At 62.3% G+C, this 115,343-nt stretch carries 95 protein-coding genes, 2 tRNA genes and 1 pseudogene (2 of these 98 running past the window's edge); 63 read left to right on the top strand and 35 right to left on the bottom strand.

Annotation, left to right across the window (positions count from 1 at the left end; genetic code table 11):
* The 9 genes from R5R73_RS13580 to epsC form a co-directional block, all read left to right on the top strand.
* A protein-coding gene (locus R5R73_RS13580; protein ID WP_071229903.1) for a hypothetical protein crosses the window boundary here: on the top strand, positions 1-42 show its final stretch. The gene continues 198 nt to the left of window position 1, outside the view; the window shows 42 of its 240 coding nt (coding positions 199-240); its start codon lies beyond the left edge, outside the window; it ends in the stop codon at positions 40-42.
* A gap of 553 nt (positions 43-595) precedes the next feature.
* Entirely contained in the window at positions 596-1,207 is a 612-nt protein-coding gene (locus R5R73_RS13575) for a tetratricopeptide repeat protein (protein ID WP_322527783.1), read from the top strand.
* Positions 1,208-1,546: 339 nt separating this feature from the next.
* On the top strand, positions 1,547-2,173 hold the full coding sequence (locus R5R73_RS13570; RefSeq protein WP_071229900.1) for an NUDIX domain-containing protein: 627 nt from the start codon (positions 1,547-1,549) through the stop codon (positions 2,171-2,173).
* A 105-nt stretch (positions 2,174-2,278) separates the two neighbouring features.
* A complete protein-coding gene (locus R5R73_RS13565; RefSeq protein WP_071230002.1) occupies positions 2,279-2,725 on the top strand; it encodes a DUF1249 domain-containing protein in 447 nt (148 codons plus the stop codon).
* Positions 2,725-3,447 carry a phosphodiesterase gene (locus R5R73_RS13560; protein WP_071229899.1) on the top strand — a complete coding sequence of 241 codons (723 nt, stop codon included), beginning with the start codon at positions 2,725-2,727 and terminating at the stop codon, positions 3,445-3,447. The genes R5R73_RS13565 and R5R73_RS13560 overlap by 1 nt, the downstream gene beginning before the upstream one ends.
* A 140-nt stretch (positions 3,448-3,587) precedes the next feature.
* A complete protein-coding gene (gene cysD / locus R5R73_RS13555; protein ID WP_087719380.1) occupies positions 3,588-4,511 on the top strand; it encodes a sulfate adenylyltransferase subunit CysD in 924 nt (307 codons plus the stop codon).
* Between the two features lie 279 nt (positions 4,512-4,790).
* A complete protein-coding gene (cysN, locus tag R5R73_RS13550) occupies positions 4,791-6,230 on the top strand; it encodes a sulfate adenylyltransferase subunit CysN (RefSeq protein ID WP_322527782.1) in 1,440 nt (479 codons plus the stop codon).
* 245 nt (positions 6,231-6,475) lie between these two features.
* Positions 6,476-6,952, top strand: a complete 477-nt coding sequence (locus R5R73_RS13545) for a 20S proteasome subunit A/B (protein ID WP_071231644.1) — start codon at positions 6,476-6,478, stop codon at positions 6,950-6,952.
* 152 nt (positions 6,953-7,104) lie between these two features.
* Positions 7,105-8,022: a serine O-acetyltransferase EpsC gene (gene epsC, locus R5R73_RS13540; RefSeq protein WP_416221242.1), complete on the top strand. Its 918-nt coding sequence runs from the start codon at positions 7,105-7,107 to the stop codon at positions 8,020-8,022.
* A gap of 193 nt (positions 8,023-8,215) precedes the next feature.
* On the opposite strand, the gene cmoB is transcribed toward epsC, so the two are convergent.
* On the bottom strand, positions 8,216-9,229 hold the full coding sequence (gene cmoB, locus R5R73_RS13535; protein ID WP_322527780.1) for a tRNA 5-methoxyuridine(34)/uridine 5-oxyacetic acid(34) synthase CmoB: 1,014 nt from the start codon (positions 9,227-9,229) through the stop codon (positions 8,216-8,218).
* Positions 9,222-10,019, bottom strand: coding sequence for a carboxy-S-adenosyl-L-methionine synthase CmoA (gene cmoA, locus R5R73_RS13530; protein WP_071231647.1), 798 nt, complete (start codon positions 10,017-10,019; stop codon positions 9,222-9,224). Before cmoA ends, cmoB begins: the two co-directional genes overlap by 8 nt.
* Positions 10,020-10,138: 119 nt before the next feature.
* Between cmoA and pgi the strand changes: the two genes are divergently transcribed.
* From pgi to R5R73_RS13500, 6 genes are all read left to right on the top strand, one after another.
* Positions 10,139-11,788, top strand: coding sequence for a glucose-6-phosphate isomerase (gene pgi, locus R5R73_RS13525; protein WP_071231648.1), 1,650 nt, complete (start codon positions 10,139-10,141; stop codon positions 11,786-11,788).
* A 60-nt stretch (positions 11,789-11,848) separates the two neighbouring features.
* Complete coding sequence (locus R5R73_RS13520; protein WP_110636962.1) at positions 11,849-12,496, top strand: YqiA/YcfP family alpha/beta fold hydrolase; 648 nt, start codon at positions 11,849-11,851, stop codon at positions 12,494-12,496.
* A gap of 254 nt (positions 12,497-12,750) precedes the next feature.
* Entirely contained in the window at positions 12,751-14,631 is a 1,881-nt protein-coding gene (parE, locus tag R5R73_RS13515) for a DNA topoisomerase IV subunit B (protein WP_071231650.1), read from the top strand.
* A gap of 249 nt (positions 14,632-14,880) precedes the next feature.
* Entirely contained in the window at positions 14,881-17,133 is a 2,253-nt protein-coding gene (parC, locus tag R5R73_RS13510; RefSeq protein WP_322527779.1) for a DNA topoisomerase IV subunit A, read from the top strand.
* 137 nt (positions 17,134-17,270) lie between these two features.
* Entirely contained in the window at positions 17,271-18,482 is a 1,212-nt protein-coding gene (gene serB / locus R5R73_RS13505) for a phosphoserine phosphatase SerB (protein WP_322527778.1), read from the top strand.
* A 235-nt stretch (positions 18,483-18,717) separates the two neighbouring features.
* Positions 18,718-20,460 (top strand): HD domain-containing phosphohydrolase, encoded by a 1,743-nt coding sequence (locus R5R73_RS13500; RefSeq protein ID WP_322527777.1) that lies wholly within the window; start codon positions 18,718-18,720, stop codon positions 20,458-20,460.
* A gap of 28 nt (positions 20,461-20,488) precedes the next feature.
* Here the strand turns inward: R5R73_RS13500 and R5R73_RS13495 are convergent, their stop codons facing one another.
* Entirely contained in the window at positions 20,489-21,448 is a 960-nt protein-coding gene (locus tag R5R73_RS13495; protein ID WP_322527776.1) for a helix-turn-helix transcriptional regulator, read from the bottom strand.
* Positions 21,449-21,609: 161 nt separating this feature from the next.
* Between R5R73_RS13495 and R5R73_RS13490 the strand changes: the two genes are divergently transcribed.
* The 5 genes from R5R73_RS13490 (at position 21,610) to R5R73_RS13470 (ending at position 26,953) form a co-directional block, all read left to right on the top strand.
* On the top strand, positions 21,610-23,757 hold the full coding sequence (locus R5R73_RS13490) for a TonB-dependent siderophore receptor (protein WP_322527775.1): 2,148 nt from the start codon (positions 21,610-21,612) through the stop codon (positions 23,755-23,757).
* An 82-nt stretch (positions 23,758-23,839) separates the two neighbouring features.
* On the top strand, positions 23,840-24,682 hold the full coding sequence (locus tag R5R73_RS13485; RefSeq protein ID WP_322527774.1) for an alpha/beta hydrolase: 843 nt from the start codon (positions 23,840-23,842) through the stop codon (positions 24,680-24,682).
* Positions 24,683-24,752: 70 nt separating this feature from the next.
* Positions 24,753-25,805: a M4 family metallopeptidase gene (locus R5R73_RS13480; RefSeq protein WP_071231658.1), complete on the top strand. Its 1,053-nt coding sequence runs from the start codon at positions 24,753-24,755 to the stop codon at positions 25,803-25,805.
* Complete coding sequence (locus R5R73_RS13475; RefSeq protein ID WP_071231659.1) at positions 25,802-26,146, top strand: protealysin inhibitor emfourin; 345 nt, start codon at positions 25,802-25,804, stop codon at positions 26,144-26,146. The genes R5R73_RS13480 and R5R73_RS13475 overlap by 4 nt, the downstream gene beginning before the upstream one ends.
* A gap of 303 nt (positions 26,147-26,449) precedes the next feature.
* Positions 26,450-26,953: a DUF3465 domain-containing protein gene (locus tag R5R73_RS13470; protein WP_276232791.1), complete on the top strand. Its 504-nt coding sequence runs from the start codon at positions 26,450-26,452 to the stop codon at positions 26,951-26,953.
* An 18-nt stretch (positions 26,954-26,971) separates the two neighbouring features.
* Here R5R73_RS13470 and R5R73_RS13465 read toward each other — a convergent pair whose 3' ends face one another.
* Positions 26,972-27,706: a glycosyltransferase gene (locus R5R73_RS13465; protein ID WP_071231661.1), complete on the bottom strand. Its 735-nt coding sequence runs from the start codon at positions 27,704-27,706 to the stop codon at positions 26,972-26,974.
* Positions 27,707-27,957: 251 nt separating this feature from the next.
* Between R5R73_RS13465 and R5R73_RS13460 the strand changes: the two genes are divergently transcribed.
* Together R5R73_RS13460 and R5R73_RS13455 are read left to right on the top strand one after the other, a co-directional pair.
* Complete coding sequence (locus R5R73_RS13460; protein WP_110636995.1) at positions 27,958-28,620, top strand: response regulator transcription factor; 663 nt, start codon at positions 27,958-27,960, stop codon at positions 28,618-28,620.
* Positions 28,617-30,014 carry an ATP-binding protein gene (locus tag R5R73_RS13455; RefSeq protein WP_322527773.1) on the top strand — a complete coding sequence of 466 codons (1,398 nt, stop codon included), beginning with the start codon at positions 28,617-28,619 and terminating at the stop codon, positions 30,012-30,014. Before R5R73_RS13460 ends, R5R73_RS13455 begins: the two co-directional genes overlap by 4 nt.
* Before the next feature lie 58 nt (positions 30,015-30,072).
* Here R5R73_RS13455 and epmB read toward each other — a convergent pair whose 3' ends face one another.
* On the bottom strand, positions 30,073-31,119 hold the full coding sequence (gene epmB, locus R5R73_RS13450; protein ID WP_322527772.1) for an EF-P beta-lysylation protein EpmB: 1,047 nt from the start codon (positions 31,117-31,119) through the stop codon (positions 30,073-30,075).
* Between the two features lie 238 nt (positions 31,120-31,357).
* Here epmB and efp point away from each other — a divergent pair, with 238 nt between their 5' ends.
* The 3 genes from efp (at position 31,358) to epmA (ending at position 33,970) form a co-directional block, all read left to right on the top strand.
* Positions 31,358-31,924 carry an elongation factor P gene (gene efp / locus R5R73_RS13445; RefSeq protein ID WP_071231664.1) on the top strand — a complete coding sequence of 189 codons (567 nt, stop codon included), beginning with the start codon at positions 31,358-31,360 and terminating at the stop codon, positions 31,922-31,924.
* A gap of 289 nt (positions 31,925-32,213) precedes the next feature.
* Positions 32,214-32,984 carry an SDR family oxidoreductase gene (locus R5R73_RS13440; RefSeq protein ID WP_322527771.1) on the top strand — a complete coding sequence of 257 codons (771 nt, stop codon included), beginning with the start codon at positions 32,214-32,216 and terminating at the stop codon, positions 32,982-32,984.
* The gene (epmA, locus tag R5R73_RS13435) at positions 32,981-33,970 is read left to right on the top strand and encodes an EF-P lysine aminoacylase EpmA (RefSeq protein ID WP_322527770.1); all 990 of its coding nucleotides are present in this window, start codon (positions 32,981-32,983) and stop codon (positions 33,968-33,970) included. Before R5R73_RS13440 ends, epmA begins: the two co-directional genes overlap by 4 nt.
* A 15-nt stretch (positions 33,971-33,985) precedes the next feature.
* On the opposite strand, the gene arfB is transcribed toward epmA, so the two are convergent.
* The 3 genes from arfB to R5R73_RS13420 form a co-directional block, all read right to left on the bottom strand.
* Positions 33,986-34,402: an alternative ribosome rescue aminoacyl-tRNA hydrolase ArfB gene (arfB, locus tag R5R73_RS13430; protein ID WP_322527769.1), complete on the bottom strand. Its 417-nt coding sequence runs from the start codon at positions 34,400-34,402 to the stop codon at positions 33,986-33,988.
* A gap of 52 nt (positions 34,403-34,454) precedes the next feature.
* Positions 34,455-35,348, bottom strand: a complete 894-nt coding sequence (gene asd / locus R5R73_RS13425) for an archaetidylserine decarboxylase (RefSeq protein ID WP_416221194.1) — start codon at positions 35,346-35,348, stop codon at positions 34,455-34,457.
* Between the two features lie 313 nt (positions 35,349-35,661).
* Entirely contained in the window at positions 35,662-36,492 is an 831-nt protein-coding gene (locus tag R5R73_RS13420) for a sulfurtransferase (RefSeq protein WP_071233262.1), read from the bottom strand.
* 304 nt (positions 36,493-36,796) lie between these two features.
* Here R5R73_RS13420 and R5R73_RS13415 point away from each other — a divergent pair, with 304 nt between their 5' ends.
* A complete protein-coding gene (locus R5R73_RS13415) occupies positions 36,797-38,113 on the top strand; it encodes an NCS2 family permease (RefSeq protein ID WP_322529602.1) in 1,317 nt (438 codons plus the stop codon).
* Positions 38,114-38,572: 459 nt separating this feature from the next.
* On the opposite strand, the gene rsgA is transcribed toward R5R73_RS13415, so the two are convergent.
* Positions 38,573-39,616, bottom strand: coding sequence for a small ribosomal subunit biogenesis GTPase RsgA (rsgA, locus tag R5R73_RS13410; RefSeq protein WP_071233260.1), 1,044 nt, complete (start codon positions 39,614-39,616; stop codon positions 38,573-38,575).
* Positions 39,617-39,768: 152 nt separating this feature from the next.
* On the opposite strand from rsgA, the gene orn reads away from it, so the two are divergent.
* Entirely contained in the window at positions 39,769-40,383 is a 615-nt protein-coding gene (gene orn, locus R5R73_RS13405) for an oligoribonuclease (protein ID WP_322527768.1), read from the top strand.
* Between the two features lie 307 nt (positions 40,384-40,690).
* On the opposite strand, the gene queG is transcribed toward orn, so the two are convergent.
* Entirely contained in the window at positions 40,691-41,782 is a 1,092-nt protein-coding gene (queG, locus tag R5R73_RS13400) for a tRNA epoxyqueuosine(34) reductase QueG (protein ID WP_322527767.1), read from the bottom strand.
* Between the two features lie 144 nt (positions 41,783-41,926).
* Here queG and R5R73_RS13395 point away from each other — a divergent pair, with 144 nt between their 5' ends.
* The 11 genes from R5R73_RS13395 (at position 41,927) to R5R73_RS13345 (ending at position 55,513) form a co-directional block, all read left to right on the top strand.
* Entirely contained in the window at positions 41,927-43,444 is a 1,518-nt protein-coding gene (locus tag R5R73_RS13395; RefSeq protein WP_322527766.1) for an NAD(P)H-hydrate dehydratase, read from the top strand.
* Entirely contained in the window at positions 43,428-43,937 is a 510-nt protein-coding gene (gene tsaE / locus R5R73_RS13390; protein ID WP_322527765.1) for a tRNA (adenosine(37)-N6)-threonylcarbamoyltransferase complex ATPase subunit type 1 TsaE, read from the top strand. The genes R5R73_RS13395 and tsaE overlap by 17 nt, the downstream gene beginning before the upstream one ends.
* Positions 43,931-45,508, top strand: a complete 1,578-nt coding sequence (locus tag R5R73_RS13385) for an N-acetylmuramoyl-L-alanine amidase (RefSeq protein ID WP_416221193.1) — start codon at positions 43,931-43,933, stop codon at positions 45,506-45,508. Before tsaE ends, R5R73_RS13385 begins: the two co-directional genes overlap by 7 nt.
* Positions 45,509-45,551: 43 nt before the next feature.
* A complete protein-coding gene (gene mutL, locus R5R73_RS13380) occupies positions 45,552-47,552 on the top strand; it encodes a DNA mismatch repair endonuclease MutL (protein WP_322527764.1) in 2,001 nt (666 codons plus the stop codon).
* A 33-nt stretch (positions 47,553-47,585) separates the two neighbouring features.
* A complete protein-coding gene (gene miaA / locus R5R73_RS13375) occupies positions 47,586-48,566 on the top strand; it encodes a tRNA (adenosine(37)-N6)-dimethylallyltransferase MiaA (protein WP_322527763.1) in 981 nt (326 codons plus the stop codon).
* 128 nt (positions 48,567-48,694) lie between these two features.
* Positions 48,695-48,946, top strand: a complete 252-nt coding sequence (gene hfq / locus R5R73_RS13370) for an RNA chaperone Hfq (RefSeq protein WP_303853375.1) — start codon at positions 48,695-48,697, stop codon at positions 48,944-48,946.
* A gap of 14 nt (positions 48,947-48,960) precedes the next feature.
* Positions 48,961-50,283 carry a ribosome rescue GTPase HflX gene (gene hflX, locus R5R73_RS13365; RefSeq protein ID WP_303853376.1) on the top strand — a complete coding sequence of 441 codons (1,323 nt, stop codon included), beginning with the start codon at positions 48,961-48,963 and terminating at the stop codon, positions 50,281-50,283.
* A gap of 194 nt (positions 50,284-50,477) precedes the next feature.
* Complete coding sequence (hflK, locus tag R5R73_RS13360; protein WP_322527762.1) at positions 50,478-51,713, top strand: FtsH protease activity modulator HflK; 1,236 nt, start codon at positions 50,478-50,480, stop codon at positions 51,711-51,713.
* On the top strand, positions 51,713-52,678 hold the full coding sequence (gene hflC / locus R5R73_RS13355) for a protease modulator HflC (protein ID WP_071233252.1): 966 nt from the start codon (positions 51,713-51,715) through the stop codon (positions 52,676-52,678). Before hflK ends, hflC begins: the two co-directional genes overlap by 1 nt.
* 259 nt (positions 52,679-52,937) lie before the next feature.
* A complete protein-coding gene (locus R5R73_RS13350) occupies positions 52,938-54,119 on the top strand; it encodes an ATP phosphoribosyltransferase regulatory subunit (RefSeq protein WP_071233251.1) in 1,182 nt (393 codons plus the stop codon).
* Between the two features lie 101 nt (positions 54,120-54,220).
* Entirely contained in the window at positions 54,221-55,513 is a 1,293-nt protein-coding gene (locus R5R73_RS13345; protein WP_071233250.1) for an adenylosuccinate synthase, read from the top strand.
* 129 nt (positions 55,514-55,642) lie between these two features.
* Here R5R73_RS13345 and R5R73_RS13340 read toward each other — a convergent pair whose 3' ends face one another.
* The 7 genes from R5R73_RS13340 to R5R73_RS13310 form a co-directional block, all read right to left on the bottom strand.
* Complete coding sequence (locus R5R73_RS13340) at positions 55,643-56,866, bottom strand: alginate lyase family protein (protein ID WP_322527761.1); 1,224 nt, start codon at positions 56,864-56,866, stop codon at positions 55,643-55,645.
* The gene (locus tag R5R73_RS13335) at positions 56,863-59,625 is read right to left on the bottom strand and encodes a tetratricopeptide repeat protein (protein WP_322527760.1); all 2,763 of its coding nucleotides are present in this window, start codon (positions 59,623-59,625) and stop codon (positions 56,863-56,865) included. Before R5R73_RS13335 ends, R5R73_RS13340 begins: the two co-directional genes overlap by 4 nt.
* A 127-nt stretch (positions 59,626-59,752) precedes the next feature.
* Positions 59,753-60,994 (bottom strand): alginate lyase family protein, encoded by a 1,242-nt coding sequence (locus R5R73_RS13330; RefSeq protein ID WP_071233247.1) that lies wholly within the window; start codon positions 60,992-60,994, stop codon positions 59,753-59,755.
* A 29-nt stretch (positions 60,995-61,023) separates the two neighbouring features.
* Positions 61,024-61,926 (bottom strand): polysaccharide lyase, encoded by a 903-nt coding sequence (locus tag R5R73_RS13325; protein WP_071233272.1) that lies wholly within the window; start codon positions 61,924-61,926, stop codon positions 61,024-61,026.
* An 80-nt stretch (positions 61,927-62,006) separates the two neighbouring features.
* Complete coding sequence (locus R5R73_RS13320; RefSeq protein ID WP_110634693.1) at positions 62,007-63,476, bottom strand: HlyD family efflux transporter periplasmic adaptor subunit; 1,470 nt, start codon at positions 63,474-63,476, stop codon at positions 62,007-62,009.
* A 26-nt stretch (positions 63,477-63,502) separates the two neighbouring features.
* Entirely contained in the window at positions 63,503-65,461 is a 1,959-nt protein-coding gene (locus R5R73_RS13315; RefSeq protein ID WP_322527759.1) for a glycosyltransferase, read from the bottom strand.
* Between the two features lie 374 nt (positions 65,462-65,835).
* Complete coding sequence (locus R5R73_RS13310; RefSeq protein ID WP_322527758.1) at positions 65,836-67,248, bottom strand: UDP-glucose/GDP-mannose dehydrogenase family protein; 1,413 nt, start codon at positions 67,246-67,248, stop codon at positions 65,836-65,838.
* A gap of 712 nt (positions 67,249-67,960) precedes the next feature.
* Here R5R73_RS13310 and R5R73_RS13305 point away from each other — a divergent pair.
* The 7 genes from R5R73_RS13305 to R5R73_RS13275 all read left to right on the top strand — a co-directional run bounded on the left by R5R73_RS13305 (position 67,961) and on the right by R5R73_RS13275 (position 74,832).
* Complete coding sequence (locus tag R5R73_RS13305; RefSeq protein WP_071233244.1) at positions 67,961-68,440, top strand: SUF system Fe-S cluster assembly regulator; 480 nt, start codon at positions 67,961-67,963, stop codon at positions 68,438-68,440.
* Between the two features lie 109 nt (positions 68,441-68,549).
* On the top strand, positions 68,550-69,992 hold the full coding sequence (gene sufB / locus R5R73_RS13300; protein WP_071233243.1) for a Fe-S cluster assembly protein SufB: 1,443 nt from the start codon (positions 68,550-68,552) through the stop codon (positions 69,990-69,992).
* 71 nt (positions 69,993-70,063) lie between these two features.
* Positions 70,064-70,816: a Fe-S cluster assembly ATPase SufC gene (gene sufC, locus R5R73_RS13295; protein WP_071233242.1), complete on the top strand. Its 753-nt coding sequence runs from the start codon at positions 70,064-70,066 to the stop codon at positions 70,814-70,816.
* Positions 70,813-72,150: a Fe-S cluster assembly protein SufD gene (sufD, locus tag R5R73_RS13290; protein ID WP_322527757.1), complete on the top strand. Its 1,338-nt coding sequence runs from the start codon at positions 70,813-70,815 to the stop codon at positions 72,148-72,150. The genes sufC and sufD overlap by 4 nt, the downstream gene beginning before the upstream one ends.
* A 1-nt stretch (position 72,151) precedes the next feature.
* Entirely contained in the window at positions 72,152-73,393 is a 1,242-nt protein-coding gene (locus R5R73_RS13285) for a cysteine desulfurase (protein ID WP_322527756.1), read from the top strand.
* A gap of 52 nt (positions 73,394-73,445) precedes the next feature.
* Positions 73,446-74,009, top strand: a complete 564-nt coding sequence (gene sufT, locus R5R73_RS13280; protein ID WP_071233239.1) for a putative Fe-S cluster assembly protein SufT — start codon at positions 73,446-73,448, stop codon at positions 74,007-74,009.
* Between the two features lie 172 nt (positions 74,010-74,181).
* Complete coding sequence (locus R5R73_RS13275) at positions 74,182-74,832, top strand: SanA/YdcF family protein (RefSeq protein WP_071233238.1); 651 nt, start codon at positions 74,182-74,184, stop codon at positions 74,830-74,832.
* Positions 74,833-74,898: 66 nt separating this feature from the next.
* On the opposite strand, the gene R5R73_RS13270 is transcribed toward R5R73_RS13275, so the two are convergent.
* The 4 genes from R5R73_RS13270 to R5R73_RS13255 form a co-directional block, all read right to left on the bottom strand.
* On the bottom strand, positions 74,899-75,339 hold the full coding sequence (locus tag R5R73_RS13270; RefSeq protein WP_071233237.1) for a hypothetical protein: 441 nt from the start codon (positions 75,337-75,339) through the stop codon (positions 74,899-74,901).
* Between the two features lie 111 nt (positions 75,340-75,450).
* Positions 75,451-76,359, bottom strand: a complete 909-nt coding sequence (rimK, locus tag R5R73_RS13265) for a 30S ribosomal protein S6--L-glutamate ligase (RefSeq protein WP_322527755.1) — start codon at positions 76,357-76,359, stop codon at positions 75,451-75,453.
* A 53-nt stretch (positions 76,360-76,412) separates the two neighbouring features.
* Positions 76,413-76,850, bottom strand: a complete 438-nt coding sequence (locus tag R5R73_RS13260) for an ATP-dependent zinc protease (RefSeq protein ID WP_071233235.1) — start codon at positions 76,848-76,850, stop codon at positions 76,413-76,415.
* 4 nt (positions 76,851-76,854) lie between these two features.
* Positions 76,855-77,886: a DUF3549 family protein gene (locus tag R5R73_RS13255; protein ID WP_322527754.1), complete on the bottom strand. Its 1,032-nt coding sequence runs from the start codon at positions 77,884-77,886 to the stop codon at positions 76,855-76,857.
* A 216-nt stretch (positions 77,887-78,102) separates the two neighbouring features.
* Here R5R73_RS13255 and R5R73_RS13250 point away from each other — a divergent pair, with 216 nt between their 5' ends.
* Complete coding sequence (locus tag R5R73_RS13250) at positions 78,103-78,429, top strand: YqcC family protein (protein ID WP_071233233.1); 327 nt, start codon at positions 78,103-78,105, stop codon at positions 78,427-78,429.
* A 91-nt stretch (positions 78,430-78,520) separates the two neighbouring features.
* Here R5R73_RS13250 and R5R73_RS13245 read toward each other — a convergent pair whose 3' ends face one another.
* Complete coding sequence (locus tag R5R73_RS13245; protein ID WP_071233232.1) at positions 78,521-79,075, bottom strand: OmpW/AlkL family protein; 555 nt, start codon at positions 79,073-79,075, stop codon at positions 78,521-78,523.
* A gap of 251 nt (positions 79,076-79,326) precedes the next feature.
* Here R5R73_RS13245 and R5R73_RS13240 point away from each other — a divergent pair, with 251 nt between their 5' ends.
* Together R5R73_RS13240 and R5R73_RS13235 are read left to right on the top strand one after the other, a co-directional pair.
* The gene (locus R5R73_RS13240) at positions 79,327-80,349 is read left to right on the top strand and encodes a glycosyltransferase family 2 protein (protein WP_322527753.1); all 1,023 of its coding nucleotides are present in this window, start codon (positions 79,327-79,329) and stop codon (positions 80,347-80,349) included.
* Entirely contained in the window at positions 80,346-80,738 is a 393-nt protein-coding gene (locus R5R73_RS13235) for a GtrA family protein (RefSeq protein WP_110634707.1), read from the top strand. Before R5R73_RS13240 ends, R5R73_RS13235 begins: the two co-directional genes overlap by 4 nt.
* 148 nt (positions 80,739-80,886) lie before the next feature.
* On the opposite strand, the gene R5R73_RS13230 is transcribed toward R5R73_RS13235, so the two are convergent.
* From R5R73_RS13230 to R5R73_RS13200, 7 genes and pseudogenes are all read right to left on the bottom strand, one after another.
* Complete coding sequence (locus R5R73_RS13230; protein ID WP_322529550.1) at positions 80,887-82,077, bottom strand: IS1182 family transposase; 1,191 nt, start codon at positions 82,075-82,077, stop codon at positions 80,887-80,889.
* Positions 82,023-82,307, bottom strand: a pseudogene (locus R5R73_RS13225) (transposase); the annotation flags it as partial. The pseudogene R5R73_RS13225 and the gene R5R73_RS13230, both read right to left, overlap by 55 nt.
* A gap of 185 nt (positions 82,308-82,492) precedes the next feature.
* Positions 82,493-83,983 carry a sodium/proline symporter PutP gene (gene putP / locus R5R73_RS13220; protein WP_071233229.1) on the bottom strand — a complete coding sequence of 497 codons (1,491 nt, stop codon included), beginning with the start codon at positions 83,981-83,983 and terminating at the stop codon, positions 82,493-82,495.
* A 43-nt stretch (positions 83,984-84,026) separates the two neighbouring features.
* The gene (gene putA / locus R5R73_RS13215) at positions 84,027-87,218 is read right to left on the bottom strand and encodes a bifunctional proline dehydrogenase/L-glutamate gamma-semialdehyde dehydrogenase PutA (protein WP_110634710.1); all 3,192 of its coding nucleotides are present in this window, start codon (positions 87,216-87,218) and stop codon (positions 84,027-84,029) included.
* Positions 87,219-87,407: 189 nt separating this feature from the next.
* Complete coding sequence (locus R5R73_RS13210; RefSeq protein WP_276232813.1) at positions 87,408-88,184, bottom strand: AraC family transcriptional regulator; 777 nt, start codon at positions 88,182-88,184, stop codon at positions 87,408-87,410.
* Positions 88,185-88,208: 24 nt separating this feature from the next.
* On the bottom strand, positions 88,209-88,580 hold the full coding sequence (locus tag R5R73_RS13205) for a hypothetical protein (RefSeq protein WP_071233226.1): 372 nt from the start codon (positions 88,578-88,580) through the stop codon (positions 88,209-88,211).
* Positions 88,581-88,661: 81 nt separating this feature from the next.
* The gene (locus R5R73_RS13200; RefSeq protein WP_322527752.1) at positions 88,662-89,954 is read right to left on the bottom strand and encodes a Bug family tripartite tricarboxylate transporter substrate binding protein; all 1,293 of its coding nucleotides are present in this window, start codon (positions 89,952-89,954) and stop codon (positions 88,662-88,664) included.
* Between the two features lie 350 nt (positions 89,955-90,304).
* On the opposite strand from R5R73_RS13200, the gene R5R73_RS13195 reads away from it, so the two are divergent.
* On the top strand, positions 90,305-91,498 hold the full coding sequence (locus R5R73_RS13195) for an MFS transporter (RefSeq protein ID WP_071233225.1): 1,194 nt from the start codon (positions 90,305-90,307) through the stop codon (positions 91,496-91,498).
* 176 nt (positions 91,499-91,674) lie between these two features.
* Here the strand turns inward: R5R73_RS13195 and R5R73_RS13190 are convergent, their stop codons facing one another.
* A complete protein-coding gene (locus tag R5R73_RS13190) occupies positions 91,675-92,283 on the bottom strand; it encodes a helix-turn-helix transcriptional regulator (protein ID WP_322527751.1) in 609 nt (202 codons plus the stop codon).
* 306 nt (positions 92,284-92,589) lie between these two features.
* On the opposite strand from R5R73_RS13190, the gene gltX reads away from it, so the two are divergent.
* The 3 genes from gltX (at position 92,590) to R5R73_RS13175 (ending at position 94,349) form a co-directional block, all read left to right on the top strand.
* Positions 92,590-94,068, top strand: a complete 1,479-nt coding sequence (gene gltX / locus R5R73_RS13185) for a glutamate--tRNA ligase (RefSeq protein ID WP_071233223.1) — start codon at positions 92,590-92,592, stop codon at positions 94,066-94,068.
* A 101-nt stretch (positions 94,069-94,169) separates the two neighbouring features.
* Positions 94,170-94,245: transfer RNA gene (locus tag R5R73_RS13180), tRNA-Ala, on the top strand.
* 28 nt (positions 94,246-94,273) lie between these two features.
* Positions 94,274-94,349 (top strand) — tRNA-Glu (locus tag R5R73_RS13175).
* Between the two features lie 386 nt (positions 94,350-94,735).
* On the opposite strand, the gene gltA is transcribed toward R5R73_RS13175, so the two are convergent.
* A complete protein-coding gene (gene gltA / locus R5R73_RS13170; protein ID WP_110634719.1) occupies positions 94,736-96,022 on the bottom strand; it encodes a citrate synthase in 1,287 nt (428 codons plus the stop codon).
* A 494-nt stretch (positions 96,023-96,516) separates the two neighbouring features.
* Between gltA and sdhC the strand changes: the two genes are divergently transcribed.
* From sdhC to sucD, 9 genes are all read left to right on the top strand, one after another.
* Positions 96,517-96,894: a succinate dehydrogenase, cytochrome b556 subunit gene (gene sdhC / locus R5R73_RS13165; protein WP_075569934.1), complete on the top strand. Its 378-nt coding sequence runs from the start codon at positions 96,517-96,519 to the stop codon at positions 96,892-96,894.
* Complete coding sequence (sdhD, locus tag R5R73_RS13160) at positions 96,888-97,235, top strand: succinate dehydrogenase, hydrophobic membrane anchor protein (protein ID WP_303855205.1); 348 nt, start codon at positions 96,888-96,890, stop codon at positions 97,233-97,235. The genes sdhC and sdhD overlap by 7 nt, the downstream gene beginning before the upstream one ends.
* A gap of 3 nt (positions 97,236-97,238) precedes the next feature.
* A complete protein-coding gene (gene sdhA, locus R5R73_RS13155) occupies positions 97,239-99,011 on the top strand; it encodes a succinate dehydrogenase flavoprotein subunit (RefSeq protein ID WP_071233219.1) in 1,773 nt (590 codons plus the stop codon).
* Positions 99,012-99,025: 14 nt separating this feature from the next.
* Entirely contained in the window at positions 99,026-99,736 is a 711-nt protein-coding gene (locus R5R73_RS13150) for a succinate dehydrogenase iron-sulfur subunit (RefSeq protein ID WP_071233218.1), read from the top strand.
* Positions 99,737-99,995: 259 nt separating this feature from the next.
* Entirely contained in the window at positions 99,996-102,827 is a 2,832-nt protein-coding gene (locus R5R73_RS13145) for a 2-oxoglutarate dehydrogenase E1 component (protein ID WP_276232815.1), read from the top strand.
* A gap of 51 nt (positions 102,828-102,878) precedes the next feature.
* A complete protein-coding gene (gene odhB / locus R5R73_RS13140; RefSeq protein ID WP_087719533.1) occupies positions 102,879-104,459 on the top strand; it encodes a 2-oxoglutarate dehydrogenase complex dihydrolipoyllysine-residue succinyltransferase in 1,581 nt (526 codons plus the stop codon).
* Between the two features lie 83 nt (positions 104,460-104,542).
* Complete coding sequence (lpdA, locus tag R5R73_RS13135) at positions 104,543-105,994, top strand: dihydrolipoyl dehydrogenase (protein WP_087719534.1); 1,452 nt, start codon at positions 104,543-104,545, stop codon at positions 105,992-105,994.
* A gap of 120 nt (positions 105,995-106,114) precedes the next feature.
* Positions 106,115-107,281 carry an ADP-forming succinate--CoA ligase subunit beta gene (sucC, locus tag R5R73_RS13130; protein ID WP_071233214.1) on the top strand — a complete coding sequence of 389 codons (1,167 nt, stop codon included), beginning with the start codon at positions 106,115-106,117 and terminating at the stop codon, positions 107,279-107,281.
* Positions 107,281-108,153 carry a succinate--CoA ligase subunit alpha gene (gene sucD, locus R5R73_RS13125; RefSeq protein ID WP_322527750.1) on the top strand — a complete coding sequence of 291 codons (873 nt, stop codon included), beginning with the start codon at positions 107,281-107,283 and terminating at the stop codon, positions 108,151-108,153. Before sucC ends, sucD begins: the two co-directional genes overlap by 1 nt.
* 155 nt (positions 108,154-108,308) lie before the next feature.
* Here the strand turns inward: sucD and R5R73_RS13120 are convergent, their stop codons facing one another.
* The 4 genes from R5R73_RS13120 to R5R73_RS13105 form a co-directional block, all read right to left on the bottom strand.
* Positions 108,309-109,316: a lysylphosphatidylglycerol synthase transmembrane domain-containing protein gene (locus R5R73_RS13120; RefSeq protein WP_087719536.1), complete on the bottom strand. Its 1,008-nt coding sequence runs from the start codon at positions 109,314-109,316 to the stop codon at positions 108,309-108,311.
* Positions 109,313-110,128, bottom strand: coding sequence for a polysaccharide deacetylase family protein (locus tag R5R73_RS13115; protein WP_322527749.1), 816 nt, complete (start codon positions 110,126-110,128; stop codon positions 109,313-109,315). Before R5R73_RS13115 ends, R5R73_RS13120 begins: the two co-directional genes overlap by 4 nt.
* The gene (locus R5R73_RS13110) at positions 110,121-111,254 is read right to left on the bottom strand and encodes a glycosyltransferase family 4 protein (protein WP_071233210.1); all 1,134 of its coding nucleotides are present in this window, start codon (positions 111,252-111,254) and stop codon (positions 110,121-110,123) included. The genes R5R73_RS13115 and R5R73_RS13110 overlap by 8 nt, the downstream gene beginning before the upstream one ends.
* A 174-nt stretch (positions 111,255-111,428) precedes the next feature.
* Positions 111,429-113,369 (bottom strand): exoribonuclease II, encoded by a 1,941-nt coding sequence (locus R5R73_RS13105; protein WP_322527748.1) that lies wholly within the window; start codon positions 113,367-113,369, stop codon positions 111,429-111,431.
* A 245-nt stretch (positions 113,370-113,614) separates the two neighbouring features.
* On the opposite strand from R5R73_RS13105, the gene R5R73_RS13100 reads away from it, so the two are divergent.
* On the top strand, positions 113,615-114,349 hold the full coding sequence (locus tag R5R73_RS13100) for a GntR family transcriptional regulator (protein WP_322527747.1): 735 nt from the start codon (positions 113,615-113,617) through the stop codon (positions 114,347-114,349).
* A gap of 62 nt (positions 114,350-114,411) precedes the next feature.
* Positions 114,412-115,343, top strand: the 5' portion of a protein-coding gene (gene nagA / locus R5R73_RS13095) for an N-acetylglucosamine-6-phosphate deacetylase (RefSeq protein WP_110634738.1). 229 nt of this gene lie beyond the right edge of the window; only the first 932 of its 1,161 coding nucleotides appear in the window; the start codon lies at positions 114,412-114,414; its stop codon lies beyond the right edge, outside the window.

The raw sequence follows: 115,343 nt of genomic DNA, 5'->3' as shown, positions 1-115,343 counted from the left end.
GATACTCAGGACTACGACGGTTCGGAACTTCCTCGCGACTAGCTATGAGGCATGATGGCTAACATCCCAGCATCGGCAATTCGGCGATGTTTTGTTGATGCCTCATAAGACCCGATCCATGACGAATGGCGCAGCGCCAATCGATAACGCGGTGTGGTAGGTTATCAAGAGTCAGGCTACGGAGATTACAGGGTGATACTCTCGTACCCCATGATTCTTGGTTCGATTACCCTACCTGCTTTGGCGGTCGGCTTCATTACCTATGGCGTCAGCAGCCAGGTGCATGGAGATTCGGATATCGCATTTCACAGCAGCATATTGGCAGCTCTCCTGGCGATCGTCTCGATATCCATAGCGCTGGTGATTTTTCACGGGTTTGGTTTCATCGGTTTGTAATGGAACCCTAACCAGGTGCCAGTCATACCTTTCGTTCTGCGACTAAAACCTTATAGAGATAAATTCAAACGCTCGTTAGATTGCGGCTACGGATCTTTATGGAGCGATGTCGATGCGACAGCCGTGGCGGCAGGGCCCTCAGTCCTTATTTCCTCGTTATCGATGGAGACATTTCCCGAAGCTTTCGAGATGGCTGGTCATGACACCGCTGCTCGGTTTGATCTGGGTAACGGTGGCGGTCGCGCAAATGCCGGATTCAACGCTGTTTTCGCTGATGCAGCGGTGGGGCAACGTCGAATATCAGATGCAGGGCGATGCGCAGTTGAAGGCGTTCGAGGACCTTGCCGACGAAGCCGATGCGTTGGCCCGCAGCCAGCCTGGGAATCCCCATGTCTTGACGGCTCAGGGCGTCGTCCTGGCCTCTTTCGCCAAGGCGAAGGGCGGGCTGGGGGCGCTGGATCTGGCCAAGCGGGCTCGCACGGTGCTGGAAAAGGCGATCTCCCTCGACCCACAGGGGGAAAGTGGCTCGGCTTACGTGACGCTGGGCGCGCTCTACCAGCATGCCCCGGGCTGGCCGATCGCTTTCGGAGACTCGGACAAGGCCCGGGAGCTCCTGCACAAGGCGGTCAGCATTCGTCCCGATGGCATCGATACCAACTTCTATTACGCCCAGTTTCTCGAGGAGCAGGGTGAGGCTGCCGAGGCATTGACGTACGCCAAACGCGCCGTCGATGGCCAACCTCGGGCCGGCCGTCCCTCCGACGAGGCGCTGCGGCAAGAGGCCGGGCGCTGGCTGGCCGAGCATCAGTAAGCGCTACCCAGTGCAGAGCGGCCTTGAGAAGCGGCCCAGGCCGATAGTCCAGCGCGCGTTTTCGTTGATCTATTCATCCGAGCGATCCTGCCTGATGGCGTCTCCTGTTCGATGGTGTCGTCGCCGATCCGCCTGATTGGCGCGGGCTCCCGTGAGTTCTGATTGAAGCAGGTGCTAGTCTGGCTTCCGCGTGAAACTTGCCGCATCGCACGGAAGTGTTGAAGCCTCCACCATGGCTGCCGGAAATGCCAACTGCCGGCGAAACAGGACGGCAGCGGTTGGAATCGGTTCTCGGTGCCGCAATAATGAGGCTCCTGTTCCCAGGCAAGGAGCCGCGACATGGATCGTGAGATCGACCGGGTCAATCGTTTCGATGCCAAGGATATCGAGCGACTCGAAGATCAATCGCTGTACTCGGGCTTCTTTGGCCTGGAGAAGCGTCGCTTGCGTCATCGTCGGTTCAATGGCGAGTGGGGCGAGGCCATCGATCGGGAAGTTCACGTTCGCCGGGATGCGGTCGGCGTACTACTCTACGATCCGATTCATGACCATGTCGTGCTGGTCGAGCAGATCCGCGCCGGCGCTTTGGACGATCCTATCTCGCCGTGGAAGCTGGAGCCGGTCGCCGGACTGGTGGAGCCCGGCGAGACACCGGCGGATGTCGCGCGCCGCGAAGCGCAGGAAGAAGCGGGTTGCGATATCGGTGAACTGATCGAGCTCCATCGCTATTATCCGAGTCCTGGCGCCTGCACCGAGCAGGTCACGCTGTTCTGTGGCCTGATCGACAGCACGGGGCTCGGCGGCATACACGGCGTCGAAAACGAACACGAAGACATTCTGGTTCACGTCATGTCGTTTCCCGAGGCATGGGATCGACTGATGGCGGGACAATTGGACAATGCCATGGCGTTGATTGGCTTTCACTGGCTGGCACGCGAGCGCGCCACGCTGAGAGCCAAGGCCTGAAGCGAGAGTCGGTAGCGCAGCAGTGGCGGCAAGTCGTCGACGATCATTTGCGGCTGCGCCGGACACTCGAGCTGACTGGAGGCCGTCATGCGCCAGGAGAACACCATGAGAAAGACCGCTTACGTCACCGATCTCAAGACGCTTCAGGCGGAGTGCAGCAGCAATTATCTGCGGCTGTGCCGTCTCGTCATGGATATGGAGCCGGGTGACATCAAGGAAGTGCCGCTGGCGGGCGAACACGCACGCTTCGGGACTCTGTGGTTCGAGGTGCTCGAGCAGGCGCCGTACACCACGGTTGCGCGGGTTTCCCAGACCGGCGTGCTGGACAGCTTCGTCGATTCGCCGCGGATGACGGTGCATCTCTACCACGATGCGGATATGGCGGAAGTGACCGACTTTCAGCGTCAACGCCATTTCCAGGGTCGCTATCGCTATCCCAACCCGCAGATGCATCAGCCCGATGAAAAATTGCAGCTCAACCGCTTTCTGGGGGAGTGGCTGCAGCATGGGCTGGCGCACGGTCACGCCGTCGACGTACCGGAAACGCCTTGATGCGCCTGATCCAGATCACCGATTGTCACCTGTTGGCCGACCCTCGAGGCACGTCGCGCAAGGGGTTTCCGCTGCGCCAGTTGCAGGCGGTCGTCGAGCGCGCCAGGGCGTTGCGGCCCGATATTCTGCTGGTCACCGGCGATATTGCCGAGGATGAGACACCTGCTGCCTATCGCCACGCCAGCCAGGCCTTCGCGGCCGTGGGGTGCCCGTGGTTCTGGATCCCCGGCAACCACGATCAGCCGGAGCTGATGGAAGAGTGCCAGCCTTTTCACGAAGAGCTCGATCTCGACGGTTGGCGGGTGTTGTTGCTGAACTCTCGGATCAGCGGTCAACCCGGCGGAGAATTGGGGCAGGACCAGCTGCAGCGGCTGGCGTGGCAGCTCGAGGCGGACGATCGCCCGACGCTGGTCGCGCTGCATCATCCGCCGCTGGATATCGGTTCGGTGTGGATGGACGCCATCGGTCTGAAGGACCGGGACGCGCTGTGGCAAACGCTCTCGCCCTATTCGCAGGTCAAGGCCTTGATCTGTGGTCATATCCATCAGGCGTTTGCCGCCTGGCAGGGCGTCGTGGCCGTCTATGGGTGTCCGTCGACCTCGGATCAGTTCCTGCCGAAGAGCCACGAGTTCGCGATCGACGAGGCGGCGCGGCCCGGTTTACGTGTCGTCGATCTGCGCGGCGAGTCGTTGTCGACCTGGATCGAACGCGTCGATCTCTAGCTGTTTATAACCAAAAACGCTTTTTGGATCATCTTTGATTCTTTGACGTTATTACCGAAGTCTCGCTAGGGTTGACTCCCAGAGAAGCCCATATTCTGTTTTGCCATCTGATTTCAGAGGGCGACCGTGAGACATCGACCATGACAGCTCCTATCGTCAGCGCTCAGCGCCAGACCCATCTCAAGCAGCTCGAAGCCGAGTCCATCCATATCATCCGCGAGGTCGCCGCCGAGTTCGGCAACCCGGTGATGCTCTATTCGATCGGCAAGGACTCCTCGGTGATGCTGCACCTCGCACGCAAGGCGTTCTATCCCGGGCCGCCGCCGTTCCCGCTGATGCACGTCAACACCACCTGGAAGTTCAAGGAAATGATCGAGTTCCGCGACCGGATGGCCGCGGACGTCGGGATGGAGTTGATCGAGCATATCAACGAGGAAGGCCGCGCCGCCGGCATCAACCCGTTCGACCACGGCAGCGCCAAGTACACCGACATCATGAAGACCCAGTCGCTCAAGCAGGCACTGGACAAGTACGGCTTCGATGCCGCCTTCGGTGGCGCCCGTCGCGACGAGGAAGCCTCCCGCGCCAAGGAGCGCGTCTACTCCTTCCGCGACAAGCACCACCGCTGGGACCCCAAGAACCAGCGCCCCGAGCTGTGGAACCTCTACAACGGCAAGGTCAACAAGGGCGAATCGATCCGCGTCTTCCCGCTCTCCAACTGGACCGAGCTGGATATCTGGCAGTACATCTATCTCGAATCGATCCCCATCGTCCCGCTGTACTACTCCGCACCGCGCCCCGTGGTCGAACGCGACGGCATGCTGGTGATGGTCGACGACGACCGCCTGCCGCTGGAACCCGGCGAAGTTCCCGAAGAGAAATGGGTCCGCTTCCGCACCCTGGGCTGCTACCCGCTCACCGGCGCGGTGGAATCGAAAGCCGCCACGCTGCCCGAGATCATCCAGGAGATGCTGCTCACCCGCACCAGTGAGCGCTCCGGCCGCGCCATCGACCGCGACCAGGTCGGCTCGATGGAGAAGAAGAAGCGGGAGGGGTACTTCTAAGCTACGAGCTACGAGCTACGAGCTACGAGCTACGAGCTACGAGCTACGAGCTACGAGCTACGAGCTACGAGCTTCGAGCTTCGAGCTTCGAGCTTCGAGCTTCGAGCTTCGAGCTTCGAGCTTCGAAAAGGGATTGCGAACTTTCGGCGTGATCAAATCCTGATTTTCGCGGCTCGCCCATAACCTGACCACTGAACATGCAGAGTGCACAGCCTGCTCGTAGCCCGAAACTCGTGGCTCGCAGCGCTCGTGTTCTCCACTCATGAGGGAGAAAGAACCGTGTCCCACCAATCCACGCTGATCGCCGACAATATCGGCCAGTACCTCAAAGAGCACGAGCAGAAAGACCTGCTGCGCTTCATCACCTGCGGCAGCGTCGATGACGGCAAGTCGACCCTGATCGGCCGGTTGCTGCACGACTCCAAGATGATCTACGAAGATCAGCTGGCGGCGATCACCCAGGCTTCCAAGACCAGCGGGACTACCGGCGACAAGGTCGATCTGGCGCTGCTGGTCGATGGCTTGCAGTCCGAGCGGGAGCAGGGCATCACCATCGATGTCGCCTACCGGTTCTTCTCCACCGACAAGCGCAAGTTCATCATCGCCGATACGCCGGGCCATGAGCAGTACACCCGCAACATGGCTACGGGTGCGTCGACCGCGAGTCTGGCGGTGATCCTGATCGACGCGCGCTATGGCGTGCAGGTGCAGACCCGGCGGCACAGCTTCATCGCCGATCTGCTGGGGATCAAGCACCTGGTGATCGCGGTCAACAAGATGGACCTGGTCGACTACTCCCAGGCGCGCTTTGACGAGATCGTTGCCGACTATCGCGAGTTCGCCGAGAAGCTCGACGCGACGGACATCCGCTTCGTGCCGATGTCGGCACTCGACGGTGACAACGTCGTCAACCGCAGCGAGCGCATGCCGTGGTACCGGATCGACGGCGCGCCGGGGCCCGCGATGCTCGAACTGCTCGAAAGCGTCGAGATCGCCCACGACAGCAACCTCTCCGACCTGCGCCTGCCGGTCCAGTACGTCAATCGGCCCAATCTCGATTTTCGCGGCTACTGCGGCACGCTCGAAGCGGGCATTCTGCGTCCCGGTCAGGCAGTCAAGGCGCTACCGTCGGGCAAGCGTTCCGTCATCGATCGTATCGTCACCTTTGATGGCGACCTGGAAGAAGCCTATCCCGGCCAGGCGATCACCGTGACCCTGCGCGACGAGATCGATATCTCCCGGGGGGACTGGCTGGTGGCGGCGGATGCGGAAGTCGCGCAGTCCGATGCGCTGGAAGCCGACATCGTCTGGATGCATGATGCCGCTCTCGAGCCGGGCCGGCTCTATGATTTCAAGATCGGCACGCAGGAAATCGCCGGCAAGGTCGCGGCGATCGACTACCAGATCGACGTCAATACGCTCGAGCATCACGAGGCCGCCAGCTTGCCGCTCAACGCCATCGGCCGCTGCCGGGTCGAGCTGACCGCCAGCGTGCCGCTGGACGACTATCGCAAGAGCCCCGGCACCGGCAGTTTCGTGGTAATCGATCGGCTGACCAACATCACGGTCGGCGCGGGCCTGATTCGCGGCGCGGCGGAAGGCGGGGCGACTGGAGGTGAAGTCGACTGGCAGGCGTTCGAAATCGAATTCAATGCACTGATCCGCAAGCACTTTCCGCACTGGGAAGCGAAGGATGTAAAACAGCTATTTCAAAATTAGTGTTCTTTGATGTATCTTGATGTAACGGAATGCGTTCACGCCACTCCCGGGAGTGGCGTTTTCATGTCCGCACTCTGCAAACCCATGGATTCATGGGATAACCGCGCAGTTTGCAAACGGATGATGCTCTCTATCAGTTGACCGCTTCTCGCTCCCAACCGGCCGGGAGGAGAACGTGACTGTCGTGCCTGGATGCTCGCCGCGGGTAGCCCGACGTTTGGCCGGAGCCACAGACCGAGGTAGATATGACCACGATCGTATGGGATGGAACGACATTGGCGACGGATTCGCTGATCAGTGTCAATGGATCGACATACAACCATGCGCAAAAGCTCTTTCGACTCGACAACGGCGAATGGGTGGCATTCGCCGGTGAGCAACAGGGCTGGTGGGAAGTAATGGAGTGGCTCAATGCCGGCTCCCCCAGACATGCCAAACCCCATGTCACGCGGATCGAAATGATCATCGTGGGGCCCGATGGCGTGTTCGAGATGTTCGACCGCCTGGTGCGCATGCCCGTCACGGGCCCCATCGCCTATGGTACCGGGTGGAAATGGGCGCTGGCGGCTATCGATCACGGCAAGGATGCGGTCGCTGCCGTGGAATATGCGGCCACGCGCGATCACGATACCGGCGGCGAGGTCCAGGCGGTAACGCCCCGAACGCAGGCTCCCGTCACGTTCGATGACGTGATGAAGGAAGCGGAGACGAGCGTGGCCTGACGCTGCGAAGGCATGCGTGCCGATTCGCTGCGCTATGGCTATTTCTTCCTTGGGGCTTATCATTGACGGATGGCACGTTGGACCCCGTTCGCGACCTCGATGTCGGGAACGGGGTTCGCATTCGAAAACGTGCGTCTCGTTTCCAAAGGATGATCGGCATGCAACACGTCAACTGGCAGCTCGACGGTATCGTTACCCAACTGCGCGCGACTCGTGAGCAGTGGCGCGCTCAGAATGGCCGGGAGAGAGAGAAGGGCTGTCGTGAGTTGCCGTCACGACATCGCATTCGGGAAACGCTGGAACTCCTGAGCGGGGCCATCTTTCCGATGCGCCTGGGGCCTTCGGATCTGCGCAAGGAGAGCGAGGACTTCTACGTCGGCCACACGCTGGATCGTGCGCTCAATGCGCTGCACGAGGAAGTGCTGCTCGAGTTGCGCTACATGGCACGGCTCAACGGCAACAAGACCTCCGAGCACCAGGCGGCGGCAACGCAGATCATTCAGGGCTTCGCGGATGACCTGCCCAGCCTGCGCCGGCGTCTCGATGGCGATGTGATGGCCGCCTATTATGGCGATCCGGCGGCGCGCAGCGTCGATGAAGTCCTGCTCTGCTATCCTGGCGTCCACGCCGTGATCTACCACCGCATCGCTCACTATTTCTATCAGGTGGGCGCCGGGCTGGTGGCTCGCATCATCGCCGAGCTGGCGCATTCCGATACCGGCATCGACATTCATCCCGGCGCCCAGATCGGCGAAGGCTTCTTCATCGATCACGGTACCGGTGTGGTCATCGGCGAAACCGCGATCATCGGCAACCGGGTACGGCTCTACCAGGCGGTCACGCTCGGCGCCAAACGCTTCCCGGCCGACGAGAAAGGGCATCTCGAAAAAGGGCTGCCGCGTCACCCGATCGTCGAGGACGACGTGGTCATCTACGCAGGCGCGACGATTCTGGGACGCATCACGGTGGGGCAGGGCTCGGTGATCGGCGGTAACGTCTGGCTGACCTGTAGCGTACCTGCCCAGAGCAACATCACCCAGGCCAATATCCAGAGCGGGCCGTGCCCGTGAAGCGCCGTCGTCTCTAGTTCAAACCAGGTCTAGTTCAAACCAGGCCTAGTCCAAATCGGGTCTAGTCCAAATCTCGTCCAGCGCAACGCCCGCTAGCGTCAATCTTTTCCCAATCCTGTTGCGCAGACATCGGCCGGCATCGCAATGCCGGCCGATGGTCGCTCTGGTAGGCCGAACTCCGGCAGCGCTGCGTTTATCGCTTCGGCTTGCGGGCGATCAGCGTCGCCCGACGCGGCGCAGGGTAGCCTTCGATGGTCAGGCTGCGATCCTCGGGGTCGAGGAAATCGGCCAGCGAATGAAATTGCATCCAGTCGGTCGAGCGCTGTTCGTCGAGCGTGGTGGCCGTTTCGTCGACACAGCGAATGGCTTCGAAGCCGCAGCGCTCGAGCCAGTGCGCGAGGGCGCTTGACGAGGGCAGGAAGTAGACGTTGGGCATGCTGGCATAGCGTTCGCCGGGCATGAACACGGTGCGCTCGTCACCCTCGATCACCAGCGTCTCCAGCACCAGCTCGCCGCCGGGCACCAGCGCATCCTTCAGCTGCAGCAGGTGATCCAGCGGTGAAGGGCGATGATAGAGCACGCCCATCGAAAACACGGTATCGAAGGCGGCGAGCTTCGCCGGAACGTCTTCGATGCCGACCGGCAGAAAGTGGGTGCGCTCGCCATCGGCATCGCCCACGAAGTGACGTACGGCATGGAACTGATAGTAGAAGCGCGGCGAGGGGTCGATCACCAGCACGAACGCGGCACCGGCGCCGGCCATGCGCCAGGCGTGATAGCCGTTGCCACCGCCGACGTCGAGAATCCGGCGGCCGGCGAGCGGGGAAAGATGCGGCGCGACCCGCTGCCATTTCCAGTCCGAGCGCCACTCGGTGTCGATATCGATGTCGCCGAGGCAATAAGGCCCCTTGCGCCACGGCATCAAAATCTTCAGCAGATTCTCGCAGCGCCGCCGCTCGGCGTCGCTCAGTTCGAGCTCCACCGTGATGCTGTCGGCCTGCAGGTCCACCTGGCGCGCTGTCGGCAGCGCCGGCAGTTTGGCCACTGCCTTTTCCCACGCGGGCAGGTCGCCGTGACGACGCCGATCGAGCCCGCGCGCCAGCTGTTCCGGAAGCAGCGCCAGCCAGCGGGTCAGGCCGTGTTCGAGGAAGGCGAGATAGAGCCGGCGTTCGGCGTCCTTGAGCGTATCGATAGCGACGTCAGACATCCTCGAACGCGGCCTTCTCTTGGGATGTCGCCTTGTCCTTGAACGCAGCCTTGTCCTTGAAAGCGACCAAGGAGGCGAAGTTGAGATACTGGAACCAGGTCGTGACGCGCGAGAAGCCGGCCTGGGTCAACCGTTCGTGATGCGCCGCCAGCGTATCCGGCACCAGCACGTTTTCCAGCGCGGTGCGCTTCTGGCTGATCTCCATGTCGCTGTAGCCGTTGGCCCGCTTGAAGTCGTGATAGCGCTCCACCAGCCAGGCGTTCTCCTGCTCGTCTTCCGCGACGATCTTCTCCGACAGCACCAGAATGCCGCCGGGCTCCAGTGCCGCGAACAGCCTGGCGATCACCGCATCGCGGTCCGCCGGCGGCAAAAACTGCAATGTGAAGTTGAGCACGACCATGCCGCTGGGCCGATAGTCCAGATGGCGGATATCGCCCTCGATGAACTGGATCCGATGATCCGGGCTTTCGGCGGCGGCGGTTTCGCGGGCCCGGGCGATCATCGTCGGAGAGAGGTCGACGCCGGTCAGCTCGAAGGCGTCGGCAGGCAGTCGCCCGGCCAGCGCCAGCCCGACCGCGCCCAGCGAGCAGCCCAGATCGTAGACATGGGCGCCATGGCGCAGGTGGCGTTCGGCGATGACGCCGAGCATGCCGAGAATCTGGCCATAGCCGGGAATCGAACGCCGGACCATGTCCGGGAAGCACGCCACGACCTGCTCGTCGAACGAGAAGCTCGCCACACGATCAAGGGGTGTCGAAAAGATGGCGTCACGGTAAGATGCGTCAATCATTGCCGGAAGATATTCTTAATTGGGAGAGCGTGAAGCGAGCGGAACACCTGCAGTACGCCCGCCGCGGCCATAGTGTACGTTTTGCGCCTCTTCGCTGCACGTGACAAGGAGAGCATTAGATGTCGATTCGTGAGACCCAGGCATGGAAAGCGCTCGAGCAGCAGCTCGAAGGGGGAATGCGGGAGGTTCATCTGAAGACCCTGTTCCAGCAGTCGCCGCGCTTCGAGACGTTCTATCTGGAAGCCGCCGGCATCCAGATGGATCTGTCCAAGCAGCGCTGGACGACGGAAGTCCGGGAGCAGTTGCTCTCGCTGGCGCGGGAAGCCGGCGTGCCCGAGGCGGTGCAACGCCTGCTCTCGGGTGAGCGGGTCAATCACACCGAGGACCGCCCGGCGCTGCATACTGCATTGCGTCTGCCGCGGGATGCCAGGCTCGAGGTCGAAGGCGTCGATGTGGTCGGCGAAGTGCATGCCACTCTCGACAAGATGGAAACGCTGGTCAACAAGCTGCTGAACGGCCAGTGGCGCGGCGCGACCGGCAAGCCGATCACCGATGTGGTCAATCTCGGCGTCGGCGGTTCGGACCTGGGGCCGTTGATGGTCACGTCCGCACTGACCGATTTTGAGCCCGATGATGTCTTCGAGGTATCGACCCACTTCGCGTCGACCATGGACGGCTCGCAGCTGGCCGACTTCCTGAGCTGGCTCAACCCCGAAACCACGCTGTTCATCCTGTCGTCGAAGTCCTTCGGCACCATCGATACGCTGTCGAACGCCTCCACTGCGCTGGACTGGATCGCCACGCGCCTGGGCGGTGACGAAGCGCTGATCAAGCGCTTCCACTTCGTCGGCGTTTCCACCAAGCCCGACAAGATGACCGAATGGGGCATCGATCCGGCCAACCAGCTGCTGTTCTGGGACTGGGTCGGCGGTCGCTACTCGCTGTGGAGCGCCATCGGGCTGCCCATTGCCATTCGTGTCGGCATGGACAACTTCCGTCAGCTGCTGGCGGGTGCCCACGCCATGGACGAGCACTTCCGTACCGCCGAGCTGAAGGACAATCTACCGGTCCAACTGGCGCTGATCGGCATCTGGAACGTCAACTTCCTCGATATCCGCTCCCACGCGGTGCTGCCGTACGATGGGCGCCTCAAGCACCTGCCGGGGTACTTCCAGCAGCTCGAGATGGAATCCAACGGCAAGTCCGTCACCAATAATGACGAAGTGGTCGACTATTCCACCTGCCCGGTGATCTGGGGCGAGATCGGCCCCAACGGCCAGCACGCGTTCTACCAGCTGCTGCACCAGGGCACGCAGCCGGTGGCGTGCGACTTCATCGCGCCGGTCAACCGTTACAACGACGTCGAGGACGAACGCTTCCGAGACGACCTGATGGCCCAGCACCGGCTGGCGCTGGCCAACTGCTTCGCTCAGTCCCGCGTGCTGATGCTCGGCGACGACGCGGTGAAGTCCGAGAGCACGCCGCCCAGCTACAAGCGTTACCGCGGCAACCAGCCTTCTTCCACGCTGATGTTCGACAGCCTCAACCCGGCCACGCTGGGTGCTCTGATCGCGCTCTACGAGCACAAGGTGTTCGTGCAGGGCGTGATCTGGGACATCGACTCGTTCGACCAGTGGGGCGTCGAGCTGGGCAAGAAGATCGCTACCGAGACCGAAGAGATCATCGCCACGCAGAACGGTCTGGAGACGCTCGACGACTCCAGCCGCGGGCTGATCAAGGCGATCTGGAAGGGGCAGGAGTCCCGGTGATCGGCGGGTGTCGCGAAAGCGGCGAGGTCTCGGATGTCCAGCGAGCCAGGTGAGGGAGCCATGTCGAGCGAGTCGCTTTCGGTAGCAAGGCCGGCCAGGGCGCTGCTGTACCTGCATGGCTTCAACAGCAGCAGCGCTTCGCCCAAGGCCCGGCTGGTCAAGGCGGCCTGCGAGACGCTGGCCCGACACGAGGGTCGCCCGTTCGCGTGTCTGACCCCGGATTTGTCGTACCGGCCGGACCTGGCCTGGCAGCAGGCCGAAGCGGCACTCGAGTCGCTGGGCCATGAAGATACTCTGCTGGTCGGCAGTTCCATGGGTGGCTTCCTGGCCACGCTGCTGGCGGAGCGCTACGGGCTGCGGGCCGTACTGATCAATCCGGCGGTACGGCCCGCCCGCTTCGTGGCCGATTACCTGGGGCAGACGTTGCTCAACGACGCCTCCGGCGAGCAGTTCACGATCGACAATAGTTATTTCGATCAATTGACCGCCCTGCAGTGGGAACGCATCGTGCATCCCTCGCGCTATCTTCTGCTGCTCGGCAGCGCCGACGAGACGCTGGATTGCCGTGAGGCGCTGCGCGCCTATGCCGGCAGTCGCGCCCTGATTCACCCCGGTGGCGACCACAGTTTCGGTGTGCTGCCCGAGTATCTGCCGGCGCTCTTCGCTCACGGCGGCTGGCACGTGCCGAGATCCCTCGTGCTGTCCTGAGAGCCTCGCGTCAGCATCGGGCGGCAACGCGGTACTGTAGATTTGACCAGTAGGGTGTATCATCGTCGCCAGCCTGCATGGGGTGGAGACGTCGCGATTCGGCTCGTACCGGCGATCACGCCTCGCTAGCGCCAGCCATGGCTCGCGCCAGACGTGCCGCGACGAATCGATGACGCAGCGGTCTCCGCCCTGCAACGTCGATCCTGCAACTTTGACCCTGTGACTTTGACCTTACAAACGTGGCGAGACCCTGCATGACGCAATACAGCGCCAGTTCCATCGAGGTGCTTTCCGGCCTCGATCCGGTCCGCAAGCGGCCGGGCATGTACACCGACACCACCCGTCCCAACCACCTGGTGCAGGAAGTCATCGACAACAGCGTCGATGAGGCCCTGGCAGGGCACGCTCGCGAGATTCGCGTCGTTCTGTTGGACAACGGGGGCATCGAGGTTTCCGACGACGGCCGGGGCATGCCGATCGACGTGCATCCTGAACATGGCGTGACCGGGGTCGAGCTGATCCTCACCCGGCTGCACGCCGGCGGCAAGTTCTCCCAGTCGAGCTACCGCTTTTCCGGCGGCCTGCATGGGGTCGGCGTATCGGTGGTCAACGCGCTGTCGACGCGGCTCGAGGTCGAGGTGTGCCGCGAGGGCAATCGCTACGGTATCGCCTTCGAGAAGGGAGAGAAGGCCGAGGAACTCTCGATCATCGGCAGCTGTGCCAAGCGTGCCACGGGAACGGTGGTGCGTTTCTGGCCGGAGGCGGAATACTTCGACAGCCCCAGGCTGTCACTGCCGAAGCTGAAACACCTGATGCGCGCCAAGGCGGTGCTCTGCCCCGGCCTCAAGGTGGTGCTCAAGGAAACCGATGGCGCCGAGAGCGTCTGGCAGTACGAAGACGGCCTGCGGGACTATCTGGCCCAGGCAGTCGACGGTTTCGACGTGCTGCCGGCATCGCCGTTCACCGGCCACTTCGAGGACGAGGAGCAGGGCGTCGACTGGGCCATTCAGTGGCTGCCGGAAGGCGGCGAGCCGGTCCTGGAATCCTATGTCAACCTGATTCCCACGCCGCTCGGCGGTACCCACGTCAACGGCTTCCGCAGCGGCCTGCTCGAAGCGGTACGCGAGTTCTGCGAATACCGCAGCCTGCTGCCGCGCGGGGTCAAGCTGTCGCCGGAGGATCTGTGGGAGAAGGTATCGTTCGTGCTCTCGATCAAGATGCTCGACCCGCAATTCGCCGGGCAGACCAAGGAGCGGCTGTCGTCACGCACGGTAGCGGGCTTCGTCTCCGGCGTGGTCAAGGACGCCTTCTCGCTGTGGCTCAACCACCATGTCGATCAGGCCGAACAACTGGCCGAACTGGTGATCAGCGCCGCCCAGCGGCGCCAGAAGAGCGCCAAGAAGGTCGCGCGCAAGAAGGTCACCTCGGGGCCGGCGCTGCCCGGCAAGCTGGCCGACTGCTCCGGCCAGGATCCGGTGTCGAGCGAACTGTTCCTGGTCGAGGGGGACTCCGCCGGTGGCAGTGCCAAGCAGGCAAGAAACCGCGAGACCCAGGCGATCCTGCCGCTGCGCGGCAAGATCCTCAACACCTGGGAAGTCGAATCCGCCGATATCTACAGCTCGCAGGAAGTGCACGACATCGCCGTGGCGATCGGTCTCGATCCGGGCAGCGACGATCTCTCCAAGCTGCGCTACCACAAGGTCTGCATTCTCGCCGACGCCGACTCCGACGGGCTGCACATCGCCACGCTGCTGTGTGCGCTGTTCGTGCGCCACTTCCCGGCGCTAGTCGATGCTGGCCACGTCTTCGTCGCCATGCCGCCGCTCTATCGCATCGACCTGGGCAAGGAGGTCTTCTACGCCCTCGACGAGAGCGAGAAGGCCGCGACGCTCAAGCGCCTCGAAGGCAAGCGCGGCACGCCCAACGTCCAGCGCTTCAAGGGCCTGGGCGAGATGAGCCCGCTGCAGCTGCGCGAGACCACCATGGCCGTGGACACCCGACGGCTTGTCCAGCTCACTCGCGAGCTCGACGACGGCACGCTGGAGATGATGGACATGCTGCTGGCGCGCAAGCGGGCGAGCGATAGAAAGAGCTGGCTGGAAGATTACGGCAACATGGCCGAGATAGAAGTCTAGCTACGAGCTACGAGCTACGAGCTACGAGCTACGAGCTACGAGCTACGAGCTACGAGCTACGAGCTACGAGCTAAAGAAGGGATTGCGAACTGGCGATGGTCACCGTTAACAAGTTGCTGACTCGAAAGTGAAGTCCGCCAGCTGACTCGGCCCGCTCGTAGCTCGCGGCCCGTAGCTCGTGGCGGCTCAAAGGTTTAACGAGGGCGCTGCCCTCAACGATTCCACAATCGTGAACAAGGTCAAAATCGTATGACCATGGATATTCAGGTAGCGGAGGGCGACGTCGAACGCCTTTCGCTCAAGGAGTACACCGAGAAGGCGTATCTCGATTATTCGATGTACGTGATTCTTGATCGCGCGTTGCCGCATATCGGCGACGGCATGAAGCCGGTTCAGCGGCGCATCGTCTATGCCATGCGCGAGCTGTCGCTGAACGCCAACGCCAAGTACAAGAAGTCGGCGCGTACCGTCGGCGACGTGCTGGGCAAGTTCCATCCCCACGGCGACAGCGCCTGCTACGAGGCGATGGTGCTGATGGCGCAGTCGTTCAGCTATCGCTATCCGCTGGTCGACGGCCAGGGCAACTGGGGCAGCCCGGACGATCCCAAGTCGTTCGCCGCCATGCGCTACACCGAAGCCCGCCTGTCGCGTTTCTCCGAGACGCTGCTGGCGGAGCTGGGGCAGGGCACGGTCGACTGGACACCCAACTTCGACGGCACCATGAACGAACCGGCGGTGCTGCCGTCGCGGCTTCCTCACGTGCTGCTCAATGGCGGCACGGGCATCGCCGTCGGCATGGCGACCGATATCCCGCCGCACAACGTGGTGGAGGTGGTCGAGGCGACCTGCCATCTGCTGCGCCATCCGCAGGCCAGCGTCGTGGATCTGATGCAGCATCTGCCGGCACCGGATTTCCCGACGGATGCCGAGATCATTTCGCCGGCGGCCGATCTGCGCAAGCTATACGAGTCCGGCCGCGGTTCGGTCAAGCTGCGTGCGCGCTACGAGCGCGAGGATGGCAACATCATGATCACCGCGGTACCGTATCAGGTCAGCGGGGCCAAGGTACTCGAGCAGATCGCCGCCCAGATGCAGGCCAAGAAGTTGCCGATGGTGGCGGATCTGCGCGACGAGTCGACCCACGAGACGCCGACGCGTCTGGTGATCGAGCCGCGCTCCAACCGTATCGATGTCGAGGGGCTGATGGCGCACCTGTTCGCCACCACCGATCTCGAGAAGAACGTTCGCGTCAATCTCAACGTGATCGCGCTCGATGGCCGGCCGCGGGTCATGCCGCTCAACGACATGCTCGGCGAATGGCTGACGTTCCGCCGCGCCACCGTGCGCCGACGCCTGGAGCACCGTCTCGGCAAGGTCGAGGATCGTCTGCACCTGCTCGAAGGTCTGCTGGTCGCCTATCTCAACATCGACGAGGTGATCCGCATCATCCGCGAGGAGGATGAACCCAAGCCGGCGCTGATGAACGCATTCGGCATCACCGAGCGTCAGGCCGAAGCGATTCTCGAGTTGCGTCTGCGTCACCTCGCCAAGCTCGAGGAGATGAAGATTCGCGGCGAGCAGGACGAGCTGGAAGCGGAACGCAAGCAGCTTCAGAAGCTGCTGAGCTCCGAGGCGGCGATGACCGATCTGGTCGAGAAGGAGCTGCGGGAAGCGGCCGAGGCCTACGGCGATGCCCGCCGCTCGCCATTGGTGGAGCGTGCCGAAGCCAGGGCGCTTTCCGAGGTCGAGCTGGTGGGCGCCGATCCGGTGACCGTGGTGCTGTCCGAGAAAGGCTGGATTCGCGCGGCGCGAGGCCACGATATCGACCCTGCCGGGCTCTCCTACAAGGCGGGCGACAGCTTCCACCTGGCGGCACGAGGGAAGACCAACCAGCCGCTGGTGCTGCTCGACGACAGCGGTCGGGCCTACACGATGACGGCCCACAACCTGCCCTCGGCGCGCGGCCAGGGCGAGCCGGTGACCGGGCGGATCAACCCGCCGGCCGGCTCCAGCATGGTCGGGCTGATGCTGGATATCCCCAGCGCGCGCTATCTGCTGGCGTCCGACGGCGGCTATGGTTTCGTGGCCAGGGTCGAAGATCTTCTCGGCAAGAACAAGGCCGGCAAATCGGTGCTTTCGGTGCCCAAGGGATGCAACGTGATGCCGCCCAAGGCGATCCCGGAGGGCGACGGCGTGCGGGTGGCGGCCGTTTCCAACGAGGGGCGCCTGCTGGTCTTCGCGCTGTCGCAATTGCCGGAGATGGCAAAAGGCAAGGGCAACAAGATGATCGACATCCCGGGGGCCAAGGCCGCGAGACGAGAGGAGTTCGTGCGCGACCTGGTGCTGCTGCCGGAAGGAGCGTCGTTGATCGTCTACGCCGGCAAGCGCAAGCAGACGCTGAAGACGGCGGATCTCGAATACTATACCGGCGAGCGTGGCCGTCGCGGCAGCAAGCTGGCGCGTGGATTCCAGAAGGTCGACCGGCTCGAAGTCGAGTCCTGAACGACATCCGACGCTGTCGGATGTTCAAGACAGCGACGACCGAGGGATAGTGATAGCCGGTTACGGGCGCTATTCCTGACAGGTCGTCGGATTCATCGATAAAGAGAGGGCGCAGCTTGGCGCCACGTGGGGAAAAGATGTCACAACGTTTCGTGGTGCGAGCCACTGGGCCCGCACGGCCCGGCCAGACGGCTGCACTGGGTACGGCGCTGGTCAGCGCCCATTGCCGTCTGCTGGATCTGAACCAGCATGTCGCCTTCGGCGAAGTGACGCTGGAGGCGCTGGTCGAGACTGCCGAGGATCTCGAGGCCTTGCTGCCGTCGGCTGGCGACGTGTTCGGGCTGGATTGCCGTGTCGAGAAGGTGTCCTCTGAAAGCGAGGCGCTGTGGAGGGATGTCGCCAAGGACGCCCGCTGGGTACTGACCTTGATGGCACCGACGCTCTCTGCGGAAGTGATGGCGGAAGTCGGCGCGCTGACGGCCGAGCAGGGTCTGGTCATCGAGCGGGTAAAGCGGCTGTCGGCCGGCTGCCAGCTCGACACGGCCGACTCGCTAACCGGTGCCTGCCTCGAGTGGCGACTCAGCGGCGCGGTAGCCGATTCCGCGTCCCTGCGCGAGAAGATCCTGGCGCTGAGCGAGCGCTTCGGCGTCGACGTCGCGCTGCAGCCGGCGAATCCGTGGCGACGGCACCGCCGGCTGGTCTGCTTCGACATGGATTCGACGCTGATCCAGGCGGAAGTCATCGACGAACTGGCGCGGCGCCATGGCGTGTATGACGAGGTGGCCGCGATAACCGAGCGTGCCATGCGGGGCGAACTCGACTTCCAGCAGAGCTTTCGCGAGCGCATGCGCAAGCTGGAAGGGCTGGACGAGTCGGTGCTGGCGGAAATTGCCGAATCGTTACCGCTGATGCCGGGGCTGGAGCGATTGATGCGCTATCTCAAGCGCCTGGGTTATCGGACCGCGATTCTCTCCGGGGGCTTTACCTATTTCGCCCGTTATCTGCAGGAACGGCTGGGTTTCGACGAGATTCATGCCAACGAGCTGGTCATCCGCGACGGCAAGGTTACCGGCGAAGTCCAGGAGCCGATCGTCGACGCCGACCGCAAGGCGATGATGCTCAGGCAGATCGCCGAACGGGAAGGCTGGGATCTGGCCCAGACCGTGGCGGTTGGCGACGGTGCCAACGATCTCAAGATGCTGGCGGCCGCCGGCATGGGCGTGGCGTACCATGCCAAGCCGCTGGTGCGTCAACAGGCGCAGCAGTCGGTGTCCTCCTCCGGTCTCGATGGGCTTTTGTATCTGCTGGGGTATTCGGAATCCGATCTGGCGGCCTTGTCGGAAGACTGAGCAGGGGCCATGGCCGGCACGCCGAACGAGCGAACTCCCGGGTTTCCTCGGGAGTTCGGGTTGATGGAGATCAAATTATTTTGTTCGGACAATAACGAAAAGTTACACTGCTCGCTCACCGGCCGTGACGCGGCCATGCCTGATTGCTTTACCATCGGCTCTTCGTCATCGAGCCTTTTGTCATCAGCGCTTTGTCATTCGCCGTTTGTCATCGACCACGCCTTATCGAAATCTCATGCCCGACTCTGCCTCCACGGATATCCACCAAGCTAAAGCCATAGGGGAGTGGCTCGAGCCACTATGCCTTCAAGGTGGCGCCAATCTGGCGTTCGACACGGCCGGTAGCACTTCCTGGCCGGTATTGCTGGATGACATCGTCATCGGCCAGGCGCTGGTCGTCGATGTGTCTGCGGTGCCGGCGCTGGAAAAGCCTCTTGCCCGGGGGGATGAGTTTCATCTCATCGGTCATGTCAGCGGAGCGCTGGTTCGCACCGCGCCGCTCACGGTGATCGAGCCCCTGGAAGATGCGCAGCGGATACAGTTTCGCTGCACCTACCCCGAATACATCAGCACCATTCACCGGCGCGGTACCTTTCGCGCCCCGCTGCGGGCCGAGATGGGCGTCGAGACGCATCTCACCCTGACGGCGGATGGACCTGTCATCGATACCGAAATCCGCAATCTCTCGCTGGGCGGATGCCTTCTCGCCATGCGTCTGGTGGATGCCGTGGCGCTGACGCCCGGCCAGCCGATCGAGGCTCTCGAACTACGCTTCCCCAATCGGCAGCGCCTCAAGCTCAAGGGGCATATCCGTCATGTACGCACCGATGACGACTGGACGATGGCGCTGATCGGCTGCGAGTTCGATGAATTGCCGATCGACAGCGAGCGGCAACTCTGGCACTGCGTCAAGGAAATCGAACGCGAGGGTGCACGCAAGGCTTCGATCAGCGACAAGCCGCTCGAGCCTTCTTCGCTGTTCCTGCTGCCGCAGGGACGCCGGCCGCAACCGGTCAAGTCGATCCTGACCGCCCCGGCGCCAGTCGCGGGCGCTGACAATACGGTCGTCCGGCGACTGCGGAAGATCGCCGACTATCTGAACGCGCAGAGCCTGCAGCTTCAGAATGGTGGCCTGATTGCCTCATCTTTGCTGTCCCGACATGCGGACACGCTGCTGTCGCTTGGCGCGCAAAGTCGGGAATCGCTGCTCTATGCGCTGGGATATCTCGAGAACGAACCGGTCCAGGTCCAGCATGCGCTGGCGGTCGCGGTTCGTGCCGTCGATCTGGCGCGCAGGCAGGGCTACGACGACAGCACCCTCAAGGCGATCGCGGCCAGCGCCCTGATCCACGATCTCGGCAAGGCGTCGTTGCCTGCCACGCTGCTCGAGAGCCGCGTCCCGTTGAGCGACGCCCAGCGGGCGCTATTGCCGGGGCATGTCCAACTGATCAGCGAGCGGCTGGCCGATTGTCGCTGGCTTTCGACGGATGTCGCCACGTCGGTGGTCGAACAGATCAACGAACGGCTCGACGGCAGCGGCTATCCTCGCGGACTGCGCGCCGAGGCGATCGATGATCTGGGTCGGATGGTGGCGGTGGTCGATGTCATCGATGCGCTGACGCGCCCGCGCGCGGACCGCGAAGCCTGGCCCCTGGTCAATGCTTATCGCCATGTGCTGGGGAACGCCGCGCTCTTCGACAGTGTCTGGGCACAACGCTACTTGCGTCTCTTCGGCATCACGCCAGTAGGCTCGCTGGTGCGATATTCCAGCGGCGCCCTGGCCTGGGTTCAACGTCTGGATGCCAAAGGGCGGCCCTCGCAGGTCCATATGGTGCTCAATGCCAATAGCCGGCAGCGTCGTCTCGATCTGGTACTGGGTCGACACGATCTCGATCAGCTCGGTCGGCTGGAAGGCGTGGCCAAGCCCGGCGATTATGGCTTGTCGCGGAGTGGCAGCGCCTCGCCAGGAACGGCCTGATTTTTCCTTTCCGATTCGCCGGCGAGCGCTAACGCTGGCGTTCCCGTGCCTGACGGGGTGTGATGCCGAAGGTACGGCGGAACGCGGTGGCGAAGTTGGTAGCGTCGTTGTAGCCGGCGAGTTCGGCGGCCTCGCTGACGCTGACATGGCTATCCTGTAGAGCCCGGTTTGCCGCGTCCAGACGCCGCTGACGCAGGTGACGCTGCAACGGCATTCCATAACGCTGCTGACTGAGCCGCTGCAGTGTGCTCACGCTCATGTTTAGATGTCCGGCGATCTCCGTGAGGGTCTTGGTATCGCCACTCCCGCTTTCGATGAAATCCCACAGTCGCCGTTGCTGGCGGGTTTCCCTGCTGTCTCTGTCCGATGTCCGCAACAGCGGTGCCAAGCCTTCGCCGGCCATGGTCAGCGCCAATCCTTCACGCCGCAGGCGAGTGGAAAAATCATCAGCGGTGCGAGGAGTCGAAAGCTGGGTACGAGCCAGCGTCAACAAGCCGGCGCTAGGTTGCCATTGGCGTAGCCCCAGGTGTGGCAGGTCATCGAGCAGACGTGCCGTTTCCGGCAATGTCTGAAGCCAGGCTGGCGACAAGGTCAGCGTTAAACTGAATTCGTGGGTACCGGCCAGAGCGTGGCGCTCGAACGTTGCGGCTTCCCGCAGATGGACCAGTAGGGCCGTCGGCCGTTCCGCGGCGAGTGGCATTGGGCGGCCGTCGAAGCGCACGTCGACCGTACCGGCCATGAACAGGATCAGCTTCAAGCCAGGCATCATTTCTGCATGATTGCTCATGCGATGGCGATTGCGGATCGCGGCATGGCGCAGCACCAACCCCTCTTCGATCACATCCACGCCAAAATTGCCGTCGAGCAGCGGCTCCCCCGGCACGCTGTCGATACGATAGTCGCGTCCGAGATGGATAGCGTGGTGCCTCAGTGCGTCATGCCCAAGCGCTTCTGGGCGAGGCGGGAGGGTGAAATGAGAAGAGATCACGATTGACTGTCAGGCAAAGGTAATTGGAGGTTTCCCACAGGTGAGGTAGAGAATCTTCTGGAATAATGCGTGTCGCCAATCTCATTTGCAACTCATTCTCATTATCATGAACGCCCGGTTTCCGATAAAGGGTTACGGGCGTGGGAGCAAGGAACGACACCATGATTCGCCATCCCCAGCGCTTTCGCTACTGCGTGCCGGTCGCCGTTGGCCTGAGCCTCTCCGCGCCTTGGGCCGCTTCACAGGCCCAGGAACCCCGGTCGGTCGGGGATACATCACTCGAAACCTTGACCGTCAAAGGCAACCGCCTCTACGAGATGCTGCCGTCCGAAACGACCGGCGGATATGCGGTGGATGCAGCGACGGTGGGCACCAAGACACCGGCAGCGCTGCGGGACATACCCCAGTCGATCAGCGTGGTGACGCGGGATGCCATCGAGGATCGCAACCTCGATACGCTCGATCAATTGGCACGGCGTACCCCGGGAGTGCGAGTTCTGAGTAACGATGATGGCCGTTCTTCGATCTACGCGCGTGGCTACGAATACGACGAGGCCAATATCGATGGTCTGCCGGCACCGATGCAAAGTATCAACGGCACGGTACCGGATTTGGCGGCGTTCGATCGCGTCGAGATCATGCGCGGGCCATCGGGGTTGTTCAACAGCACCAGCGAGATGGGCGGCATCGTCAATCTGGTTCGCAAGCGTCCGACCTACGATTTTCAGGGCCATGTCACCGGTCGCCATAGCATTTCGGAACAGGGCAGTTGGGACCAGCGCTATCTCGAAAGCGATTTGAGCGGTCCGATTACCAGCGACGGGCGGGTGCGGGGACGCCTGGTGGTGGCGGATAGTGACAGCAACGGCTTTGCCGACCATAACGAAAATCAGCATCAGACGTTCTACGGGGCGATCGACGCCGATCTCGATGACGCCACGACGCTATCGCTGGCATTCCTGCGTCAGCATCGGGACCTGGTGCCAAACAACGGCCTGCCGACCGATGCCAACGGTAATCTGCTCGATTTCACCCGATCCGCTTTCGTCGGCGCGGACTGGAACGACTTCACCATGCAAAGCAATGACTGGTTTGCCGAGTTGACGCATCGTTTCGCCAATGGGGGATACGGACGTTTCGCGGCACGTTACTCGGATCGCAACGCTTCCTATAACTATGCCTTCGGCGGCAGCGCGCTCGATGACGGGAGTCTCGGCATCGCTGGCACCGCAGCCGACATCGATCAGCAAGCATTGTCCATGGATGCCAGCTACAGCCAGCCGTTCGAAGCCATGGGTAACGTCAGCGAGTTCGTGGTAGGAACGGACTATAAACGTTTCGAAACCGACAACGCCTCGGCGCGGGCAAAGCTTGGCAATACCACGCTTGCCGATTTCAATGACATCGCCTACGTCGATATTCTTGACGACTATCTGAGCGCCGACACACGTCAGACGCTGGAAGAGTACGGACTCTATGGCAAGCTGACGTTCCGTCCGGTTCAGCCCCTTGCGTTGATTGTCGGCGGGCGAGTCAGCCGTTACCGCGTCGGACTCAGCGACCATCTCAGCGGCGAGCGTTACACACGGGACGACGACGGCAGGTTCACCGGTTATGCCGGTGCGGTATTCGATCTCGATAGCTACCACGCGCTTTACGCGAGCTACTCGCAGGTGTTCAAACCGCAAACCGAGTACGACGCAAGCGGTGACCTGCTCAAACCGCGCGAGGGAGAACAGTACGAGGTCGGTATCAAAGGGGCCTACTTCGGCGGCAATCTCAATGCTCGTATTAGTGCGTTCCGTCTATACGACGACAACTATGCTGCGAGCGTCGTGAATGAGGATTACTCAGCGGATATTGGGAAACGTCGTATTCAAGGCGCAGAGTTCGAGGTGACCGGCGCCCTCACGCCTCAGTGGGATATCATTGCGGGTTACACTTATCTGGATACCGAAGTCGAGCGTGGCGATACCGAAGCGACATTCGCCTTGATGCCGCACAATGCGGTCAATCTCTGGACCCAGTACGCTTTCGCTCCGGGCCCGTTGGATGGCTGGCACGTAGGGGGCGGGGTTACCGCAATGAGCGATTTCCATACACTCAGCAACGCTCCGCGGATCAACGCGCCCGGTTACGCAATCGTCGACGCCATGGTGGGTTACGACTTCAGCTCTCATCTATCGGGCCAACTCAACTTCAACAACATTTTCGACCGCGACTACTACTATCGCGTCGGTAGCGTGGGTACCTTCAACCTGATCGGCGAACCGGCCAATGTCGTCGCGTCACTGCGTTATGACTTCTGATGCATTACGTCTCTGGCTCTTCGGCTGCCTGTCATGGGCGGCCGTTTTCATCATGCCCGCTGCCGTCGCTGAGGAGCCGACCATGACCACCGATCCCGCGACGCAGCCCGTGATGCTGCCTGATACGCAGCAATGGATGCTCCATGGCGAGTCCACCGGGCGCGACTATCTGATTCAGGTCTCGATACCGGATTCGCCGCCACCGGCCAGTGGCTATCCGGTACTTTATGTCCTCGATGGCAATGCGCGCTTTCCGCTGGCAGTGGTGGGGCGTGACAGCCTGACGCTGCGCGGCCCCGATGGCGGCACCAGTCCCTGGCTGATCGTGGGAATCGGTTACTCCGATACCCGTCGTTTCGACAGCGAAGCGCGTAGTGAAGACTATACGCCGGCGGTATCGAGCATGCTGGCGGTCGACTCGCGTGGCCGCCCCGTCGGCGGCGCGGATCGTTTCCAGGATTTTCTCCAGAATCAGCTGTTGCCGCAGGTCGCCGAGCGGTTCGAGGTCGATGCCTCCCGCCGTGCGCTGCTCGGCCACTCCTACGGTGGCTTGTTCGCGTTATACACCGCGCTGACCCGACCGAAGCTCTTCAGCGATTACCTCGCCATTAGCCCATCGCTATGGTGGGGAGACGGATTCCTGTACGCGCTGCCTTCGGCAGGAGCCAGCGGAAAGACGCGGGTGCTGCTGGGCGCGGGCGATCAGGAGCGGGGACAGCGGCCGGCATTTGCAGAAGCCACTGATACGCCATCCACGTCCGTGCCGGCAATGTGCGACAACGTGGTCTGCTTTGCGCAGTGGCTGCAAACCGGGCACGCCGATTGGGTCATCGACCATCGCTCGTTCGAGAGTGCCAGCCATGGCAACGTCATGTGGCCCGCGATGCAGGCGGTATGGGCGTTTCTTGACAAAAAGGAACAGTGACGCAGCGGCCACATGGGAAAGATTGAACCACACTGTGAGTGCCAAGCTCTGACGCACAGGAGGTGATCGCATGGCTGGATTGGACGGTTCCAAGTCTTTCGCGGGCTTCATGCCGCCCCATGTTCTCGAACGCATCATGTCGCATGGCAATGCGCGGCTACAGCAGTGCGCGCGCATGACCCTGCAGGCCGATGCGCAATTTCGGCTGCGCAATGCGGCACCGCCGGCGGCGCGACCCGCGGATGGCAGCCGGCCCGGCGAGGTCGCGCGCTATATCTATTCGGCAGGCAATCAGCAGACGCTACCCGGTGACCTGGTTCGTCAGGAGGGCGAGCCGGATAGCGGCGACGCCGCCGTCGACGAAGCCTACCGGTGGCTGGGTGCCACCTACCTTTTTTACTGGCAGGTCTTCGAGCGCGACTCCATCGATGGCGAGGGCATGGCCTTGCTGGGAACGGTGCACTACGGCGAAGACTACGACAACGCCTTCTGGAACGGCGCCCAGATGGTGTTCGGTGACGGCGACGGCGAGCTGTTCAACCGTTTCACTGCCGCGCTCGATGTCGTCGCCCATGAATTGACCCATGGCGTCATCGAGCGCGAGGCCGGTCTCGTCTACGCCGATCAGTCGGGGGCGCTTAACGAGTCTCTGGCGGACGTTTTCGGTGCCATGGTCAAGCAGCATCACTTCGAGCAGAGCGTGGAAGAAGCCGACTGGCTGATCGGGGAAGGGCTGCTCACCGATCGCGTCAACGGTCTCGCGCTGCGCTCGATGGCCAATCCGGGCAGCGCCTACGATGACCCTGTACTCGGCAAGGATCCCCAGCCGGGCCACATGGACGACTTCGTGCGCACGTCCTCGGACAACGGCGGCGTGCATATCAATTCCGGGATCCCCAACCGCGCCTTTTTTCTCGCGGCGACGGGGCTGGGTGGTTTTGCCTGGGAGAAGGCGGGCCCGGTCTGGTTCGACGCGCTCACCGATTCGCGCCTGCAACGCGATGGCAATTTCGCCCAGTTCGCCCAGCTCACGGTCGACTGTGCGGCGAAGCGCTTCGGCAACGACAGCGAAGTCATGCAGGTCGTCAATCGGGCCTGGGTCGAGGTAGGTGTTCTCTCATGAGCGACAGCGCGGGCCTCGAGCTCGAGCCGACCAGCGTGCTGCTGGTCACTCGGGAGGGCGGCTTCGTGGTCACGCCCGGCTTGTCCGCTCCGCGGCGTATCGACTGCCGGGAGCTGACCGAGCGCCAGCGGCTGAGACTCCAGACGGTGCTCGAGGAGCTCGATCATCGCCGTGGCGACTTGCCAGCAGCCGGCGCCGACAGACGATCCTTCCGGGTGACGCTGACAATGCCCTCGGGTCGAGCCGAAAAGGAGTGGGAGCTGGAGGAGAGCGCCGCACCCAGGTCATTGATCGTGCTCTGGAAACGAGGCGCCCGGGGGCTCGATGAGAGTGACGACTAACCGGCCAGCCATCGTCGGGCCGAGTTTTTTTACGTTTTCGTGGAACTCTATCGGAATATCGAACTCTGACCTAGTAGCCCAGGATGGGCGCACAGCGTAGGCCGGGCCTGAATTGGGTCCGGCTTCTTTTTGTCCGTTTTTCAGCTGTCCTGCGCATTCGGTTTACGCGATACCGCGGCTTTTCGATCGACGTTCGGTCGATGGCCCTCTTCCTCGTACGGGTCAACGGACCCGTTTCCCTGTGTTATCTTGCAGCCTGTCGTCGAGACTCGGCTGAACCCATTGCGACTTCACGGTAGAAAGATGCGACGAAGATCCATCAAGGTGCGACGTCGGCCGATGCTGGCGGGGTTGCTGGTCGCCATCGTCATCGCGGCACTTGCCAGTCAACTGGTTGGGGGCGGGGGAGGCGCAAGCGAGCCCTCGTCTCGGTCCGGCGTTGATCTTTTGCCGGGTGCCGGAACGCAGGCCAGCGCCGAAGCGACGCTTCAGCGTGCCTTCGACACGCATCGGGAAGGATTCTGGATCGAGGCGTCAGGGCAGATCGTGCGGGTGCTGGCGGATGATCGGGAAGGCAGTCGCCACCAGCGGGTCATTGTCACGCTGGATACCGGCCAGACGCTGCTGATTGCTCACAATATCGATGTTGCGCCGCGCGTCGAACGGATAGAAGTGGGCGATCGCCTACGCTTTCGCGGCGAATACGTGTGGAATGCCCAAGGTGGCGTCATTCACTGGACCCACCACGATCCCGACGGCACCGAACTCGGCGGCTGGCTGGAGCATCAGGGGCGCCGTTATCGGTGACCGGGCGCCGATGACGCCTCAGCGGGCGTAGCCGCGAACCCGGCGTTTCCCCGTAATTCGCTGGGCGTGCCAGCGTCGCGATAGCCACCACATGCCCAGCCAGTCTCGGGCGTGCCCCGCGAGATTGGCGGGAAAATGCCAGAGCGAGAAGCGGGCAGCTTGTGTCCCGTGGCGCAGATTGACGCGGTAACTGCCGATGTGGCCACCGCTTCGCCGAATCAGCAGAGGGAGAAAGCGGTGCAGCCGGTCGACGGACGGCAATGCGATCAGCACGTCGCGACGAATCAGTCGCAGGCCGGCCCGTTCGCTGTCCGCGAGTTCGATGCCCAGGCTTCGGCATGCGCGAAAGAGCGACCTTCTCCAGCGGCAGCGCGGGTCGAGCGGAATGCCCTCGACCAGCGTCAAGCCTTGATGCCGGGCTTCGCTGAGCATCTCGGGAATGTCATGAGGATCGTCTCGCCCCTGGGCGTCGAGCGTCGCGATCCATTCCCCCATGGCAAGCCTGCCGGCTTGCCATAGCGCCGCGTCGGCGCCGATGGCCGTGGCCTGGCGATAGAGCCGAATCCGGCTATCGCTGGCCGCCAGTTGTGACAGCGCATCCTCGTCGTTTTCGGAGGTGGCGTCGTCGATGACGATGAATTCCAGGCCGGCAGCGTGGCGAAGTGCGCTGGATGCCTCGGCCACGACCTGACCGACCGCATGAGAGGCATCGTGGACAGTGATGACAAGTGATAACTTGGGTAGTTCGAGCATGATGAAATCCCGTTGGTTTTCAAAGCGTCGACTTTGCTCGTCCCGTCGGAGGCGTCACTATGACAGCCTATTCTTAACACCGGCTTAGTGATCTGCGGTGTTAGCGGTCACTTATGTTTCGAATTGTCCGGCTGGCACGCGACAATGTCATGTCAGCAGGGCGGGAACCAATCCGGCGGTGCCATTGTATTGATAGGGCAACGTTTTGAAAGCCGAGTTCGCCAGGAGTGGCGACAGTTAGAGAGAACGTCATGAGGGTAATGCTGGTTGAGGACGACCCGTTGTTGGGAGAAGGCGTCGTCGACGTGCTGCGACGCGAGCAGATGGTGCCTGAATGGCTCACCGAGGGGCGCGGAGTCTGCGAAGCTCTCGAAGGATCCACTTTCGATGCGCTGATACTGGACTTGGGGCTTCCGGATATCGACGGCTTCGAGTTGCTCAAGCAGTTGCGGGAAGCGCAAAGTCAGATTCCGGTGTTGATCCTCACGGCAAGGGACGACGTGGTCGATCGCATCCGGGGGCTCGATGGCGGGGCGGACGATTATCTCGTCAAGCCTTTCGACAACGGCGAACTGCTGGCGCGGTTGCGTGCACTGGTACGGCGAAGCGCCGGGCGCGCATCGCCGGTGGTGACCTGCGGCCGACTGACGCTGGACCCGGCAGCGCACGAGATTCGTTTCGATCAGTCGGTGGTGGCGCTGGGGCGCCGCGAGCATGACCTGCTGGCGTACCTGATGACGCATCCGGGGCAGGTGTTTACGCGCGACCAACTGGTCGAGGTGCTCTACGGCTGGGACGCCGAAGTCGAGAGCAACGTCATCGAAGTCCATGTTCATCATCTGCGCCGGAAGTTCGGCAGTGGCGTGGTGACGACCGTGCGTAACGTCGGCTATCGGCTGGGAGCTGCGGGTTGAGATCGATTCGTCGTTACCTTCGACGTGTCCTGTTGATAACGGTGACGCTGATCACCTCGTTGGCCGCGCTCTGGAGTTATCACGACACTCGCGATCAGATCAACGAACTGTTCGACGCCGAACTGGCGCAGACCACGCGAACGATGGTCGCGCTCTATTTCGAATATCGCGGCGAGCAGGGGCGGGACCCGCAGGAAATGATCCACGACCTGCAGCTTCAGCCCGTCATGCTGCCGGACAGTCTCACCGACGAACCGACTCCGCTGGGGCATCCCTACGAGAAGAAGCTGGGATTCCAGATCTGGGATGACGATGGTCACGCCTTGCTGGGCATGAGAACCCCCGGTGTGCTGGAGACCATGATCCCGGCACCCGGCTACGCGCACACCGAGGGCGAGGGCCACGACTGGCGCACCTTCACGCTGTATGACGAGGTCCACGGCGTCTGGGCCAGCGCCGCTCAGCGCGACGATGTGCGCGACGAGCTGACCTGGCAGATTGCGCTGCGCAACCTGATGCCACCGGTGATCGGCGTGCTGTTGATCGCGCTGCTGATCCCCTTCGTCATCGCGCGTGGTTTTTCTCCCCTGCTGCGCATCAGTCGCCAGATCACCGCTCGCCGGCCGAGCTATCTGGAGCCCATCGACGGCAGCGAGGCGCCGGATGAAATTCGCGGCATGGTCGATGCACTCAATGGCCTGTTCGGCCGCCTGGCCGAAACGCTGGAAAAAGAGCGTCGCTTCACCGCCAACGCCGCCCACGAGCTGCGTACACCCCTGGCGGCGATCAAGGTGCACGCGCAGAACCTGATGACGGATACCACCGAAGCGCGCTCCCAGCGCGGTGCGCGCTCCATCATCAACGGGGTCGACCGCATGACGCGCGTGGTCGAACAGCTGCTGACACTCTCCCGGCTCGAGAGCGGTGAGGGCATGAATCGGCAGACGGTGGATCTGACCCGGCTGGGACGAGAGCTGCAGCGGGACATGCAACCGCTGATCGAGCGGCGGGGCATCCGCTTCACCCAGGAAATTCCCGATGCACTCCAGATTCGCAGCTACGAGAACGGCCTTTACGTGCTGCTGCGCAATCTGCTCGACAACGCGCTGCGTTATACCCCGGAAGGGGGCGAAGTCTGCCTGCGGATGCGGCAAGCCGAGGATCGGTTGCACATCGAGATCGCCGACAGCGGGCCGGGGATTCCGGTCGCCGAGCGCGAACGGGTATTCGAGCGCTTCGTGCGCCTGGCCGGGCAGCGCACCAGCGGATCGGGGCTGGGGCTGTCGATCGTTCAGGAACTGGCCGAACGGCTTGGCGGAGAGATCCGCCTCGACGAGACTTCCCTGCCGGTCGCCAGCGGCCTGAGCGTTCATGTCACGCTGCCGATAGAGTGAGGAGAGAGTCGAGGCGAGGGCCGGGGTGCGGCCCTGGAGCGAACGATCGGCCAGGAACTCAGAGCGGTGTCTTGCTCCGTTCGCCGGGCACCTCGCGGACCAGCCGCGGCATCAGGAAGCCGGCCAGCCGCTGACGCAGGGCATCCACCAGATCGCGGGCTTCGTCGTCGGGCACATCGAAATGCGCCGCGCCCGATACCGGGTCGAGCACGTGCAGGTAATAGGGCAGGATCCCGGCCTCGAACAGTCGCTCCGAGAGCGTGGATAGCGTGTCCACGTCGTCGTTGATCCCGCGCAGCAGCACGCTCTGGTTGAGCAGCGTGACGCCAGCCGCCTTGAGTCGAGCGCAGGCTGCCACCACCGCTTCGTCGATCTCCTGGGCATGATTGATGTGCAGGACCATCACCTTCTGCAATCGAGTGCTACCGAGCCATTCGAGCAGCGCATCGTCGACGCGATCGGGTATCACCACCGGCAAACGGGTATGAATGCGCAGCCGCTTGAGATGCGGAATCGCGTCCAGCCGTTCGACGAGCGCGGCCAGCCGACGATCCGGCGAGGCCAGCGGATCGCCGCCGGAAAGGATCGCTTCTCGGATCGAGTCGTCCTCGCGCAGGTAATCGAGTGTCCGTTCCCACTCCCGCATCGACGGTGCGTTGTCGGCATAGGGGAAGTGACGGCGGAAGCAGTAACGGCAATTGATTGCACAGGTCGGGCTGGCAATCAGCAACGCCCGGCCGGGATACTTGTGAATCAGCCCCGGCTTCGGCGTGTGGTCGCGCTCTTCCAGTGGGTCATCGACGAAGCCTCGCACGGCATCGCCTTCCGCGCCCAGCGGCAGGACCTGACGCAGCAGGGGATCGTTCGGGTCGCCACGCCGGATCCGCGAGAGATAAGCCAGCGGCACGCGTACCGGAAACAGGTCGTGCCCGAGTCTGGCGCCCGACGACCACTCGAAATCGAGTTCCAGGTGCCGGCAGAGGGCGGCGGGGTCGCGGATCACGTCGCGCAGTTGCTGCTGCCAGTCGCCCACCGGTGTATCGGACACGGGCGCTTCGGGTTCGACCTCTTCGCAATGCACAGCGATCGGGGTTCGGGTTATCATGCTGGCCACTCGAAATCAGAGCGCGTGCCCAGGAAACTCTGAATCGATGGCTGCGCGAGCGATTCGCCGCGTTGCGCGGTACTCGAACACTCTCCTAACACCAGGTTATGTTTCGTGTTCTGTGTGCCGTGCGCCTTGCGTATCATCTCGCTCGCCTATCGCTTCAGCGCTTCCCAACAGCGCGCGGTTAGGGATTTTTCGTCGCGGGCGAACCGCGAACGGTTACTAGTGAGGAATCATGGCGAACTATTCTACCAACGAATTCAAGGGCGGCCTGAAGGTCATGCTGGACGGCGACCCGTGCAACATTCTCGAGAACGAATTCGTCAAGCCCGGCAAAGGCCAGGCTTTCAACCGCGTCAAGCTGCGCAACCTGATCACCGGCCGCGTCTGGGAGCGCACGTTCAAGTCTGGCGAGTCGCTGGAAGGCGCCGACGTCATGGACCTGGACATGGAGTACGTCTACACCGACGGCGACATGTGGCACTTCATGAAGACCGATGGCTCCTTCGAGCAGTACGCGGTCGACAAGAAGGCCATCGGCGACGTCGAGAAGTGGCTCAAGGAACAGGCCGTCTATACCGTCACGCTGTGGAACGATAACGCCATTGCCGTCTCGCCGCCCAACTTCCTCGAACTCGAAGTGGTCGAGACCGATCCCGGCCTCAAGGGCGACACCGCGCAGGGCGGTTCCAAGCCGGCGACGCTCTCTTCCGGCGCCGTGGTTCGTGTGCCGCTGTTCATCAATCAGGGCGAAGTGCTGAAGGTCGATACGCGTAGTGGTGAGTACGTCTCCCGCGCATAATTCATTGTCAGCGCTATTGCGCTCGGTGATACCGCGTTGAAACCAGGCTCCCCATGCTCATTTACGACTTGTAAACTCCGCTGGGTCGCCTGGTTTCGCCTTGTCTCACCGTCGCTCATGATGCGCTGAGCAGTGATTATTCGTGTTCGCCGGCCACGCTTTTGCGTGGCCTTTGTCGTTGAAGACGACCCCTTGGACGAAAGCTTGCCAGGGTGGCTTCGGCTGTCGCTCGTCGATCACACTATTGTTTGCCAGATGGCTTGCCAGATCGTGAACAAGGGGGCATGGAATGGCTAGATTGACGGGACGCAAGGCTTTGGTCACCGGTGGTGCCAGCGGCATCGGCCTGGCGACGGTGGCGCGCTTTCTTGCCGAAGGCGCCGATGTCGTCATGCTGGATCGCGATGCGAAAAGCCTCGAGCGCGAGTCGGCGAGGCTCGACGCGCGCTTCGACTCGAACTGTCATGGTGTCGAGGTCGATGTGGCCGATATCGATAGCGTGGCAGCCGGCGTCGAGAAAGCGCGTGCGATGCTGGGGCGTGTCGATATCCTGGTCAATTCGGCCGGCGTCAACGTGTTCGGCGATCCGCTGAGCCTGGCAGAGTCGGATTGGCGCCGCTGCCTGGCGATCAATCTGGAAGGCGCCTGGCACATGATCCAGGCCGTGTTGCCCGACATGCTGGAGCGGAGTTACGGACATATCGTCAATATCGCCTCGGTGCACGGTCACAAGATCATTCCGGGCGCGTTTCCCTATCCGGTGGCCAAACATGGTTTGATTGGGCTGACCCGATCACTGGGAATCGAGTACGCGGATCGCGGAATCCGGGTCAATTCGATCTCGCCTGGGCTGATCCGCACGCCGGCAGCCGAAACCTGGCTCGCCCAGTGCGACGAGCAGGAGCGCCAGCGCCAGATCGAGCTGTTGCCCTGCAAGCGGCTGGGTGAGGCCGACGAAGTCGCCAGCACGGCGCTGTTCCTGGCCAGCGACGAAGCACGATTCATCAATGCCACCGATATCCTGATCGACGGTGGCCGCAGTCAGGTCTATCACTCGTGACGGAACTCACCCGCGCCGACGACTGGCAACCCACGGCAACGATCGCGACGCTGCGCGAGCGGGCACGACTGCTGGCGACGATTCGCGGCTTCTTCGCGGCGCGCGGCGTGCTGGAAGTGGAAACTCCGATTCTAGGTCACGGCGGCAGTACCGACCCGTATCTCGATTCGCTGTCGCTGACGGCGATGACACCGGCGGGGCGGGAGCGACTGTGGCTGCAGACCTCGCCGGAGTTTCACATGAAGCGGCTGCTGGCGGCGGGCAGCGGGCCGATCTTCCAACTGGCGCGCAGCTTTCGCGACGGTGAAGTGGGGCGGCGCCACAATCTCGAATTCACCATGCTCGAGTGGTATCGGCCGGGTCTGTCGCTGACGGCACTGATCGATGAATGCGAGGCGCTGATTCGCGAAGTACTGCCGACCGATCCCGGTCCCTTGCGCCAGCGCCGTTATCGGGCGCTCTTTCGCGAAGCGCTCGATGTCGATCCGTTCACGACATCGTTGGCGGACCTGCGTCGCTTGGCCGGGCAAGTCGGCGAGCTGGCGATGGATGACGCCGACCGTGACGGCTGCCTCGACCTGCTGATGAGCTTCGTCATCGAACCGCAGCTGGGCCGAGGCGGTATCGATGCGGTCGTCGACTATCCGGCCTCTCAGGCGGCACTGGCGCGCAAGCGGCTCGATCCCGAGGATGGGGTCGAAGTCGCCGCGCGCTTCGAAATCTATCTCCACGGGCTCGAACTCGCCAATGGCTACGACGAGTTGACCGATGCCGCGGAACAGGCCTCGCGTTTCGCCGAGGACAACCGCCAGCGCACGACGCTGGGCAAGCCGGCTGTCGATGTTGACCGCCGGCTGATCGCCGCTCTCGAGCATGGCATGCCCGCCGGCAGTGGCGTGGCGCTGGGTGTCGATCGCCTGATTCAACTGGCGCTGAACAGGGAGTCGATTGCCGAGGTCATGGCGTTCCCGACGCCGCGGTGTTGACCTGTCCTCTAAGGCTCAGTCTTCGATACGCCCGCGAAGACGTTTCTTCTGGCCATGTTTCGTCTTTTGATCGACTCGCTTTCGCTTCGCGCTACGGCTGGGTTTGGTCGCTTGGCGAGGTTTGTCACCGTAGAGCACGGGTTTGATCAACTGCTTGAGCCTGGCCAGCGCGGCTTCACGGTTGAGTTCCTGCGTACGATGCTCCTGCGACTTGATCACGATGACCCCGTCGCGGGTGATGCGCTTGTCGCTGAGCGCCAGCAGCTTTTCCTTGAACCCGGAGTGCAGGCTCGAGGCGCGGATATCGAAGCGCAGGTGAATCGCCGAGGAGACCTTGTTGACGTTCTGGCCGCCGGCGCCCTGGGCGCGGACGGCGATCAGTTCGATCTCGTTGTCGGGGATCGATACGTTGCGGGAGATTTCCAGTGGCATTGCTAACTCCCGGAGTCGGTGGTCATGAAGTGTCCTTTGCCGGGCGCCAACGTTAGGCCATGCCCGGCAGGGCGCCCATCGTCTGCCCCATGCTGATCGGGCTGCCTTTCGGGTCGAAATCCCCGAAAGCCGTCTCTCGGCCCATGCACATCACCACGGTGGAGCCGAGCTTGAAGCGTCCCATTTCCTGGCCTTTCTCGATCACGATCGGCTCATCGAAACGCGTGGTCTGCACGCGACCGCTCAGCGGCGTGACCTGGCCGGCCCAGGTAGTCTCGATGGCAGCGACGATCATCGCGCCGACCAGCACCATCGCCAGCGGCCCGTGCTCGGTATCGAAGATACAGACCAGGCGCTCGTTGCGGGCGAACAGCCCCGGCACATGGTTGGCGGTGGCCTGGTTGACCGAGAACAGCCGTCCCGGCACGTAGGTCATCTCGCGCAGGGTGCCGGTCATAGGCATGTGGACGCGATGGTAGTCCTTCGGCGACAGGTAGACCGTGGCGAAGCTGCCCTGGCGAAACGGTGCCGCGCGGGAAACGTCGCCGCCGAGCAGGGCGCCGAGGGAGTAGGTCTGCCCCTTGGCCTGGATCAGGGTGCCATGTTCGATGCGGCCATAGCGAGACAGTACGCCGTCGGCGGGGGAGACCAGGCTTTCACCGATGGGGCGCGCGTCGGGCTTGAGCGCGCGGGTGAAGAAGTCGTTGAAGCAGGCGTAGGCGGTCGGGTCCGGCTCCAGGGCCTGGGTCATGTCGACACCGTAGGTGTGAATAAAACGCCGGATGAACAGATCCTTGACCCAGGGAATCCGGCAGTCGGCGCCCAGGCCGATCAGTCGCGAGATCGCGTGGTGAGGTAGCGGGTACTGAATTCTGGCGAAGAGTTCCTGGCGATCCACGATGACGACCCCGGTATTGGAGAGACGGACGAACCGAAAGGCGGACAAGGTAGCGGGAGTCCTCGGTCCGCGCAATAGACTGAGCTACGAGCTACGAGCTACGAGCTACGAGCTACGAGCTACGAGCTACGAGCTACGAGCTACGAGCTACGAGCTACGAGCTACGAGCTTCGAGCTTCGAGCTTCGAGCTACGAGCTTCGAGCTTCGAGCTTCGAGCTTCGAGCTTCGAGCTTCGAGCTTCGAGCTTCGAGCTTCGAGCTTCGAGCTTCGAGAAAGGGATTGCGAACCTCAAGCTTTAGCCGGTTACTTTCTTTGCGGCTCGTGGCTCGTGGCTCGTGGCTCGTGGCTCGCGGCTCGCGGCTAGTTTTCGATAGGCGTATCGTCGCGATTGCCCCATTCCTTCCATGAACCGGGATAGGCGCGAACGTTGTCGTAACCGAGCGCCTTGGCGGCGAGCCAGGTGAGTCCGCTGCGGTGGTGAGTCTGGCAGTGGGTGACGATCTCCTTGTCCTGGGTCAGGCCGCGGGCTTCCAGTTCGGTAACGAGTTCGGCGTAGTCGCGCAGGCGCAGGTCGTGGTCTTTGTCCATCACGTCCAGCCAGTCGAGGTTGACCGCCCCGGGAATATGGCCCCGCTTGCGATTGTCGCCCTTGGTGCCTCGATATTCCTCGTCGGAGCGGGCATCCCAGATCGCGAGCGCAGGATCGCCGAGTCGCTCCATCAACTCCTCGCGCCGGATCAGAACCTGCGAATTGAGGTAGGCCGCTTCGTACTGGCTGGGCTTGGGCGAGGCGGGCGTGGTGGAAACCGGCTGACCGTCGGCACGCCAGGCGTGGATTCCACCGTTGAGATACGAGTAACGGCGGTGGCCGATCAGTTCCAGCGTCCAGAGTAGACGCCCGGCCCAACCGCCACCTTCATCGTCGTAGGCGACGACGTGGGTCTCCGGGGTCAGCCCGAGTTCGGAAAACAGCGTGCTCAGGGCGGCTTCGGAAGGCACATCGTTGGGCACCTCGCCCGTGCCGGCCAGCAGGCGACGGGATTCGAGGAAGATCGCGCCCGGCACGTGACCCGATTGGTAACTTTCGGCCTTGAGCGGCACGTCGATGATCAGCAGGTGCGGATCTTCGAGGTGCTGCGCTAGCGTGGCCGGGTCCAGAATCAGTGGCAGCTGAGGGGTTTCCGAGCTCATGAGCGGTGACTCCAGTCGTGATCGTTTCTGTCGTGATCTTGATGCGGCAATGGCCATGATGATGGCACACGTGCCTCTCGCTAGGGTAGCGGATGGCGTCGCGGAGCGGATCCGCTATACTGCGCGCCGCTCGAGAGTGGCGTCTACCTGTTCGCAAGGTCGAATTCGGACGGGGTTTTTCGGCCCGATGACCTCTCGGCTCTTTTCATGGGGACCATCCTCGTATACAAAATTCACGGACGCGAGCGGTTCGCGTCACCAATAACAATCATGATTGCCAGGAGATTGCTGCGTGCTTGAAAAAATGTTCTCTCTGCGCTCGCTGGGGACGACGGTCAAAACCGAAGTGCTGGCGGGCATCGCGACCTTCCTGGCGGCGATGTACATCATCGTGGTCAACCCTTCGATTCTTTCCAGCGCCGGTGTCCCGTTCGCCGGCGCCCTGACGGCCACCGTGCTGATCAGCTTCTTCGGCAGCGTGATGATGGGCCTCTATGCGCGCAACCCGATCCTGGTGGCGCCGGGCATGGGGATCAATGCGCTGTTCACCTACACCATGGTGCTGGGGGCGGGCATCGAATGGCAGACCGCGCTGGGCTGCGTGTTCTGGTCCGGCGTGCTGTTCGGGCTGCTGGCGCTGTTCAACGTGCGTCGCTACGTGGTCGATGCGATCCCGGCAACGCTGCGTCACGCCATTGCCTGCGGCATCGGCCTGTTCATTACCGTGATCGGCCTGGTCAACGCCGGCATGCTGGTTTCCAACCCGGCCACGGTGGTGGGCCTGGGCGAGATGACGCCGACGCTTGTCACATTCCTGATCGGGCTGGGGATCACCGCCGTGCTGGTGGCGCGCCGTATTCAGGGCGCGCTGATCCTGGGTATCGTCATCACAACGGTACTCGCCATCCCCATCGGCCGGCTGTGGGGCGATGCCAGTGCCATGTCGCCGACCGGTACGCCGACGCTGGTCAACTTCCAGGGTATCTTCGCCTGGCCCGATTTCGGTGCGCTGTGGCAGGTCGATTTCGTCGGCGCGCTGTCGGTGGCCTACTGGCCGTTCATCTTCGTGATTCTGTTCACGACGTTCTTCGATGCGATGTCGACGTTCATCGGCGTATGCCAGGCGGGCAACCTGCTCGACGAGGATGGCGAGCCGCGCAACATTCGTCGTTCGATGATGGTGGACGCGTTCTCGGCGTTGATTTCCGCGCCGCTGGGCACCAGCCCGGCCAACGCCTATGTCGAATCCGCGGCCGGCATCAGTCAGGGCGGACGTTCCGGACTGGTCGCCGTGGTCGCGGGGCTGCTGTTCCTGCCGTTTCTGTTCCTGTCGCCGCTGCTGGCACTGGTGCCGGCGATTGCCACCGCGCCGGCGCTGATCATGGTGGGCGTGTTCATGCTCTCGCCGATCCGCACCATCGACTGGCAGCAGTACGACGACGCGATCCCGGCCTTCGTGGCGATGATGCTGATCCCGCTGACCTACTCGATCACCCATGGCGTGGTGTTCGGCTTCCTGACCTTCGTCGCGGTCAAGGTGGGGGTTGGCAAGTCGAAGGAAGTGCGCCCGGCGATGTGGGTGCTGTTCTTCCTGTCCATTTTGATGTTGTTCGAAGGCTGAACCAGACGGCCTGCGCTCGATCAGTCTTTGTTCAAAAGCGGCCCCTGATTGTCATCTTCTGGCGCGGTGTCGCATTGCTGAGCCAGGTTGGCTTTCTCGAAGGCTTGCACCCGAGACGCCTTTCGGAACGGCGCTGAACGCAGAGCGTCGAACCGGGTCTCGCGTCATGGATGACGAGAGATTGCAGTGGAACTACGACTGCCGAGTCCAATCCAGCCTATGGCTCACCGTGACGAGGGGGCTTAACGCTCACCCCCTCGTCGCTCCCCCTCTTTTTGCGCCACAAGACGACGAAACCCTGAACGACTTTCCGCTTGCGCCTGGGTCGGCGCACAAGGACATCCCTGTCCAGGCGCGCCTCTTGTGGCATCCATGCCACAAGACCCGGCTCAGCGGGCGCCGTTCAGCGTCGTCTTGAAAGGCGCCTGGGGCGGCGGCTTCGATAAACCTTGGTGACTCTCAGGACGCGGCGATGTCGTCTCTGATGCGCTGAAAGCTGGCGAAGCGCTGGGGATGAATGTCGCCACGTTCGACGGCGTCGATCAGGGCGCAGCCGGGTTCCTGACGATGGCGGCAGTCGCGGAATCGGCAGTGGCCGAGAAACGGGCGAAACTCGATGAAGCCTTCCGCCAGCTCGCGCTCGTCGAGATGCCAGAGGCCGAATTCCCGGATGCCGGGCGAGTCGATCAAGTCGCCTCGTCGTGCTCCGTCGGCCGCCGCCTTCAGTGGTAGCGGGTAGAGGCGGGCCGTGGTGGTGGTGTGCTTGCCTTTGCGGGTATCCGTCGACAGTGCGCCGATTCGCAAGGTTTCGTCGGGCAGCAGTTTGTCGATCAACGAGGATTTGCCGACTCCGCTCTGGCCGACGAAGACGGAGGTGCGCGCCGCCAGGCGAGCCTGCAGCGCATCGAGGCCATGCTCTCCACGCGCGGACGCTTCGACCAACGGATAGCCGAGCCCATCGTAGCGCGCCAGCAATTCACGCAGCGCGCCGCCCTCGGGTGGCAGCAGATCACTCTTGTTGAGCACCAGTACGGGCGGGATCCCGGTATGTTCCGCGGCGACCAGGTAACGGTCGATCAGGTTGGGGTGCGGCTCCGGCTCGACCGCGACCACGATCAGGATCTGGTCGATATTGGCGGCGACGGGGCGCAGTTGCCCGTGGGCATCCGGGCGTTCGAGCACGCTGCGACGCTCGCCGCGGGCGACCACCACGCCGCTGCCGTCGTTGGCCTGGCGCCAGACCACCTGGTCGCCGGTCACCAGCCCTTCGAGATTGGCGCGCAGATGGCAACGGTGCAGCCGGATCTGGTCATCCTCGACGGATTCTACCTCCAGCGAGCGGCCGAAGTGGGCGGCGACGCGGCCTGGCTGCTCGGCCCCGTATTCGCCGGCATCGAGACGTTCGCTATCGCGGTCGTCCTTTTTCAACGCTCTTTCGGTGCGTTCGGCCTGGATCTTCTCGACGCGCCAGCGCTGTTGGCGGCTCAGTTTGCGGCGGCTCATGGTTTGCGGTGACTCATGGTTTTCGGTTCTGGCTGTTGGTGTTTGCCCATCCGTCGTGCCCCGGGGGTAGAATGGCGGGCATTGTAGCCTTTACCGACTTGCCGTGTCCGCCCGCGTCCGCGAGGTCGAGGACACCGACTCTGGAGTTGTTCATGTCTGAACCATCCGCCTCTAACTCATCCACCACTGACTCATCCGCCTCTGCCCCATCCGCCGCCGGCACACGTAGCGATCTTCTGGTCTGGATCGATCTGGAAATGACCGGTCTCGATCCCGACCGGGAGCGCATCATCGAGGTGGCAACGCTGATCACCGATGCCGAGCTGAACCTGATCGCCGAAGGCCCGGTGCTGGCCGTGCATCAGCCGGACGCCCTGCTCGATGGCATGGACGAGTGGAACCAGAAGACCCATGGCGAATCCGGGCTGATCCAGCGGGTCCGCGAGAGCGCCATCGATACGGCGGAAGCGGAACGCCGTACCCTCGCGTTTCTCGCCACTTATGTCTCGCCTGGCACCTCGCCGGTCTGCGGCAACAGCGTCCATCAGGATCGTCGTTTCATGGAGCGCGAGATGCCGGCGCTCAACAACTTCTTCCACTATCGCAACCTGGATGTCTCGACGCTGAAGGAGTTGGCCAAGCGCTGGAATCCGGCGGCGGCGAGCGGCTTCACCAAGCGCAACACGCATCAGGCGCTGGACGACATTCGTGAATCGCTGGCGGAGCTCAAGCATTACCGCGAGACATTCCTGAAGCTGTCTTCCTGAAGAGCGGATCGTGACGGGCGCGCGACCCGTTCGTCATGGGCTAGGGTCTGTTGACGTTTCAGCGCGAACCGCGTTGCTGCGCCAAATGGCGCCAGGCCAGGCGCGGGATGCAGAGAAGGGTGGTTCCCTTTTCCAATCCCGCAACGCCGCATGGCGTCATTTGCCGCGCAACCCGAAGGGCCGGGCCAGTTTTTGCACGGTGCTGCGTTATTCGTCGTTCATTTGGAATGACCAAACTACGCTCCTCACGCCTTGCCCCGCACAAAAACTGGCTCCGGCGCGGCCGTGCATGAAACGTCAACAGACCTTAGGCGCTGGCGATGCGCGCCTCGCGCTTGCGCCGTTGTTCTTCCAGCGCCCAGCGCACATGTTCTCGAACCAGATCTGAAGGGTAGGCCAGACGGGCGCGCAGAGCGCTTTCGACCCGCTCGCTCCAGGGCGCGTTGCCCAGCCCGACGGCGAGATTGCGCAGCCAGCGCTCGTAGCCGATGCGCCGAATCGGACTGCCTTCGGTGCGCTTGAGGAATTCGGTCTCGCTCCAGGCGAACAGGTCGATCAGCTCGGCACGGTCGAGATCGTGACGCGGCGCGAAATCCGGCTCTGCACTGGCGCGAGTGAAGCGGGTGAAAGGGCAGAACAGCTGGCAGTCGTCGCAGCCGTAGACGCGATTGCCCATGGCCCGGCGGAACTCGAGGGGAATGCTGCCGTGGAGTTCGATGGTCAGGTACGAGATGCAGCGCCGCGCGTCGATCACCTTGTCGTCGATGATGGCGTCCGTCGGGCAGGCGGTCTGACAGCTGGAGCAGGAGCCGCAGTGCTCGCGCTCGAAGGGCGGGTCCACCGGCAGCGGCAGGTCGGTATAGAGTTCGCCGAGGAAAAACAGCGAGCCGGCCTGCGGGTTGAGCAGCATGGCGTTCTTGCCGAACCAGCCCAGTCCGGCTTTCTGGGCCAGGGCGCGCTCCATCACCGGTGCGGAGTCGACGAAGGCGCGATAGCCGATCGGGCCGACTTCGTCCTCGATCCGGCGGGCCAACTGATCGAGGCGCTTGCGAAACAGTTTGTGATAGTCGCGGCCCAGCGCGTAGCGTGAAACGTACGCCTTCTGCGGTTGTCCCAGTATCCTGGTGGTCTCGACCTCGGGCGGCAGGTAGTCCATGCGCGCGCTGATCACCCGCAGTGTTCCGGGGACGAGTTCCTGCGGCCGGGTGCGTTTGCTCCCATGCTTGGCCATGTAGTGCATTTCGCCATGATGTCCGGCGTCCAGCCAGCGCTGCAGATAGCGCTCATGGGTCTGCAGATCGGTATCCGTGATACCGATCGCCTGGAAGCCGAGTTCTCGTCCCCACTGCTTGATGCACGAGGCGAGTTCGTCGAAGTCGATGCTGGATGGCTGTGACATACCGCAGAGAAGCCAACGGAGATAGAAGTGTCGGGTGCGCTACCCTACACCACTAATGAGCCGAGCGTCAGTCGAATGGTAGATGGGACGCCATCTGGCGCCACTCATCGGCAAATCCTCTATCGGAAGATGACAGGAGTCACGATGACCGCCTCTTCTTTTCAGCGGCCGCTCTATCTGGCCGAACAGGTGCGTGAGCTGGATCGCCGAACCATCGAGGCCGAGGGCGACAGCTTCGCATTGATGCGGCGTGCCGGCGAGTTGGCCTATGACACGCTGCGTGCCCGCTGGCCACAGGTGCGTCGTCTCTGCGTGCTATGCGGTGGCGGCAACAATGGTGGCGACGGCTACGTCGTCGCCGCGTTGGCCGCTGCGGATGGTCTGGCGGTCGATCTGGTGGCGCTCAAGCCGATTTCCGAACTCGAGGGCGATGCGCGGAAAGCGGCGGTACTGGCGGCTGAGGCGGGGCTGGAGCCGGTCGATTGGAACGACGAGCTGACCCTGGATGGCGAGCTGATGGTCGATGCGATGCTGGGTACCGGCGCCAAGGGCGCGCCTCGTGCGCCTTATGCCGCTGCCATCGCCGAGGTCAATGCCAGCGGTCGTCCGGTCATGGCCGTCGACGTGCCCTCCGGGGTCGATGTCGATACCGGCCATGTCGAGGCCGAGGCGATCAGGGCCATGCTGACGGTCACCTTCATCGGCGACAAGTTCGGTCTGCATACCGGAGCGGCGCTCGATGTGGTGGGGGATATCGTCTATGCCTCGCTCGGCGTCGATCCGTTACGGCATGGCGATATCGTGCCGGTGGCCTGGCGCCAGGCGCGCAAGGATCTGGCGATGGCGCTGCCGCCGCGAACGCCCAACAGCCACAAGGGTGCCCATGGCCACGTGCTGGTGGTCGCCGGCGCGCCGGGCATGGGCGGGGCGGCGCTGATGACCAGCGAGATGGTGGCGCGCGTTGGCGCCGGCAAGGTGAGCCTCGCCACCGATGCCGCTCATGTCTCGGCCAGTCTGACCCGTTTTCCCGAGATCATGGCGCGAGGCGTGCGTGGTGCGCCGGATCTCGAGCCGATGGTTGAGGCGGCCGATGTCGTGGCCGTGGGGCCGGGGATCGGCACCGGTGCCTGGGGGCAGGCCGCGTTGCAGCGCGCGCTCGATGCCGGCAAGCCCTGCATCATCGATGCCGATGGCCTCAACCTGCTGGCGCGCGACGAACGGGCGCGCCGTCGGGACGACTGGATACTGACGCCGCACCCCGGCGAAGCGGGGCGCCTGCTGGGCATTTCCACCGCCGACGTCCAGCGGGACCGACGCGACGCCGTCATCGCCCTGCATCGGCGCTGGGGCGGTACCATCGTGCTCAAGGGGGCGGGCACGCTGGTCTACGACGGCGAGCGGCTCACACTCTGCCCGTTCGGCAATCCGGGCATGGCCAGCGGCGGCATGGGCGATGCGTTGACCGGCATCATCGCGGGGCTCGCCGGACAGCTCGAGTCGCTCGGCGAGGCAGCGAGAATCGGCGTGCTGCTCCACGCCCTGGCAGCGGATGCTGCAGCGCTGGATGCCGGCGAGCGTGGTTTGCTGGCGACTGATCTGGCATCCTATGCGCGAACTTTGGCCAACCCTCAACCTGTCTCGAGTCATGCCGATCACACTTAGCGATGAAGCCGCCCAGGTGGCCTTTGGCGAATCCCTGGGCCGAGCGCTGGCCGGACGCGGTCAGGTCCACCTGATCGGCGATCTTGGCGCCGGCAAGACCACGCTGGCCCGGGGCATCCTGCGCGCCTATGGCCATGTTGGCGCCGTCAAGAGCCCGACCTACACGCTGGTCGAGCCCTACGAGACCACCGCGGCCCGGATTTTTCATTTCGACCTCTACCGCCTGGGCGATCCCGAGGAGCTCGAGTTCATCGGCGGCCGTGACATGCTTGGCGACGACGCGCTCTGCCTGATCGAATGGCCAAGCCGCGGCGTCGGCTGGCTACCCACGCCCGATCTCGAGATCCATCTTCGGGTTCATTCCGCGGGGCGGATCGCCTGGGGCATCGCACACAGCGAACAGGGACGTGCCGTCATGGAAAAGTTGCCGACGGGGCTGCGCGATCCGATGAGCGGTGAGGAACCAGTGAGTCACAAGGAAGATGAATGCTGAAAGAAGTGCAAGAGACGCGTCATGATGTCCAATCCGGTCTTGAGTCGTTATGGAATCTCGTCGTCATCCTGAGTCATGCCGCGTTCTTGCTGTTGGGGAGAGGCGTGCGCGCCTGGCCGGCCAAGCGCAAGGGGGCCCGGCATCGTTGGTTGGCCGGTTTGATCTCCCTTTTCTGCCTCGGGGCTGCCGCGCAGGCACAAGCCGTCGAAGTGGACAACATGCGGCTGTGGTCGGCACCGGATCACGTCAGGCTGGTGTTCGACATGTCGGGGCCGGTCAACGCCAACATCTTCACGCTGGAAGGCCCTGATCGCGTCGTGATCGACCTCGACAGTACCGAGCTGGATTTCGACATCGACAAGCTCGATCTGGACGACAGCGCCATTTCCAAAGTGCGTACCGGGGTGCGGGAAAGCGGCGGATTGCGCGTCGTGCTCGACGTCAATCGCTCCGTCGTGCCCAAGAGCTTCACGCTGCCGCCCAATGACCAGTACAGCGACCGTCTGGTGGTGGATCTCGACTATCCCGGCGCCAGCGCGGTCAAGGATCCCATCGATCCTATCGAGGCAATGATTCGCGATCAGGAGATCGCTGCGCAACGAGCACAAACCGAAGCCGTCGCCGAAGGCAAGCCGCAGGAAGCCGAAACGGTGGCTTCCGCCGTCGAGGCGCAGCCGCATCCCAAGCGGGACATCATCATCGCCGTCGATGCCGGTCACGGTGGTGAAGATCCGGGAGCAACCGGTCCTCACAATACTCAAGAAAAGGATGTCGTGCTCCAGATCGCGCGCAAGGTGAAGCAGCGTTTCGACCAGACGCCGGGGTTCAAGGCGTTCCTGACCCGCGATGGCGACTATTACGTCGGCTTGCGTCAGCGCACCCTGATCGCCCGACAGCAGAAGGCGGACTTCTTCGTCTCGGTCCATGCCGATGCGGTTCGCAGTAGCCAGCCCTATGGTAGTTCGGTCTACGCGCTATCCCAGGGCGGGGCGACGTCGGAAACCGCACGCTGGCTGGCGGCGAGCGAGAACCAGTCCGACCTGATCGGGGGCGTCGACGGCAACTTGAGCCTCGACGACAAGGATGAAGTGCTGCGCGGCGTGCTGCTCGATCTGACGATGACCGCGACGATGAACGATTCGCTGGCGACTGGCGGGCAGGTGCTCGATCGACTGGGGCGGATCAACAAGCTGCACAAGTCGAGCGTCGAGCAGGCGGGCTTCGTGGTGCTGAAATCACCGGACATCCCGTCGCTGCTGGTCGAGACCGGCTTCATCTCCAACCCGCGCGAAGAGGCGCAGCTAAAGTCGTCGGCACACCAGGCCAAGCTGGCCCAGGCGATCTACGACGGCATCGTGGCCCATTTCCGCCAGCATCCGCCGCCCTCGAGCCTGCTGGCCTGGCAGCGTGATCAGGGACGCGGCAGCGCCGGCAACGAGTATCGCGTCCAGAGAGGCGATTCGTTGTCCCAGGTAGCGGCCAGCCATAACATCAGCATGAAGGCGCTGAAGCAGGCCAATGGGCTGGACAGTGACATCTTGCGGGTAGGGCAGGTGTTGACCATTCCATGAGTGTCTCCAAGGCTTTCTATACGATAGCGGCAGGAGAGTGTCGATGACCGAGGTATCACGCATTCGCATTCTCGATCCCCGCCTGGCCAACCAAATCGCCGCGGGGGAGGTGGTCGAGCGGCCGGCCTCGGTGGTCAAGGAGATCGTCGAAAACGCCATCGACGCCGGCAGCCAGCGTATCGAGGTCGAGCTCGAAGCGGGCGGCTCACGGTTGATCCGTGTGCGTGACGATGGCGTCGGCATCGGCGAAGGCGACCTGCCGTTGGCGCTATCCCGGCACGCTACCAGCAAGATCGCCTCGCTCGACGATCTCGAGGATGTCTCCAGCCTGGGCTTCCGCGGCGAGGCACTGGCGTCGATCAGCTCGGTATCGCGCCTCGAGCTGATCTCCAACGCCAACGAAGATCCCGCCGGCGGCTGGCGAGTGGTCGCCGAAGGGCGCCAGATGGAGCCGCGGGTCACGCCAGCGCCGCATCCTCGTGGCACTTCGGTGCTGGTCCATGATCTGTTCTTCAACACGCCGGCGCGGCGCAAGTTCCTGCGAACCGAAAAGACCGAATTCGGTCACGTCGAGGAGGCCTTTCGGCGTCTGGCGTTGTCCCGTTTCGATATCACCTGGCTGCTGCGTCACAATCAGAAGGTTGTCCATCAACTGCCTGGCGTGGCTGCGGATCAGGCCGGCCGGGAGCGGCGTATCGGTGCGATGCTGGGCAAGCGCTTCCTGAACGAGGCTCTGCACGTCGACCTGGAGGCCACGGGGCTCCGCTTGTGGGGCTGGGTCGGCGAGCCGAACTACTCTCGCGCGCAGGCCGATCAGCAGTATTTCTTCGTCAATGGCCGCATCGTCAGGGACCGACTGGTCGCCCATGCCATTCGCCAGGCCTATCGCGACGTGATGTTCCATGGCCGGCATCCGGTGTTCGTGCTCTATCTCGAGCTCGATCCGCGGGTGGTGGACGTCAACGTGCATCCGACCAAGCATGAAGTGCGCTTTCGCGACGGCCGCCTGGTCCACGATTTCCTGTTCTCGAGCCTGCATCGCGCACTGGCATCGGTGAAACCCAACGGGGCAGTGACGGCAGGAAAGAACGCGGAACTGGCAGGCGATGCCGCCGACGAGGAGACCGGCGCGCCAGCTCGGCAATCGCCCGAAGGGCAGGCTCGTCCCTCCACGGCCTACGATGCGCCCGGCTGGCAGCAGCAGCGCATGCCGCTGGCCGGGCAGCATGCGTCAGGCGGAGAGTCGTCGGCACAGAGTCGCCCCGCGGCCCAGCGGATTCGTGAGTTCATGGCGGGCTATCATGCGCTGCATCCGGAACACGAGTCGTCGCTGCTGACGCCGCGTGATGGTCGCGCTGATGCTCCGGGGGGCGAGGCGGCCGATGTGGCGCTTCGGGAGCGTCCGGCGACGCCGCTGACGACGCTGGCCACTGATATCAAAACCCAGGACGATACCCAGGCGCCACCGTTGGGCTATGCCGTGGCGCAGCTGCACGGCGTCTACATTCTGGCCCAGACCGAGCGCGGGATGGTCATCGTCGACATGCATGCCGCTCACGAGCGGATCGTCTATGAACGCATGAAGCAGCAAATTCATGCCGGCGCGCTCGATGCGCAGCCGCTGCTGGTGCCGGTCTCCATGGCGGTCAGCGCCGGCGAAGCCGAGATCGCCGATCAGGAGCGGGAGGCCTTCGCCCGGCTGGGTGTGGTGCTCGACGCCGCCGGCCCCGAGACGCTGCTGATCCGCCAGGTACCGGCACTGCTGGCGGATGCGGATATCGAGCCGCTGATACGGGACATGCTCGGCGATCTCGAGCGCTTCGGGCGTTCGGACCGTCTCGAGACCCGGATCAACGAGCTGCTCAGCACCATGGCCTGCCACGGCAGCGTGCGCGCCAATCGCCTGCTGACGCTGCCCGAGATGAATGCGCTGCTGCGCGACATGGAACGTACCGAGCGTAGCGGGCAGTGCAATCACGGGCGCCCCACCTGGACCGAAATGTCGATGGCGCAGCTCGACAAGCTGTTCCTTCGCGGCCAGTGAACGAGGATGTCTGTGAACGAAAACGATGGTCGCATGCACGACGAATCTTTTGGTCCGAGAGAGCACGGTGGCTCGAGGCGGGATGATCGTCCGCTGGCGATCCTGCTGCTCGGACCGACGGCCGCCGGCAAGACCGACAGCGCGATTGCGCTGCATCGGCGCTTCGACGCGGAACTGATCAGTGTCGACTCGGCGATGGTCTATCGCGGCATGGATATCGGCACGGCCAAGCCGTCCCGGGAAGAACTGGCAGCGGCGCCGCATCGTCTGATCGACATTCGCGATCCGGCCGAGGTCTATACCGCCGCAGACTTTCGTCTCGATGCGCTGCGTGAAATGAAGGCGATCACGGCCTGCGGCAAAACGCCGCTGCTGGTGGGTGGCACGATGATGTACGCCAAGCGCCTGGTCGAAGGCGTCGCGACCATGCCCGGGGCGGACCCGGTCACGCGCGAACAGCTCCGTCAGCGCGGCGAGCGCGAGGGCTTCGAGGCGCTGCATGCGGAGCTCGCCGAGGTCGATCCGCAGGCCGCCGCTGCCATCCATCCGCGCAATCGTCAGCGCCTGATCCGTGCGCTAGAAGTCTATCGGCTGAGCGGTGTACCGCTCTCCGAGCACTGGCAGCACCAGCAGCGTGAAAACTTTCCGTGGCGATTGTTGTCCATAGCTCTCGCGCCTGCCGAGCGTCATGTCCTGCATGCGCGTATCGCCCGGCGCTTCGATGCCATGCTCGCTGGAGGATTCGTGTCAGAAGTGTCTACATTGAAACAGCGCGGCGACCTCCATGCGGATCTGCCGTCGATGAAGAGCGTCGGTTATCGGCAGGCATGGGAGTACCTCAATGGGGCCTATGATCGCGGTGAACTGCGTGAACGAGGCATTGCCGCCACGCGCCAGTTGGCCAAGCGGCAGTTGACCTGGTTGCGGCGCTGGCCCGATCTTCATTGGGTGGATAGCTGCGCGCCGGATGTGGGCGAGCGGATTGCGAAAATCGTGCGTGACCACGGCAGTTAGCGTAAAATGGCGGGCTTCGTCCAGACCTATACTCGCGGCGTTGCGATGCCGCCGGTGTGATGCCGAGTCAGAACGAATCGCCGCCCAACTAAAACAGCACTACTCATAACAGTATTAGGGAGAGCAACATGTCCAAAGGACAGTCCCTTCAGGATCCGTACCTGAACATTCTGCGCAAGGAGCGCATCCCGGTTTCCATTTTTCTGGTCAACGGCATCAAGTTGCAGGGACAGATCGAGTCGTTCGATCAGTTCGTCATCCTGTTGCGCAACACCGTCAGTCAGATGGTCTACAAGCATGCCATTTCGACGGTCGTGCCGTCCCGTAACGTCCGGTTGCCGCCGCAGGATCCTACCGCTGCACCCGGACTCGATAGCTAATCGAGAGGTAGTGATTGTTTTTCGAACGTCCCGACGCCGGCGAAACGGCGATTCTGGTCCATGTGGACTTTCAGGACGAGCAGGAACGCGAAGATCCGGGTGAACTCCTGGAGCTGGTGCGCTCTGCCGGGGCGGAGTCGGCTACCCTGATTCAGGGTAGTCGGCGCCGCCCCGACCCTCGTTCTTTCATCGGCAGTGGCAAGCTCGAGGAGGTCAAGGCCGCACTCGAGACCCACGGTGCCGAACTCGTCATTTTCAACCATGCCCTGTCTCCGTCCCAGGAACGCAACCTCGAGCGTGCGCTCAAGTGTCGTGTGCTCGATCGGACGGGGCTGATTCTCGATATCTTCGCGCAACGCGCGCGGACTCACGAAGGCAAGCTCCAGGTCGAACTGGCTCAGCTCGAGTACATGTCCACCCGGCTGGTGCGGGGCTGGACCCACCTCGAGCGCCAGAAAGGCGGTATCGGTCTGCGTGGCCCGGGGGAGACCCAGCTCGAGACCGACCGACGCCTGCTGCGTGAGCGCATCAAGTCGATTCACAAGCGTCTCGAGAAGGTCCGCAAGCAGCGCGACCAGAATCGGCGCGCCAGAGCGCGGGCGGAAATCCCCAGCGTTTCGCTGGTGGGTTACACCAACGCCGGCAAATCGACGCTGTTCAATGCGATCACCTCGTCCGAGGTGTACGCCGCCGATCAGCTCTTCGCCACGCTCGATCCGACACTGCGTCGCCTCGACGTGCCGGATGTCGGCGAGGTCGTGCTGGCGGATACGGTCGGCTTCATCCGGCATCTGCCGCACAAGCTGGTCGAGGCCTTCCGGGCCACGCTGCAGGAAGCGACCGAGGCCAGCTTGATCGTCCATGTGATCGACGCTGCCGACCCGGACCGCGAACTCAACGTGGCTCAGGTCGATAGCGTGCTGGCCGAGATCGATGCTGACGACGTGCCACGGCTGTTGGTGATGAACAAGATCGACCTGCTGGGAACATCGCCGCGGATCGAACGTGACGAACAGGGCTTCCCGCAGGTCGTGTGGCTGTCGGCGCGTGACGGCGAAGGCCTGGAACTGCTGCGCGAAGCGCTCGGGGAATGGCTGGCCGAGGATATCCTCGATATCCGCTTGACGCTGACGCCCGAGCAGGGTCGACTACGAGCGGCGCTGCACGAGTTGCAGGCCGTGCAAAACGAAACGTTCGACGAGCACGGTCGCTCGAATCTGGAGATTCGCTTGCCCCGGCGAGAGTTTATGCAGATGATGGCTCGCTTGGGCGAACGCGCCGACGATTACTTGCCCACCTCGGAAAAAACGCCGGTTGCCGATTGGGAACGGGTTTGAGGTGAGGAAAACTACGCAGGGAGCTTCGTGGTCTGGCGAGCAGATCCGAGCGATGCAGGGTGACAGGGGATTCGGCATCCGTCCGAACCAGCCCTTTGCACGTCAGTGCAACGCCACGGCGGCTCATGCTCCCGATGCCATGCGTAATGCTTTGGCCTGACGCAACGCTTTGACTGCATCATTGGAGACTAGGTATGGCTTGGAATGAGCCTGGTGGTGGCAACAACCAGCAGGACCCTTGGGGCGGCGGAGGGGGCCGACGCCCGAGTGGTAATGGTGGCAACAACGGCGGTGGCAATCAGGGGCCACCGGATCTCGATGAAGCGCTGAAAAAGTTTCAAGACAAGATCAACCGTCTGCTGGGCGGCCGCGGCAAGCGTTCCGGTCCTGGCGGCGATGGTTCCGGCGGCAGCAATGGTGGCGGTGGCAAGCGCAACCCGTTTTTGCTGCCGATCCTGGTGCTGATCGTGGCGGCCGTGATCTGGGCCGGATCCGGTTTCCATCTGATCGATCAGTCCGAGCGCGGCGTGGTGTTCCGACTCGGCAAGTACACCGAAACCTTGAATCCCGGTCTGCACTGGAATCCGCCGATCATCGATCGCGTGGACAGCGTCAACGTGACCAGCATCCGCTCTGCGACGCAGACGGATTCGATGCTGACCAGCGACGAGAACATCGTTCGCGTCAGCGTCTCGGCGCAGTATGTGGTGAGCGATTCGCATGCGTTTCTGGTCAACGTCAACGAGCCTGAGATGACGCTGCAGAACGCCATGGACTCGGCCTTGCGCCAGGAAGTGGGCAACATGCACCTGCAGGAAATCCTGACCACCGGTCGTGATCGGCTGGGGCAGCGGGTTTTCGAGCGGTTGACGGCCTATATGGAAGCTTACGGTACCGGTCTGCGTCTGCAGACGGTCAACGTCGAATCGACCGCGCCGCCGGATCAGGTCCAGGACGCCTTCGACGACGTCATCCGTGCCCGGGAGGAGCGTCAGCGCTCGATCAACCAGGCCAATGCCTATAGCCAGGCCGTCGTTCTCGAGGCCAAGGGTCAGAAGCAGCGTCTCATCGAGGAAGCCAATGGCTACAAGGCTGCTTCGGTATCCGATGCCATCGGTCAGACCAACCGCTTCAATTCGCTGCTGAGCGAATATCGGCAGGCGCCGGACGTGACGCGTCAGCGTCTCTATCTCGAGACCATGAGCGATGTGCTGAGCAAGACGCCCAAGGCGCTCGTCGATCTGGGTGACGGCAATGCCATGACCGTGCTGCCGCTCAATCAGATGCAGGCTGGCGGTAACAGCAGCCAGAGCGACTCGTCGCCGATGAGCATGCAACAGCTCGAACAGATTTCACGGCAGGTGATCGATCAGATGAACAGTGGCTCGCAGCAGCCGACACGTAGTTCCAGCCTGCGGGAGGGTCGCTAATGTTTAATAATCGCGCCCTGTTTGGCGTCATCATCCTGGCGTTGCTGGCCTGGTTTGCCAGTGCCAGTTTCTACGTCGTCAACGAGACAGAACGGGCCATCAAGCTGCGTTTCGGCGAGGTGATCGAAAACAACATTGGCCCCGGTCTGCACTTCAAGCTGCCGATATTCAACACCGTGCGAATCTTCGACGTACGCGTGCAGACGGTCGACTCCAGCGCGACGCGGTACCTGACGGCGGACTCCAAGGCGGTGATCGTCGACTCCTTCGTGAAGTGGAAGATTGCCGACCCACAGCAGTTCTACGAGGCTACGCGTGGCAACATCCAGGTCGCCGAGAACCTGATCGCGCCACGGACCGACGAAGCATTGCGCAACAAGTTCGGCCAGACCGAGATGTCCTCGATCATCCAGGAGAGAATCGCAGCAGAGAGCGACAATCAGGAACTGGTGGGTGAAGACAAGGGCGCCGACACCGTCGAAGGGGCGCGGGAAGAGCTGATGGTCGAGCCGGTACAGCAGCTCGACCAGGCGATGCGCGACGAGCTGGGTGTCCATATCCTCGATATTCGCGTCAAGCGAATCGAGCTGCCACCCGAGGTGACTCAGGCGGTTTACGAACGCATGAATTCGGAGCGGGAGCAGGCGGCGAGAACCTATCGCGCGGAAGGTTCCCAGCAGGCCGAGGCGATTCGTGCCGACGCCGATCGTCAGCGTCAGGAAATTCTCGCCAACGGTCGCCAGGAAGCGGAGACCACACGTGGCGAGGGTGATGCCCAGGCGGCGCAGATCTATGCCAGCGCCTATCAGCAGGCACCGGATTTCTTCTCGTTCTATCGTTCGCTGCAAGCCTATCGCGACAGCTTCAACGGCAAGGGCAAGGATCTGCTGGTATTGAGTCCGGACGACAGCGACTTCTTCCGCTATCTCAAAGACCCGACGCCTGCCGAGGCTTCGGCGCCATGAGGGGCGGGCGGACGAACGGCCTCATCTAGGAAAACGAACGCCCGCGGGATTTCCCCGCGGGCGTTTCGTGGTACTATTGCCTAGCCGGGTTTAGCCCGGCTTTTTTGTGCGGCCTGTTTTTGCGCAATCACGTCTTCATACGATCAAGTCTTTGCGCAATGCACCCGCCTCGCAGCGCTCCGGCTGCAACTGTCACGGGATGGCGAAGCTGGCCTTTGCCTCCGATCTTTACCGACTTACCGCTGGGCAGGAAAAGCTCATGACGATCGCTGACCGCTGGTTGCTACCCGACGGCATGGATGAAGTATTGCCGCCGCAGGCAACCCGGATGGAGGAGTTGCGTCGGACGCTGCTCGACCTGTACGACCGCTGGGGCTACGACCTGGTCATGCCGCCGCCGGTCGAATTTCTCGACTCGCTGCTGACCGGCACCGGCACCGATCTGGATCTGCAGACGTTCAAGCTGACCGATCAGTTGACCGGCAGGATGATGGGTGCCAGTGCCGACGTGACGCCTCAGGTCGCGCGCATGGACGCCCATTCGCTGAAGCGTCAGGGTCCCGTGCGCCTGTGCTATTGCACGACGGTACTGCGGGCCAAGGCCGACAAGCATCAGGGCGGCCGCAGCCCCATGCAGGTTGGCGTCGAGCTCTTCGGTCACGCCGGGCTGGATGCCGATATCGAAGTATTGAGGCTGGCGCTGTCCAGCCTCGAGGCGGCCGGCGCCAAGGAGATTCACCTGGCACTGAGCCACACCGCGATCTACCGCGAATTGGTGCGTGCCGTCGACTGGAGCGACGACGTCGAACGGGCGCTGTTCGATGCCATCGAACGCAAGGCTTATATCGTCATCGACGAACTGGTGGCCGCCAATGTTCGGGATTCCGGGCTCGCGCGGATGCTCAGCGAACTTCCGCGGCTGCATGGCGGGGCGGAGATTCTGGAGCATGCCCAGCAGGTATTGGCCGAGGCCCCGAGCGCCGTTCTGGACGCGCTCGATCAGTTGATGCGGCTGCATCGCGGCGTCGTCGCCGAGCATCCCGAGGTGTCGTTCTACTTCGACCTGGCCGAGCTGCGCGGCTACCAGTACCACACCGGAATGGTATTCGCCGCCTACGTGCCGGGATACGGCCAGGCCCTGAGCAAGGGCGGACGCTACGACGATACCGGCCAGGCCTTTGGCCGTGCCCGCCCGGCCACCGGATTTTCCATGGATCTCAAGCAGCTGGCGACCTTGGCCGAACGAGAGCCGCCAACCAATGGCATCTGGGCACCGAACCAGACGGACGCCGCGCTCAATGAGACCATCAATCGGCTACGGGCGCAGGGGGAGCGCGTGATCCAGGCGCTGCCCGACCAGCGGACCGGTCCCGAGTCACACCGCTGCAATCGTCATCTGGTGCTTCAGGATGGCGAGTGGCGTATCGAGCCGCTGAATTGAGCCAACGCTGTCAGAACCTGTTCACAGACGCCAGCGTGGATACAGCAAATGGATCGCGACGAACGACCGGATCGCGACGGGTTGATCAAGAGACGAGAGCAATGGGCAAGAACGTAGTCGTATTGGGTACTCAGTGGGGCGATGAGGGCAAGGGCAAGGTCGTCGACCTGTTGACCGAGTCCGCCAGTGCCGTGGTGCGATTCCAGGGCGGGCACAATGCCGGCCATACGCTGGTGATCGACGGCCAGAAGACGGTTCTGCATCTGATTCCTTCCGGCGTGTTGCGCGACGACAAGATCTGCGTGATCGGCAATGGTGTCGTGCTGTCGCCGGAAGCGTTGATGGAGGAGATCAAGGAGCTGGAGGCCAAGGGCGTGCCGGTGCGCGAGCGCCTGCGTCTGTCGCCGGCCTGTCCGCTGATCCTGCCTTACCATGTGCGCCTCGACCAGGCGCGTGAAAAGGCTCGCGGCATTGCCAAGATCGGTACGACCGGACGCGGTATCGGACCGGCCTACGAAGACAAGGTCGCACGTCGCGGCCTGCGCCTGGGTGACATCCTGCATCGCGAGCGTTTCGCCTCCAAGCTGGGCGAGGTGCTCGATTACCACAACTTCGTGTTGACCCGTTATCACGGTGAACCGGCCGTCGATTTCCAGGAAGTGCTGGATCAGGCGATGGGCTTTGCCGAAGAACTGCGCCCCATGGTCTGCGACACGGTCTCCCTGGTCCACGATATCCGCAAGTCCGGCGAAAACATCCTGTTCGAGGGCGCTCAGGGCTCGTTGCTGGATATCGACCACGGCACCTATCCCTACGTCACCAGCTCCAACACGACCGCTGGCGGCACGGCGACCGGCTCCGGGGTCGGCCCGCTTTATCTCGACTACGTGCTGGGCATCACCAAGGCCTACACCACGCGTGTCGGCTCCGGCCCGTTTCCCACCGAGCTGTTCGACGAATTCGGCCGGCACCTGGCCGAGAAAGGGCACGAGTTCGGGGCAACCACCGGTCGTGCGCGCCGCTGTGGCTGGTTCGACGCCGTGGCGCTGCGTCACGCGGTGCAGATCAACTCGGTCTCCGGCATCTGCCTGACCAAGCTTGATGTGCTCGACGGGCTCGAGAACATCCGCGTCTGCGTCGGCTATCGCAGCAAGGATGGCGAAACCATCGACAATCCGGTCGATTCCGAAGGGTACGAAGTGATCGAGCCGCTCTATCACGATCTGCCGGGCTGGAACGAATCCACCATCGGGGTGCGTAGCGTCGAGGATCTGCCGGCGAACGCGCGCGCGTATATCGCCTTCCTGGAAGAAGAAGTCGGTACGCCGATCGATATCATCTCTACCGGCCCCGACCGTAACGAGACGATCGTGCTGCGCAATCCGTTTGATTGATCGCTCGCGCCGAGTCACTCGGCGAAGCAATCGGACGGTGAAGCAATCGATCGATAAAGCAGTCTATCGATAGAGAAGTCGATAGATGACAGAAGATGGCCCGCTGCCCTGGCAGCGGGCCATCTTCGTTCAAGGGAGGGCAGTGGGCGCCTTCGCCAAGGATAGCAACGCCGTTGCCGCCATGGCCGAGTCACGATCAGGGTCCTGTACCCAGCGCTGGAAGAGCGGTCCGATACGGCCACTGTCTTGCAGCAGGCTGTCGTCTCGCAGCAGACGATGACGCGCCGCTGTCACCAGATTGGGGAGCGCAATGGCGGGGTCGAAACCGTGAAGTTCCTGATACGACCAGTCATCGGGGTTGGCCGCATGATCGGCGACCCAGCGATAGGCGGCCGCCAGACGCGTCCGATCCGCTTCCTCTTCCGGCCAGGTCAGCCCCAGCGCCGAAGCTTCGCGGAGCATCACCGACCAGGCTGCCAGATTGAAATTGGCATAGTGCCATGGCCGGGTTCGTTTCAGTTCCAGCGGTTGACGCCCGTCGGGCTCGAACTGCGCTTCCAATCGGTCAAGCGCTTCATGCAACTGGCGCTTGGCCAGGGCCGGGCGACCGACGAAGCGGGCAAAGGCCACGACCTGCGCGTCATACCAGGTGCCGTGATTGTTGCGCTTGGAATGCTCCTTCCGGCCGTTCTCGCTCGTCAGCATCCAGTCCAGATAGTCGCCGTACCACTGCTTCAGCGGGCCGAGCGTTTCGTCGGTCAGCGCGGGGGAGGGCGCCAGTTGCCGGATCGATTCGGATAGGCCGATCAGCAGCCGACTTTCGATGATGCCGATGCCGCGCCCTTCGACCCGTCCCGGTATGGCCTGGGCGTAGCGCAGGTTGGGGGCCATCCGCGTCTCGGGCGTGACGAACCAGTGGCGCAGTTGCGCGACGGCGCGTTGGGCATGGCGCTCGTCACCGGTGAGGCGGTAACTCCAGGAGAGCACGTTGACGGTGTCGATGAAATCGATCAGGCGCTGCTTGTCGGTTGCATCGCCGAGCGTCGCTTCATTGTATTCACCATCACGCCGCACGTAGGGCAGGCCATCGTCACTGTCCGGGTCCGGCCACCAGTAGGGTGCAAAGCTGAAGTAGTCGTGGGCGTCTTCGCTGGCCGGGAGCCGGGTTTTGTTCACCACGCTGTAGAGCGGTTTCCGGCGTTCGCTCTCGGCCCGGTCGATCACGGCCGAAGCCGCGATGTCCGTCGCGGCCTCGGGGATCGTGGTTCCGGCTGTTGCCACCGGCGCCAGGGTCGGGAGCGCCAGCGCGGCGAGTACCAGTGCCAGCGCTTGTCTTTGGCGATATCGAATCATGTGGAGGATGCATCCCCGGCAGCGGTAGCCGCCTCGGGATTCTCCAGCAGATCCTGGAGGGTATCGATCGCGGTTTCGCTGTCGCCTTCCATGACACCGTCGAGCCAGATCATCGCCTGTTGCTGATTGACGAACTCGACGCCACGCGTTTGCAGAAAGGCCTGAGCCAGCGAGATGCGAGCGGAGCGGTGCCCCTGACGTGCGGCATCGACCAGCAGTTCCGCGCCCTTGTGGGGGTCCCGCGGCAGAACTTCTCCGCTGAGATAGGCGCGTCCGAGTGCGGCCTCGGCGCCGGCATGGCCAGTCTCGGCGGCGGCGGTCAGCAACTGCTTGCCCTTGTCGATGTCCTGGGTGACGCCACCCTGGCCTTCGAGATAGGCCGAGCCCAGCGCCGCTTGCGCGGAGGCATTGCCATTGCTCGCCGAACGGGAAAGCCAGCTCACGGCTTCGTCGGCGTCCGCGTCGACGCCGTTGCCTTCGAGGTAGGCCAGCCCCAGTACGCGCTGGGCGTTGTCGTCACCGCGTTCCGCTGCCTGGGAGAGATAGCGTACGCCACGCTCCGGGTCAGCGGCGACGCCGGTGCCGTTGAGATAGGCTTCGCCGAGCGTTACGCCCGCGGAACCATGCCCGGCGTTGGCCGCGCGGGTCAGCAATCTGACGCCGCGTTGCGGGTCGGCGGGGATGCCGTCGCCGGTCAGCAGCATTTGACCGAGATCGGCCTGGGCTCCGACATGGCCGGCGGCGATCGCTCGTTCGAAATAGCCTGCGGCGCGTCTCTTGTTGACGCCGACACCCAATCCTTCGGCATACATCTGACCGAGCGAGGCCGTCGCGCCGGGGTGACCCGCATCGGCGGCTTTCGACAGCCATTTGCGTGCGCTGGCGTAACTGGCGCTGACGCCCTGGCCGCGCAGATAGGCCCGGCCCAGATCCGCCATGGCCGGCACTTCGCCCATATTGGCAGCGCGGATCAGGTCGTCGATGTTGCCTTGCTCGCCGCTGGCGCGGTAGGTACGAGCCAGCGCCTGTCGTGCCGATGGGTGGCCCGCACGCTCAGCCCGCTGGAGCCACAGTTCCGAGCGGTTCAGGTTCGGCGATACACCGACCCCCTCGCGATAGGCGCGACCGAGCACCACCATGGCGTAGGCGTCACCTTGGTCAGCGGCTTCTTCGAGCAGTTTCACGCCCTGGTGGCTTGCGCCGGGAAGCTTGCCCTCCAGGTAACCCTGGCCGAGCCGTGTCTTCGACGTGGTGTCGGCGGGATCCTGTTCGACGGCCAGGCTCAGCCACCGTTGCGCCTTGGCCGGATCGCGCTGCAGGCCGGTGCCATCCATATAGGCGATACCCAGAGTACGCGCGGCGCCGCTCTGTTTCTGGTTGGCCGCATCCGTGAGCAACGCAACGCCCTGAACCGGATCGGCGGGCATGCCTTCTCCCTCGAGATAAGCCTCGCCCAGGCGAGCGGTGGCGTAAGGGTGGCCGAGCCGATTGGCGCGCTTGAGATATTCGACGCCACGCTGCGGCTGTGCCTGGACCTTGTCGCTATCGAGATAGATGTTGCCCAGCAGGGCGAGGGCGTAGGCATCGTTGTGCTGTGCGGCTTGCTCCAGCAGTTGAATGCCTCGCTGGGGATCTTCGGATAACACCACGCCATCGAAATGGGCTTGCCCCAGGCTGCGCGTGGCGTCGAGCTGGCCCTGCTCCGAGGCTTTGGTCAGCCACTTTTCGGCGAGCGCCGGATCGGCTTCGACCTGGCCTTCGCCCAGATAAGCCTGACCCAGCCAGTAGGCGGCATCCACGTTGCCGGTTTGCGCTGCGCGTTCGAGCATGTTCAGGCCTTCGGAGGGATCCTGCCGGTCGAGCAGCAGATGGCCGGCGGCGGCCAGCGCTTGCGGGTCGCCGCTTTCGGCTGCCCGGTTCAACCACTGCTGCTGACGCTCGGGTTGGGGCAGCAGGCCATCTTCGGCGTAGAGTCGCGACAGCGCGAGCATGGCATCGACATCGCCGCTCTCGGCGCGCGAGGTCATTGCCTGCGCATAACGCTCGGCATAGGCCCGTGCCCGGCTCGGGTCGTTGCCGAAAGCACCGCCGGTGGCATAGTTTTCGGCCAGTTTCTCGAGGGCGCGCGGCTCGTTCTGGGCCGCTGCCTTTTCCAGCTGTTCGCGGGCGGCATCGACATCACGCGGCACGCCTTCGCCTGCCAGCTGCATCTCGGCGACCTCGATGCGAGCGCTGGGGTTGCCGTCGTGGTCGATGGCCTGCTGGAACAGATTCCAGGCCAGGGCGGGGTCCCGCTTGACGCCGTCCCCGGCGAGATAGAGTCGTCCCAGTTTCAGCGAGGCGTTGTCGAGCCCGCTGAATTCATAGGGAACGGCCTGGCGATAGTAGTGAACGGCCAGTTCGGGATCGCGGGGGACGCCGGCGCCGTCATCGTAGATTCGCGCCAGCTCGTAAAGGGCTTCGGGGTGCGTCCGTGCCATGGGCTTGAGCAGTTCGATGGCTTTCAGGCTCTGGCCCTCGGCCTGCAGATTGCGGATGTATTCCATGCGGTTCCAGTCGGTCGAAGGCATCGACTCGACGTAGCGATGGGCAAACAGCGCCCGATCCTGGGCGGCGACGGTTTGCATGTCCTGGGTACCCTGGCCGGCGCAGGCGGTCAGCATGATGGCCGAAACCAGGGCCGAAGCCAGGCCCGGTATGAATCGGCTGGCAGGCCGGCGTGACAGGGGCAGCAGGTCAGTGCGAGTGGATATCGTCATGCGAGTCTCCTTTGGGTCGGAGCCGTTCCGTCCCTGGAACGGTCCTGAACAGTGAATCGTCGGATCCCGAGGCCGTGGCAGGGCTCGAACTCGAGCCTCGGGGCGAAATCAGGTATCGGGCGCGAAATCAGGTATCGGGTTCGAACGTGGCGAGTTGCTGCTCTTCGGGTTCCGGCAGCGCGCGAGGCTGGGCTTTCGGATCCATGAAGTAGAGGGTGACGTAGCCCCCGGCGCTGCGGTTGTCGATGGGCCGCTTCTGGCTGACGTAGTGGGAGATTCTCGGATCCTCTCGGTGCTGGAGATAGACCTCCATCCAGGCCAGGTACTGCTCGTCGTCCAGAAAGCCGTAGTACTGGGAGTGGGTCGCCAGGTCACCCAGCGCTGCCGGGTCGTCGAAGGTGTCCAGCGCAAACTGGACCGCATCGTCGACGGTATGGCCGTCGTACTCGAAGTCGAACAGGTCGTAGCCTTGGCGATAGGCCACCTGCATGATGTTGACGAGATACAGCAGGGCATAGTTCTGGTAGTGGCTGGCGCGTCGTCCACGAGCCATTTCGTGGGGCAAGGCCCCGCGCGGGGTCATGTCGCTGAGCGCCGAGTAGACGGCGCTGACGCCGAACTGGAAAAGCTCGTCGTCGTCCGTCAGTACGCCGATCATGCTGGCGTAGAGCGCTCGACGGTAGAAGTGGTTGTTGCAGCAGCTCGGGTCTCCGCCGCGAATGGACGAGTGCTGGTGGGCCAGCGTGTTGAGCCAGTGATTGATGCGTTCGATCGCCTCGGGACGCTTGTCCGCCACGACCGGACGCACGATGGAGTAGGCCATGGCGGCGGCAAACATCATCGACTCGGTCGAGTACCAGCCCTGGGGTTCGAGACGGTCGTAATAGAACTGGCTCAAGGCGTCTTGAGTCGCCCATTTGTCGAGAAACCGCACCAGGCAATCGGCGTAGTAGTCATCCCCGGAGGCGACGTAGGCGCCAGCCAGATTGGAGACGGTGTCCTCGAAATCGAACAGTGGCTCGGAAGCCAGCTTCCAGGCCTGGGGCTGCGGATAGTAGCCGGGAATCCGGATGACACTGTCCAGCGCCGGCTTGGACAGCTCCTGTTGACAGCTGGGACCGGGCTCGAGCTGATCACTGTTGTACTGCAGCAGATCGTTGTCCGTCTGCTGCAGCAAGGCCATGCGTGCCTTGACGTCGAAATAGGAGGCATCGGGATCGGTGACCGTATATTCCGACAGATCCAGCTTCTGGCGCTGTTCGTAGCTCATAGCCTGGGCCGAAAGCGTCAGCCCCAAGGCGGTTACGCCCAATAGCATCGTGAGAGTGAGACGCAGGCCCACACGGCCTGCGAGTGACGTCCGTTTCATGAAAATCGACTCCCTGTCGAAAGGATGGATCACGCCCTGGGGGCCATCAGGGTGAAGTCGGCGAAATCGACGACCTGGTGACGCGGCGTGCGCCAGTCGCTGCCGTGACCGCCAAAGAAGGTCGAGAACATCAGGCCGTCGATATGCACGTCTTCAGTGGTGCGATAGACGATGCCCTGCTGCTCGAGAATCGGCTGGCCGTCGATCCAGACACGCGCAATGCCGTTGTCGCGGTCGGGATCGTTGAGCACGATCTCCTGCTCCACGCTGACCCACTGTCCCGGGGTGAAGCGCCATCGGCCACGGCCGACCGATTCGCCGTAGTCGGCGTCTTTATTGGCGACGTACTCGTAGAGCTCGCCCTGACCCTGCTTGCGCCACATGAAACGCATCGAGAAGCCGTTCTTGCCGGTGACCTCGTCGCCGCCGGTGGGGCCGTCGCCGCCGTAGAGGCCGGGCAACTTGCCACCCTTGACGAAGTCGAAACCGGGCTGGAAACGCACCTGGTAACGCAGGCAGGCGCGATCGGCCTGACGCAGCGCCGGCACCGGCATCACGAAACCGGCGCCGCCCTCTGCGGCATCGCTGGGCGACGAGCTGCCTTGCGGGTAGCTGACACGCAGGGCGGGCGCGTCGAGTCCGCTCTCCTCGTTGCTCAGCACCTGCAGGTTCTGTTCGCCCCAGCGTCGCTCGGCATCGAGCCCGCTCTTGACCCAGGCCTTGGGATCCGCATTGGCCGGGATGTTCATGCCCGGGGCGTGTACCGGGGCGTAGCGTGTCGAGCAGGCCGACACCTGGGGCCGGGTGAGATCACCGTCACTGGCGGCCTGCGCGGGCAGGGAGACGACAGTCAACGCGCCGGCGAGCAGCGCCGCCGTGCCCGAAAGGCGCAATGAGCGGCGGTTGGCATTGTCGAGCTGGGATCGCGTCATGGTCATTTCCTCGGCAAGTTCGTTTGCGATGGGTTTCGGTAGCGCTTCACGGTCGCTTCACGCGACGGCCAGTCGAAGGCTCAGTTCATGGCGCTTTTCATTCCGTCGGCGGCACTCGTCCACAACGATTGAACGCCTTGATACATGGCGCGGCCCGCCTGGTAGGTCCACTCGGCGGCCGTGTCGAGCATCGGCGCTTCGGTGAAGCGGACATCGACCGGCGTACCCACGGCGCTGGCCGGCAATGTCTCTTCCGGTACCAGCAGCACGCTCGCCACGTTCTGCTGCTGGCGCACCCAGTCCGGGAAGCCGGCACGCGGCTGGCGTTCGACATCGAGTGCGACGCTACGCACACGCGCGGGAATCGGCTCCGAGGCATTGGGCAGGGCGATATAGGCCTGCTGGTGGTTCTCGATATCGCCGATATCGTCCATGTGCACCAGCGCCTCGACCATGACGTCGTTGTTGTGGGTGCTGACCAGCGTCATGACACGGTCCCCTTCGTTGACGTAGGTGCCGCCGGCAGCGCTGAGTGCCCAGGCCACTTCGCAGTCACACGGGCTGTAGATGGTGTTGGCCGATACCCGTGCCTTGTAGGCATCGATACGCGAACTTTCGTAGTCGCGGGCCGTCTCGAACTGCTCTACCCGTGTCCTCGCGATTTCCGGCGACAGGGTCTCGTAACCCAGCTCGCCGTCTGCGGGGTTGGAGGATGTCGCCACGCTGACCTTGTGGTTTCCAGCATCGTCGAGGCTGTCCTGGAGGTTATCGATCAGGCGCTTGTTGTAGTCGAACGAGGCCTGGGACAGCAGCAGATCGTTCTGGAGTTCGGCGTTATTGACCCGGATCAGCGGCTGGTCGCGCTTGACCTTGTCGCCGGCGTTGAGCTCCAGGTCTTTCAACTGGCCGGCGCCGGGCGCCAGGATATCCGTCCGCGGCGCCGTTACCGCGGCGAAGCTCGGCTCGATCAGAAAGACATTACGATAGACGGTCGCGGCCACTGCCGCCGTCAAGACGCCCGCGGCGACGAGCAGTGCCAGGTAGCGGAACATGGGAACGCGACGCTTGGGCTTGGTGGCCGGTGTCGCGACGTTGCCACGGCGCTTGCGGGGGGTCTGGGCATCCTGCGGGTCGACCAGGCCATCGAGGCTGACGTGGCGTCCGCTCATCTGGGCTCGAATCACCCGGCGCAGAATATCGCGCTGGCGGGGTTCCATCTGGGTGAACTCGAACGCGACGCGCTGTTGGCGCGCGTCGCCGATCTCGCGCAGTGGGCGCGCCATCGCGGGCAGGGCCAGCTCGACACCGCTGGCGGTCAGCATTAGCGCAACGGGGATCTCGCGGTGGCGCTCCAAATGCATCGAGGTCTCGGCGGAAAAGCCTCCCATCGAGAGATCGTGGCCCTTGACGACCCGATCATCCCCCAGACGAACGTTGAAGGGCATTTCGACGCGGACATGGCGGCGCTCGTCGCGGCGTTCATGGCGCAGCTGATCCGGATCCCGGCGTGTCTCGTTGTCATGGCCTGACTGGCGATCGTGATCTGACATGGTGAAGTCTCCTTGAAATTCCCTGGCTACTGGCGGTTCTGTGCCAGCGCGTTGTCTTCCATGTGGCTGCCTTCGAGCGACAGCGATAGCGCCGTCAGCTGGATAGCGTGACCGGCAAGCTGAATCTGACAGGGCTGCTGGGCGTCACAGTCGAACTTGCCAGCGCTGGCGAGCGTGGTGTCGCCGAAGCGGATCTGCGAGGCGAGTCCGGTGCCGACTTCCAGCGTGGTCGGATCGTCCGGGTCGCCATAGCCGTGAAGGCTGGTGCCGCGAATCCTGTCCAGCGAGGCGACCTGGTCGTTGAATCGGGCATCGATCCGGTAGTGGCCGGCGGGCAGATGAACGCTGCCGCCCTCCGGTGCGTCGGCCAGCGTCAATGCGAGCCAGCGATTGTCGGCGGCGTCTTCCTCGAGCGTCTCCGGCTGGGCGCCGGTCATCGCCGCGATCGACAGGCGATCGGCCGGGGCCATGATGCCGCCGAAGACGGCCAGCACGAATATCAGCCCGCCCAGGTAGAGGGCGTGGATGAAATGGCCACCCAGTCGCTGACGACGGGCTGCGCGAGGATCGTCGGGCTCGCCGGCGGAAATGCCCTGACGTGACCATTTCTGACGGTTGAAGCGAAAGCTGACGTAGGTCTTCAGGATCGCGCCGCTGAGCTGGTTGTAGTAGAGCATTGGCACCCACAGTGCGCTCCAGCGTCCGCGCTGCCAGGCCAGTACCAGGCTGGTCAGGCCGCGGGTCATCAGGATCCACAGCAGATAGGCGAAGATGAACGACGGGCGCACGAACAGCGTCAGCATGATGGCGATGGTCGGGCCGATCAGCGTGGTCCACATGGAAAGCCGCTGGTCGACGAGGCTCCACCAGGTGAACCAGCCCATGCGGCTTGGCCCCAGCGCGATGGCACGGCCGTTGGTACGCAGCATGTTGCCGAACCAGCGGCGCATCAGATCCAGCGTCGACTTGAAGAATCGGCGACGCTCGGGCAGCTCCTCGAAGCCGGTGACGTAGACATCCGGGAGATAAAGCATCTTCCAGCGATGCTTGAGCAGCCAGAACCAGGTCGACTTGTCATCGCCGGAGAGGAACTTGAAGTTGCCGAAACGCCAGTGCTCGACGTGGTCGTTCTCGACCAGCTCGATGAATTCGGGCTCCGTGGCGAGATCGGCACGAAACGCGCTGTAGCGGCCGGTCAGGACGAGCAGTCGCTCGGATACCGAGGTCGAGCTCATGACCAGATGGCGCTGGGCGTAGCGCAGGTCGTACCACTCCTTGGTCACATCGTTGCCGATGACCACCGCGTTATTGTTGGTGGTGATCGCCCCCAGGTCATCCTTGGCCAGAAAGAACGATAGCGAACGTTCCAGCGTGCCGGGTTCGATGCGGATGTCACCGTCCATGCTGACCAGCAGCGAGCGGTGTGTCGGCATGCAGCGGGAGATGGCGCGCAGTACCTCGGCCATGGCCGAGCGTTTGCCGTCACCTTTCTGAAACATATAGCGGACACTGACGTTGTCGGGCCAGCCATGTTCTTCCATCACCTGGTCGATGATGTCGACATCGCTGCGGTCGGCGATGGCGGCGAACAGCGTCGTCGGCACGCCGTAGTCCGCGGCATCGCGGATCAGCGCGTCGTAGACGGCAAAGGTGACCTCGGTGTCGATCCGAAACGAGGTGCACAGGATATAGAGCGCGTCCGGCGTCTCTCTGGCGCCGACGGCATCAGCCTCGGCCCGCAGCCGAGGAAACATGCGGCGGTTGTACCAGACGGAGCGTACCGCCTGCACGAACCACCACGAGTAACGCCAGGCCCCTATCAGGCCCACGGCGAAGATGAAGCTCTTCGAGCCGGGGTGAAAGACTTCGCCCGGCAGATGGGTCACCAGCAGCAGGGTCAGCGCCGCCAGCAGCAGGATGACCGTTGCTTCGGTCGCCACTGAGGCTTTGCTGGGCCTGGCTCGGGTGTAGTTGATATGGCTCATCGGGATGTCCTTGGAGTCGTTCCTTGACGTCGTCCCTTGCGGGTCTGCCGAACCCGCCGAGCAGACGCTACGCTTTGTCTGAAAAATGTCAGCGCTCACGCATACGGCGTTAAAAATCGGCTCAAAATGCTCATTTACTCCGCGTAAACTGGGACGCCAGCCCGGTCCTTTTTCGCCGATCTTGATTCGCTACGCTTACCCTTCGGGCCAGCCTTCGGCTGTTGCTCCCTACGGTCGTTGCGCCTTGTCTGGCTATCGCTCGTCGATTTTTCAGACAGCGCTTGATTCCTGCAGGCCCGTGCAATGGCACCAGCCTGGACCGTGACGGAAATCGGGGCGGCGGCGGTCATTGCCGCCGCCGACGGCATCGCGCGTTATAGCGTGTAGGCGATGCCCGGGCCGCTGCGCTCGGTCTGTGACGCCAACGGCGCGGGGGCCTCGGTGGGCTGGGAGATGCGAAGCGAGTCGGCGCGACCGACCGCGAAGTAGAGCAGGCCGGCGGCACGCACGCTTTCCGGGTTGAACAGGTTGCGGCCATCGATGATCGCTGGCGTGGTCAGCTGCTCGCGCAGGCGGCGGAAGTCGACGGTGCGGAAGGCTTTCCACTCGGTGCAGATGACCAGCGCATCGGCGCCTTCGAGGGTGTCGTCACGACGTTTCGTCAGCACCAGGTCGTCCCGCTCGCCGTAAATTCGCTGACACTCCTTCGTGGCTTCCGGATCGTAGGCACGAACCTTGCCGCCGGCTGCCCATACCGCTTCCATCAGCTCGCGACTCGGGGCCTCGCGCATGTCGTCGGTGTTGGGTTTGAACGCCAGCCCCCAGACGGCGATGGTCTTGCCTTGCAGGTCACCATCGAGTGCTTGAGACAGCTTGGTGAAAAGACTCGCCTTCTGACGGTAGTTGACCGCCTCGACCGCGTTGAGCAGTTCCGCCTCGTAGCCGACGCCGCTGGCGGTGCGAGCGAGCGCCTGGACGTCCTTCGGAAAGCAGGAGCCGCCATAGCCGCAGCCGGGATAGATGAAGCTGTAGCCGATGCGCGGGTCGCTTCCGATACCCCGGCGCACGTTTTCGACATCGGCGCCGAGCCGCTCGGCCAGATTCGACACTTCGTTCATGAAGCTGATCTTGGTCGCCAGCATGGCGTTGGCGGCGTACTTGGTCAGTTCGGCGCTGCGGATGTCCATGAACATCAGCTTTTCCTGGCGCCGGTTGTAGGGGGCATAGCACTCGCGCATCAGCGGTTCGACGCGAGGAGAGTCGCAGCCGATGATGATGCGTGCGCCCTGCGAGAAATCTTCGACGGCAGAACCTTCCTTGAGGAACTCGGGGTTCGAACAGACGTCGAAGGGGATGTCCACGTCGCGCTGCTGCAGCCGGCGGGAAATGGCGTCAGTGACACGGTCTGCCGTCCCTACGGGCACGGTGGACTTGTCGATGACCAGCTTGTACTCCTGCATGTGGGTAGCAATGGTATCTGCCACGCTGAGGACGTATTTCAGGTCGGCGCTGCCATCTTCGTCCGGCGGCGTACCCACGGCGATGAACTGCAGGGTGCCGAAATTGGCCGCCACCGCAGGGTCGGTGGTGAACAGCAGGCGTTCTTCGGCCACGTTCTGTTTGATCAGTGCTTCCAGACCGGGCTCATAGATAGGGACGATGCCGTTCTCGAGACCGGCGATCTTGTCGCTGTCGACATCCATGCACATGACTTCATGGCCGGCATCGGCGAGACAGGTTCCGGTAACGAGACCTACATAACCCGTTCCAAAAATGGTAATCCGCATGATGGCTCTCCTTGCTGATTCGTATCGTTATGTGTCCGACATTCACGAGCTGTCCCGTGGCGTCGGCCACTCGATCTGCCAATCACTGGCATTCATTCATTGGTGTTGAACACGGCAAACTGTCATTTGCTGTAAAGACTTACGTTCTGCAAAGCATCGCGTAATGGCGGCGACAGGAATTACAAAAGCCGGCCATATCGCGAGGCTAGTTTTTATTAGGATGTCAAGTGATTGATTCTACAGGCCTTTAGGACCTCGCCTCTTTACAGCTAATGACAAACAGTGTTTCCGAAATACAGGGACAACGTTAGTGTCAAAGTGCCTTTCGTTCCAATTAAGAAAAATCTCATGTAAACGAGAATGCGGCTTTAGTGTCGTTCTATTGCACAGCGTGTGACTTTATGACGACATCCCTTGTCTCGAGTTGGAGACGCCAAAAAGGCGTCCTGAAGCGGTTTTGGTAACTTCCAGTTACTAAAGGTGTGATTGAGAATCTTAGTTTTCCGAGTTTTTCTTTTTGTGTTCTTTTGATGTTGCGTAATTCAACGACATCGCTTGCCTGTGAACGGGTTCCCCGTTCCGATCGGCGCCGGGGCGCTTGCCAGGCAGGTGGGGCCGCGATTCGCTGGCGAGACCAAGGGTTCACAGCGTGGTTAAAGAGGACTAAAATGGTCCTATATAGCGGCTGTCAGGATCGAGAGGGCATCAAGGCATGCTGAAACTATCGAAATTGACGGATTATGCGGCAGTGATCATGGCGCAGATCGCACGGGATCCCGAGCAGGCGCATACGGCAGCCGAACTGGCGGTACGCGTGAGCCTGCCTCATCCCACGGTAGGAAAGACGCTAAAGATGCTTTCCAAGAGCGGGTTGCTCGAGTCGCGTCGCGGTTCGCATGGGGGTTATGTGCTTTCCCGGTCGCCGGCGGAGATCACCGCCAGCGACATTATTGCCGCCATCGAGGGGCCGATCGGCATGACCGAGTGCAGCCATGCCGACGGAGACTGCGAGCTGATGGATACCTGCGGCGTCGCCGACAATTGGCAGCGGGTGTCACAGGCGATACGGACACTGCTCGACTGTGTCACGTTGGCGCATCTCGCTCAGTCCGGCCCGCTCAAGTTGCCGGTACAGTTACCGATTCAAAGCGTGACGTTGCCCTCGACGACCGGGGCAGTGCGCGAACATTAAGAAGACGTGGCAATGGCAGGTGCAGTCGCGGTGAGGGTCTTGCCGCTTCTCGTGTCTGTTCGGGACTGCGTCTTCGTCATAAGACTCTCGGTGGAGAGGAGAGAAGACCATGGCTAGCGAAGAGATGGAGCAGTTGGTCCGTCGCGAATACAAGCAGGGATTCGTGACCGACATCGAAAGCGATACCGTGCCGCCGGGCCTGGATGAAAGCACGATCGCCTTCATTTCCCAGAAGAAAGAAGAGCCGCAATGGATGCTCGAGTGGCGTCTCGAAGCCTATCACCAGTGGCTCAAGATGACGCCGCCGTCCTGGGCGCATCTCGAATATCCCCCCATCGACTATCAGGCAATCTCCTATTTCAGTGCGCCGAAGAAGCCGGAAGACCGCCCGCAGAGCCTGGACGAGGTCGACCCCAAGCTGCTGGAAACCTACGAAAAGCTGGGTATTCCGCTGCACGAGCGGGCGGCGCTGGCGGGGGTGGCCGTCGATGCCGTGTTCGATTCGGTATCGGTGACCACGACGTTCAAGGAGAAGCTCCACGAGGCCGGGGTCATCTTCTGCTCCATCTCCGAGGCGATTCGCGAGTACCCGGAACTGGTGCGCCAGTATCTGGGGACGGTAGTGCCGCAGGCCGACAACTATTTCGCCGCGCTCAACTCCGCGGTCTTCACCGATGGCTCGTTCGTCTACGTACCGGAAGGCGTCAAGTGCCCGATGGAGCTGTCGACCTACTTCCGGATCAACGCCGCCAATACCGGCCAGTTCGAGCGTACGCTGATCATCTGCGACAAGCAGGCGCAGGTTTCCTACCTCGAAGGCTGTACCGCGCCGATGCGTGACGAGAACCAGCTCCACGCGGCGGTGGTCGAGCTGGTCGCGCTGGAAGACGCCTACATCAAGTACTCCACGGTGCAGAACTGGTATCCGGGCGACGAGGAAGGCAAGGGCGGCATCTACAACTTCGTCACCAAGCGTGGCGACTGTCGTGGCGATCGCTCCCGCATCAGCTGGACGCAGGTCGAGACCGGCTCCGCCATCACCTGGAAGTACCCCTCCTGCATGCTGCGTGGCAAGGAGAGCATCGGCGAGTTCTATTCGGTCGCGGTGACCAACGGTCGCCAGCAGGCCGACACCGGCACCAAGATGATCCATATCGGCGAGAATACCCGCTCGACGATCGTCGCCAAGGGGATCGCCGCCGGTCGCAGCGACCAGGCCTACCGCGGTCTGGTCAAGATCGGGCCGCGGGCCAAGGGCGCACGCAACTATACCCAGTGTGATTCGCTGTTGATCGGCGACCAGTGCGGCGCCCACACGTTCCCTTATCAGGAGATCGGCAACAGCACCGCCACCGTCGAGCACGAGGCCACCACGTCCAAGATCGCCGATGACCAGCTGTTCTACTGCCGCGCGCGCGGGATCGACGAAGAGGACGCGGTAAGCATGATCGTCAACGGCTTCTGCAAGGATGTCTTCCAGGAGCTGCCGATGGAGTTTGCGGTCGAGGCCGAGGCGCTGCTCAACGTCACGCTGGAAGGTTCGGTGGGCTGATTCGCCGCCACGAATTCATATGCCAATTCGGGAGGCTGCGTTGGCGGTCTCTCTCGTTTCAAGGGTTTCACATGCTCGAAGTCAAAGATCTTCACGTTACGGTCGAGGACAAAGCGATCCTCAAGGGCCTCAATCTGACCATCAATGCCGGTGAGGTCCATGCCATCATGGGGCCGAATGGCGCGGGCAAGTCGACCCTGTCGGCGGTGATCGCCGGCAAGGACGGTTATGAGGTGACGCAGGGCACGATCCTGTTCGAAGGTCAGGATGTGCTCGAAATGGAAATCGAGGAACGGGCTCGCGCCGGTCTGTTGCTGGGATTCCAGTACCCGGTCGAAATCCCCGGGGTCAAGAATATCTACCTGCTCAAGGCGGCGCTCAATGCCCAGCGCGCCGCGCGCGGTGAAGGGGAGATTCCGGCGCCGGAGTTCATGAAGCTGGTGCGCGAAAAGAGCGCCGAGATGAAGATGGACCCGAGCTTCCTGCAGCGAGCGGTCAACGAAGGATTCTCCGGCGGCGAGAAGAAGCGCAACGAGATCCTGCAGATGCTGGTGCTGCAGCCGAAGCTGGCGATGCTCGACGAGATCGACTCCGGTCTCGATATCGACGCCATGAAGGTCGTAGCCGATGGCGTCAACTCGTTGCGTGACGCCAATCGCGCCATTCTGCTGGTGACGCACTATCAGCGCCTGCTCAATCACATCGAGCCGGATCATGTTCACGTGCTGGTCGATGGTCGTATCGTCAAGAGCGGCGACAAGGACCTGGCGCTGGAACTCGAAGCCCGCGGTTACGATTGGGTGCTGGAGGGATCTGCCGCATGAGTGCACCGGAACGCTTTCTCGAGCGTCTGACCGCACGCCGCGCCGAAGACCCCAGCTGGGTCGCGGCACGGCGCCAGGCCGGCGCGGCGCGCTTCGAGGCCTTGGGTTTTCCCACGCGACGTGACGAAGAGTGGAAATATACCGACGTGCGCCGTATTGCCGAGGGCGATTTCGCTCTGGCGACGGACGCCGCGTTCGACGCTGCCCGCTTCGACGAGCAGCGCCTGGATATCGACGCCTATCGGCTGGTGCTGGTCGACGGCGTGTTCAGTGCCGAGCTGTCCCGGCTCGACGGCCTGCCGGCCGGCGTTTCCCTCGAACCGCTATCCAGGGCGATGGCTGCCAACCACGAGGCAGTAGGCGGTTCGCTCGGCCGTCTGGCGGGTGTCGATTTCTCGCCGTTCACGGCGCTCAATACCGCCTTCGCCGAAGAGGGCGTCATCGTGCGTCTGGCACCCGGTACGGTGGTCGACAAGCCGATCTACGTGCTGCTGCTGTCGCGGGCCAACGAACGGCCGGTGATGAGCCATCCGCGGGTACTGATCGAAGCGGGCGCGCGCGCCGAGGCGACGATCGTCGAGCATTATTCGGGCGAGCCCGACGCCGCCAATTTCACCAACGTGGTGACCGAAGTGCTGCTCGATCGCGGTGCCATCGTCGATCACTACAAGTTGCAGGAAGCGGCGCTGACGGATCTGCACGTGGCCAGCATCCACGTCGATCAGGGGCGCGACAGCCGCTTCAACTCGTACAACCTGAACCTTGGCGGGGCGCTGGTACGTACCGATCTGGTGACGGATCTCAATGCCGAAGGCGCCGAAGCGGCCTATAACGGGTTGTTCTTCGTCCAGGGGCGTCAGCACGTCGACAACCACACGCTGGTCAATCACAACGCGCCGCGCACGTTCTCCAACGAGAACTACAAGGGTGTGCTAGATGACCGTTCTCGCGGCGTGTTCAACGGCAAGGTCTTCGTCAAGAAGGACGCGCAGCAGATCGAGGCGTACCAGAACAACGCCAACCTGCTGCTGTCCGACCGTGCCGAGATCGACACCAAGCCGGAGCTGGTGATCTACGCCGACGACGTCAAATGTTCCCACGGCGCTACCACAGGCCAGCTGGACGAGGAAGCCGTCTATGCGCTGCGTAGCCGCGGCATCGACGAGCCGATGGCTCGGGCGCTGCTGACATTGGCCTTCGTCGGCGAAGTCATGGACAAGGTGCGTCTCAACGTCATCGCCGAGCGCGTCGAAAGAGCCGTCGCGGGTCGTCTGCCGGAGCGCTTCAACCTGGCCGACCTGGTGGAAACCGCCGAGGCGATTCAGGAGGCTTGAGATGACCGCGATTACCGATCTGACGCTGGACCTGGCGGCCATACGTCGGGATTTTCCGATTCTCGATCGTGAGGTTCACGGTCGACCGCTGATCTACCTCGACAACGCCGCCACCAGTCAGACGCCGGTGGCGGTCATCGACAGCCTCAGCGACTACTACCGTCGTTACAACGCCAATATCCATCGCGGGCTGCATACGCTGGCCGACGAGGCGACGGCGGCCTTCGAAGGCGTGCGCACTACGGTTCAGCGCCACCTCAATGCGTTCGAGCCGCGCGAGATCGTGTTCACGCGGGGGACCACCGAGGCGATCAATCTGGTCGCCAACAGCTGGGGCCGGGCCAACCTGAAGGCGGGCGACGAGGTGGTGATCTCGTTGATGGAGCATCACTCCAACATCGTGCCCTGGCAGTTGCTCGAGCGTGAACTGGGGATCGTGATCAAGGTCATCCCCGTCGATACGCGAGGCGTACTCGATCAGGAGGCCTATCGCGAGATGCTGGGCGAGCGGACCAGGCTGGTCTGCGTCAACCATGTCTCCAATGCGCTGGGCACGATCAATCCCATTGCCGAGATGGCGCGCGACGCCCATGCCTGCGGTGCGCTCATTCTGGTCGATGGCGCCCAGGCTGTGCCGCATCAGGCAGTGGACGTGCAGGCGCTGGATGCCGACTTCTATGTGTTCTCGGGTCACAAGGTCTATGGACCGATGGGGGCCGGGGCGCTGTATGCCAAGGCTTCCCTCCTCGATTCCATGCCGCCGTGGCAGGGCGGCGGGGAGATGATCTCGCGAGTCTCCTTCGATCATGGCACCGAATTCGCGGCCGTTCCGCACCGGTTCGAGGCGGGAACGCCTTCGGTGGCCGATGTCATCGCCATGGGAGCGGGATTGGACTGGGTCAACGCGCTTGGCATCGAGCGGCTGTCGGCCTGGGAGCAGTGGCTGCTGGATCATGCAACCCAGAAGCTCGAACAGATCGACGGGCTGAGAATCATCGGCACGGCACCGCAGAAGGCGGGCGTGATTTCGTTTCTCGTCGACGGTGCGCATGCCCAAGATATCGGTCTGTTGATCGATCAGTTGGGTGTGGCGATTCGCACCGGGCATCACTGCGCCCAGCCAGTATTGAGTCATTTCGGTGTCGAGGCGACCTGTCGTGCCTCGCTGGCGGTCTACAACACGCCGGAAGAGGTCGATGCGTTCGTCGAGGCCTTGCAGCGCGTGCTGGGCATGCTGCGCTGAGCCGGTTCCGGCGTCCGGCGTGTCCGGGCCGGCAATTCTGTCAGGAGCAATGATGGATCCGTTAAACGAGGTCTACAAGGGTCAGGAAATGCCGCTGCAGCGGGATGTCGATGTCATTTCGATTCCGTTCGGCAAGACCATCACGCTGGCCGAGGACAGCACCGTAGTGGTGATGCAGGCCAAGGGCAACTCGATCAGCGTCAGCTACGAAGGTCGTCTCTATCTGATCGAAGGTCATGATCTCGACGCGCTGGGGCTGAAGGCACTCGAGCGGCCGACGCTGAATCCCGATGCGACGGAAGCGGAAATGGAAGCTTTCGTCTGGGAGCAGCTGCGGACATGCTTCGACCCGGAGATACCGGTCAACATCGTCGATCTCGGGCTGGTTTACGGCTGTCGTATCGAGCGCCTGCTCACCGGCGAACGCATGGTGACCATTCGCATGACGCTGACGGCGCCCGGTTGCGGCATGGGCGATGTGATCGCCGAGGACGCGCGGCGCAAGATTCTCGGGGCGCCGCAGTTCTCCAAGGTTCATGTGGAAATCGTTTTCGATCCGCCCTGGAGCCGTGAGATGATGAGCGAAGAGGCGCGCCTGGAGCTGGGAATGTTCTAGGGTCGACGGATCCTGGGCACGCTGCATGAAGCCACGCTCCTCGGGCTGCGCGAGCCGGTTTCTGGCAGGACAATGAACGCGACATGCTGATCGACATTTCTCATCGCCATTCGACTCCCGGCCGGGGTGCCCGACGATCGTTTTTCCCTCACCGTTTCTGTGTCGTTCACTTATGCTCGAGCTGCTGAAGGGATTGCTCAAGGCGCTGCTTGCCGGCCTGTTGATGCTGGTGATCGGTGTCGTGGTGATTAATCTCTGGATACTCCAGAAGACCCACGCCCGAGTCGAACACGAGGTGCCTCTATGCGCCATGCAGCCGGTCGGGCTGGTCTTCGGTACCGCACAGTGGCTGCGGGAAGGGGGCGCGAATCCCTACTATCAGGCCAGAATGGAGACCTCGGCAGAACTGCTGAGGCTTCATCGTGTCCAGCATCTGCTGCTTTCCGGCGACAACCGCACGCGATACTACAACGAGCCGATCAGCATGTGGCGCTCCTTGCGGCATCGCAATATCAGCGATAGGCACATGACGCTCGATTATGCCGGCTTCAGTACGTTCGATAGCGTGGTTCGCGCCAAGGAGGTGTTTGGCGCGGATCGACTGATGCTGATTTCACAGGGCTGGCACTTGCCGCGGGCCCTGTTCATTGCCGATGCGCTGGGGATCGAGGCTACCGGCTGTGCGGTGCCCGATGATGGCGTCGAGGGAGAATGGCGGCTGCGTCTACGCGAATGGCTTGCCCGTGCCGCCACCTTTGGCGATCTTTACATCTGGGGGCGAAAGCCTTACTTCCTGGGGCCTTTGGAGCCGATTCAGCTGTAGTCGCCATGACACGCTTCCAAGCCTGAGGCGTTGCCAGCAAGGTAGCGTGCCCCCAGGAACCGCTTCTCAGCGTTGGCGTTGCTGCAGCTTGTTGATCTCCCGGATCAATGCACGGCAGTTCTTCCAGCAGCGTTCCAGCGCGGGCTCCAGGGCTTCCGGCAGAGGATGCGTGAACGCCGTGCCCAGCGCCTGCATCAAGACGCGCTCCTGCTCGAGCAGCTCTCCGAGCAGCACGGCACTGTCGTTGCCGACGAAGCTCTTGATACGGCTCCAGAGCCAGAGGTAATCGTCGCGTTCGACATCGGCATCGCGGGGCAGGATATCGAGATGTTCGCGAACCAGCTGCTGCAGTTCGCGCATGGCGGCCCCACGTTCCTCGTAATGGGGTTTCAGGGCATTACGCAGCGCCGGTCGCAGGCGATCGAGATTGTCCTGAAAGTAATCGAGACTGTCGGCCAGCGCTTCGAGTACGCTGTCCATCGCCACTTGGCGATTGTCGAGAAACATGTGCGGCCACCTCCTGAGGTGACACAAATTGTGCGGCCGGAAACACTGTTTTGCCACCCCCGGGCGCAGAAAAAGTTTAGGATTTTCGGCCATTTGTTCGACCGCTATCTATCAGCCCTTGGGTTTCGGCGGCGCTTTCCGTGGCGTGCTGGCATTTTTCTCCAGATGCTCGACGATCAGGCCCGCGATATCCTTGCCGGTCGCGGTTTCGATACCCTGCAGGCCAGGGGAGGAATTGACCTCCATGATCACCGGGCCATGGTTGGAGCGCAGCAGATCGACACCCGCCACGCCGAGCCCCATGGCCTTGGCTGCACGAATCGCGGTAGAGCGCTCTTCCGGCGTGATGCGGATGACGCTGGCGGTGCCGCCGCGGTGCAGGTTGGAACGGAATTCGCCGTCGGCAGCCTGACGTTTCATCGATGCCACGACCTTGTCGCCTATCACGAGACAGCGAATATCGGCGCCCTTGGCTTCCTTGATGTATTCCTGAACCATGATGTTCGCCTTCATGCCCATGAAAGCCTGGATGACCGACTCGGCGGCCTGGTTGGTTTCCGCCAGGACCACGCCGATGCCCTGCGTGCCTTCCAGCAGCTTGATCACCAACGGTGCGCCCTTAGCCATGGTGATCAGGTCGGGGATGTCGTCGGGCGAGTGGGCAAAGCCGGTGACCGGTAACCCAAGCCCCTTGCGGGAGAGCAGTTGCAGGGAGCGCAATTTATCTCGCGAGCGAGTGATCGCGACCGAGTCGTTGAGCACGTAGGTGCTCATCATCTCGAACTGCCTCAGCACGGCGCAGCCATAGAACGTGACCGACGCGCCGATGCGCGGGACGATCGCATCGAAGGGCTCGAGCTCTGCGCCCTTGTAATGGATCGAAGGGCGATGCGAGGCGATGCTCATGTAACAGCGCAGCGTGTCGACGACTCTGACGGTATGGCCACGCTGCTCGGCGGCCTCGACCAGGCGCCGCGTCGAGTAGAGATTACGATTGCGTGACAGAATGCCGATATGCATGCGCTTGGGACTCCGATGCGTGAATGGAAGGACAGATGAGGTGAAGCGGGCCGTCAGGGTTCGCCGTGCAGGAACGCGGCACCAGGGGCAACCAGAAGCCGCCGCATGGCGCGCCTTCCCAGTAGCATGGGGTGGCGCATGTTGCTGCGATCGGTCAGGGTCAGCTCGATGGGAAAATCCAGGCCGCCGAGCAGAAGACGCGTACGAATGACGTAGCGCCATTCCTGCTGGCCGTTGGAACTCCTCACCCGGCGGCGATCGTGCAGTGGCAGCTGACATTCATGGTGCGTGCTCTGCTGACCACTCGAGCGAGTGATGAATCGAACCCACGGATGGCCGTTCTCCTCGTAGGGTTCGATCCGCTCCGCATGCAGGGCCGATGTTCTCGCGCCGGTGTCCGCCTTGCAGCAGAGTGTCATGTGCAGATCCGGTAGCGTGACCATTTCACGCCGGCCGATGACCGCCTTGGCCTGGTAGGGTAGTGCTTTCATGGGTTCAAGCATTCCATTCTCTGACGAGCCGGCCCACGGGAGAGTGCGCCGGCGCCTGACGCAGCATCATCAATATGGGCAGCCGCAGGCGGGGGATCAATGCCAAATCACGGACGACGCGGCGAAAGTTGGCATTCCTGCAGCTTGCCAGACGTTCCAGAAACCGCATGAGCCGGGTTTCATGTTCGAGGTGCTGCCAGCCGCGGGCGGCAATGGCGGCAAGACAATCGGCGGCCATGAGGTCGTCGTCGTCGAGAATACGATCGAGCCATTCTCCGACCCTGGGGTCGTCGCTGCCCAGCAGCGCTCTCAGCAGGGCGCAGAACGTTTCTATATCCTGCGCTTCGCGGGTGGTGGCGAGTGCGTGCCAGAGAGTGGGCAGCAGCTCGGCCGGCGTATCGCCATGCTCCATCAGGTAGCACAGCGGCAGAATCACCTCGCGGGGCAGCGCGTTCAGGCGCAGCGTCAATGCCTCGATGACGGCAGGATCACTGTCGACCACCTGATCGGCCAGGCCCTGGAGGCCGAGCATTTGCCAGTTGAGAGCGTCGTCACCGATGAGGTAGCGACGCACCATGTCCGAATGCGATGACGACGGTTGCCCGAAATGGCGAGACAGGCGAGCATGCAGCAGCGCGCGCTGGTGCAGCTCCGGCTCGAATGCCAGGGGGTTGTCCTGCATCAGATTGGTCGGCTCCAGCTTGCCTTGTGCGAGCCCGTTCTGTGTTGGATCGGCAGGCTGGGTGCCCAGAGTCTGAAGCAGGCGATCGAGAAATTCGTCGCGCGCGGCAGGAACCAGCATGCCCTGTTCATCCAGCGGCAACGACAGAAACCAGATCGCCGGATCCTGATAGGCCGCCGGCCAGCGCAGGGCGCAGGCGACCTGCGCATGACCGTTCCAGGGTAGCGGCCATGGTTCGCGCTCCTGTTCGAAGGCAGCGAAAGTGTCCTGACGCATTGGCGCCACACGCCGACCCAGGGTCGACAGCGCAAGCTCCGCGCCGCTATGGGCGAAAAAATCGCTCAGCGTTTGCATGGTAGACGGTCGTCATGTTCATCGAGGCGCGCACTGTAACTTGCGGTGACGGCGCTGGATAGGGGGTGGCCAAAAATTGAACAGTTTCCGCCAGCGCATGGCTTGCGGCGCTCCAATCAAGGTGTCCCAAGTTTATCCACAGGCTCTTTCAGGGTTTCTGTGAGCAACCCTGAAGGCGCCATATCCAGACAGCTCCAGACAGCAACAGGAGAGAGAATGAGTCCACACGATGAATTGGCCAGTGCCTTGCGTGAATTGGAAACGGCCCTGATGGAAGCCGGCTTCTGGGAGGAATCCCGGCCGGACGCTTCGGCGTTCGAAAGCCGGCAGCCATTCTGTGTCGATACCATGTCGCTGCCGCAGTGGCTGCGGTACGTCTTTATCGCCCGCCTGCAGGCACTGATCGACGCCCGTGCGACATTGCCGGAGAGCTGTGCGGTCGCGCCGGCAATGGAGGTGTGGCTCAAGGATGAACCGGCCTCGAGGAGAGAGCCGGTGATCCGTGAACTCGCCGTCGTCGACCGCATCGTCACCCAGGCGTGAGCGGTCACAGCGAGTGTGGTCGTTCGCTTTCTGAATCGCGGACACAAAAAACCGGGCCTGAGGCCCGGTTTTGCTATCGATCGCCGATCGCTTAGAAGCGAGCGGTGACACCGGCACCGACGGTGACCGGATCGAGATCGATATCGCGGCCGCCACTGATGTCGGCGCTGACATCGGTGTACTGCGCGAAAGCGTTGAAGCCGAAGTTTTCGGTGACGTTCAGGTCGACGCCCAACTGGCCGGCTGCGCCCCAGGAATCGTCGACGCTACCGACACCGCTTTCGTCGGAGAACGTGGTGTAGTTGACGCCGACACCAGCATAGGGCTGGACAGCAGAGTCCATGCCGCCGAGCGGGTAGTACTGAGCCATCAGGTTGATCGGAACCTGCTTGAAGTTGCCGCCTTCAGCGTGAACCTTGGTTTCGGTCATGGAGCTCAGCTCGACACCGATCTTGTCGTGAACCATGTAACCCAGGCCCAGGTAGGCGCCCTTGTCGTTGTCATCGGTATAACCGGTGTCAACGTCGGTCTTGGCAACGCCCAGACGGCCATAGAAGTCGCCGGCGCCATAGGCGAAAGCGGCTTGGGTTCCGAATGCGCAAGCGCCGGCAACCACCATTGCAGAAAACAGTTTGGTCTTGGTCATGATAAGTACTCCCTTCCTTTCATCATGAAGCCGTGTTACCGGCCTTCACATTCTATGAGACAACGTCGCCATGATAGGAAACAGTGTTTTTTATGTCCAGTAAAATTTTGAAACAGCGTTTTTTTACGGCTCAGTAGGCGTTACGCCTGTTTGTGCGCCATCCGCTGCTACCGGCTAGGATTACCGTAGTAGCGAATGACTCAAGCTGCCAATACGAGATGAGGTGGCAGCACATCGCGCAAGGAGTGCTCGTGGAGCGTCGTCAGAGAGACTGGATGTTGTCGATCGTGGTGCCGGTAATGAACGAGGAAGCGGCCATCGCGCGTTTCCTGGAAGCCGTGGATCGCACGCTGGGCGATGCGGTGCCGCAACTGGAAATTCTGTTCGTCGACGACGGCTCCACCGATGCGACGCTTGTCACGTTGCGAGAGCGGGCAGCGCTGGATCCTCGCACTCGGGTGATATCGCTGACGCGCAATTTCGGCAAGGAAGCTGCCATGACCGCCGGTCTCGACCATGCGCGCGGTGATGCCGTGGTGCCGATGGATGTCGATCTGCAGGACCCGCCGGAGGTGATTCTGGAATTCATTCGTCTGTGGCGGGAGCATGGCTACGACATGGTCTACGGCATTCGGGGATCGCGGGATGAAGATACCCAGGCGAAACGGACCTCCGCCGGGCTTTTCTATCGCTTCTTCAACCGGCTGGCGGAGACGCCCATCCCCAGTAACGCGGGGGATTTCCGGCTGATGGATCGCCGTGTCGTCGAGGCGATCAAGCGATTGCCGGAGCGTAACCGGTTCATGAAAGGACTGTTCAACTGGCCCGGATACCGCTGCACCGGCGTCTATTACAACCGGCCGGCGAGAGAGAGCGGAGAGAGCAAGTTCAACTTCTGGAAACTCTGGAACTTCGCCATCGACGGCTTCGTCAGCTTCTCGACCTGGCCGCTGCGCATCTGGATGTATTTCGGTGCGGTCATCGCGGGGCTCGCGTTTCTCTACATTCTGCTTCTCGTGGGGCGTGTGATCGTGGTGGGTAGCGATGTCCCCGGCTATGCGTCCTTGATGACGGCGATCCTGTTCTTCGGTGGCATGCAGCTGCTGTCCGTCGGGATTCTGGGCGAATACGTGGGACGCCTGTTCATCGAGGCCAAGCAGCGGCCGCTCTACCTGATCGCCGAAGATAGCCTGGAGGGTAAGATTAGCCTGGAGGCCAAAGATAGCCTGGAGGCCAAAGCGGGTCTGGTCGATGAGGCCTCCCGCACCTCATGAAACGTCGACTCAAGCGCGAAGCCAAGACCGCCGCACGTTTCGGCCTGGTAGGCACGGTGGCGACGGCGGCCCATCTGTCGGTTGCGGCTGTCCTGAGCGCGCTATGGCCGACGCTGTCGGAATTTATCGTCAACCTGTGCGGGTTTCTGGTTGCCTTCCAGATCTCCCTCGTCGGCCATCGGCGGCTGACGTTCCGGCGCCGCGGACGGGCAAAACGATTTTTTACCCTGGCGGTGCTGGGATTCGTACTCAATAACGGGGTGCTGGCGGCGCTGCTGGCGTCCACCAGGATCGCGGGATTCTGGGCCATCGTCATTGCTACGTTGACTGTGCCGTTGATCACCTACGTCGGTTCGCGGCTGTGGGCGTTCCGCGAACACCATGTCTAGGGCTCGGATGGAAAGTCGCTGAGTATGCGGGACGTAGGCGAGCATGCTGGTCGTGCATCGGCGGAGCATGAAAAAGGGCTCCCGTAGGAGCCCTCAGACTGCTGACGAACCCACCGATTTCGGTGGGTTCGTTGTTTTCAGGATGGCACTACCCACACCGTCGCCATGCAATCGGCATAACGCGCTGTTGCGATGTCAGCCGAGAGAACACGCCCTGAGGGCTCTGATACGCCTTCAGGTAGCTCAAAATCGCGCTAAAAAGCCGGCGCCATCGCGCCAGCGCTATCTTCTTGAGGTTTTGGCACGCGGCGGCTAGCAGACACTGCTCTCTCACCCGCTTTAGCCCACGCATTCGCGCATAGCGATGCCCATGTAGCTGTTTGGCATCGGCGAAGCTGCGCTCCACCGTTTCTTTCCTGCGTTTGTAGAGCTTCTTGCCCGGCTCCGTCAGCCGTCGGGCATCCACCCGATCCTTGTCGTCCTGCCACACATGTCGCGTGACGGTTTTGATCTGTTTAGCGTTACGGGTACAGGATGCGAGTCGAGGGCAGTCCCGGCAGATTATGGGGTCGCTGCGATAATGGCGGTAGCCGTTGCGATCGGTCGTGGCGTAGGTCAGGGAGTGGCCTTCCGGGCACTGATACGTGTTGCTCTGCGTTTCATAAGTGAACAGTCGCTTCGGCAGATAACCCTTGAGTTTGCTGGGTCGGCGATAGCCGATGACGCCGTAGAGACTGCGCGCTTCCAGCCCGTGGCAGATGGCGGCCGTGAAGTAGCCAGCATCGAGGCCGACACCGATGGGGTTGAGTCCGAAGCGCTGGCACTGATGATCGAGTCTTGCCAGATAGGGAACACTGTCATGCACGCTCGCCGGCGTCACATGGGTATCGGTGATGATGGCGCATTTGCCGTCAACGGTGCGGTGATCCAGGTAGAAGAAGCCGGTAGGCTTGCCGTCGCGCACCATGTAGCCGCTATCGGGATCGGTGAGGCTGATCTTCTTCTCGGTCGTCGCCGGTGCCTTGGCACGCGGCGTCAGGGCTTTTTTCCCTGCTGAGCGCGATCCTCCTCGACCGCCACATCCAGCGCTTCCCAATAATCTTGCGTGCTCGTTTCGACTTCGCGTCGCTCGAGGCGATGCTTGTTGGCGTTGGCCTTGAGATGGGTGCTGTCGGTGTACAGTACCTCGCCGCCGACCAGTCCCTGCGCGATGGCCTGCTCGACCACGGTGTCGAAGATCTCCTGATGGATCGTACTGTCGGAGAACCGGCGGCGCCGGTTCTGACTGATCGTCGAGGCGTCGGGTATCTTGTCGGTCAGTCGCAGCCCCAGAAACCAGCGATAGGCGACGTTGACCTGGATCTCGCGCATCAGTTGGCGTTCGCTGCGAACGCCGAACAGATAGCCGATGAACAGCGCCTTGAACAGCAGTACCGGATCGAGTGCGGGCCGGCCGTTATCGGCGCAGTAGAGATGACGCACCCTGTCGCGAATGAAGGTGAAGTCGAGCGCGGCATCGATCTGGCGCAGGAGGTGGTTGTGGGGAACCAGCTCCTCGAGCGTGACCATCTCGAGTTCATGTTGTTGTGGGGAAGGATCTTTGAGCATGTCGGCAGCTGCAGCGAAAACGGGTCTGCCAATAACAACAAAGCTCCGGCGAAGACGCCAGAGCTTTGTCAGCAGTCTGAGGGCTCCCGTAGGAGCCCTCTTCCGTAGGAGCCCTTGGAGGCCCCGAGTGCGTCATGCGCGCGTTGCTAACGCGAGATCTGCTTGTACTCCCCGGCATCGCTGGTCACGCTGCTCACCACCAGGATGGCAATGAAGGAGGCGATGAAGCCGGGAATGATCTCGTAGACGCCGGGACCGCCCATGAACTCGCCGTTCCAGCCTAGCGAAATCCAGATCATGACGGTGGCGGCACCCACCACCATGCCCGCGATGGCGCCGGCGCCGTTGGTGCGAGACCACATCAGCGAGAGGAGGATCAGCGGGCCGAATGCCGCACCAAAGCCGGCCCAGGCGTTGCTCACCAGCCCCAGCACCTGAGAGTCCGGGTCGGAGGCAATGACGGCGGCCACCAGACCAACCAGCACGACACTAATTCGGCCGACGGCCACGGTTTCCTTTTCCGTTGCTTCCTTGCGCAGGAACAGACGGTAGAAGTCCTCGGTCAGTGACGAAGAGGCCACCAGCAGCTGGCTGGAGATCGTGCTCATGATCGCCGCAAGCAGTGCCGCGTAGAGGAAACCGGTGATCAGCGGATGGAACAGCAGATTCGCCAGGATGATGAAGATCGTTTCCGGATCCTGGATCTCCAGACCGTTGCGGATCGCATAGGCACGGCCGAATATACCCAGAGAGATCGCCCCGACGAGAGAGATGAGCATCCAGCTCATGCCGATATTGCGGGCGACGGGTACATCCTTCAGCGATCGGATGGCCATGAAACGCACGATGATGTGCGGCTGCCCGAAATAACCCAGCCCCCAGGTCACCGCAGACAGCCAACCAATGAAGGTCAGGCCATCCGTCCACGATAGCAGCGTGGGATCGACTTCATTCAAGGTCTGCGAGGCCTGGGAAAAACCGCCGCCACCGTCACCGAAGATGACCACCGCCGGCATGATCACCAGCGCCAGCATCATGATGCAGCCCTGCACGAAGTCGGTCATGCTCACGGCCAGGAAGCCGCCGACGACCGTATACGCCAGTACCACGCCCAGCGTGATGATCACACCCGCCGCATAGTCGCTCAGGCTACCGATGTTGATGACGTCGGCAAAGGCGCTTTCGAACAGCTTGCCACCTGCCACCAGGCCGGACGCCGTGTAGACCGCGAAGAAGACGACGATGACGATAGCGGATACTGTTCGCAGCGACATCGCCCGGGTGGGAAACCGGTTTGCCAGGAAGGCCGGGATGGTGATTGCGTTGCCATAGTGAACCGTCTGTTCACGAAGGCGCGGTGCGACCAGGAGCCAGTTGAAGAATGCCCCCACGAACAGGCCGATACCGATCCAGGCCGAGCCCAGGCCGGAGACGAACATCGCCCCGGGCAACCCCAGCAGCAGCCAGCCGCTCATGTCCGAGGCGCCGGCCGACAGCGCCGCCACCTGCGGGCTGAGCGTCCGGCCGCCCAGCATGTAGTCTTCCGACGTGGAAGTGGATGTGCGCATGGCGTAGAGGCCGATGGCGATCATGAGCGCAAAGTAGGCAAAAAGGCTTATCCAGACACCAATAGCCATAAAAACGTCTCCTGTTTCTTAATTGTTAGGCCGGACGTGGCGATCACTCGTCTCCCATGGCAAGCAGTGAAGCGTTCCCACCCAGCGCGGCCGTATTGATGGTGCGCGTCTTTTCGGTGACGAAGCGTAACAGATAATGGGGGCCGCCCGCCTTGGGTCCGGTACCGGAGAATCCTTGCCCGCCGAACGGCTGTACGCCGACGACCGCGCCGATGATATCGCGGTTGACATAGACGTTGCCGACGCGGATGCGGCTGGCGACATGGTTGGTGAAGTTCTCGTTGCGACTATGAACGCCGAACGTCAGCCCATAGCCCTTGGCATTGATGGAGTCGATGACCGCTTCCAGTTGATCGGCGCGGTAGCGGGCGATGTGCAGCAGGGGGCCGAACTGTTCGGTTTCCATCGACTCGATGCCGTCGATATTGAATGCCATCGGCGCAACGAAGGTGCCGTTGCCGGTCTGGGCCGGATCGAGCTTCGCTTCGGCGATCAAGCGGCCTTCGGCCTTCATGGTCTCGACATGCTTGAGCAGACCCTGGCGGGCGTCTTCATCGATGACCGGGCCGACATCGGTGCCCAGGTCACGCGGGTCACCGATGCGCAATTCATCCATGGCCCCGCGCAGGATCTCGATCACACGGTCGGCGATATCTTCCTGGAGATAAAGAACGCGTAGCGCGGAACAGCGCTGCCCGGCACTCTGGAATGCGGAGTGGACGACATCGGCCACGACCTGCTCGGGCAGGGCGGTCGAATCGACGATCATTGCGTTCATGCCACCGGTCTCGGCGATCAGCGTGGGAAGCGCGGCATTTTCCCTGGCGGCCAGGGCCCGGTTGATGATCTGCGCGGTATCGGTCGACCCGGTGAAGACCACGCCGGTGATGCGCGGATCGCTACTCAGGACGCTACCCACGGTGGGGCCGTCGCCGGGCAGCAACTGCACCACGTCACGGGGCATGCCGGCCTCGTACAGCAATTCGATCACGCGGTTGGCGACCAGCGAGGTCTGCTCTGCAGGCTTGGCCAGTACGGTGTTGCCGGCCACCGCGGCGGCGACCAGTTGGCCGGTAAAGATGGCGACGGGGAAGTTCCAGGGGCTGATCGCGGCGAAGACCCCTTTGCCCTGCATCACCAGCTCGTTGGATTCGCCGGTCGGCCCTGGCAATACGGTCGGCTCGGCGAACAGTTCGCGTGCGCGCGCCGCGTAGTAGCGACAGAAATCCACCGCTTCGCGAATCTCGTCGACACCATCGGTGAGCAGTTTGCCGCCCTCGCGGGAGCAGAGCGTCATCAGTTCCGCGAGATGCGTCTCCATCAGGTCGGCATGACGTTCGAGGATGGCCGCACGCTCCTCGACTGGCGTTTCGCTCCAGCGGGGGAAGGCCTGCCAGGCGATACCGACGGCCTTTTCGGCCTGCTCGCGCGTCGCCCACTGCACACTGCCTACGGACTGACGGCGGTCATAGGGGCTGGTGACCCGCTGGCGTTGGGTTTCGTCGTCGGCGACATCGATTCCGAGCAGCGGCTTGACGTGATGCTCACGCTCCATGAACTTCGCCATGCGATCGATGAGCGGCTGATATTCGCTATTGATGTTCAAGTTGACGCCCCTGGAATTTTTGCGTGCAGGACCATAGATCTGGCGCGGCAACGGAATCTTGGTATTGGCGAAGGTCGGGTACTGCTTGAGCGTGGCGATCGGGTGAACGCAGAGCGATTCCACTGGAACGCGGGGGTCGACCAACTGGTGGACGAACGACGAGTTGGCGCCATTTTCCAGCAGGCGCCGGACCAGGTAGGGCAGTAGATCCTTGTGCGCTCCCACCGGGGCGTAGATGCGGCAGTAGGTGCCTTCGGGCGCCCGGGTCAGCGCGGCATCGTAGAGGGCTTCACCCATGCCGTGCAGGCGCTGGAATTCGAATGCGCGATCGGCATGGTTGGCCCGTTCGAGAATGTTGGTGATGGTGTGCGCGTTATGGGTCGCAAACTGGGGGAAAAGGCGGCCGCGAGTGTTCTCGGATAGCAGGAACTGGGCGCAGGCGAGATAGGCGACATCGGTACACGCCTTGCGGGTATAGACGGGATAACCATCGACGCCGAGCTTCTGCGATTCCTTGATCTCAGTGTCCCAGTATGCGCCCTTGACCAGACGCAGCGGGATCTCGTCGCCCTGTCGATCGGCCAGGCGATTGATGTAGTGAAGGACCGGCAATGCACGCTTGGAGTAGGCCTGAACCACCAAACCGAAATGACCCCAGCCACGGCAGACATCGCTTTCGAAGACAGCGCGGAAGACCTCGAGCGACAGTTCGAGGCGATCCACTTCCTCGGCATCGATGGTCAGCGCGACGTGACGCTCGCGAGCCAGTTCGACGAGCTGCTTGACCGTACCGACGAGCTCTTCGAGTACCTGGGTGCGGCGGCCGAACTCATAGCGCGGATGCAGCGCCGACAGCTTGATCGAGACGGACGGCGCCGGTGTCCTGGCGTCCAGCTTGAGGCTGGTCTTGCCCACCTCGAGAATCGCCGCGGCGTAATCGTCGAAATAGCGCTTGGCATCCTGACGGGTACGGGCGGCTTCGCCCAGCATGTCGTAGGAGTAGGTGTAGCCCTTGTTGAAGAGCGGCCGGGAGCGCTTGAGCGCTTCGTCGATCGTGCGGCCCAGCACGAACTGCTGCCCCATGATCTTCATCGCCTGATACATCGCACTGCGAATGACCGGCTCGCCCATGCGATTGACCATCTTGTTGATGAAGTTGGCCGGCTTGCCTTCTCGCGGCTTGTCCATCTGGATCACGTTGCCGGTCATCAGCAGGCCCCAGGTCGAGGCATTGACGAACCAGGATTCACTCTGGCCCAGATAACGCTTCCAATCGGCGACCCCCAGTTTGTCCTCGATCAGCGCGTCGGCGGTGGCCTTGTCGGGAATGCGCAGCAGCGCTTCGGCCAGGCACATCAGCAATACGCCTTCCTGCGTGTCGAGGCTGTACTGCTGAAGCAGCTCATCGATGGAGTCGACGGCGGTATCCATGGCCCGGACATCACGTACCAGTTGTGCCGTCTTGTCGCCGATGCGTGCGAAATCGGCTTCACCCGCCCCCAGCAGCGTACACAGCTCGGTCAGATAGGCGTCTTCGTCGACGATGTAATGGTCGCTGATTCTGGCAAACAGCTCGTCGAGCGAAGTCTGCCAGGTGGCAGTGTCCAGCATTTGATCGGCTTTTAGCATTGTTGAAGCCCCCTATAGCAGTATGGACCACGGCAGTATGGACCACAGGAATCGGCGTTAGCCTCGGCGATCGCTCGCGGCAAGCAGGCGGTGGCCGGTAATAATGGAAAGGCGTGGTGGCTGACTCTAGCGTGAAACGGGGGAAGGGTTCTTGCCAATTATCCGGGGAGATTTGCGAAAAAGCCCGGGTTATCCATTGGCAGAGGGGCGACGCAGTTGCATGGGGGAGTGGCCGTAGCGACGGCGAAAGGCATGGCTCAGAGCGCTCTGGCTGGCGAATCCGGTGCGTTCCGCGATGTCGGCCAGTGGCATATCGGTCAATGTTGTCAGCTCGCGAACCCGGGTCAGCCGCAACCGCATCACGAACTGATACGGTGTAATGCCTGTCTGTTCGCGAAAGCGCTCGGAGAAGTGCGCCTCGCTGAGGCAGGCGAGATTGGCCAGGTCGGATACGCTCAGGCGCTGGTCCAGCCGTTCCAGCACGAACTGCTCGAGTCGTTGAATGTCCAGCGACCGGCTGGCTCGCCTGGTCAGCGGCGGAGAGCAGAGCGCCGCGCCGAGACGGGCATGCAGCGAACTCAGTAGCGTCGTGACCAGCAGATCCGCCGGCGCATGGCTGGCATGGGTCATCTCCTGAATCAGGAACTGGAGATAATGCTGCAGCGACTCGTCCAGCGAGAAGTAGCCTGGACGGTCGAACAGGCTTCTCAACTGGCGGTGCATGCCGGTCAGGGAAGTGGCGTCGTCCGGCAGATCGATGATCAATTGACGATTGTCGCCGATCCCTTCGTAGTAGTGTTCGACATTGGCCGGCACCAGGCAACCGGAAAGCGGCGCCACGACACCGCCCTGGCCGGCAATCTCGAATTCCGCGTAGCCGGACAGCCCGATCACGATCTGGTGATAGTCGTGATGATGATGCTGAATGGCGTTGTCGAGCGGTGCCAGGCGAATCGTATCGGTCATGATGTCTGCCGCAAGAGAGCCGGATCAGGCACGATACTCGCCTCCCTGAAGCGCCTGGTGGGCGGCCAGATGATCGCGCAGCGCCACCAGCTCTTCACGTCCGCTGCGGGAAAACAGCGACCCGCCCTGGGCAGCTTGCCAGGGGCGCCCGTGGGTTTCCATCAGATGCTGGCTTCGCCGGCGCAGGTTTTCCAGATAGGCATCGTGGCGGATCGGATAGCCGATCAGGGTATGCCAGCGTGCTTCGCTGGCACGGTTATCCAGCACCGCATCGAAGAGATCGAGCATATCCTGCGCCTGGGTGCGGTAGCGGGGCGTGCGAGACAGCATCAGCGCCGTCACGGTGGCCACACTGACCAGCAGACAGACGGCGAAAACCACGAGAAAGAGTGACATGGAGACGCTCCCGGTGCGCGACAACCGGCGCAGTTTACCACGCTGGTTGCCGCAGCCTCCAAACGAACGCAGACACGACCGTTAGCGGATCATGCCCAGCTCGCCGCCGATCTCCCGGATGTCGGTAATCTGTTGATCGACGAAGCGGTTCAGCTCGTCGCCCGACTTGTGGAACGGCAGCAGGCCATTCTGGGTCATGATCTGCTTCCATTGGGGAGAGGCGTAAAGATCGTTCAGTGTCTGCTTCCACCACGTGTAGCTCGCTTCGGATGCACCTGCGGGGGTATAGAATCCGCGCCAGTTGGGGGCGACCACATCGATGCCTTGCTCTCTTGCCGTAGGCATATCGCCCAGCTCGCCGGGCAAGCGGTCCTCGGCGAAGACCGCCAGAATGCGAAGATCGCCGCTGTCGACGAAACTCTTGGCTTCACTGAGGTCGCCGGTGAAGGCGTCGATGTGTCCGCCGAGCAACTGGCTGATTGCCACCGAGCCGGAATCGAAGGCCAGATACTTGATGTCGCGAATGGACTTGATACCGGCCTTGCGGGCTGCCATCAGTACCTTGATGTGATCGAAACCACCGGCAACGTCACCGCCGGAGAACGTCACGCTGCCGGCATCTGCCTTGAGATCGTCGAGAAGCTCGGGAAGCGAGTGGTAGGGCGAGTCGGCCGCCACGGCGATCACGCCGTAGTCGGCGCCAAGCGTCGCCACCCAGCGAACCTGATCGGCGTTGCCGTTAGGGTAATTGCCCAGCGCCAGTTGCGTGGTCGTAGCGGTCGACGCTGCCACGATCAGATCGTCATCGCTGGAACGTTTCGCCTGTACATGGCTAAAAGCCACGCCGCCGCTCGCGCCGGGAACGTTGAGCGTCTGCATGGCCGCCGGGATTAGCGAGAGCTCTTGGAGCGCTCTGGCTACCGAGCGACAGGTGAAGTCCCATCCTCCGCCCGGCTGGGCAGGCGCGATACAGTCGACCTTGCCTTGCGGAGCGGCGTGAACGGGAGCAGCGAGCATCACCGCCAGCAGGGGCAGCGTTCGGCACGCAAGCTTGAAGAAATTGGTTGGAGAAGCCGTGATTCTGGAAGCAGAGGGGGTGGGGGAGCGCATGAGTATGAGTCCGTACGGTGTCTTCAGCGAAATATCAATATCGTTATTCAGGTCGCGCTTGTTGTGGGGTTGTGGAGCGACCGCGAGACAGTAACGGATTGGGCAGGCATTCGCTATTGCCCTTTGGCGGGAGCTGGCTGGCGGCGAACGGCGAGACGGTAAAAGACGGGAGAAAAAAGCGAGCTGGGTGCTATCGTACCGACAAAAAATCGCCGCGCATGGCGCGGCGATAACGATCGTTACAGTAAGCTCGAGAAACCGCATAGCAACTGCTGTCGAATCTCTTGCCTAGTGAGAGCACCCACTGACGGAAAAGTTCCTCGGTGGCAGAAATTCAGGTTGAAAACAGAGGCGAGTTCATGATGGCGGCTTTCCAGGGCACGCTTTTGGCTTTTGCAACGAACCCTGCATGTCCGGCTCCCGTTCGACCGAGCGACTCCCGCGCCCGGTAGCTATCTTGTAGATTCACCCGCTCTGAAGAGGGTTTCATGATGTCGCGCCTTGTCGTTCAGTCAGCAGGAAACATCGAAAGATAACGCGTCAGCGGTTTCCAATCCGTGGCGAGGCGTGAATAATCGAGACCTTTTCGTCTTAGACCAAAGTAGGGGTGGTTTGTGGCTGACACATTCGAGACCGGCGCTGCGAAGCCGTCGCGGCGGTTTGCTCTGTTGATAGAGCTGGCGCTGGCCGTAGGTGGCTTTGCCATCGGGGTCGGCGAATTTACCATCATGGGGCTGATGCCCAACGTGGCCGAGGCGTTGCACATTTCGGAGCCGCAGGTCGGCAACGTCATCAGCGCCTATGCGCTGGGGGTGGTCGTTGGCGCGCCCTTGATCGCCGTCATGGGCTCGCATTTCTATCGACGCCATCTCCTGCTGATGCTGATGGCGTTTTTTGCGCTGGGCAACATCGCCAGTGCTCTGGCGCCCAATTATCACACCCTGATGATCTTCCGCTTCATCTCGGGATTGCCGCACGGCGCCTATTTCGGCGTGGCGTCTCTGGTCGCGGCCTCGCTGGTTCCGACGCACAAGCGTGCGCAGGCGGTCAGCCGGGTCATGTCGGGCCTGACGATCGCCATGCTGGTAGGCAATCCCTTCGCCACCTGGTTGAGCCAGATGATGAGTTGGCGCCTTGCCTTCGCGATGGTCGGCGGCATCGCCATTCTCACGGTGGTGCTGGTGTTCATCTATCTGCCGTTGAATCGCCAGGAGAAGCGCAACAGCCCTGCTCAGGAACTGACGGCGCTCAAGCGCTCCCAAGTCTGGCTGACGCTGGGTGTCGGGGCGATCGGCTTCGCCGGCATGTTCTGCGTATTCAGCTATCTGGCACCGGTGCTGATCAACGTGACTCAGGTGTCGCCCTACTGGATACCGGTCGCTCAGGCGGCATTCGGTGCGGGCGCCATCATCGGCAATATCGTCGGCGGGAAGCTCTATGACCGGATGCAGCTCAAGGGCGTCGGCTGGCTGCTGGTCTGGTGCATTGCCATCCTGCTTCTGTTTCCGCTGGCGGCGCAGTCGCTCTGGTCGATACTGCTGATTTGCATAGCCATCGGCACCATGGTCTCACTGTCGCCGGCACTGCAGACACGCCTGATGGATGTGGCGGCAGATGCGCAAACGCTGGCGGCTGCGTCCAACCATGCGGCCTTCAATGTCGCGAATGCCCTGGGGCCATGGCTGGGCGGGGTGGCCATTGGTGCTGGTTTCGGATGGACCGTGACCGGTTATGTCGGCGCGGCTACTGCGGCGGGCGGGCTGGTCGTGTTCTTCTTTGCCTATCGCCAGCAACAGCGCCACGGCTGAACGAAGGCAATTGAACAGGAGTGCCTGATAAGGGCCGGGCCACGCGGTGATTCAGCGATCGCCGCGTGGCCGGATCGGCACTGTCTACATTGCGAATTCCAGACTACAGATTTCAAACTCCGACTTTCAGGCAAGGAATTTCAGGCCTGAATTCCAGGGTACGGCTATCCAGGCTGCTACTGACGACACCAGCGGGCTCTGACATAGCCTACGATGCGAAAGGGGGGGTGGCGGACGCTTTCCACGGTCGCGCCTTGAAGCTGTTCACCGCTGACCCGCATTCTGCCGGAAGCGAGATGTTCCAGATACTGGATCTGCAACAGACCCTCGCGCTCCAGCAGATACAGTCCGTCCTGCTGGAACTTGTCGCAAGGCGCGATGGCGGCGAGGTCTCCTTCGAACAGAAAATCGAAAGACTCGTTCTCTGCTGGCGTTACCAGGTGACAGTCCTGGGTCAGCATCTGCAGCGTGGACATCTCTCCCGGTTCGTCCTCCCGCTGCTCCCAGGGTGCAGCAAGGTTCGCCTGCAGGCTGAGCACGGTCCCGCCTGACGTACGAGAGGCGGCCGCCATTGCGTTTAACGAGTCATCATCGAGCAGCTGTTTGATCGAGCAGCACAGCGCCGAGGTCAGCGCGACCAGGCGCTCATGGCCGATCTGCTTGATCGTGCCTGATTCCCAGTAGGAGATCGTGACGTCGGAGACGCCTACCCGTCTTGCGAGCGCGGCCTTGCTCATGCCGGCCTGAAGGCGTAGCTGTTTGATTCGTGGTCCTAACCCGTCCATCCATGAATCTCGCCTGCGTTATTGATGCAGTGAGGATATCCACTCACCGCCGAAGTATGTTTCGGGTTACGAACTTGTCGCCCGAAACCTTCTGGAAATTCTTATCGTGATTCATGTTTGCGGTCGTCTGCGCGTGCCGGGAGGACGGAAAGCCGGCACCTTGGAATTGCAGTCGATCAGTCCGATAGTAGTCCCTCGTCGGCATTGCCACCATCGAAAAGCGCCGAAGACGACGAGTCGAGCGCTGCAGCCCATCGCCTTGGGGGCGTATAATGTGGCGGCTCGTTCATCAACGGAATGGATTTCATGACGGTACGCACGCGTATTGCGCCTTCGCCCACCGGCGATCCGCACGTCGGCACGGCTTACATCGCTCTCTTCAATCTCTGCTTCGCTCGCCAGCATGGTGGGCAGTTCGTTCTGCGCATCGAGGATACCGACCGCCAGCGTTCTACGCCTGAGTCGGAACAGATGATTCTCGATTCTCTGCGCTGGCTGGGGCTGGACTGGGACGAAGGGCCGGATGTCGGTGGCCCTCACGGCCCCTATCGGCAAAGCGAGCGCGGTGATATCTACGCCGAGCATGCCCAACAGCTGCTGGAGCGCGGACACGCCTTCAAATGCTATCGCACCAGCGAAGAACTCGATGCCTTGCGCGATGAACGCAAGGCAGCGGGGCTCCATCTCGCGCTGAAGCCGCAGGATCTCGCGCTGGATCCGGAGGAACAGCGGCGGCGGGAGGCCGAGGGCTATCCCTATGTCATACGCATGAACGTGCCTTCCGAAGGCGTGTGCGAAGTCGACGACATGCTGCGCGGGCGGATCGAGGTCGACTGGGCTCAGGTAGATGCCCAGATTCTGATGAAATCGGACGGTATGCCGACCTACCATCTCGCCAATGTGGTCGACGATCACCTGATGGGAATCACTCACGTCCTCAGAGGCGAGGAGTGGATCAATTCGGCGCCCAAGCACAAGCTGCTTTACGAATATTTCGGCTGGTCCATGCCGCAGCTGTGTCATATGCCGCTGCTTCGCAATCCCGACAAGTCGAAGCTGTCCAAGCGCAAGAACCCTACCTCGATCAACTACTATCGGCGCATGGGATTCCTGCCGCAGGCCGTGACCAACTATCTGGGCCGGATGGGGTGGTCGATGCCGGACGAGCGCGAGAAATTCAGCCTCGACGACATGATGGCCCATTTCGACATACAGCGGGTCTCGCTGGGGGGGCCGGTATTCGATCTCGACAAGCTGACCTGGCTCAATGGTGTCTACATTCGAGAAGACCTCGATGACGCGGCGCTGTTGAAAGCGTTGCGCGACTGGGCGTTCAACGAGGCGTATATCGGCCAGATCCTTCCGCAGATCCGTCCGCGTATCTCGACGCTGTCGGATGCCATGCCGCTGGCCGGACATTTCTTCGCGGGGCTGCCCGACGTTCGCGAAGCCAGCTTTGCCGATCTCGACCTCGAGCGCGATACCTTGGTGGCGCTGTTGCAGTTCCTGGTCTGGCGACTGGAAACCGTGACGCGCTGGGAAAAGGAGGAGCTGCTGGCCCAGGTCAAGCTTCTGGCCGAGCACTTCGAGTTGAAGATGAAAGCCTTTCTGGCCCCCGTGTTCATCGCGGTAACGGGCAGTGCCCATTCGACATCGGTACTCGATGCGATGGCGATTCTTGGCTCGGACATGACACGGGCCCGTCTCCGGCATGCTATCGAGGTGCTGGGTGGCGTTTCCAAGAAGCAGGCCAAGCGTCTGGAAAAGCAGTATCGGGAGCTATAGCGGGCCAGAATGCCGGCACGGATCGAACCGTTGAGTTTTTCTGGCAATAAAGCGTTGACTTATCAGTGGGATGACTGTATATTTCGCCCCGTTCTTGAGACGGGGCCTTAGCTCAGCTGGGAGAGCGCAACACTGGCAGTGTTGAGGTCAGCGGTTCGATCCCGCTAGGCTCCACCAAGGAACCGGCCGACAGGCTGTTTTCCGCGTCCCATTCGTCTAGTGGTCCAGGACACCGCCCTTTCACGGCGGTAACAGGGGTTCGAACCCCCTATGGGACGCCACTCTATTTCCTTCCTTCCATTTCTTCTTCGATACCGGATTTTCCAGGTATCTGCAGCTGTTGATAACCTCTCCAATTTTGCTGTCGAAGTGCTTGACATCGGCAAACTTTTCCACTGTTTGTTCCTCGCTTGCTGGCACCAATGCTAACTTGCTGAAAATACGTGGATGTAGATTTTTCTCATTGAAATCAGTAAGTTATATTTGATTAAAATTTAGTCAATCTGCTGCCAGGGCGCTTCTGAAGGCGGTTTCGTGACATTATCGAAGGGTTTTGAACAGGGTTATCCACAGGAAGTGTGGAAATCTTTTGTGCCGCTGGGCAGGCACAAAAAAGCCGCCGACAGAAGTCGGCGGCTTGCGTTCCGGCGCTGGATCGGGTCAGGCGTTATTTCTTGGGGTAATCGCGCTTGTCATAGCCGGTATAGAGCTGGCGAGGCCGGCTGATTCGATAGCCGTTGGTGATCATCTCGTTCCAGTGAGAGATCCAGCCGACGGTTCGTGCCATCGCGAAGATGACGGTGAACATGTTGGTCGGAATGCCGATGGCCTTGAGAATGATGCCGGAATAGAAGTCTACGTTGGGGTAGAGCTTGCGCTCGATGAAGTATTCGTCTTCCAGAGCGATCTGCTCCAGGCGCTTGGCGATCTGCAGTTGCGGGTCGTCGCCGATCCCCAGCTCGCCCAGCACCTCGTCGCAGGTCTCCTTCATCACTTTGGCGCGAGGGTCGAAGTTGCGGTAGACCCGATGACCGAAGCCCATCAGCTTGAACGGATCCTCCTTGTCCTTGGCCTTGTCGATGAAGCGCTGGATGTTTTCTTCGGAGTCGTCGCCGATCTCGTCCAGCATGGCCAGGACCGCCTCGTTGGCGCCGCCGTGCGCCGGCCCCCAGAGTGCAGCGATGCCGGCACTGATGCAGGCGAAAGGATTGGCGCCGGTGGAGCCTGCCAGGCGTACGGTGGAGGTCGAAGCGTTCTGCTCGTGATCGGCGTGCAGCATGAAGATACGATCCATCGCCTTGGCGATGACCGGATTGACCTCGTAGTTCTCGCACGGATTGCCGAACATCATGTACAGGAAGTTTTCCGAGTAATTGAGGTCATTACGCGGGTACATGAATGGCTGGCCGATATTGTACTTGTGGCACATCGCCGCCAGGGTCGGCATCTTGGCTATCAGGCGAATGGCACTGACGTGGCGCTGATCGGCCTGCGTGATGTCGAGATTATCGTGATAGAAAGCTGCCAACCCGCCGACGACGCCACAGAGGACGGCCATCGGATGCGCATCACGCCGGAAGCCCTTGTAGAAGTTGACGATCTGCTCGTGAACCATGGTATGGCGGGCAATCGTGCTTCTGAACGTCTCGTACTCTTCGGGAGAGGGCAGCTCGCCGAACATCAGCAGATAGCAGAGCTCTACATAGTTGGAGCTTTCGGCCAGCTGTTCGATGGGGTAGCCACGATGGAGCAGCGTGCCGGCGGCACCATCGATGTAAGTGATGCCGGATTCGCACGAGGCAGTAGCAACGAAGCCAGGGTCGTAGGTAAACAGGCCTTCTGCGGTCAGGCCGCGGACATCGATGACGTCGGGGCCAATGGTACCGGGGTATACCGGTAGCTCAATGGCATTGTCGACACCATCGACCGATAATTTCGCTTTTCTGTCAGCCATCATGGCCTCCTTTATCGTGACATAAGCCTTTGTCTTTACTGCCGTGCGGGCGAAAAATAGTTCGCCCACTATAGATTTCCGCGGGGGATTGTCAATTCGCCTGGGCCTCCCTGGTGCCGTGGCTTCGGCGCTGTTGCCGAGTTGCAAGGTGGCGGAGGGGGCGGGCTTGTGCGAAGGGAGCTCGTTGTTCTGCCAATCTAGCCACTATCATACCAATTGAGTGGGGCAGGCTGACAGTAACGAAAGAATTTGAGCCAAATGTCGACAACCCGAAGGCCGTGCTGGCGCGGTTCTGACGCATTTCTTCCGTCTTTGGATGCCGGAGCGATTTGTCATACGGTTGCCCAAACCCTATAATCTGCTACCGCACGATATGGCATCGTCAGCCGGTTTGGGCCGCATCGGAACTGCTTCCGCGACCGTGATCCTGCTTCTAAAAACCACCGCCCCTGAACGGGCACAACCCGTCAGGGTTAAGAGAGTGTTTAAGAGCCGTGAATAGCAAACGTCCAGTAAACCTCGACCTATCCACCATCCATTTTCCACTTCCCGCACTCACCTCCATCGCACATCGCATTACCGGCGTCATCTTGTTCGTCGGGCTGATCTTCGGCTTCTGGGCACTGGATGCTTCGCTGTCCTCTCCCGAGGGGTTCGAATCAGTACGCGACGCGCTGGCGAATAACGTGTTGGCGAAACTGATCGCCTGGGGCCTGCTGTCGGCACTCGGCTTTCACTTCGTGGCGGGAATCAAGCACCTGCTCATGGACACCGGTTACGGTGTCGATCTTGAAGGTGGCAATCGCAAGGCGCAAATCACGGTCGTGATCAGTGCTGTCCTGGTGGTTCTGGCGGGAGTCTGGGTATGGTAACCAATATTACGAATCTCGGTCGCAGCGGGCTGTCGGACTGGCTCATTCAGCGCGTGTCCGCCATCGTTCTGGCGCTTTATACGCTGTTCGTCGTGGCCTACCTGCTGTTCCATCCCAATCTGGACTACGCCACCTGGAGTGGCCTGTTCGCCCAGACCTGGATGCGTATCTTTTCCTTGCTGGCCTTCATTTCCATGGCCGCTCACGCTTGGGTCGGTCTGTGGACGGTTTCCACCGACTATCTCAAACACACCGGTGTTCGCTTCGGCTTCCAGGCCATCGTGATTCTCGCCATCTTCGTTTTTCTGGTGTGGGGCGTTCAAGTCCTCTGGGGAGCCTGATTCATGTCTACCATGCGTAACCTGACATTCGACGCCATCATCATCGGTGGTGGCGGTTCCGGCCTGCGAGCGGCGCTCGAGCTGGCCAAATCCGGCAAGAAGACTGCCGTGCTGTCCAAGGTCTTTCCGACCCGTTCGCACACGGTGTCCGCACAGGGCGGTATTACCTGTGCCATTGCCTCGGCCGATCCCAACGACGATTGGCGCTGGCACATGTACGACACCGTCAAGGGTGGCGACTACATCGCAGACCAGGACGCCGCGGAGTACCTGTGTTCCGAGGGCCCCAAGGCGGTCTTCGAACTCGAGCACATGGGGCTGCCGTTTTCACGCTTCGACAATGGCCGTATCTACCAGCGTCCTTTCGGTGGTCAGTCCAAGGACTTCGGCAAGGGTGGCCAGGCAGCGCGTACCTGCGCGGCTGCAGACCGTACCGGCCATGCGCTGCTGCACACGTTGTATCAGAACAATCTGAAAAACAACACCGTCTTCCTGGACGAGTGGTATGCCATCGATCTGGTGAAGAACGCCAACGGCGACGTGGTCGGTTGTATTGCGCTGTGCATCGAAACCGGCGAAGTCGTGCACGTCAAATCCAAGGCGACGGTTCTGGCGACCGGCGGGGCGGGGCGTATCTTCGCCTCCACCACCAACGCGCTGATCAACACCGGCGATGGCATCGGCATGGCACTGCGCGCTGGCTTCCCGATGCAGGACATGGAAATGTGGCAGTTCCACCCCACCGGTATCTACGGTGCGGGGACGTTGGTCACGGAAGGTTGCCGCGGTGAAGGTGGTTACCTGATCAACAAGGACGGCGAGCGCTTCATGGAGCGTTACGCGCCCAATGCCAAGGATCTCGCCGGACGTGACGTCGTGGCGCGCTCCATGGTCATGGAAGTGCTGGAAGGCCGTGGTTGCGGCGAGAATGGCGATCACGTCATGCTGAAGCTCGACCACCTGGGCGAAGAGGTGTTGATGAAGCGCCTGCCGGGGATCGTCGAGCTCTCCAAGACCTTCGCGCACGTGGATCCGGTCAAGGAGCCGATTCCGGTCACGCCGACCTGCCACTACATGATGGGAGGTATTCCCACCAACGTGCATGGGCAGGCCATCATGCAGGATGGCAATGGCAACGATCAGATCATCAATGGTCTGTTTGCCTGCGGTGAAGCTGCTTGCGTCTCGGTTCACGGCGCCAATCGCCTGGGCGGTAACTCGCTGCTCGATCTGGTGGTGTTCGGTCGTGCCGCCGGCATCTACATCGACAAGGCGCTCAGCGAAGGCATCGAGTATCTCGAGGCTTCCGCATCGGATGTCGAGCGTGCCACGAGCCGCCTGGCGCGCTGGAACGAGTCCAGTGGCGGCGAGTCGGTTTCCGAGCTCAAGGCCGAGCTGCAGAACACGATGCAGAACGCATTCGGTGTCTTCCGCCAGGAAGACAACATGCAGGAAGGCGTCAAGAAACTGGCGGAGCTGCGCGAGCGTATCGGGCAGGCGCATCTGGGCGACAAGTCCGACGTCTTCAACACGGCGCGTGTCGAGGCGCTCGAGCTAGACAATCTACTGGAAGTGGCCGAAGCCACCGCCATCGCTGCGCTGGAACGCAAGGAGAGCCGTGGGGCTCACTCTCGCTACGATTATCCGGATCGCGATGACGTCAACTGGCTCAAGCACTCGCTCTTCAATCCGGGCGAGAAGACCGTGACCAAGCGTGAAGTCAACTTCACGCCCAAGACGGTCGACACCTTCGAGCCGAAAGTCCGTACCTATTAAGAGGGTTGTCACCGATGTCCAGTCTTCAGGTTTCCGTTTATCGCTACAACCCTGAGACCGACTCCGCACCGTACATGCAGGAGTTCCAGATCGATACCCAGGGCCGCGATCTGATGGTTCTCAACATCCTGACCATGATCAAGGATCAGGATAGCTCGATGGCGTTTCGTCGCAGCTGCCGCGAGGGCGTTTGCGGCTCTGACGGGATGAACATGAACGGCACCAACGGCCTGGCGTGCATCACGCCGCTGTCGTCCGTGGTCAAGGACAACAAGCTGGTGCTGCGGCCGCTGCCTGGCCTGCCTGTCATGCGTGACCTGGTGGTCGACATGGGGCTGTTCTACAAGCAGTACGAGCGTATGCAGCCGTATCTGCAGAACGATACGGCAGCGCCGGCGATCGAGCGTCTGCAGTCCCCGGAAGAGCGTGACAAGCTGGACGGTCTGTACGAGTGCATTCTGTGTGCCTGCTGCTCGACCTCCTGCCCGTCGTTCTGGTGGAACCCGGACAAGTTCGTCGGCCCGGCCGGTCTCTTGCAGGCCTACCGTTTCCTGGCGGACTCTCGCGACAACGCGACGCAGGCCCGCCTGGCCGAACTGGAAGATCCGTTCAGCCTGTTCCGGTGTCGCGGCATCATGAACTGTGTCGCGGTTTGTCCCAAGGGGCTGAATCCGACTCGGGCGATCGGAAAAATCCGTGAAATGCTGCTGTCCAACGCGACTTGATGGTCAGGGGCGGCATCTACGACTTAAATCGTAGCGCTTGGCTTGTTATCATGTTGCCACGCTATTGGCTGCGACGCGTTGTCGCAGCCGATTTAGCTCAAGATATTGGCCGGTGCCTCGCGCACCGGCTTTTAACGATCATGACGACGCCTTGAATTGGCATGGTCGTTGGCCGTCTCGCGACGGTTCCGGAGTGACGCCGAGGCGCGCAGCTGCGACCGGCGCCGACAACACCCCATCAGTGTAGGGTGAACGAGAGATGCAAGAAGGCATAATGGAGTTGATGTGGCGCACTTCCCATATGAGCGGCGGCAACGCCCACTATGTGGAAGCGCTCTACGAGCAGTATCTGAATGACCCCGCGACTGTCCCCGATGAATGGCGCCAAGCGTTTGATCAGTTGCCGCGCCTGGAAGGCACTCCCTCCCAAGACGTTCCTCTCAGCCCCATTCGGGAACAGTTCTACCAGCTGGCGCGCGAGCGTCGTCCCACCGTATCGGCCGCCACCGGCAGCAGCGAAAACCGTAAGCAGGTCAAGGTTCTTCAACTGATCAATGCCTATCGGTTCCGTGGCCATCAGCGTGCCAATATCGATCCGCTCGGTTTGCGCAAGCCCGATACGGTCCCCGACCTCGATTTCTCTTTCCATGACCTGACCCAGGCCGACATGAACACCGAGTTCCAGACCGGTTCGTTCTTCCTGGGCAAGGAAGAGGCGCCGCTCAAGGAGATCGTCGAGGCGCTGGAGCAGACCTACTGCCGCTCGATCGGCTGTGAGTTCATGCACATCGTCAACACCGAAGAGAAGCGTTGGCTGCAGCAGCGCTTCGAGTCGGTGCGTTCCAAGCCGAAGTACAGCCAGAGCGAACGGGAGCATCTGCTCGAGCGCCTGACCGCCGCCGAAGGGCTGGAAAGCTATCTTGCTTCCAAGTATCCCGGCACCAAGCGTTTCGGCCTGGAGGGTGGCGAATCCTTCATTCCGATGATGGACGAGGTAATCCAGCGCAGCGGCAACTACGGCGTCAAGGAAGTGGTGATCGGCATGGCCCACCGCGGCCGTCTCAACCTGCTGGTCAATATCCTTGGCAAGAGCCCGTCGGAACTGATCGACGAGTTCGACGGCAAGAAGCAGATCGAGCAAGGGTCGGGCGACGTCAAATATCACCAGGGCTTCAGCTCCAACGTGATGACGCCCGGAGGCGAGGTCCACCTGGCGCTGGCGTTCAACCCGTCGCATCTGGAAATCGTTTCGCCGGTGGTGGAAGGGTCCGTTCGCGCTCGTCAGGATCGCCGCCAGGACGTCGAAGGCAAGCAGGTCTTGCCGGTCGTGGTGCATGGCGATGCCGCCTTCGCCGGTCAGGGCGTGGTGATGGAAACCTTCCAGATGTCGCAGACCCGCGGTTACAAGACCGGCGGCACGCTGCACATCGTGATCAACAATCAGGTCGGTTTCACGACGTCTCGCGCCGATGACGCGCGTTCCACCGAGTATTGCACCGATATCGCCAAGATGGTTCAGGCGCCGATCTTCCACGTCAATGGTGACGATCCGGAAGCGGTGTTGCATGCGACCCGGGTCGCCGTCGACTATCGCAAGGAGTTCCAGCGCGATGTCGTCATCGATCTGGTCTGCTACCGTCGCCGGGGACACAACGAGGCCGACGAACCTTCCGGTACGCAGCCGCTGATGTACGCCAAGATCAAGTCGCACAAGTCGACGCGTACCCTGTACGTGGAGCAGCTGATCAAGGAAGGCGTGCTGACCGAGGATCAGGCCAAGCAGATGGGCGAGCAGTATCGCGACGACCTGATGGCCGGCAATCACGTTGCCAATGCCCTGGTCAAGCAGCCCAATACGGGCTTGTTCGTCGACTGGACGCCGTATCTCGGCCACGAGTGGAGCGGCGACACCGATACCAGCTGTGATCTCGAACATCTGACGCAACTGGCGCAGAAGATGAGCGAGATTCCCAACGGGATCGACGTGCAGCGGCAGGTGGCGCGAGTCTATGAAGAGCGGCGCAAGATGCTGGCCGGCAACCAGCCGCTCAACTGGGGCTTTGCCGAAACGCTGGCTTACGCCACCCTGGTCGATGCCGGTCATCCGGTCCGCCTGACCGGGCAGGATACCGGCCGCGGGACGTTCTCCCACCGTCATGCCGTGGTGCATAACCAGGCCGACGCCTCGACTTATGTTCCGCTTCAGCACATCAAGGACGATCAGCCCTCGTTTGCCATCTATGACTCCTTCCTTTCGGAAGAGGCCGTGCTGGCGTTCGAATACGGCTATGCGACGACTGCGCCCAACTCGTTGATCATCTGGGAAGCCCAGTTCGGTGACTTCTTCAACGGTGCGCAGGTCGTGGTCGACCAGTTCATCTCCTCGGGCGAGTCGAAATGGGCGCGTCTGTGCGGACTGACGCTGCTGTTGCCGCATGGATACGAAGGCCAGGGCCCTGAGCATTCCTCGGCGCGTCTGGAGCGTTTCCTGCAGCTGTGCGCCGAGCACAACATGCAGGTCTGCGTACCGACCACGCCGGCCCAGATCTTCCACTTGCTGCGCCGCCAGGTCATCCGTCCGCTGCGCAAGCCGCTGGTGGTGTTGTCGCCGAAGAGCCTGCTGCGCCACAAGGACGCGACTTCGACCATGGAAGAGCTGGCCGAAGGCCGTTTCCAGATGGTCATCCCCGACGTTGGCGAACGGGATCCCCAGCAGGTCAAGCGAGCCGTCCTCTGCTCGGGCAAGGTCTACTACGACCTGGCGACCTATCGTTCTGAAAACGAGCGTGACGACACGGCAATCATCCGTGTCGAGCAGCTCTACCCGTTCCCCAAGGACGAGCTGTTGGAAGCGCTCAAGACCTATCCGAATTTGGAGCAGGTCGTCTGGTGTCAGGAAGAGCCGCTCAACCAGGGCGCCTGGTATCAGAGCCAGCATCATCTGCGCCTGGTGGCGAGCATGGTGCGCGAAGGGTTGGATCACAGCCTCAAGTTTGCTGGTCGTCCGGCATCCGCCGCGCCAGCCGCAGGCTATATGTCTGTCCACGTGGCACAACAGAGCCAACTGGTCGACGACGCTTTCAACGCGTAAGGCGCCTTGCCGCTGAGACAGGCGCGAGAGAAAAGAGACTAAGGATACGACATGGCTACTGATATCAAAGCGCCGAGTTTTCCCGAATCCGTTGCCGAGGGAACGGTCGCCACATGGCACAAGAAAGTGGGCGATAGCGTCGAGCGCGATGAGTTGATCGTCGAGATCGAAACCGACAAGGTCGTCCTCGAAGTGGTGGCGCCCGAGGCCGGCACGCTCTCCGAGATCAAGATCGAAGAAGGCGATACCTGCGAGTCCGAGCAGGTGCTGGGCGTCCTCGGTGCTGCCTCCGAAGGTAGCAAGAGCGAGGCCAAGAGCGAAGAAAAATCAGGCGGTGAGCAGAAGTCGGGCGGTGAAGAGAAAGCGGCTGCCAAGCCCGCTGCCGCCGGCAAGAGCTTTGAGGTCAAAGCGCCGAGCTTCCCGGAATCCGTACAGGAAGGCACCGTCGCCAGCTGGAACAAGAAGGTCGGCGAAGCGGTCAAGCGTGACGAAGTGCTGGCCGAAATCGAGACCGACAAGGTCGTGCTGGAAGTGGTCGCTCCGGCTGACGGCGCGCTTTCCGAAATCAAGGTTCAGGAAGGCGAAGTCGTCGAGTCCGAGGCTCTGCTGGCGACCTTCTCCGAAGGCGCAGGCGGCGAAGGCTCTGGTGGCGACAGCGGCGCTTCCGCCGAATCCGCTGGCGACCAGGATCAGGCGTCCGCTGCCGATGGTGAAGAAGATACCAAGGTTGGCGACAAGATTCTGGCACCGGCGGCACGCAAACTCGCCGCGGAAAACGATCTCGACGTGAGCAGGATCGAGGGCACCGGCAAAGGCGGTCGCGTTCTGAAGGAAGACGTCCAGAAGGCGATCAAGGACGGTTCGGCGAAGAAATCCGCCAAGCCGGCCGCTGCAGCACCCAAGGCCGCTGCCGCTCCGGCGGTCGAGGGCGAGCGTCCCGAACAGCGCGTACCGATGAGCCGCCTGCGTCAGACCATCGCCAAGCGCCTGGTGCAGGCTCAGCAGACCGCCGCCATGCTGACCACCTACAACGAGGTGGACATGAGTGCGGTCATGGCGCTGCGCAGCCAGTACAAGGACACCTTCCTCAAGGCGCACGACGTCAAGCTCGGTTTCATGGGCTTCTTCGTCAAGGCGGCGACCGAAGCGCTCAAGCGCTTCCCGGACGTCAACGCCTCCATCGACGGTACCGACATCGTCTACCACGGTTATCAGGATATCGGCGTCGCCGTTTCCACGCCGCGTGGCCTGGTCGTGCCGGTGCTGCGTGATACCGACAGCATGAAGCTGGCCGACGTCGAGAAGGCGATCGGCGACTTCGGCAAGCGGGGTCGTGAAGGCAAGCTCGGCATCGAGGACATGCAGGGCGGTACCTTCACCATCACCAACGGCGGTATCTTCGGCTCGCTGATGTCCACCCCGATCCTGAATCCGCCGCAGACCGCGATCCTGGGTATGCACAAGATCCAGGAGCGTCCGATGGCGGTGAATGGCAAGGTCGAGATTCGCCCGATGATGTACCTCGCCGTTTCCTACGATCACCGCATGATCGATGGCAAGGATGCGGTCCAGTTCCTGGTGGCGATCAAGTCGCTGCTGGAAGATCCGGCGCGCCTGCTGCTGGACATCTGAGCGTATTCGATCTCTAAACACCGGACTTTCGATTCGCCGGGTTCGCCCGGCGAATGGCAAACGAAGCGAACAGGAAATATCTCATGGCCGATAAATTCGATGTGATCGTCATTGGCGCGGGCCCTGGAGGCTACGTCGCCGCGATCCACGCCGCTCAGCTGGGTCTCAAGACGGCCTGCGTCGAGAAGTGGGTCAACAAGGAAGGCAAGACGGTCCACGGTGGTACCTGTTTGAACGTGGGTTGTATCCCCTCCAAGGCGTTGCTGGAGACCTCGCACAAGTTCGTCGAGACTCGCGACCATTACGCCGAGATCGGCATCAACGTCGGTGACATTTCCACCGACGTGAAGAAGATGCTGGAGTTCAAGAACAGCGTCATCGCCAAGAATACCGGCGGTATCAGCATGCTGTTCAAATCGAACGGCGTCACCGCGCTGGAAGGCACCGGCAAGCTGCTCGACGGGAAGAAGGTCGAAGTGACCGGCCACGACGGCAAGACCGAAACCTACGAGGCCGAGAATGTCATCATCGCCTCCGGTTCGGTGCCGGTGAACATTCCGCCGGCACCGATGACCGACGATGTCATCGTCGACTCAGCCGGTGCGCTGGAGTTCACCGAAGCACCCAAGCGTCTGGGTGTCATCGGCGCCGGTGTCATCGGCCTCGAACTGGGCAGCGTGTGGAATCGCCTGGGTAGTGAAGTCACCGTGCTCGAAGCGCTGGATACGTTCCTGCCGATGGTCGATCAGGCGATCGCCAAGGATGCCCAGAAGCTGTTCAAGAAGCAGGGTCTGGACATCAAGATGGGCGCGCGGGTGACCGGCTCCGAGATCAAGGGCAAGGGCAAGTCCCGCGAAGTCGTGGTCAAGTACACCGACAGCGAAGGCGAGCAGGAGCAGACCTTCGACAAGCTGATCGTCTGTGTCGGGCGCAAGCCTTACACCGAAAATCTGCTCGATGACGCTGCCGGTATCAAGCTCGACGAGCGTGGCTTCATCTTCGTCGATGACCAGTGCCGTACCAACGTCTCCGGCGTCTACGCCATCGGTGACGTGGTCCGTGGTCCGATGCTGGCCCACAAGGCGTCCGAAGAGGGCGTCATGGTGGCGGACATCATCGCCGGGCAGAAGCCGGAGATGAATTACGATGCCATCCCCAGCGTCATCTACACTGCCCCGGAAGTGGCATGGGTGGGTATCAACGAGCAGCAGGCCAAGGAGCAGGGTATCGAGGTCAAGACCGGTGCCTTCCCGTTCTCGGCCAGTGGTCGCGCGCTCGCCAACAACGCGCCGGAAGGCATGGTCAAGGTAATCGCCGATGCCGAAACCGACCGCGTTCTCGGTGTCCATATTCTGGGTCAGCACGCCGGCGAGTTGATCGCCCAGGGCGTGATCGCCATGGAATTCGGCTCCAGTGCCGAAGATCTGGCGCTGACCTGCTTCGCGCACCCGACCCTGTCGGAAGCCGTGCACGAGGCGGCGCTGGCCGTCGATGGACACGCCATTCACATGGCCAACCGCAAGAAGCGCAAGTAAGTCTTTCCTTTCGCGTTTCCTGCACTAGGTGCCATTCCCTGTCGGAATGGCACGGGGGCAACGAGCCGATGTCTCGGCTCGTTGCCATTCGAGTCACATGCAACCTAATGGCATGAATCGATGAACCTTCACGAGTATCAGGGCAAACAGCTGTTTGCCGATTACGGTCTTCCAGTGTCCAAGGGTTTCGCCGTCGACACGCCGGATGAAGCCGCACAGGCCTGCAAGAAAATCGGTGGCGACAAGTGGGTCGTCAAGGCACAGGTTCACGCGGGCGGCCGCGGCAAGGCTGGTGGCGTCAAGCTGGTCGATAGCCCGGAAGCCGCCAAGGCGTTCGCCGAGCAGTGGCTGGGCAAGAATCTGGTGACCTATCAGACCGACGAGAAAGGTCAGCCGGTTGCCAAGATCCTGGTCGAGAACTGCACCGATATCGCCAGCGAGCTGTATCTGGGCGCCGTCGTCGATCGCGCCACGCGTCGTGTCGTCTTCATGGCCTCCACCGAAGGCGGTGTCGAGATCGAGAAAGTCGCCGAGGAAACCCCCGAGAAGATCCTCAAGGCCGAAATCGATCCGCTGGTCGGCGCACAGCCGTATCAGGCGCGTGAACTGGCTTTCCAGCTGGGCCTGAACAAGGACCAGATCAAGCAGTTCACCAAGATCTTCCTGGGTCTCTCCAAGCTGTTCCACGACAAGGATCTGGCGCTGCTGGAGATCAACCCGCTGGTGATCACCGACGAAGGCAACCTCCACTGCCTCGACGCCAAGATCAACCTCGACGCCAACGCCCTGTATCGTCACCCCGACCTGCAGGCGATGCGTGATCCGTCGCAGGAAGACGAGCGCGAAGCGCATGCCCAGGAGTGGGAGCTCAACTACGTTGCGCTCGACGGTAACATCGGCTGCATGGTCAACGGCGCTGGCCTGGCCATGGGCACCATGGATATCGTCAACCTCAACGGCGGCAGCCCGGCCAACTTCCTCGACGTTGGCGGCGGCGCGACCAAGGAGCGTGTGGCGGAAGCGTTCAAGATCATCCTCTCCGATACCAACGTCAAGGCCGTTCTGGTCAACATCTTCGGCGGTATCGTGCGTTGCGACATGATCGCGGAAGGTATCATCGGTGCCGTCGAGCAGGTTGGCGTCAACGTGCCGGTAGTGGTGCGCCTGGAAGGTAACAACGCCGAGCTGGGTGCCGAGAAACTGGCTTCCAGCGGACTCAACATCATCGCTGCTACCAGCCTGACTGACGCGGCTCAGCAGGTCGTCAAAGCGGCGGAGGGCAAGTAATGAGTATCTTGATCGACAAGAACACCAAGGTCATCTGCCAGGGCTTCACTGGCGGCCAGGGGACCTTCCACTCCGAGCAGGCGATTGCCTACGGCACCAACATGGTGGGTGGCGTCACGCCGGGCAAGGGCGGCCAGGAGCATCTGGGCCTGCCGGTGTTCAACACCGTCAAGGAAGCGGTCGAGAAGACCGGTGCGGAAGCCTCCGTCATCTATGTGCCGGCTCCGTTCTGCAAGGATTCGATCCTCGAAGCCGCGAATGCCGGCATCAAGCTGATCGTCTGCATCACCGAAGGCATCCCGACGCTCGACATGCTGGACGTCAAGGTCAAGTGCGACGAGCTGGGCGTTCGCCTGATCGGCCCGAACTGCCCGGGCGTGATCACGCCGGGCGAGTGCAAGATCGGCATCATGCCGGGTCATATCCACAAGCCGGGCCGCGTCGGTATCGTGTCGCGTTCGGGCACGCTGACCTATGAAGCGGTCAAGCAGACCACCGATCACGGCTTCGGCCAGTCCACCTGCGTGGGCATCGGCGGCGACCCGATCCCGGGCTCCAACTTCATCGACATCCTCGAGATGTTCGAGAAGGATCCGCAGACCGAAGCGATCGTCATGATCGGCGAGATCGGCGGCACCGCCGAAGAAGAAGCCGCGGCCTACATCAAGGCCAACGTCTCCAAGCCGGTAGTTTCCTACATTGCGGGCGTTACCGCGCCTCCGGGCAAGCGCATGGGTCACGCCGGTGCGATCATCTCCGGTGGTAAAGGCACTGCGGACGAAAAGTTCGCTGCGCTGGAAGACGCTGGCGTCAAGACCGTACGTTCGCTCGCCGAAATCGGTGATGCACTGAAGGCGGCTACTGGCTGGTAAGCCGTGAGCTGACCGCTCGAGACAATACGTCTCTGTCATCGCCCCGTCAGGCCTGCCTGACGGGGCGATTGCATTTGCGTGCTCCGTGAACTGCGTTATGCGATGTGTCGGTATCAGCGCTTGATGTATCGGTATCAGCGCTTGATATATCGGTATCAGCGCTTATCGGAGGCTTTGCGCTTGTTCATCATCCGCAGGAACGCCTTGCCGGCGGTGGCGATGAATATCGGAAATCCGGCCAGCAGATAGAAATAGTAGGTGACGAAACGCCAGATCAGTACGGCAGCAGCGGCACTCTGCGCGCCGATCAGTGGCGTCAGCAGCGCGGACGATGTCAGCTCGGCGCCGCCCGCGCCACCCGGCAGGAAGCTCAGCTGACCTGCGGCCATCGATACCATCTGGACCAGGAAAGTCCACGCCCAGTCGATATGCTGCCCCAGCCCCTGAACGACCAGATAGAGAATGCTGTAACGGATCAGCCAGTGCGCGCAGCAGAGCAGGAAGACGCCCAGCAGCAGCCAGCGCGGCAGACGCAGGGTTTCCATCAGGGAGTTGCGAAAGTGCAGCAACCGGCGGGCGAAGCCGAAGCGTGAGCGCCGCTTGACGTTGAGCCTGGCCAGCCAGCGACCGGTGACGTGCATGACGCGGGCGTAGTTGTTGAGCGTGAGCCACAGCAGCACCAATGCCGAGACCAGTAGCAAGGTGGGCAGCCCCACCAGCCAGCCGAGCTTGAGATCGACCGCCTCGATCAGTACATAAATGGCGACACCTACCAGGCCGGACAGGAAGAACAGCAGGTCGGTCAGTTGATCGACGGCGAAAATGGCGGAGGCCTGGGCCGGCCGAATGCCTCGTCGGGCCAGCAGGCCGAGCAGAGTCAGTGGCCCTCCGGTACCACCCGGTGTGGCGCAGATCGCAAACTCGGTGGCCATGACGATCGAAAAGGCGCGGGTCTGGGACAGCTTCCCGGCGCGACCCGCCAGCAACAACCTCAGACGTAGGGCGTTGAGATTCCAGCAGACGAAGATCATGCCCAGCATCATCAGCAGTTGCGAGGTAGGAAAGCCCCGCAGTTCGGTGACGATGCCGCGCCCACCGATCAGGATCGGTATCGCCAGCGCCGCCACCAGACCCAGCGCCAGTAGCCACAGGATACGCTTCATGCCGCGGGGCGATCCTTGTTCGCCCGATTGGCGAGATTGCCGGGGGCGAGGTCAGGAGCTTCATGGGCCAGCCAGTCCTGCTTGGTCACCGGCTGTCGTCCCTGTCGGAGCAGGTGTTCGACGAAATGCAGCCAGTAGTCGTACGAAGGGCGATGGCGCATGTCCACCGGATGCAGCGCCAGGCGTAACAGTTGGGCGTGCTGAAAGCGGCGATACTGAATGGCGCTGACCACTCTCGACATGCCGCGCCGCCACGCACTGCGCGCGCTCCATACGATGCTAGGCGCTTCCAGCGCGGAAAAGGCTGGCAGGCGATAGAGCCGTTGCGGGTCGCTGGTATAGGTGAATGGCCGCTCCTGCAGCGCCTCGCGGGTGCCCTGGCTCATCAGCCAGGCCGGGGCCACGAAGCCGCCGTGAGGCCAGCCGCAGGCGTCGAACTGCGCCATGCCTTCATCGAGCAGGGCACCAGCGCGAGCACGATCCAGGGTGTAGAACTCGCCTTCCCAGGTGTAGATCCTGCGCATGTAGAAATCGCGCAGCGAGCGCGGCGCCGGGGCATCGTCCCGATGGAAGTAGCCATGCAACGTCAGCTCGTCGCCCAGTTCCAGACGGGTGTCGAGCACGCGGCGCAGGGTGTCGCTGTCGCGACATTCGCCACGGCCGTGGAAGTTGGGCACGACCAGCCAGGTGATGGGAATGCGCCGGCCCAGGCGTTCGCCCAGACGATCGATCGCCTCGACGAATCCGCGATAGTCCGGCCAGGTCTCGGGGGCGATATCGTGGAGTACCAGCGAAAAATGGCGATCATCCATGCTGGGAACCCTGCTGGGCCTCTCCTGCGCCTTCGGTGGCACTGGTCAGTCGGCGATAGTGGGAAAGCAGACCGTCGATGACGATGTCCCAGTCGTGATTGTTTTCCACGTACCGTCGGGCGCGACGGCCGGCTTGGGCGGCATCGTGATTGGAAAACAGCTCTTTCACGGCGCGGGCCATGTCGGCCGGTGAATGCGGCTCGCTCAATAATCCACAGCCCAGCGGCACGTTCTCGGCCAGCGCCCCCGCACGCGCGGCGACGACGGGAATGCCGCTTGCCATCGCTTCCAGCGCGACCAGGCCGAACGTTTCCTGGGTGCCGGCATGGACCAGTGCATCGCTCGATGCCAGCCAGCTCGCGACCTCCTCGGTCGGGGTGTAACGGTCGATCACGCTGACGTTGTCGGGGACACGGCTAGGCATGCTCGGCCCGACCAGCAGCAAGTGATAGCCCTTGCCGAGCAGGCGTGCGGTTTCCAGCAGGTCGTGAAGGTTCTTCTCGCGAGAGCCGCGACCGACGAAGATCAGCAGTTTCGTACCGTCGTCGAGATCGAGCTGCTGGCGCAGCGCCGGGTTCCGGCGACTGGGATGGAATGTCTCCAGGTCGACGCCCAGCGGCTGGATGGCGACCTGTTCGATGCCGAGACGGGTCAGTCGCTCCGCCATCACGCGGCTTGGCGCGAGCACCTGGTCGAACCGCCGGTAGAGCTGGTAGACATAACGCTCCACCAGCTTGTCGATACCGCTGCCCATGCGATTGCTGATCAACCGCGGCAGGTCGGAATGATAGAACCCGACGACGGGGATATCGAGCTTGCGTCCGGCCCGCACGGCAGCCCAGCCGGTCACGTAGGGATCGCCGGCTTCGATGATGTCCGGTGACAGACGAACGAGCTCGCGCTCCCAGCCGCGACGGCGAAGCGGAAATCGATAACCCTGGCTGAACGGCAACGGCGGTGACGGAACTTCATGAATGCCGTTGTGAGTAAAGAGCTGGGATCCGGGTATCAATAGACTGCAGGTAATGCCCGGTCGCTTGGCAAGGCGCCGATGCTTGGCATCGAGGTAAGTACGAACCCCGCCGCTGGCGGGGGCATAGAACATCGTGACGTCGGCAATGTGCAACGAGCCGCTCCTCTAAAAGGCTTCCCTGTCGAGAACGTTCCTGTCGATAAAGCACATTCCGGAGAATGGCGATGACTACATTGCAGTATATCGGGTTACTGCCACAGGGCGTTCACACCATAGTGGTAGCTTGGCATCGCCATAATATCCAGCGCTGCCAAGCCATTACCACGCTCACTCGGCGGGAGTGGCCACTAGCGAGCGTGTCGCTTCACGGGCTTCGACCAGCTTGACGCGCAGGGTGCCGCCGAGCGCGTAGCGAGGCTCGCCAGCGACCTGGATGCGGCCTTCCTTGTCGTCGATCACGACCTGGTTGCGGTCGCTGTGAATCAACGGTGCCGGCACGAAGGCGGTGGCACCGTTGGCGGTCAGGCGAACCCGCATGCCGCCTCGGCGGATATCGATGATATCGGCATCGAATACATCGCCTTGCTCGATGGCGGTAGCCAGATAGCGCACGTAAAGCCAGTCTTTGACGTCACGTTCGGCCATTCGGTTCAGTCGGCGGCGCTCGGTCAATTGTTCGGTCAACTGCTGGCTGGCTTCCGCCGGGGCTGCCTCGGCCTTCAGTACCCGCTTGATCAGGCGATGATTGACCATGTCGCCGTACTTGCGGATCGGTGATGTCCAGGTGGCGTAGGCGGCGAGCCCCAGGCCAAAATGCGGCCCCGGCCGTGCCGACATGTTGGTATAGCCCTGGAAGCGCCGCAGGCGCGCATCCAGCCAGGCGTCTTCCCGAAGATCCAGCGCCCGGCGCAACTCGCGATAGCGGGGGAGCTCGGCGAGCTGCTCGCGCTCTACCGGGATCTCCTGGGTGGTCAAGAACTCCAGCGCCTGATCGATCTTTTCCGGTTCGAAGGCGTGGTGCACGTTGAAGATGCCGTGTCCCACTTCCTTGGCCAGCAGATCGGCGCAGCAGGCATTGGCGACGATCATCGCCTCTTCGATCATGCGCTGGGCAATGCGACGCTCCTCGACGCGGATGCCCAGCACGTTGCCGGCATCGTCGAGGTCGAACACGTAGTCGGGACGGTCCTTGAACACCAGCGTGTTGGCTTCGCGCCAGGCGGCACGAGCGCGCGAGAGCTCGGCCAGTGCCTTGAGCTGCTCGGCGATCGGGGCTGCCGGCGCCTCGGCGCCTGCCTTTTCTTCCAGCCAGTCGGAAACGTTGTCGTAGACCAGGCGAGCCTGGGAACGAATCGTCGCGGCGAAGAAGCGGTACTCGCCCAGGGTGCCATCGCGACCGACCTGCAGTCGGCAGGCCAGCACCGGCCGCTCGACGTCCGGCTTCAGCGAGCACAGGTCGTCGGCCAGCGCTTCCGGCAGCATGGTGATGTTCTGGCCCGGCAGGTAGACCGTGAAGGCGCGCGTGCGCGCTTCCTTGTCCGCGGCGTGAGATTCGTCCACGTAGGCCGTCGGATCGGCGATCGCGACCGTCAGCGCCCAGCCGTCGTCGGTGGTTTCGATGCGCAGCGCATCGTCCATGTCGCGCGTCTTCTCGCCGTCGATGGTGAAGAACGGCTCGGCGGTGAGGTCTTCGCGCGTCAGTCCTTCGTCTTTCAGCGGCCAGGCGTCGGCAGCCGGCGGGCACTCCTGCTCCAGGGCATGACGTGCCAGAGTGACGCGCCACGGCACGGCCGGGTCTTCGCTCTTGACCACCAGCTCGTCGATCTGGGTGAAGAAGGCGCGATCGTCCGGGCGCAGCGGATGACGGATCAGGCGCGCCACGACCCAGTCGCCATCGGCGATGTCGGACTCTTCCAGCGAACGCTTGAGACGGGCCTTGAGCGACAGATTGATCGAGGGGTGGTCCGGCACCACGGCCAGGCGGCCGTCGCGCTTCTGCACCCGTGCGACGAAGCGATCCAGCGATGCCTCGAGCAGCGTCTCGGGGTCGGCCTGCTTCTTGTCGCCGTTCTCCTTGATGATCGCTTCGATGCGATCGCCGTGGAGAACCTGCTTCATGGCGGGTGGCGGGATGAAATAGGAGGTGCCGTCTTCGGCTTCGAGGAAACCGAAGCCTTTGTCTGTCGCCTTGATGGTGCCCTGAACGCGCGGCGTGTTGGCGCGAATATCTTGCTTCAGCTGGGCCAGAAGAGAGTTGTTCTGCAGCATCGGATCGGATCGGTCGGTGGACGAGAGCGACACTATACGGATTCCGCGTGGGGCACGCCAATCATGCGGTGGTCGACGGCTGCTCGTGGCGGGCCGTATGGCAGGCGGTGGCATTCGACCAATGTCGGCAGTGGCCGAACTGGCAGATTGGTATTCGACTGGTTATGTTGGTGGTATTGAAGTGGTATTAACTACGAGTTCCACCACTACGAGCTCCACCACAGCGACGCCGGAACCAAAATGCCATGGCTCCCACGCTTTCTCGGCTGAAACTGGACGCCGCCCAGTCGACTCCGCTCTATCGCCAGCTGGCCCAGCAACTGGTCGAGGCGATCGAAGCGGGCGACTGGGAGACCGGCGAGGCACTGCCCTCGGAGCGAGTGCTGGCGGAATCGCTCAATATCTCTCGCATCACGGCCAGAAAGGCGCTGGATCGCCTGGTGGCGCTGGGGCTGATTCAGCGGACCCACGGCTCCGGCACTTTCATCGCCCCGCGTCTGAATCAGTCGCTGACACGATTGACCAGCTTTACCGAACTGCTGGTTCAGCGCGGTCACCGCCCCAGCTCGCGCTGGTTGAGCCGGTGCCTGGGCACGCCAACGGTAGAGGAGAGCCTGCGCCTCGGGCTGAGCGCGGACCACCAGGTCTCGCGGCTCAAGCGGCTGCGACTGGCGGATGACGTGGTCGTCGCGGTCGAGGAGAGCTGTCTGCCGAGCCATGTCCTGTCGGATCCCGAGAGCGTGACCCATTCGCTCTATCGCCGTCTCGAAGACCTGGGTACGCCGATCGTACGGGCCTTGCAGCACGTGTCGGCGGTCAATGCCGATGCCGAGCTGTCTCAACTGGCTCAGGTGGCGCCATCCCAGGCGCTGCTGATGATGACCCGGCTCGGCTATCTCGCCGACGGCCGGCCCGGCGAACTGACGGTGACTTATTGTCGCACCGACTATTACGACTTCATGGTGGAACTCACCCAATGACGGCAGCCCAGGAAAATGAATGAAGGAAATGACCCAGTGAGAGCGTTCGAGCAGGAGACGACATGCTTTACGGCAACATTCTGACTCCGGAGGGGTGGCGGCTCGGCACGCTCGACTGGCATGACGGACGAATCGTCAACCTCGAGGGGAAGGCGGTCGATCCGGACGCCAACGACCATCCGCGCCTGCTGCCGGGGTTCGTCGATCTGCACGTTCACGGCGGCGGCGGGGCGGATGCCATGGAAGGTGGCGATGCCGCCACCACCATGGCACGAACCCATGTGCGCTTCGGGACGACAAGCCTGCTGGTCACCACCATGACCGCGCCGGTATCCGATATCCGCCAAGCGTTGCGGGATATCGCGCGGCGGATCGATGAGCCGCCGGTTCAGGCAGCGCGACTGCTGGGCGTGCATCTCGAAGGGCCTTATCTCAACCCCGGCAAGCTGGGAGCCCAGCCGCCGTATGCCCACCCCGGCGTGATCGAGGAGGTCGAGGCGCTGATGGCCCTCGCCCCGATCCGGCTGCTGACGCTGGCACCAGAGCTGTCCGGCCATGCCGAGCTCATCCGCCAGCTGCGCGAGCGCGGGGTGCGGGTGCAAATGGGCCATACCCTGGGCAGCTATGAAGAGGGCGTGGCCGGGCTGGCTCACGGCGCCCAGGGTTTCACTCATCTCTTCAATGCCATGACCGGGCTGCATCATCGCAAACCGGGAATGGTCGGCGCGGCGCTGGCGCATGCCGACTACGCCGAGATCATTCCCGATCTGCTGCACGTCCATCCCGGGGCGATTCTGACGGCCTTGCGCTGCATTCCTTACCTCTATGGCGTAACCGACTCCACCGCCGCGGCCGGCATGCCCGACGGGGAATATCGGCTCGGCGAGCAGCATGTCACCAAGTGCCTGGGGGGCGTGCGCCTGGCCGACGGCACGCTGGCCGGCAGCACGCTGACCATGGATCAGGCGCTGCGCAATCTGGTCCAGATCGGTCT

It is taken from the genome of Salinicola sp. LHM, assembly GCF_034479735.1.
GTDB lineage: Bacteria > Pseudomonadota > Gammaproteobacteria > Pseudomonadales > Halomonadaceae > Salinicola > Salinicola salarius.
Note: the sequence above shows the minus strand (reverse complement) of the source record. Positions and strands in the feature narration are given on the sequence as shown.

What these genes read in the sequence shown, in the direction of transcription:
- R5R73_RS13575 (WP_322527783.1), top strand. Translation starts at nt 596, where the DNA reads ATGACACCGCTGCTCGGTTTGATCTGGGTAACGGTGGCGGTCGCGCAA.
- R5R73_RS13570 (WP_071229900.1), top strand. Translation starts at nt 1,547, where the DNA reads ATGGATCGTGAGATCGACCGGGTCAATCGTTTCGATGCCAAGGATATC.
- R5R73_RS13565 (WP_071230002.1), top strand. Translation starts at nt 2,279, where the DNA reads ATGAGAAAGACCGCTTACGTCACCGATCTCAAGACGCTTCAGGCGGAG.
- R5R73_RS13560 (WP_071229899.1), top strand. Translation starts at nt 2,725, where the DNA reads ATGCGCCTGATCCAGATCACCGATTGTCACCTGTTGGCCGACCCTCGA.
- cysD (WP_087719380.1), top strand. Translation starts at nt 3,588, where the DNA reads ATGACAGCTCCTATCGTCAGCGCTCAGCGCCAGACCCATCTCAAGCAG.
- R5R73_RS13545 (WP_071231644.1), top strand. Translation starts at nt 6,476, where the DNA reads ATGACCACGATCGTATGGGATGGAACGACATTGGCGACGGATTCGCTG.
- cmoB (WP_322527780.1), bottom strand. Translation starts at nt 9,229, where the DNA reads ATGTCTGACGTCGCTATCGATACGCTCAAGGACGCCGAACGCCGGCTC.
- cmoA (WP_071231647.1), bottom strand. Translation starts at nt 10,019, where the DNA reads ATGATTGACGCATCTTACCGTGACGCCATCTTTTCGACACCCCTTGAT.
- pgi (WP_071231648.1), top strand. Translation starts at nt 10,139, where the DNA reads ATGTCGATTCGTGAGACCCAGGCATGGAAAGCGCTCGAGCAGCAGCTC.
- R5R73_RS13520 (WP_110636962.1), top strand. Translation starts at nt 11,849, where the DNA reads ATGTCGAGCGAGTCGCTTTCGGTAGCAAGGCCGGCCAGGGCGCTGCTG.
- parE (WP_071231650.1), top strand. Translation starts at nt 12,751, where the DNA reads ATGACGCAATACAGCGCCAGTTCCATCGAGGTGCTTTCCGGCCTCGAT.
- parC (WP_322527779.1), top strand. Translation starts at nt 14,881, where the DNA reads ATGACCATGGATATTCAGGTAGCGGAGGGCGACGTCGAACGCCTTTCG.
- serB (WP_322527778.1), top strand. Translation starts at nt 17,271, where the DNA reads ATGTCACAACGTTTCGTGGTGCGAGCCACTGGGCCCGCACGGCCCGGC.
- R5R73_RS13500 (WP_322527777.1), top strand. Translation starts at nt 18,718, where the DNA reads ATGCCCGACTCTGCCTCCACGGATATCCACCAAGCTAAAGCCATAGGG.
- R5R73_RS13490 (WP_322527775.1), top strand. Translation starts at nt 21,610, where the DNA reads ATGATTCGCCATCCCCAGCGCTTTCGCTACTGCGTGCCGGTCGCCGTT.
- R5R73_RS13485 (WP_322527774.1), top strand. Translation starts at nt 23,840, where the DNA reads ATGACCACCGATCCCGCGACGCAGCCCGTGATGCTGCCTGATACGCAG.
- R5R73_RS13480 (WP_071231658.1), top strand. Translation starts at nt 24,753, where the DNA reads ATGGCTGGATTGGACGGTTCCAAGTCTTTCGCGGGCTTCATGCCGCCC.
- R5R73_RS13475 (WP_071231659.1), top strand. Translation starts at nt 25,802, where the DNA reads ATGAGCGACAGCGCGGGCCTCGAGCTCGAGCCGACCAGCGTGCTGCTG.
- R5R73_RS13470 (WP_276232791.1), top strand. Translation starts at nt 26,450, where the DNA reads ATGCGACGAAGATCCATCAAGGTGCGACGTCGGCCGATGCTGGCGGGG.
- R5R73_RS13465 (WP_071231661.1), bottom strand. Translation starts at nt 27,706, where the DNA reads ATGCTCGAACTACCCAAGTTATCACTTGTCATCACTGTCCACGATGCC.
- R5R73_RS13460 (WP_110636995.1), top strand. Translation starts at nt 27,958, where the DNA reads ATGAGGGTAATGCTGGTTGAGGACGACCCGTTGTTGGGAGAAGGCGTC.
- epmB (WP_322527772.1), bottom strand. Translation starts at nt 31,119, where the DNA reads ATGATAACCCGAACCCCGATCGCTGTGCATTGCGAAGAGGTCGAACCC.
- efp (WP_071231664.1), top strand. Translation starts at nt 31,358, where the DNA reads ATGGCGAACTATTCTACCAACGAATTCAAGGGCGGCCTGAAGGTCATG.
- R5R73_RS13440 (WP_322527771.1), top strand. Translation starts at nt 32,214, where the DNA reads ATGGCTAGATTGACGGGACGCAAGGCTTTGGTCACCGGTGGTGCCAGC.
- arfB (WP_322527769.1), bottom strand. Translation starts at nt 34,402, where the DNA reads ATGCCACTGGAAATCTCCCGCAACGTATCGATCCCCGACAACGAGATC.
- R5R73_RS13420 (WP_071233262.1), bottom strand. Translation starts at nt 36,492, where the DNA reads ATGAGCTCGGAAACCCCTCAGCTGCCACTGATTCTGGACCCGGCCACG.
- R5R73_RS13415 (WP_322529602.1), top strand. Translation starts at nt 36,797, where the DNA reads ATGTTCTCTCTGCGCTCGCTGGGGACGACGGTCAAAACCGAAGTGCTG.
- rsgA (WP_071233260.1), bottom strand. Translation starts at nt 39,616, where the DNA reads ATGAGCCGCCGCAAACTGAGCCGCCAACAGCGCTGGCGCGTCGAGAAG.
- orn (WP_322527768.1), top strand. Translation starts at nt 39,769, where the DNA reads ATGTCTGAACCATCCGCCTCTAACTCATCCACCACTGACTCATCCGCC.
- queG (WP_322527767.1), bottom strand. Translation starts at nt 41,782, where the DNA reads ATGTCACAGCCATCCAGCATCGACTTCGACGAACTCGCCTCGTGCATC.
- R5R73_RS13395 (WP_322527766.1), top strand. Translation starts at nt 41,927, where the DNA reads ATGACCGCCTCTTCTTTTCAGCGGCCGCTCTATCTGGCCGAACAGGTG.
- tsaE (WP_322527765.1), top strand. Translation starts at nt 43,428, where the DNA reads ATGCCGATCACACTTAGCGATGAAGCCGCCCAGGTGGCCTTTGGCGAA.
- R5R73_RS13385 (WP_416221193.1), top strand. Translation starts at nt 43,931, where the DNA reads ATGCTGAAAGAAGTGCAAGAGACGCGTCATGATGTCCAATCCGGTCTT.
- mutL (WP_322527764.1), top strand. Translation starts at nt 45,552, where the DNA reads ATGACCGAGGTATCACGCATTCGCATTCTCGATCCCCGCCTGGCCAAC.
- miaA (WP_322527763.1), top strand. Translation starts at nt 47,586, where the DNA reads ATGCACGACGAATCTTTTGGTCCGAGAGAGCACGGTGGCTCGAGGCGG.
- hfq (WP_303853375.1), top strand. Translation starts at nt 48,695, where the DNA reads ATGTCCAAAGGACAGTCCCTTCAGGATCCGTACCTGAACATTCTGCGC.
- hflK (WP_322527762.1), top strand. Translation starts at nt 50,478, where the DNA reads ATGGCTTGGAATGAGCCTGGTGGTGGCAACAACCAGCAGGACCCTTGG.
- hflC (WP_071233252.1), top strand. Translation starts at nt 51,713, where the DNA reads ATGTTTAATAATCGCGCCCTGTTTGGCGTCATCATCCTGGCGTTGCTG.
- R5R73_RS13350 (WP_071233251.1), top strand. Translation starts at nt 52,938, where the DNA reads ATGACGATCGCTGACCGCTGGTTGCTACCCGACGGCATGGATGAAGTA.
- R5R73_RS13345 (WP_071233250.1), top strand. Translation starts at nt 54,221, where the DNA reads ATGGGCAAGAACGTAGTCGTATTGGGTACTCAGTGGGGCGATGAGGGC.
- R5R73_RS13340 (WP_322527761.1), bottom strand. Translation starts at nt 56,866, where the DNA reads ATGATTCGATATCGCCAAAGACAAGCGCTGGCACTGGTACTCGCCGCG.
- R5R73_RS13335 (WP_322527760.1), bottom strand. Translation starts at nt 59,625, where the DNA reads ATGACGATATCCACTCGCACTGACCTGCTGCCCCTGTCACGCCGGCCT.
- R5R73_RS13330 (WP_071233247.1), bottom strand. Translation starts at nt 60,994, where the DNA reads ATGAAACGGACGTCACTCGCAGGCCGTGTGGGCCTGCGTCTCACTCTC.
- R5R73_RS13325 (WP_071233272.1), bottom strand. Translation starts at nt 61,926, where the DNA reads ATGACGCGATCCCAGCTCGACAATGCCAACCGCCGCTCATTGCGCCTT.
- R5R73_RS13320 (WP_110634693.1), bottom strand. Translation starts at nt 63,476, where the DNA reads ATGTCAGATCACGATCGCCAGTCAGGCCATGACAACGAGACACGCCGG.
- R5R73_RS13315 (WP_322527759.1), bottom strand. Translation starts at nt 65,461, where the DNA reads ATGAGCCATATCAACTACACCCGAGCCAGGCCCAGCAAAGCCTCAGTG.
- R5R73_RS13310 (WP_322527758.1), bottom strand. Translation starts at nt 67,248, where the DNA reads ATGCGGATTACCATTTTTGGAACGGGTTATGTAGGTCTCGTTACCGGA.
- R5R73_RS13305 (WP_071233244.1), top strand. Translation starts at nt 67,961, where the DNA reads ATGCTGAAACTATCGAAATTGACGGATTATGCGGCAGTGATCATGGCG.
- sufB (WP_071233243.1), top strand. Translation starts at nt 68,550, where the DNA reads ATGGCTAGCGAAGAGATGGAGCAGTTGGTCCGTCGCGAATACAAGCAG.
- sufC (WP_071233242.1), top strand. Translation starts at nt 70,064, where the DNA reads ATGCTCGAAGTCAAAGATCTTCACGTTACGGTCGAGGACAAAGCGATC.
- sufD (WP_322527757.1), top strand. Translation starts at nt 70,813, where the DNA reads ATGAGTGCACCGGAACGCTTTCTCGAGCGTCTGACCGCACGCCGCGCC.
- R5R73_RS13285 (WP_322527756.1), top strand. Translation starts at nt 72,152, where the DNA reads ATGACCGCGATTACCGATCTGACGCTGGACCTGGCGGCCATACGTCGG.
- sufT (WP_071233239.1), top strand. Translation starts at nt 73,446, where the DNA reads ATGGATCCGTTAAACGAGGTCTACAAGGGTCAGGAAATGCCGCTGCAG.
- R5R73_RS13275 (WP_071233238.1), top strand. Translation starts at nt 74,182, where the DNA reads ATGCTCGAGCTGCTGAAGGGATTGCTCAAGGCGCTGCTTGCCGGCCTG.
- R5R73_RS13270 (WP_071233237.1), bottom strand. Translation starts at nt 75,339, where the DNA reads ATGTTTCTCGACAATCGCCAAGTGGCGATGGACAGCGTACTCGAAGCG.
- rimK (WP_322527755.1), bottom strand. Translation starts at nt 76,359, where the DNA reads ATGCATATCGGCATTCTGTCACGCAATCGTAATCTCTACTCGACGCGG.
- R5R73_RS13260 (WP_071233235.1), bottom strand. Translation starts at nt 76,850, where the DNA reads ATGAAAGCACTACCCTACCAGGCCAAGGCGGTCATCGGCCGGCGTGAA.
- R5R73_RS13255 (WP_322527754.1), bottom strand. Translation starts at nt 77,886, where the DNA reads ATGCAAACGCTGAGCGATTTTTTCGCCCATAGCGGCGCGGAGCTTGCG.
- R5R73_RS13250 (WP_071233233.1), top strand. Translation starts at nt 78,103, where the DNA reads ATGAGTCCACACGATGAATTGGCCAGTGCCTTGCGTGAATTGGAAACG.
- R5R73_RS13245 (WP_071233232.1), bottom strand. Translation starts at nt 79,075, where the DNA reads ATGACCAAGACCAAACTGTTTTCTGCAATGGTGGTTGCCGGCGCTTGC.
- R5R73_RS13235 (WP_110634707.1), top strand. Translation starts at nt 80,346, where the DNA reads ATGAAACGTCGACTCAAGCGCGAAGCCAAGACCGCCGCACGTTTCGGC.
- putP (WP_071233229.1), bottom strand. Translation starts at nt 83,983, where the DNA reads ATGGCTATTGGTGTCTGGATAAGCCTTTTTGCCTACTTTGCGCTCATG.
- putA (WP_110634710.1), bottom strand. Translation starts at nt 87,218, where the DNA reads ATGCTAAAAGCCGATCAAATGCTGGACACTGCCACCTGGCAGACTTCG.
- R5R73_RS13210 (WP_276232813.1), bottom strand. Translation starts at nt 88,184, where the DNA reads ATGACCGATACGATTCGCCTGGCACCGCTCGACAACGCCATTCAGCAT.
- R5R73_RS13205 (WP_071233226.1), bottom strand. Translation starts at nt 88,580, where the DNA reads ATGTCACTCTTTCTCGTGGTTTTCGCCGTCTGTCTGCTGGTCAGTGTG.
- R5R73_RS13200 (WP_322527752.1), bottom strand. Translation starts at nt 89,954, where the DNA reads ATGCGGTTTCTCGAGCTTACTGTAACGATCGTTATCGCCGCGCCATGC.
- R5R73_RS13190 (WP_322527751.1), bottom strand. Translation starts at nt 92,283, where the DNA reads ATGGACGGGTTAGGACCACGAATCAAACAGCTACGCCTTCAGGCCGGC.
- gltX (WP_071233223.1), top strand. Translation starts at nt 92,590, where the DNA reads ATGACGGTACGCACGCGTATTGCGCCTTCGCCCACCGGCGATCCGCAC.
- gltA (WP_110634719.1), bottom strand. Translation starts at nt 96,022, where the DNA reads ATGGCTGACAGAAAAGCGAAATTATCGGTCGATGGTGTCGACAATGCC.
- sdhD (WP_303855205.1), top strand. Translation starts at nt 96,888, where the DNA reads ATGGTAACCAATATTACGAATCTCGGTCGCAGCGGGCTGTCGGACTGG.
- sdhA (WP_071233219.1), top strand. Translation starts at nt 97,239, where the DNA reads ATGTCTACCATGCGTAACCTGACATTCGACGCCATCATCATCGGTGGT.
- R5R73_RS13150 (WP_071233218.1), top strand. Translation starts at nt 99,026, where the DNA reads ATGTCCAGTCTTCAGGTTTCCGTTTATCGCTACAACCCTGAGACCGAC.
- R5R73_RS13145 (WP_276232815.1), top strand. Translation starts at nt 99,996, where the DNA reads ATGCAAGAAGGCATAATGGAGTTGATGTGGCGCACTTCCCATATGAGC.
- odhB (WP_087719533.1), top strand. Translation starts at nt 102,879, where the DNA reads ATGGCTACTGATATCAAAGCGCCGAGTTTTCCCGAATCCGTTGCCGAG.
- lpdA (WP_087719534.1), top strand. Translation starts at nt 104,543, where the DNA reads ATGGCCGATAAATTCGATGTGATCGTCATTGGCGCGGGCCCTGGAGGC.
- sucC (WP_071233214.1), top strand. Translation starts at nt 106,115, where the DNA reads ATGAACCTTCACGAGTATCAGGGCAAACAGCTGTTTGCCGATTACGGT.
- sucD (WP_322527750.1), top strand. Translation starts at nt 107,281, where the DNA reads ATGAGTATCTTGATCGACAAGAACACCAAGGTCATCTGCCAGGGCTTC.
- R5R73_RS13120 (WP_087719536.1), bottom strand. Translation starts at nt 109,316, where the DNA reads ATGAAGCGTATCCTGTGGCTACTGGCGCTGGGTCTGGTGGCGGCGCTG.
- R5R73_RS13115 (WP_322527749.1), bottom strand. Translation starts at nt 110,128, where the DNA reads ATGGATGATCGCCATTTTTCGCTGGTACTCCACGATATCGCCCCCGAG.
- R5R73_RS13105 (WP_322527748.1), bottom strand. Translation starts at nt 113,369, where the DNA reads ATGCTGCAGAACAACTCTCTTCTGGCCCAGCTGAAGCAAGATATTCGC.
- R5R73_RS13100 (WP_322527747.1), top strand. Translation starts at nt 113,615, where the DNA reads ATGGCTCCCACGCTTTCTCGGCTGAAACTGGACGCCGCCCAGTCGACT.